Origin of the sequence: Bowmanella pacifica, from assembly GCF_014645355.1 — a bacterium.
GTDB lineage: Bacteria > Pseudomonadota > Gammaproteobacteria > Enterobacterales > Alteromonadaceae > Bowmanella > Bowmanella pacifica.
Genome location: NZ_BMLS01000001.1, coordinates 807402 through 922744 on the forward strand (window position 1 = coordinate 807402; position 115343 = coordinate 922744).

At 48.2% G+C, this 115343-nt stretch carries 84 protein-coding genes, 1 tRNA gene and 1 pseudogene (1 of these 86 only partly in view); 51 read left to right on the forward strand and 35 right to left on the reverse strand.

The features are described 5' to 3' along the window. Positions 1–368 precede the first annotated feature (368 nt). A complete protein-coding gene (locus tag IEX02_RS03190) occupies positions 369–929 on the reverse strand; it encodes a BON domain-containing protein (RefSeq protein WP_188690170.1) in 561 nt (186 codons plus the stop codon). Positions 930–1249: 320 nt separating this feature from the next. On the opposite strand from IEX02_RS03190, the gene IEX02_RS03195 reads away from it, so the two are divergent. The 5 genes from IEX02_RS03195 to IEX02_RS03215 all read left to right on the forward strand — a co-directional run bounded on the left by IEX02_RS03195 (position 1250) and on the right by IEX02_RS03215 (position 9471). Next, positions 1250–3889, forward strand: coding sequence for a TonB-dependent receptor plug domain-containing protein (locus IEX02_RS03195; RefSeq protein ID WP_188690172.1), 2640 nt, complete (start codon positions 1250–1252; stop codon positions 3887–3889). Between the two features lie 165 nt (positions 3890–4054). Further along, positions 4055–6472 (forward strand): TonB-dependent receptor plug domain-containing protein, encoded by a 2418-nt coding sequence (locus IEX02_RS03200; RefSeq protein WP_188690174.1) that lies wholly within the window; start codon positions 4055–4057, stop codon positions 6470–6472. 126 nt (positions 6473–6598) lie between these two features. Continuing rightward, on the forward strand, positions 6599–7906 hold the full coding sequence (locus IEX02_RS03205; protein WP_188690178.1) for an aminotransferase class V-fold PLP-dependent enzyme: 1308 nt from the start codon (positions 6599–6601) through the stop codon (positions 7904–7906). Further along, entirely contained in the window at positions 7881–8450 is a 570-nt protein-coding gene (locus tag IEX02_RS03210) for an RNA polymerase sigma factor (RefSeq protein ID WP_188690180.1), read from the forward strand. The genes IEX02_RS03205 and IEX02_RS03210 overlap by 26 nt, the downstream gene beginning before the upstream one ends. Then, positions 8437–9471: a FecR family protein gene (locus IEX02_RS03215; RefSeq protein ID WP_188690183.1), complete on the forward strand. Its 1035-nt coding sequence runs from the start codon at positions 8437–8439 to the stop codon at positions 9469–9471. The genes IEX02_RS03210 and IEX02_RS03215 overlap by 14 nt, the downstream gene beginning before the upstream one ends. 565 nt (positions 9472–10036) lie before the next feature. Here IEX02_RS03215 and IEX02_RS03220 read toward each other — a convergent pair. The 8 genes from IEX02_RS03220 to IEX02_RS20550 all read right to left on the reverse strand — a co-directional run bounded on the left by IEX02_RS03220 (position 10037) and on the right by IEX02_RS20550 (position 17290). Beyond that, the gene (locus IEX02_RS03220; protein ID WP_188690186.1) at positions 10037–11350 is read right to left on the reverse strand and encodes a type II toxin-antitoxin system HipA family toxin; all 1314 of its coding nucleotides are present in this window, start codon (positions 11348–11350) and stop codon (positions 10037–10039) included. Beyond that, entirely contained in the window at positions 11351–11590 is a 240-nt protein-coding gene (hipB, locus tag IEX02_RS20545; protein WP_188690189.1) for a type II toxin-antitoxin system antitoxin HipB, read from the reverse strand. A gap of 384 nt (positions 11591–11974) precedes the next feature. Further along, positions 11975–12244 carry a HipA N-terminal domain-containing protein gene (locus IEX02_RS03230; RefSeq protein ID WP_229702019.1) on the reverse strand — a complete coding sequence of 90 codons (270 nt, stop codon included), beginning with the start codon at positions 12242–12244 and terminating at the stop codon, positions 11975–11977. Beyond that, positions 12241–12621, reverse strand: a complete 381-nt coding sequence (locus IEX02_RS03235) for a helix-turn-helix domain-containing protein (RefSeq protein ID WP_188690191.1) — start codon at positions 12619–12621, stop codon at positions 12241–12243. Before IEX02_RS03235 ends, IEX02_RS03230 begins: the two co-directional genes overlap by 4 nt. A 90-nt stretch (positions 12622–12711) precedes the next feature. Next, positions 12712–13866 carry a P1 family peptidase gene (locus IEX02_RS03240; protein ID WP_188690195.1) on the reverse strand — a complete coding sequence of 385 codons (1155 nt, stop codon included), beginning with the start codon at positions 13864–13866 and terminating at the stop codon, positions 12712–12714. A 708-nt stretch (positions 13867–14574) separates the two neighbouring features. After that, positions 14575–15627 carry a hypothetical protein gene (locus IEX02_RS03245; protein ID WP_188690199.1) on the reverse strand — a complete coding sequence of 351 codons (1053 nt, stop codon included), beginning with the start codon at positions 15625–15627 and terminating at the stop codon, positions 14575–14577. 436 nt (positions 15628–16063) lie between these two features. Next, entirely contained in the window at positions 16064–17011 is a 948-nt protein-coding gene (locus IEX02_RS03250; RefSeq protein ID WP_188690202.1) for an HNH endonuclease, read from the reverse strand. A gap of 141 nt (positions 17012–17152) precedes the next feature. Continuing rightward, complete coding sequence (locus IEX02_RS20550; protein WP_373284957.1) at positions 17153–17290, reverse strand: integrase core domain-containing protein; 138 nt, start codon at positions 17288–17290, stop codon at positions 17153–17155. A gap of 94 nt (positions 17291–17384) precedes the next feature. Here IEX02_RS20550 and IEX02_RS03255 point away from each other — a divergent pair, with 94 nt between their 5' ends. Both IEX02_RS03255 and IEX02_RS03260 read left to right on the forward strand, forming a co-directional pair. After that, entirely contained in the window at positions 17385–17798 is a 414-nt protein-coding gene (locus tag IEX02_RS03255; protein ID WP_188690205.1) for a hypothetical protein, read from the forward strand. A gap of 294 nt (positions 17799–18092) precedes the next feature. Beyond that, complete coding sequence (locus tag IEX02_RS03260) at positions 18093–18233, forward strand: arsenate reductase/protein-tyrosine-phosphatase family protein (protein WP_229702021.1); 141 nt, start codon at positions 18093–18095, stop codon at positions 18231–18233. A gap of 644 nt (positions 18234–18877) precedes the next feature. On the opposite strand, the gene IEX02_RS20455 is transcribed toward IEX02_RS03260, so the two are convergent. Then, the gene (locus IEX02_RS20455; RefSeq protein ID WP_268237378.1) at positions 18878–19012 is read right to left on the reverse strand and encodes a hypothetical protein; all 135 of its coding nucleotides are present in this window, start codon (positions 19010–19012) and stop codon (positions 18878–18880) included. A gap of 59 nt (positions 19013–19071) precedes the next feature. Continuing rightward, positions 19072–19419 (reverse strand): hypothetical protein, encoded by a 348-nt coding sequence (locus tag IEX02_RS03265; RefSeq protein ID WP_188690208.1) that lies wholly within the window; start codon positions 19417–19419, stop codon positions 19072–19074. 71 nt (positions 19420–19490) lie between these two features. On the opposite strand from IEX02_RS03265, the gene IEX02_RS03270 reads away from it, so the two are divergent. After that, positions 19491–19787: a hypothetical protein gene (locus IEX02_RS03270; RefSeq protein ID WP_188690212.1), complete on the forward strand. Its 297-nt coding sequence runs from the start codon at positions 19491–19493 to the stop codon at positions 19785–19787. A gap of 44 nt (positions 19788–19831) precedes the next feature. On the opposite strand, the gene gabT is transcribed toward IEX02_RS03270, so the two are convergent. From gabT to pdxR, 7 genes are all read right to left on the reverse strand, one after another. Then, complete coding sequence (gene gabT / locus IEX02_RS03275; protein ID WP_188690218.1) at positions 19832–21115, reverse strand: 4-aminobutyrate--2-oxoglutarate transaminase; 1284 nt, start codon at positions 21113–21115, stop codon at positions 19832–19834. Further along, complete coding sequence (locus IEX02_RS03280) at positions 21105–22556, reverse strand: NAD-dependent succinate-semialdehyde dehydrogenase (RefSeq protein ID WP_188690221.1); 1452 nt, start codon at positions 22554–22556, stop codon at positions 21105–21107. Before IEX02_RS03280 ends, gabT begins: the two co-directional genes overlap by 11 nt. Before the next feature lie 19 nt (positions 22557–22575). Then, positions 22576–23748, reverse strand: coding sequence for an MFS transporter (locus IEX02_RS03285; protein ID WP_188690225.1), 1173 nt, complete (start codon positions 23746–23748; stop codon positions 22576–22578). Between the two features lie 11 nt (positions 23749–23759). Continuing rightward, the gene (locus IEX02_RS03290) at positions 23760–25124 is read right to left on the reverse strand and encodes a tetratricopeptide repeat-containing sulfotransferase family protein (protein ID WP_188690229.1); all 1365 of its coding nucleotides are present in this window, start codon (positions 25122–25124) and stop codon (positions 23760–23762) included. 74 nt (positions 25125–25198) lie between these two features. Then, positions 25199–27688 carry a TonB-dependent receptor gene (locus tag IEX02_RS03295; RefSeq protein WP_188690233.1) on the reverse strand — a complete coding sequence of 830 codons (2490 nt, stop codon included), beginning with the start codon at positions 27686–27688 and terminating at the stop codon, positions 25199–25201. 99 nt (positions 27689–27787) lie between these two features. After that, positions 27788–28669, reverse strand: coding sequence for a carbon-nitrogen hydrolase family protein (locus IEX02_RS03300; protein WP_188690236.1), 882 nt, complete (start codon positions 28667–28669; stop codon positions 27788–27790). A gap of 108 nt (positions 28670–28777) precedes the next feature. Next, the gene (gene pdxR, locus IEX02_RS03305; protein WP_188690239.1) at positions 28778–30589 is read right to left on the reverse strand and encodes a MocR-like pyridoxine biosynthesis transcription factor PdxR; all 1812 of its coding nucleotides are present in this window, start codon (positions 30587–30589) and stop codon (positions 28778–28780) included. Positions 30590–30774: 185 nt separating this feature from the next. Here pdxR and IEX02_RS03310 point away from each other — a divergent pair, with 185 nt between their 5' ends. Beyond that, positions 30775–32559: a serine hydrolase domain-containing protein gene (locus IEX02_RS03310; protein WP_188690243.1), complete on the forward strand. Its 1785-nt coding sequence runs from the start codon at positions 30775–30777 to the stop codon at positions 32557–32559. 41 nt (positions 32560–32600) lie between these two features. Here IEX02_RS03310 and IEX02_RS03315 read toward each other — a convergent pair whose 3' ends face one another. Then, complete coding sequence (locus IEX02_RS03315) at positions 32601–33221, reverse strand: HD domain-containing protein (RefSeq protein ID WP_188690247.1); 621 nt, start codon at positions 33219–33221, stop codon at positions 32601–32603. 160 nt (positions 33222–33381) lie between these two features. On the opposite strand from IEX02_RS03315, the gene IEX02_RS03320 reads away from it, so the two are divergent. Continuing rightward, positions 33382–34692: a DUF5690 family protein gene (locus tag IEX02_RS03320; RefSeq protein ID WP_188690250.1), complete on the forward strand. Its 1311-nt coding sequence runs from the start codon at positions 33382–33384 to the stop codon at positions 34690–34692. Positions 34693–34716: 24 nt separating this feature from the next. Here IEX02_RS03320 and IEX02_RS03325 read toward each other — a convergent pair whose 3' ends face one another. From IEX02_RS03325 to IEX02_RS03345, 5 genes are all read right to left on the reverse strand, one after another. After that, positions 34717–35571: a phytanoyl-CoA dioxygenase family protein gene (locus tag IEX02_RS03325; protein ID WP_188690252.1), complete on the reverse strand. Its 855-nt coding sequence runs from the start codon at positions 35569–35571 to the stop codon at positions 34717–34719. Continuing rightward, a complete protein-coding gene (locus IEX02_RS03330) occupies positions 35571–36245 on the reverse strand; it encodes an HAD family hydrolase (RefSeq protein WP_188690254.1) in 675 nt (224 codons plus the stop codon). Before IEX02_RS03330 ends, IEX02_RS03325 begins: the two co-directional genes overlap by 1 nt. Then, entirely contained in the window at positions 36245–36931 is a 687-nt protein-coding gene (locus IEX02_RS03335) for an ureidoglycolate lyase (protein WP_188690257.1), read from the reverse strand. The genes IEX02_RS03330 and IEX02_RS03335 overlap by 1 nt, the downstream gene beginning before the upstream one ends. Positions 36932–36941: 10 nt before the next feature. Continuing rightward, complete coding sequence (locus IEX02_RS03340) at positions 36942–38603, reverse strand: alkaline phosphatase family protein (protein WP_188690260.1); 1662 nt, start codon at positions 38601–38603, stop codon at positions 36942–36944. A gap of 68 nt (positions 38604–38671) precedes the next feature. Further along, complete coding sequence (locus IEX02_RS03345) at positions 38672–41410, reverse strand: TonB-dependent receptor (protein ID WP_188690263.1); 2739 nt, start codon at positions 41408–41410, stop codon at positions 38672–38674. 171 nt (positions 41411–41581) lie between these two features. Here IEX02_RS03345 and IEX02_RS03350 point away from each other — a divergent pair, with 171 nt between their 5' ends. From IEX02_RS03350 to IEX02_RS03380, 7 genes are all read left to right on the forward strand, one after another. After that, on the forward strand, positions 41582–42307 hold the full coding sequence (locus tag IEX02_RS03350) for a UTRA domain-containing protein (protein ID WP_188690266.1): 726 nt from the start codon (positions 41582–41584) through the stop codon (positions 42305–42307). A gap of 305 nt (positions 42308–42612) precedes the next feature. After that, positions 42613–43758 (forward strand): iron-containing alcohol dehydrogenase, encoded by a 1146-nt coding sequence (locus tag IEX02_RS03355; protein WP_188690269.1) that lies wholly within the window; start codon positions 42613–42615, stop codon positions 43756–43758. A 17-nt stretch (positions 43759–43775) separates the two neighbouring features. Beyond that, a complete protein-coding gene (locus IEX02_RS03360) occupies positions 43776–45170 on the forward strand; it encodes a hypothetical protein (protein WP_188690272.1) in 1395 nt (464 codons plus the stop codon). Further along, positions 45157–46533, forward strand: coding sequence for a sigma-54 interaction domain-containing protein (locus tag IEX02_RS03365; RefSeq protein WP_188690274.1), 1377 nt, complete (start codon positions 45157–45159; stop codon positions 46531–46533). Before IEX02_RS03360 ends, IEX02_RS03365 begins: the two co-directional genes overlap by 14 nt. After that, positions 46530–47981, forward strand: a complete 1452-nt coding sequence (locus IEX02_RS03370; protein ID WP_188690275.1) for an NAD-dependent succinate-semialdehyde dehydrogenase — start codon at positions 46530–46532, stop codon at positions 47979–47981. The genes IEX02_RS03365 and IEX02_RS03370 overlap by 4 nt, the downstream gene beginning before the upstream one ends. 70 nt (positions 47982–48051) lie before the next feature. Beyond that, positions 48052–49101, forward strand: a complete 1050-nt coding sequence (locus IEX02_RS03375) for a cyclase family protein (RefSeq protein WP_188690276.1) — start codon at positions 48052–48054, stop codon at positions 49099–49101. A 138-nt stretch (positions 49102–49239) separates the two neighbouring features. After that, on the forward strand, positions 49240–50409 hold the full coding sequence (locus IEX02_RS03380; RefSeq protein ID WP_188690277.1) for a porin family protein: 1170 nt from the start codon (positions 49240–49242) through the stop codon (positions 50407–50409). A gap of 68 nt (positions 50410–50477) precedes the next feature. Here the strand turns inward: IEX02_RS03380 and IEX02_RS03385 are convergent, their stop codons facing one another. Continuing rightward, positions 50478–51161 (reverse strand): response regulator, encoded by a 684-nt coding sequence (locus IEX02_RS03385; protein ID WP_188690278.1) that lies wholly within the window; start codon positions 51159–51161, stop codon positions 50478–50480. 33 nt (positions 51162–51194) lie between these two features. Further along, positions 51195–52592, reverse strand: a complete 1398-nt coding sequence (locus IEX02_RS03390) for a Na+/H+ antiporter NhaC family protein (RefSeq protein ID WP_188690279.1) — start codon at positions 52590–52592, stop codon at positions 51195–51197. 205 nt (positions 52593–52797) lie between these two features. Between IEX02_RS03390 and IEX02_RS03395 the strand changes: the two genes are divergently transcribed. Genes IEX02_RS03395 through IEX02_RS03415 form a run of 5 tightly spaced genes read left to right on the forward strand, consistent with a single transcriptional unit; the run spans position 52798 to position 60462 of the window. Beyond that, a complete protein-coding gene (locus IEX02_RS03395) occupies positions 52798–55458 on the forward strand; it encodes a TonB-dependent receptor plug domain-containing protein (RefSeq protein WP_188690280.1) in 2661 nt (886 codons plus the stop codon). Between the two features lie 56 nt (positions 55459–55514). Further along, entirely contained in the window at positions 55515–56918 is a 1404-nt protein-coding gene (locus IEX02_RS03400; protein ID WP_188690281.1) for a Na+/H+ antiporter NhaC family protein, read from the forward strand. After that, a complete protein-coding gene (locus IEX02_RS03405) occupies positions 56915–58108 on the forward strand; it encodes a MalY/PatB family protein (RefSeq protein ID WP_188690283.1) in 1194 nt (397 codons plus the stop codon). Before IEX02_RS03400 ends, IEX02_RS03405 begins: the two co-directional genes overlap by 4 nt. Continuing rightward, complete coding sequence (locus tag IEX02_RS03410) at positions 58105–59199, forward strand: serine hydrolase domain-containing protein (protein WP_188690285.1); 1095 nt, start codon at positions 58105–58107, stop codon at positions 59197–59199. Before IEX02_RS03405 ends, IEX02_RS03410 begins: the two co-directional genes overlap by 4 nt. A gap of 9 nt (positions 59200–59208) precedes the next feature. After that, positions 59209–60462, forward strand: a complete 1254-nt coding sequence (locus IEX02_RS03415) for a dipeptidase (protein WP_188690287.1) — start codon at positions 59209–59211, stop codon at positions 60460–60462. 182 nt (positions 60463–60644) lie between these two features. On the opposite strand, the gene IEX02_RS03420 is transcribed toward IEX02_RS03415, so the two are convergent. From IEX02_RS03420 to IEX02_RS03430, 3 genes are all read right to left on the reverse strand, one after another. Beyond that, entirely contained in the window at positions 60645–61340 is a 696-nt protein-coding gene (locus tag IEX02_RS03420) for a PEP-CTERM sorting domain-containing protein (RefSeq protein ID WP_188690289.1), read from the reverse strand. Between the two features lie 677 nt (positions 61341–62017). Further along, on the reverse strand, positions 62018–63403 hold the full coding sequence (locus IEX02_RS03425) for an MFS transporter (protein ID WP_188690291.1): 1386 nt from the start codon (positions 63401–63403) through the stop codon (positions 62018–62020). Positions 63404–63488: 85 nt separating this feature from the next. Beyond that, a complete protein-coding gene (locus IEX02_RS03430; RefSeq protein ID WP_188690293.1) occupies positions 63489–64610 on the reverse strand; it encodes an ROK family protein in 1122 nt (373 codons plus the stop codon). 502 nt (positions 64611–65112) lie between these two features. On the opposite strand from IEX02_RS03430, the gene IEX02_RS03435 reads away from it, so the two are divergent. From IEX02_RS03435 to IEX02_RS03445, 3 genes and pseudogenes are all read left to right on the forward strand, one after another. After that, positions 65113–67809, forward strand: a complete 2697-nt coding sequence (locus IEX02_RS03435; RefSeq protein WP_188690294.1) for a TonB-dependent receptor — start codon at positions 65113–65115, stop codon at positions 67807–67809. A 74-nt stretch (positions 67810–67883) separates the two neighbouring features. Then, entirely contained in the window at positions 67884–68903 is a 1020-nt protein-coding gene (locus IEX02_RS03440) for a glycerophosphodiester phosphodiesterase family protein (protein WP_188690297.1), read from the forward strand. A gap of 188 nt (positions 68904–69091) precedes the next feature. After that, positions 69092–69182, forward strand: a pseudogene (locus IEX02_RS03445) (integrase core domain-containing protein); the annotation flags it as partial. A gap of 357 nt (positions 69183–69539) precedes the next feature. Here IEX02_RS03445 and IEX02_RS03450 read toward each other — a convergent pair. Both IEX02_RS03450 and IEX02_RS03455 read right to left on the reverse strand, forming a co-directional pair. Then, positions 69540–71711: a TonB-dependent receptor gene (locus IEX02_RS03450; RefSeq protein ID WP_188690299.1), complete on the reverse strand. Its 2172-nt coding sequence runs from the start codon at positions 71709–71711 to the stop codon at positions 69540–69542. 543 nt (positions 71712–72254) lie between these two features. Continuing rightward, positions 72255–72683, reverse strand: coding sequence for a hypothetical protein (locus tag IEX02_RS03455; protein WP_229702023.1), 429 nt, complete (start codon positions 72681–72683; stop codon positions 72255–72257). Positions 72684–72856: 173 nt separating this feature from the next. On the opposite strand from IEX02_RS03455, the gene IEX02_RS03460 reads away from it, so the two are divergent. The 12 genes from IEX02_RS03460 (at position 72857) to IEX02_RS03510 (ending at position 82498) form a co-directional block, all read left to right on the forward strand. Beyond that, entirely contained in the window at positions 72857–74134 is a 1278-nt protein-coding gene (locus IEX02_RS03460) for a tyrosine-type recombinase/integrase (RefSeq protein ID WP_188690303.1), read from the forward strand. 58 nt (positions 74135–74192) lie between these two features. Further along, on the forward strand, positions 74193–74582 hold the full coding sequence (locus IEX02_RS03465) for an H-NS histone family protein (RefSeq protein ID WP_188690306.1): 390 nt from the start codon (positions 74193–74195) through the stop codon (positions 74580–74582). Positions 74583–74788: 206 nt separating this feature from the next. Continuing rightward, entirely contained in the window at positions 74789–75166 is a 378-nt protein-coding gene (locus tag IEX02_RS03470; RefSeq protein ID WP_055648499.1) for a MerR family transcriptional regulator, read from the forward strand. Positions 75167–75222: 56 nt separating this feature from the next. Next, complete coding sequence (merC, locus tag IEX02_RS03475) at positions 75223–75612, forward strand: organomercurial transporter MerC (RefSeq protein WP_055648498.1); 390 nt, start codon at positions 75223–75225, stop codon at positions 75610–75612. Next, positions 75600–75818, forward strand: coding sequence for a GDCCVxC domain-containing (seleno)protein (locus tag IEX02_RS20325; RefSeq protein ID WP_229702025.1), 219 nt, complete (start codon positions 75600–75602; stop codon positions 75816–75818). Before merC ends, IEX02_RS20325 begins: the two co-directional genes overlap by 13 nt. Positions 75819–76285: 467 nt before the next feature. Further along, positions 76286–76969, forward strand: coding sequence for a hypothetical protein (locus tag IEX02_RS03480; protein WP_188690309.1), 684 nt, complete (start codon positions 76286–76288; stop codon positions 76967–76969). Then, the gene (locus IEX02_RS03485; RefSeq protein ID WP_188690313.1) at positions 76966–77985 is read left to right on the forward strand and encodes a hypothetical protein; all 1020 of its coding nucleotides are present in this window, start codon (positions 76966–76968) and stop codon (positions 77983–77985) included. Before IEX02_RS03480 ends, IEX02_RS03485 begins: the two co-directional genes overlap by 4 nt. A gap of 159 nt (positions 77986–78144) precedes the next feature. Then, positions 78145–79056, forward strand: coding sequence for a tyrosine-type recombinase/integrase (locus IEX02_RS03490; protein WP_188690315.1), 912 nt, complete (start codon positions 78145–78147; stop codon positions 79054–79056). A gap of 272 nt (positions 79057–79328) precedes the next feature. Continuing rightward, entirely contained in the window at positions 79329–81080 is a 1752-nt protein-coding gene (locus tag IEX02_RS03495; protein ID WP_188690318.1) for an ATP-binding protein, read from the forward strand. Between the two features lie 24 nt (positions 81081–81104). Continuing rightward, entirely contained in the window at positions 81105–81563 is a 459-nt protein-coding gene (locus IEX02_RS03500; RefSeq protein ID WP_188690321.1) for a hypothetical protein, read from the forward strand. Positions 81564–81614: 51 nt separating this feature from the next. After that, positions 81615–82058, forward strand: coding sequence for a JAB domain-containing protein (locus tag IEX02_RS03505; RefSeq protein ID WP_188690324.1), 444 nt, complete (start codon positions 81615–81617; stop codon positions 82056–82058). Between the two features lie 35 nt (positions 82059–82093). Then, positions 82094–82498: a DUF2787 family protein gene (locus IEX02_RS03510; protein WP_188690327.1), complete on the forward strand. Its 405-nt coding sequence runs from the start codon at positions 82094–82096 to the stop codon at positions 82496–82498. Positions 82499–82507: 9 nt separating this feature from the next. Here the strand turns inward: IEX02_RS03510 and IEX02_RS03515 are convergent, their stop codons facing one another. Then, complete coding sequence (locus IEX02_RS03515; protein WP_188690330.1) at positions 82508–83254, reverse strand: NYN domain-containing protein; 747 nt, start codon at positions 83252–83254, stop codon at positions 82508–82510. Positions 83255–83398: 144 nt separating this feature from the next. Here IEX02_RS03515 and IEX02_RS20555 point away from each other — a divergent pair, with 144 nt between their 5' ends. From IEX02_RS20555 to IEX02_RS03555, 8 genes are all read left to right on the forward strand, one after another. Beyond that, a complete protein-coding gene (locus IEX02_RS20555) occupies positions 83399–83644 on the forward strand; it encodes a ribonuclease H1 domain-containing protein (RefSeq protein WP_188690333.1) in 246 nt (81 codons plus the stop codon). Between the two features lie 52 nt (positions 83645–83696). Beyond that, positions 83697–84689, forward strand: a complete 993-nt coding sequence (locus tag IEX02_RS03525; protein WP_188690336.1) for a DUF429 domain-containing protein — start codon at positions 83697–83699, stop codon at positions 84687–84689. Between the two features lie 67 nt (positions 84690–84756). After that, positions 84757–85626, forward strand: coding sequence for a WYL domain-containing protein (locus IEX02_RS03530; RefSeq protein ID WP_188690339.1), 870 nt, complete (start codon positions 84757–84759; stop codon positions 85624–85626). A 7-nt stretch (positions 85627–85633) separates the two neighbouring features. Then, positions 85634–88531 (forward strand): DEAD/DEAH box helicase, encoded by a 2898-nt coding sequence (locus IEX02_RS03535; protein WP_188690342.1) that lies wholly within the window; start codon positions 85634–85636, stop codon positions 88529–88531. Between the two features lie 2 nt (positions 88532–88533). Beyond that, positions 88534–93561, forward strand: a complete 5028-nt coding sequence (locus IEX02_RS03540; protein WP_188690345.1) for an Eco57I restriction-modification methylase domain-containing protein — start codon at positions 88534–88536, stop codon at positions 93559–93561. 8 nt (positions 93562–93569) lie between these two features. Continuing rightward, on the forward strand, positions 93570–98486 hold the full coding sequence (locus IEX02_RS03545; protein ID WP_188690348.1) for a protein NO VEIN domain-containing protein: 4917 nt from the start codon (positions 93570–93572) through the stop codon (positions 98484–98486). 5 nt (positions 98487–98491) lie between these two features. Continuing rightward, positions 98492–104935, forward strand: coding sequence for a DEAD/DEAH box helicase (locus IEX02_RS03550; protein ID WP_188690351.1), 6444 nt, complete (start codon positions 98492–98494; stop codon positions 104933–104935). Position 104936: 1 nt separating this feature from the next. Then, positions 104937–107066, forward strand: a complete 2130-nt coding sequence (locus IEX02_RS03555) for a UvrD-helicase domain-containing protein (protein WP_188690354.1) — start codon at positions 104937–104939, stop codon at positions 107064–107066. A gap of 322 nt (positions 107067–107388) precedes the next feature. Here the strand turns inward: IEX02_RS03555 and IEX02_RS03560 are convergent. Further along, a tRNA-Leu gene (locus tag IEX02_RS03560) sits at positions 107389–107475 on the reverse strand. A 736-nt stretch (positions 107476–108211) separates the two neighbouring features. Between IEX02_RS03560 and IEX02_RS03565 the strand changes: the two genes are divergently transcribed. The 3 genes from IEX02_RS03565 to IEX02_RS03575 all read left to right on the forward strand — a co-directional run bounded on the left by IEX02_RS03565 (position 108212) and on the right by IEX02_RS03575 (position 110272). Then, a complete protein-coding gene (locus tag IEX02_RS03565; protein ID WP_229702027.1) occupies positions 108212–109132 on the forward strand; it encodes an SMP-30/gluconolactonase/LRE family protein in 921 nt (306 codons plus the stop codon). A 90-nt stretch (positions 109133–109222) separates the two neighbouring features. Next, a complete protein-coding gene (locus IEX02_RS03570) occupies positions 109223–109729 on the forward strand; it encodes an RDD family protein (protein ID WP_188690357.1) in 507 nt (168 codons plus the stop codon). Between the two features lie 93 nt (positions 109730–109822). Next, entirely contained in the window at positions 109823–110272 is a 450-nt protein-coding gene (locus tag IEX02_RS03575; RefSeq protein ID WP_188690360.1) for a c-type cytochrome, read from the forward strand. Positions 110273–110308: 36 nt separating this feature from the next. Here IEX02_RS03575 and lptG read toward each other — a convergent pair whose 3' ends face one another. After that, positions 110309–111370 carry an LPS export ABC transporter permease LptG gene (lptG, locus tag IEX02_RS03580; RefSeq protein WP_188690362.1) on the reverse strand — a complete coding sequence of 354 codons (1062 nt, stop codon included), beginning with the start codon at positions 111368–111370 and terminating at the stop codon, positions 110309–110311. Then, a complete protein-coding gene (gene lptF / locus IEX02_RS03585) occupies positions 111367–112479 on the reverse strand; it encodes an LPS export ABC transporter permease LptF (RefSeq protein ID WP_188690364.1) in 1113 nt (370 codons plus the stop codon). Before lptF ends, lptG begins: the two co-directional genes overlap by 4 nt. A gap of 242 nt (positions 112480–112721) precedes the next feature. Here lptF and pepA point away from each other — a divergent pair, with 242 nt between their 5' ends. The 3 genes in view from pepA to IEX02_RS03600 are tightly spaced (at most 4 nt apart) and all read left to right on the forward strand, a layout consistent with a single transcriptional unit that may run on beyond the window. Continuing rightward, positions 112722–114230: a leucyl aminopeptidase gene (gene pepA / locus IEX02_RS03590; protein ID WP_188690366.1), complete on the forward strand. Its 1509-nt coding sequence runs from the start codon at positions 112722–112724 to the stop codon at positions 114228–114230. A gap of 4 nt (positions 114231–114234) precedes the next feature. Beyond that, positions 114235–114687, forward strand: a complete 453-nt coding sequence (locus IEX02_RS03595) for a DNA polymerase III subunit chi (RefSeq protein ID WP_188690368.1) — start codon at positions 114235–114237, stop codon at positions 114685–114687. Position 114688: 1 nt separating this feature from the next. Further along, positions 114689–115343 carry the start of a valine--tRNA ligase gene (locus IEX02_RS03600; RefSeq protein WP_188690377.1) on the forward strand. It continues 2120 nt past the right edge of the window, so 655 of the gene's 2775 nt are visible here — the first part of the coding sequence; it begins with the start codon at positions 114689–114691; its stop codon lies beyond the right edge, outside the window.

Sequence of the window (115343 nt, forward strand, 5' to 3'; positions counted from 1 at the left end):
TGTGTGGCTGTCCTAGTCACTAGTGCAAACCGCACACCACTTTCGCCGCAGGTAAATTTATCTATGTTTTTCATAAAGTTAACAACGTTTAAATGCAGCACCCCGGCGTTTTCCGCCATACACTGTGAGATATTTTCAGGCCCGATTGAAAAACCTACAGAGTGTCGTCAAACCTGGACAGCAGCAAAATATGGGCAATAGGTAAATACAACAGGGTAGAGGCAAAAATCAGGGGGCGGCACGACAACTGGGTATAACCAGTTACCGCACTGTCTGTGTCAGGCTGGAATATGAGCGAAAAGAGAAAAAAGGCAGCCCCGGTCAAACGGGTTGACCGGGGCCGGCAGCGAGAACAAAAGACCTGAGGCTTAAGATTGGCCGGTCACTGTCAGTTGATCATTCACTTCACGTACATCATCGGTATTCTTAGCGATACTGACCGCCAATTGCTTAGCAGATTCAGTCTCCACATCGCCGGTCAGTGTGACTACACCATTGTCTACATCCACATCGATACTGGTGCCAGAAATGTCGGTATCGAACAGGAAGCGTGACTTCACCACTGTGGCAATTTTGGCATCGACAAAGCCAGAGGCTTCAGCGTCACTATGCTCTTTGGCACCGGCTTCGTTGTGTACCGTCAGGTTATTACTTACGTCCTTTACACCATCAATACCGCGTACCAGCTCTTCCGCTAACTTCTTGTCGACATCGCTTTCTACTTTACCGGTCAGGGTAACAGTACCATTCTCAACATCGGTGTTAATGTCGAAAGAGTTCAGATTGCCATTGAACAGTAAAGTGGCTTCGGCTTTACCATCAATCCAAGCATCATGAGATTCACGCTCCCAGCTATTATCGGCAGCATATGCACCAGCGCTCATTACCAAGGCTGAACCAACTACTAAAGATAAAATATTACGTTTCATTTTGGGTTTCCTTTTCCTGATTAACCTCGATATCACTAATGCCAATCCCATGCCAAATATAACGCATTGATTTTATTGGTATATTTTAATTTCTAGTTTTGAGGTGATGAATTTTTTACAAACTACTGTGTCGTTTCTTCCGAGTAAGACGGTTTCTGCCCGCCAAACATTCCCTCACTGCAAAGGTAAGCCTTCTTTTTCACTGTAAACAATCTGTCATGCTGTTGTCGCACCATAGCACCTTGCCTCTTTAAGGTCAGAGTTAACTGGCCGCAACCGCTGGGCCTTTGATTATCGTGTTGAGTCGGCGATGGCAGCTTATGCTGTGCATTCTGTGTTTGGTTACCCGCAGCCTGTTTGCGGCCCCTGCTAATGCGGGCGAGCCATCAACCATTGGGGTTAACATCGCCGCCGGTTCGCTTGAGCAAGCTCTCACACAAGTATCCGAACTCTTCCATGCCAATATCCTTTACCCGGCGGGGCTGCTCTCGCAGCAGCAAAGCCCCGCTATTAGCGGGCAATACAACTTCCAACAGCTACTGACGCTGCTGCTGGCCGAACAGCCGGTGCAGGTAGAATGGCTGAATGCACAAAGCGTGATCCTCAGCGCCGCAAAGCCTGACAACCAAACCCACACAGATATCAGCCCAGAGCAAAGTAGTCAGGCTATGGATGAGGTGATAGTTACCGGCACCCGGGTGGCTGCCCGCACCCGATATGATTCGATGTCAGCTATCGATATTCTGACCACCCCGGATGGCACTGGCGCGGAGGACTTGCTTAATACCCTGGCATTTTATCTGCCCAGCTTTACCGCCTTTCGTCTGCCACTCAATGACGGTCGGATCTTTAACCGCTCCTTTGGCTTACGTGGCCTCAATTCAGATCACACCCTGATCCTGGTCAACGGCAAACGCCGCCACCGCTCGGCTTTTGTGGAAACCGAAGACGGCCACCCTATTGACCTTTCGAAGATCCCCAGCCATGCCATTAAACGTATCGAAGTGGTGCGTGATGGCGCCTCTGCCCAGTATGGCTCTGACGCCCTGGCCGGGGTAATCAATGTGATCCTGGAAGACGGTGAGCAAAACGCCGGCTTTATGCAGTACGGCCAGTATTTTCAGGGCGACGGCGTCACCTGGCGTGGTGGTATGCGTTTAGGCTGGCAGGACGACGAAGATTTTTCCATGCTGAGTCTGTCCGGCTACCGCAATACGCCCACATCCAGAGGCACGCAGCCGCAGGATGCCGTGCTATTTGCCCAGCAACATCCCGAGCTGAAGATACCCAACCCGGTGCAGCGCTGGGGGCTGCCAGAGCAAGAAGGGCTGCAACTGGCGTTCAATACCCAGCAGCAGGTCAGTGAACAAATCAGTAGCTTTGCCTTTGGCACCCTGGCGCAAACTTATGGCGTGTCGGATTTTAATTGGCGCAACCCGGATACCAATCTGGTGTATCAGCCCAGCGGCCTGTATCCAGACTTCAGCCTGCTGGATATCTACCCTGTGGGCTTTACCCCCAGATTTGGCCAGCGTGAGTCGGATATTGCCTTGCATGCCGGCATCCGTTCTTTACCCGGCGCACACCCACAGGCAGAGCTAAGCCTGGCTTTTGGCCAAAACCGTATCCGCTACTTTTTAAATAACAGCATCAATGCCTCATTAGGCCCGCACAGCCCCACTGCCTTTCATCCCGGTAACTTAACCCAGCAGGAGGTGACTTTGGACGCCAGTCTTAACCAGCAAACCCGCTGGTCGGCAAAGCGGCTACCCGTTAACCTGGCCACTGGCCTGCAATTTCGCAGCGAGCGTTACCGGGTACAGGTCGGCGATCCAGCCTCTTATGCGGTAGGCCCCGCGGCTATTGAAGGTTTACCCTCGGGTGCCAATGGCTTTCCCGGTTATTCACCGCTACAGGCCGGTAGTTTCACCCAGCACGGGTTGTCGGCCTATGCCGATATGGATATCACCTTAAGCGAGCCGTTGCGTCTTAACCTTGCCGCCCGCTATGAGAGCTATTCGCTGTTTTCTTCCATGCTGCGCGGCAAACTGGCCCTGTGGTACCAACTCAGCCCCGGTATTATGCTGCGCACTACCTTGTCTAACGGCTTTCGCGCCCCTACCGCCGGGCAGGTATTTAGTGAACGTACCTCGCAATCCCTAAACAGCAGCTTTGATGCCATCACCACCAGTGGTCGCTTTTCGCCAAATGGCGAGGTGGCAGCGGTGCTCTCCGAGCGCCCCGAGGTGAATATTCGCCCCTTGCGGGCCGAGAAGTCGGTCAATATCAGCGCCGGTGTGGGCTTCAGTTTACCCGGCCAGTTTGATCTGACCCTGGATTTGTACCGCATTGATCTGAGCGACAGATTTGGTCTGTCTCCCACATTCAGCTTGACCAGCAACGAGCAACAACGCCTGGCGGCATACAGCCAGTATCAGGTGGCCAATGTGCGCTCCTTTCAAAACATCTTTGATACCCGTACCAGCGGTCTGGATCTGGTGCTAACCCGCAGCAGCCTACTAGGCAGCGGCCAACTGTTGGTCTCGGCAGCCTATAACTACAACCGCACCCAAGTGACAGGCGGCGAGCTGATGGATAACCAGATTCGCCGTACCCAGCAGGAACAAGGCGTACCCCAGCACCGGGCCAGCTTGTCGGCCAGCTATTTGAGCGGCCCCTGGGAATGGCGGGCGGGCTGGCGCTATATCGGCAGTTGGCAAGACCAGGCCATCAGCGATTCTGAACAGTTCCAGCAGTTTTCGCCCTTGCAACTGTTTGACCTGTCACTGACCTATGCAGTCGACGCAGCGCTAAGCCTGAAATTCGGCATTGAAAACCTGTTTGACACTTACCCCGACGAAGCCAGCCTGCAATCCAACCGTGGGCTGCGTTATTCACGTAATTCCCCCTACGACACCGATGGGGGCCAGTGGTATCTGCGCACCAACTTTGCTTTTTAATCAATGTGTTAGCGAAATACTAAGGCAATTTTTATATGAAACTTTTATGAACATTGCCTATTCGCCAACAGATACCTGACGCCGCTGCGTCTTTACCCAGGAAGCCCTTGCACAAGGCAATGGGCGGCAACGCAATAAACTGTGCCACACACACTGGGAAACACCATGAAACACCTGAATAAAACCGCCACCTATGGCTGCCTTATCCTGGCGTCCAGCTCAACACTGGCCCTGTCTGCCCACGCACAAGAGGTAGCAGGCGCAGCCCCCGGTAATCTGGAAAGCATTATCGTGACCGGCACCCGTCAGGCCAACCGTACCGTATTCGACTCCATGGCCCCGATTGATTTGATTGACGCCTCCGCCATCGACAGCACCACCTCAGAAGACTTGCTCGACAGCGTGGCGCAAATCGTGCCGTCTTTTAAGGTGCAGCGTTTACCTATGGCCGACGGTCAGGTGTTTGTGCGCCCGGCGTCTTTACGTGGCTTATCCGCCGACCATACGCTGGTACTGGTTAATGGCAAACGCCTGCACCGCGCCGCCCTGCTGGGCAGCAACGGCGCCCAGTCGGCAGACCTGGCGTCCATTCCCTCTTACGCCATTAAGCGCATTGAAGTGCTGCGCGACGGCGCTTCCGCGCAATATGGCTCAGACGCCATTGCCGGAGTGATTAACATTATTCTGGATGACAAGGCCGGGTATCAGGCCTTCAGCCAGTTTTCCCAATATTTTGAAGGAGACGGTACGGCCTACCGCGCCGGGGTACAGGGCGGATGGGATCTGAATAACCGCGGCTACCTGGCCACCACCTTTGAATACTATGATGCCGAACGCACCGCCCGCTCCCGTCAGCGCCCGGATGCCGAAGCCTATCAGGCCGCTCACCCGGAAGTGACCTTACGTAACCCGGTACAGGATTGGGGCCAGCCAGACCGCGACGCCGTGCGTTTTGCCCTGAACTCCCAGTACAGCCTGACCGACAACACCGATGCCTACCTGTTTGGTACTTACAACGAAGGCAGCGGTATGAGTGATTTTAACTGGCGTAATCCAGACTCAGCGGTATTCAATAAAAGCGAAACCTACCCGAATTTTGACCTAAAAGATCTGTATCCAGCCGGTTTCGCCCCGCATTTTGGTCAGGATGACCGTGATTTATCCCTGTATGTGGGTGTAAAGGGTATTGTTGGCCAACTTAGCTGGGACGCCTCCGTCAGCCAGGGCAACAATAAAATCGACTATCAGTTAAACAACACTATCAACGCCTCGCTCGGTTCTGACAGCCCCACGGATTTTTATGCCGGTAGCCTGGAGCAGGACGAATTTACCGCCAACCTGGATGCCAGCTATCTGTTGCAAAATGACTGGTTTGCCGACGATCTGAATATTGCCTTTGGTGCCGAATACCGCGAAGAAACCTACAAAGTATCCTCAGGTGACGAAGCCTCTTATCTGGTTGGCCCCGCCGCCAAGGAAGGCTTACCGTCAGGCTCTAACGGCTTTTTCGGTTTCAGCCCGGCCCAGTCTGGTGAGTTTGATCAAGACAGCGTGGCCTTGTATGTGGATATGGAAACCATGCTGAGCAGCGCCTGGACTATTGGTCTGGCGGCCCGTTACGAAGACTTTTCCGAATTCGGCGATACCCAAAACGGTAAGATATCCACCCGCTATGCCTTGTCAGACAATGCCGCCTTGCGTGCCACTTACTCCACCGGCTTTCGTGCCCCAACCCCAGGCCAGCTTTACAGCGAGCGGGTGTCGCAAGGCTTAGATACCAATACCCTAGAGGTGTTTACCCGTGGACGTTACAGTCCGCAGGGCGACATCGCGCAGATTATTAATGCGCGCAGCGACGCCAACATTGCCTCACTAACACCGGAAGAGTCCAACAACCTGTCACTGGGCTTTACCTATCAGGATGCCAGCGGCCTGAACGCCAGTATCGACTTCTACCGTATTAGCATCTCGGATCGTTTCGGCACGTCCACTACTTTCAGCCTGACCGCTGAAGAGCGCGCCAAGCTAATTGCTTTGGGAGTGACAGGGGCCGAGAGCATCACCAGTGTGAACTTCTTCCAGAATGACTACGACACCAAAACCACAGGTGTGGACTTGGTACTGAGCCGCAAGTTCGAGCTGGGCGAAGGCAACCTGAATCTGGTGGCCGCCTACAACTACAACAAAACCGAAGTAACCGGCGGCGATATCAGTCGCAATGAGAGACAACGGGTACTGCTTGAAGAAAGACTGCCCAAACAGGCCGGTAACCTCAGCGCCAGTTATAGCTGGGGAGATATGACTTTTAATGCCAAGCTTCGTTACTACGGTAGCTGGAAAGACAGCTCCGGCAACGCCGACGGCGATATTTTCCAGCAATTTGGTGCCGAGACTTTCTTTGATATCGGTTTTAACTACGACATCACCCCTGCCATTGCCCTGAGCCTGAACGTGGAAAACCTGTTCGACAACTACCCACAAGAGGCCACCTTCCAGGCCAACCGTGGCTTGATTTACTCGCGTAATGCGCCGTACGACTCAGACGGCGGCAACTATTCACTGCGCGTGGATGTGAAGTTCTAAACCCAGGCATGGTCACAAAACTGTGACCTTATCTGGCTAGAGTACCCGCCTGTCCGGCCAAAGCGCTGGACAGGCTGATTAGCCCGGCCTTGACCGGGCATTATGTTGTAAGTACGAGGTAACATCATGAGCAGCTTTACCCGGCGTCAGTTTCTTACCACCAGCCTGGCATCGGCCGCCGCCGGTTCACTTTTGGCCTCCCCGGCCGGTTGGTCAGCGCCACTGCCAAGCTCAGCACAATCGCCCCTGGCACAAGCCCAGGACGAAGCCTATTGGGCACAAGTTGCCAGCCAGTATGAGGTGCGCCCCGGCATTATCAATGTGGAAAACGGCAACTGGGGTATTATGGCGAAACCGGTAATGCAGGCTTATTTCAAACATACCGAGCGGGTTAATCGCGACAACTCCTATTTCTCCCGCCGCCAATACTGGCCGCTGTTAAAAGACATAGTCGCCAGCGTGGCCGACCGCCTGGGTGCCAACCCCGAGGAAATCGGCTTAACCCGCGGTGCCACCGAAGCCCTGCAAAATCTAATTGGCGGCTTCAACGGCTTAACAAAAGGCGATGCGTTGATGTACGCCGACCTGGATTATGGCGCCATGCAGGATGCCATGCGCACTAAGGCCGCCCAGTGCGGCGCCGAGGTAATCGAGCTGGCCATACCCGAACCGGTTGACCATCAAGGGCTGATAGCTTTTTATCAGGCAGCTTTTGCCCGCCACCCAAACTGCAAACTGCTGCTGCTTACCCATATCAGCCACCGCACCGGGCTGGTGATGCCGGTAAAAGAAATCACCGCCGCCGCACGGGAGCGTGGTATCGCCGTGATTGTGGATGCCGCCCATTCCTGGGGGCAGATGGACTTTGGCGTAGCAGACCTTGGCGCCGATTTTATCGGCTTTAACCTGCACAAATGGATGGGCGCGCCGTTAGGGGTTGGCGTGATGTATATCCGCCAGGGCAAGCTCGAACAGATTGCCGCCAATATGTCGGCCTCGCCGGGTCAGGAGCAGAGTATCTGGGGTAAATTTCACTCCGGCACCAGTAACTTTGCTGCCTTTCTTAGCGTCCCTGATGCCTTTGCCTTTCATGACCAGATAGGCGCTAAGGCCAAAGCCGCACGGCTGCAATACTTACGCAATCTGTGGGTTAATGAGGTACGCCAGCTAGACGGCATTGATATTCTCACCCCGCAAGACCCGCGTCTGCATGCCGGTATAACCTCCTTTCGCATTAAGGGCCACAGCAGCAGCGCACAAAACCGTGCCATTGCCGAATATCTGCTGGCCGAACATCAGGTGTTTTGCGTACACCGTGACGGTATTCATCACGGCAGCTGTGTGCGCATTACCCCGAGCCTGTATAACAGCGCCGAGGATCTGAAACTTACCGCCAAGGCCATTGCTCATGCCGTCAGCCGATTTGCTGCTTAACCCCAGGGCCTTACCCCGGCCCAGTGAGGTGAGCGGCACCCAGCACTGTCTTGCCCGACTCTATCAGAGCCATGCCCCGGCGCTGCTGCGCTACGCCTGTAGCAAAGGCGCTTCCCAGCACGACGCCGAAGAGCTGGTGCAGGAGCTGTTTATCCGCTTGTCCCACTACGACAACCTGCCGCAACTGCATAATGAAATGGCCTTTTTACGCACTGTGGTAGTCAATCTGCTGCGCGACCGCCACCGGCGCAACCAGCACGCGCCCCAGTGGGTGGAATATGACGAATCAAACCAGGAGCACCACAGCCTGCTGCCAGAGCCGGAGGCCCAGCTTAGCCAGCAGCAGGCCGTGGCCCAGGCCGAAGCTGACTTGGCCCAATTACCGGCCCTGACCCGGCGGATATTTTTACTTAACCGAATCCAGAGCCTGTCCTATGAGGACATTGCCACCCAACTGAACATCGGCGTGATGGTGGTCAGACGGCATTTGCGTGACGCTCTGATGCATTTGACCCAGAGGCGTATGCAACGTGAACAGCAGTAACCAAGACAATAGCCATCAAAACAGGGTTATCGACCCACAGATCCTGGCCGAGGCCTGCGACTGGCTGCTGGATATTGAAGCCAGCCCCGCCATACTGACCAGCGCCAAATTTGAAGCTTGGTTACGCGCCCATCCCGAGCATGTGCGCGCCTTTAACCATGCGGCCAATACCTGGCAGCTGGGCAGTGTGTTAAGCCTTGATGCAAACAGCCTGGACCAGCCAATCGTGCCACCGTCGCCCCAGGTAATTTCAATAGCGCAGCGTCGCCCGGCCAAAAGCCTGAGCAAAGTACTGACCGCCCTGGCCGCTACGGTGTGCCTGTTGGTGTTCAGCCTGTCGCTACTGCCAACCACGCCAGCATCAAACAACATACTGGCCTACCAAACCCAACAAGGGGAGATTCAACAGCTGCAGCTTAGCGATAGCAGCGCGCTCTATCTGGACAGCAGCAGCCGGGTTCGGGTACAGATGCAGGACAAGCGTCGTGATGTGGAGCTGATCCAGGGCCGGGTATTCAGCCAGGTGGCCCATCAGCCCAGGGAGTTTGTAGTCAGAGTCAACCACAGTACCGAGTTTGTGGCCCTGGGCACCGCCTATTCGGTGGAAAAGCTGGCCAGTGCCTGGACACTGGAAGTCTATCAGGGGGTAGTTGGGGTGCGCGGCGGGGCGCTCAGCGGCACTGCGCCGGTGCATGCCGGTTGGGGCCTGAAATACCAGGACAATAAACTTAGCCGCTATCGCCTGCCCCCCAGCTTACAAGCCGGTCAGCCGGACTGGAGCAGCCATCGCATTCAGTTTGACGCGACCCGGCTGGAACAGGCCATCCGCCAGATCAACCGCTATAGCCCGCAGCCGCTGGTGTTAGAGGATAAAGACCTGGCCGGGTTTGCCATCTCCGGGGTGTTTAACCTGCAGGATGTCGAGGATTTTGTGCAAAGCGTGGAAGGTCTGACCCAAACACGCAGTGTGAAAACCCCTGAGGGGATTTTATTGGGTTTGCCACGTGGGGCTGGTGACTGAGTAAGCCTCTCGGGCCAGCTAAAGCCGGTCTCGGCGTAGATTTATTCGCTACTACAGGCAAAAAAATAGCTTCACCACGAAGAACACGAAGCGCACGAAGGCTCAAAAGAGACCAGCCACTCTTCGTGTTCTTCTGGTCTTCGTGGTAGTAAAATAGGCACCTGCAAAAGGCTTTCAAACAGGCCCGAAGTCTTCAAACGGTCGGGAGTTTTAAGCGGGGGCAAAGCGGTTGTGGCGGTTAAGAGATGAATTCGCGTTTAGCAATCGTGACATTTTCAAAATCTATTTAATTCGAAAATCATCATGCAAATTACCCCAATGTTCTTTCAGCTTTTCCTTGTGCGCCTTATAATGGGTTCTCGCCAGAGCGTTCTGGCCTTATCCATAACGTCATCTAAGTGAGGTTTAATTACTCGCCATGGAATCTCGGCACGCTCTGCCCATAACTGAAAATTTGCCATTGAGACGTCATACCAATCTTTAGTCTTTCCCAAATTGAGCGCGTAATTCCTCTCACCATCGATATGACCTATCCCCCAAACTGATCCACTGGACTTCTAACGTTCTACATTGGTGCCGATTTTAGCCGCTCCAGTTTCATCAAGCTTTGCTCAAAAATGGCTGTTTGAATGCTGTCGGGAATTTCGGCACGCATGCGACGTTTAAGGTTTTCAATTGCCACAGGAAGTTCATCAACAAACTTCAGCATAATACTTTGCATTCTTGCAGGATCAAAACCAACGGACTTGGCTGTGGCAACGAAATGCCGCGGGAATATCTGATCAATCTTGCGCTTTTTACCTTTTGTCGCCGTAAGTCCCATCGCCAGACTTAAATCCCGCAGGTGTAATCCTTGGCCACCCGTTATCGGGTACGCTGACAGAATGTCATAGAAAGGCGTCAGCCGGTATGCTCCACCAGCTTCTAAATAGATGGAGAAATTTTTTGCATGACCGTCCGTTGCGCCTATCAACCACTGAAAAACCTGGAATCGCATAAATGCATCGCGATCTGCGAGTGCATTACTTGAACCCATCAGCAACTTCATTATTTGCTCAATGCCAGGCCCGCCTTCTGCCTCGTATTTAATTGCCGGTGGCAAGCCATGTGCCTGGCACATGTCCTCCTGCGGTAAGCGTAGAATATTGTTCTTATCTGCTGTCCAACGTCGATCAAAGCGCTCGACCGCAAGTGCCTTAACCTCATCCACCCGAACAATGTCTACCGCAGGTACAGCAAATCCCAACTCTCTGGCTAGTTCGATACACAGCCATTCGTTTTCTACGCTGCTCGTCAAATCCAGCGTGAAGTCCGGCCCTTTAATCTGGCCAATGGGTAACTTGATAATGTGCGTTGTTGGCGTCAACCCTTTTGGTACACACCATTGACCATTGATGTTTAACAACGCCGTCTTTTCCTGTGCACCGGCGACCGAAATTCTGAATTCTTCTTCCTCAGCCATTCCTAAAGGCATGTCCGATTGATAAGCGAGTAGCAGCGCCTTTAGTCGTTTGTCCGTCAGTTGCTCATAATCCAGTGACGGGGACTGCTGAGGATAAGAGTCCGGCAATATAGTAAGCGCACCGACACTGTCTCGTCCTATCTGTGCCAATAAGTCAAACGGACGACTGGAGGCGGCGTTGAAGCGCTTTACGATGCGCTCACGAATGCGTTGAGAGTCTGGCAGTAAATTGTCGAAATAATTGTAAACCTGTTCTGAGGTAATACGCCCTTTCCGCAGAGGCAAAGACAGTGATAAAGGTCGGGCCTTTGGGTGAGTTAACCAGGAAGATGCGTAATGCAATTGGTGTGCGCCATCATTGCGCATGATGAGTTCACCAATGTGCGCTTGATTCAGATACAGTTGCAGTGTCGCCACTTACCAGTCCTCATCCTGTGTCGCCTGCTGATTTTTGTTCGGTGCGACACTTATCGTAAGATTTAAGGCCTGAAGAATTTTGAAAAATGTCTGCATCTGGCAGCGATCAGGATCATTTTCAAAATTGGAAATGGTACTTTGCTTTACGCCGACACGCTGGGCAACCTCGGCCTGTGACCAATTGTTTTGAGTCCGGATCAGCTTAAGATAATCCGCAAGTTGCTTTGGGCTGAATATCATTGATGCGCCTAATTGAATATACCCAGAAGGGGATAAAGAACAAACTATCCCCACAAAGGGATAATGTCAACATTATCCCCTATTAAGGATAATAGCTACAAGCCAGTTAGCAATAATGCTAATGGCCATGCCGAGCTTCAATACATAGGCTAGCTAGTCTGCTTTTTCATCAAACAGTACGCAATGCAATTGAGCTTAGTCTAAAATTTATCCGGGCTTTTCAGCCCAGATTTTTGGTTATTTTTAACCACGGCTAAATACACCTTCTGTGACCTGACTGTGACCAAAGTGGTTAAATTGTCTCAAATGGCCTGATCCAGAAAAATTCATAACCTGTTGATTTTATTAACAATACAAATCAAAACCTGTTAATCACGAACGTGCCTATTTAGCCGAGGGGCTCTCCGGAAGTAAATTAGACAACGTAGGATGCAATCTTTGGTTTCTTGCCCAGGGTTCCGACATTATTTTTTCAGAGCGAGGAAATGCTGGGTGGGTAATCAAACTAAATGTAGGACGACCGGCATCACGTCTGAATTCATCGGCAAAGCTCAGCACATTTCTACCGCCTTGAAAGCCAGCCAAATAGCCAACCAGTCTTCCGTGCAAGCTCAACTTGAGTACGTTAATTTCATCGACTTGAACTTCGCTCATGATTCATCCCCCAGTAAACCCTGCCATGGGTCACCTGAAAGACTATTCTTCGCATCTTCGTTTGAAGTTTTCGCCTGAGACACATGCATCCTGTCTGACTCAGAACTCTCCTGTTCAAGTAATGCCATAACCACGCCAAGCTTTTCCTTTGGTATAAGCATAAGTTCACTATTCAAGCCCTTCGCAAGCAACTGCAAAGTGTCGAATCGAGGGTTTCCTTTGGACTCCAGGCGCTGATATTGCTGACGAGATACACCTACCCGCAACATCATATCGCTCTGTTTGAGGCCAAGGGTCAGTCGCCGCTGTTTTATTTGGTCGAGTATCGAATTTTCCACTGTAAACACATATATTGCTTTACCCAACAATAGCAACATATAGGTTGCTCGAAAAACTAAAGGCAACTTATACGTTGCTTTCGCATGATTGGCTATATCAACAGCAGGAAAAGCAATACAAATGTTGCTTTAATTGGATGTCGTTAGCAGGGCTTTTAGTTGCTCTAGCGGCAGGGCTTTTACGCAGTTGGCCTTACCTGTGTCACTGCGGGTTCCGCAGGTATCGGTGGCTTTTAGCATAGAGTTATAAATCGCTTCTTCGCTGGCCTCGATAACCGCCTGGAACAGGGGCGACATACTGCCGTTAGGCACAGACTGACTGCTGGATACCTCATCGCGGCGCTCGGCGGTGCGACGTACCGAGGCGGCGGTGGAGAAACTCAGCACATAATCCCCCGAGCCATTGGTAAAAGACGCCCCGGTGCGGGCTAGGCCTGCCACCGCTCTTTTAGCTAAACGGGTTAGATTGCGATCCGACAAAGGCGCATCGGTCGCCACAATCAGCATAATGGAACCGTCAGCCACTTCAGAGTCCAGGGCATCTTTCAGATAATACTGGCCAAGCGCCTCACCCACCGGCTGACCGGCAATCTGCAATACCCCGCCGTAGTTAGACTGCACCAACACTCCTACCGTATAGCCGCCCAGTTTGGCTGGCAGCACACGGGAACTGGTGCCAACACCGCCTTTCCAGCCAAAGGCCACCGTGCCGGTGCCGGCACCCACCGCCCCTTCGGCCACCGGCCCACTGCTGGCACTTGTTATGGCTTTCAGACCATGTTCGGCCTTAAGGGCACGCTTGCGAATATCATTTAAGCGGCTGTCATTGGTTTCCCCCACCACCGCATTAACCGACACCACCTGTTCATTGCCAGGTTGTTTTAAAGTCCAGCCAATAATGGCCTCGGCGGCTTGCGGCACCGACAGGGTATTGGTGAGCAGAATCGGGGTTTCAATCTCCCCCAGTTCTTGTATTTGTGAAATGCCGGTGAGCTTGCCATAGCCATTGGCCACATACAGCCCGGCGGGCACTTTGTCCTGATACAGGTTACCGCCATGGGGCAAAATCGCCGTGACGCCGGTACGCACATCCTGCGCGTCCACCAAAGTCACCTGCCCGACCAGCACCCCTTGCACATCGGTAATGGCATTATGCTGGCCGGTTTTAAGAATGCCGGGCGCGATACCTAAGTCCCGGCTACGGGGTTTTGCATCAGCGGCCAGCGCCTGCGCCGCCACCAACAAACCGCCCACCAATAAAGCCAAACCCGCTTTGTTACGCATAAATGCTCCTTTAGTTGTGGATTTACGCTAATGGAGGGAGAGGGTGGATGCAAGAGGGAATCGGTAAGGGAATTCTGAGAAGCGTTTTGCCGCCTCGCTGCAATCCAATCTACTGCTGACGGTTTTGCTATCCCTGCTGGATATGACACGCCGTCCGGGCGCGCCAGTCCCATTTCCTTGATACGCCTCAAAGAAACGAGACGCAAAGAAAGCGCGCCGCTGGATTCCCAACTACGTCAGTCCAGGAAACAGTGAAAAGACGGTCGCAGAAACGACGTTCCCGACGCGTCTTCTGCTTAAGTCGTTCCAGACGACTTATCCCCCTTTTCACTGCTCCCTGAACCGACCGGGAATTTTTAAGCGGGGGTCAAAGCGGCTCGGGCCGCTTAAGGGGGATGTTTCAGCAGTTCTGGCTTTTTGATTCTTTGATTTTCTAACACCATACAATGTCCAAACTGGACTGGGTAAACGCCGGTCGCCTCCACTCACTCCCTGTTCGTATCGGCTCGATTCTCATCCATGACCAAATTTCCGGGAGACATTTGGGACATCCATAGGATGGCCCGTAGGACAAAGTACAGGACATACTTTGCATAATCGTCAGGCGATTACCTGGCGACCAGCTTGGACATGGCGTTTAAAGGGGAATTCAAGGCGGCTCTGCCGCCTACAGGGAATAGGTGTACAACAACTCCGACTCTTTGATTCCTAAATGATTTTGTCGAAGTACATTACCTTTGTTGGTACATCGAGGTATTCATAAATGGCTTCGGCTTTTTTGTATAATCGCTCGTCCGCAGTAATAAGACAGTTGCAAAAACTGGCGAGAGAGACATGCATTTGATCACTAGTTGCTCTTTTGAAGCCTCTATTCTTATGCAGAGGCTTGTCGGGATAGTACCCGATAGTGTTTAGTATATTGTAAGCTCCCAACACTTTTTGATGTCTGAGAAAAGGCTGACCTGGTATCAATTCCTGTTTATTAAACATAAAAAAGTCATCGATGCTATCTAAGTCCTTTGGCATCTTTTTCGATGATATCATTACATCCCATATTTTATTCAATATGTTAGGCGGTTTGATGTTGTTGAAGCGATAAGGCTCTAAGCTAAAGTGCTGCCTAAACTCTTTGATTCCAGACCAATTTTTTTCATCCACAATATGTTCTGCCATTTTTCTTGAATTTTTCTCTGACAGTGATTTGTACTCATCAAAGCATCGAACATTCTCTGCTCTTAATTTTTGTGCGATCTCCGGGAGAGAACTATCAATCTCACAAATTAATTCATCAATGTAATTCGACAGGTTTTCAAATGCATCTACACTACCTTTCGCAATATCTTCTAATGATTCTCCTTGCCTCCCCCCACAGACTTTAAAACCAATTTGGCGCATACTTTCTGCCAAATCATTAAAGATAGGGTTGGATTCGCAATATTTAAGGAAAATCTCACGAGGGTCACCTTCGACTACCTTCACACAGTCAGTCTCATGAAAATCACTGTCTAAAACGACTGAAATATGAACTGCATTCATTCTTTCAAGAAGGCTAAGAAATGCATCAGAATATTTAGAAGATGCTTCCCCTGCACGTTTGATCTCCTCTAGTGTTTCATTGGAGTAAACGACTTGGAATTGACGTGTAAGAACCTCCTTAAGATTGATTAATTTATCATTCAGAAATGCATCTAAAATATTTTGATCTAGATATATAAATTGTGACCCAGAACAAAGAGGTTCCTTTCTTTTGGTTGCAAACATATCCTCTCCATACCACATTTAAAATCCATTCTAAAACAAGTTTAATTTCGGCGATTCCACACCAAGTTAATCTTATATGTTATTTTAAAGAAAATTAGATTATTATAAATTTATTTGTATCCCATTTCCTCCTCCAACTGAAGTGCCCAACAAACACGATGAATGTGATGATTAAACTTATCAGTAGATAGAAGGGAGAGCGTTACATAGTTCTTTCGACGTTTTTGAGATCCTTTTTCGTCTGTGACCTAAGTGCACATAACGAATGATATAAACTTCCACTTTCCTAGGATTAAGCCTCCTTGGTTGGCACAAAGTAGTATTCGTTTCCAGTATCCTTTCATAGAGGCCTTTCGGCAAGGTGTGTGACCACCTTGTCTCTTATGACACCCAATCCATGAAGTACCGGCTCAACCCTTTGATTTGAATCGCACTATTAGAGCCTTGCACTAACTTTATTCATACTCGGAAGCAGTCCTGTTTTGGAGGTTAGCGCCTTTCCTTCGAGCAATTCATACTCTGTCCCCTTAAGCTGATAATCAACTTTGACTTTATAACCGCTGGTAATTCTTATCAGATTACTATCAAATAATTTGTGAATATCCGCCCTCAAGACGAGACCATTATCAAGGCTATTATCAGGGCTTTCACTGAAAGGTATTATGTGAGCTGCTTCTAAAACCACAATAACTGTACACCCAGTCACCATACACTGTCCCCCATAGGCTCGCAGTATACTCTCTCTGAATTTATTTTGTTTCTTTCTGATCTTTACTTCCGCTGTATCAAAAAAATCGTGAGACATTTCATCTTCATCAATCTTGGCATGCTCTTCATAATTGAGCAAAGTTGTATTTTCAGCTAGTGGAAAATCAAAACGCTTTGCATACTCTTGTTCAATTAGGGTAATAAGCTCCTCATCATCAAGTTCTTCATGACGCTCAAACAACTCTTTTATTTTCAAATTTGAGACTTGAGTTATATCGTCAGGCACTGCCATAAAAACAGTGCTAACTTCTTTCGTATTTGGCGGGGTAGAATCTGAATATTTAGATTGCTCAAGATAAGATAAACTGGTCGTCAGGTTATCTTCCTTTTGGTTTAAAATATTCTCAACATCTATCGTATGTCCCTTACCAATCTTAGATTCTAGAAGTTCCATCGCATTTGAATGATTTCTAGCTTCAGCTTTATAAAGCACTTCACCTGCATCATTACTGGCAGTGGCAATGTATTTCCCACCCTCCACCTTTACAGATTTCTCTAACTTAGACTTTGCTTTACGGCCTTCCTTAAATGGTTTTGATGTTCCACTTAAATATTGCGGTTTAAAATCCTTATCATGTATTTTTCTAACTTTCATTTTTTTTCTTACTTTAGCCATATTCCCTGTTACTTATAAAAGAATATATAAATTTACCATTCCCCTGATAGGCCCATTTTTTTGAACCACCTAGAGAATGAACCGAGCTGTTCAATTTTCAATGGATGCCACATGCAGAGAGGCTTGAAGGTTACTTAAAGCTCAGAGAGGTCGACTCTTTTTATAGTCATCCCGCCAAGCTTTGATTTTCAATTTAGCATCGGGTAATGATTCGAGCCAGGGCCAGTTGAAGTACTTATTGTAGAAACTCCTATTTCGTGACTTGATAAACGGAATCAAAGGGTCAGTGTTGTTGAAACATCCCCCCCCCTAAACGGCACAAGCCGCTTTCGTCCCGCTTAAAAATTCCCGGTCGGTTCAGAGGACAGTGAAAATGGGGACAAGTCGTCTGGAACGACTTGAGCAGAAGACGCGTCGGGAACGTCGTTTCTGCGACCGCTTTTTCACTGTTTTCTGGACTGACGTTGTTGGGAATCCTGCGGGCGCGCTTTCTTTGCGTCTCGTTTCTTTACCGCGCAGTAAAGAAATGGGACTGGCGCTCCATGGATGGAGTGTCATAAAAGACAAGGAAGTCATGAACCTTGCCACAACACTTCAAGAAAAGGATACTGAAAACCATTTTGACAAGGACAGTTCCCATCAATGGTTACCCGCTAGGCGTGGCATACTTCTGGAAAAGGAAAGTACCAGCCGTTCATTTTATTTCAAGGTGAAAGTGGGTAATGTAAGTTTAAAAACGCTCTTAAGTAGCTTGGACATTTTCCCGTGCACAGCTTCGTCACTATAGTGCACGAGTCTCAACTACATATTTTAGTGCCGTTCCTTTGGAGGAATCATTGATCTATATATGCATTGGTGTCGTCACTTTATTTCTAACTTACCGCTCCCAGATCAAAGCGGTCGATAAGTGGAACAATTTTTTAGTGTATGTATTTTCTGGTGCAACTTATTTGTGTGCCTACATATTAATAGAACTAGAGACAGCGAATGATGTGAAAAACATAACGTTTAAAATCGCAGCAATAATTTTCCTATTTTCAACTCTATTCGTTACTTTTGCGATAAAACCTGACAATCCGAGATGAAAAAAATACTCTTCCTCTGCAGCAGAAACCGGCTTAGAAGCCCTACAGCAGAAGCGATATTTAAAGGCGTTGAGGGCTGGGAGGTTTCTTCCGCGGGCATTAACAATGACGCAGAATCAAAGGGTCAGAGTTGTTGAACCAGAATCAAAGGGTCAGAGTTGTTGAAACATCCATCCCCTAAGCGGCACAAGCCGCTTTCGTCCCGCTTAAAAACTCACGGTTTGTTCAGGTACTGCTAGAAGGTGAGCAATTTGCCGGGAGAAAATTGAGTAAAAAATGCATCTGGGATGATGTTTATTTATACGCCGAACATTTGAAAAATCAATGAGGAATAAGATCGAAAATCTTCAGTTATCTAACCTTCTGCCTAAATTCTTTTACCCTAAACAATGTACGTTTAAGCATAATACCCAAGTAAAGGATTAGAATAGTAAAAAATAGCAGGTGACTATCATAATTATTACTCGTAATTATGTAGTAAAGTGGCAGCAGCATGGCAATTACCCCAACAAACCAGCCAAATAAATCCAGCTTCAAATTAAGCACTCCAATATATTCTTCACCCTTAATATAATAGCTAAATTCATTTAGCACTCTTAGAAAAGAGTGCTAACCTATTTTATTTCGTATGTATCAGAGTCAATCACTAGAATAAACATAACCAGAACAAACGTGATGCAAAGTACAACTTTGGGGTATGCCTCCGCAAATAGAAGCCAACAGCCAGTCAGTGCAAAGCAAATCAATATAGAGAGAAAAAATCTGGCTAAAATTCTCTTCATCAAGTTAGCTCTAACACTTCCGTAGTTTCCAGCAGAGAATAAGGATTATCCACAACGGCAGACAAATACTGTAATTGCTGTTTAGGCGTGGCGGGTAGCTTGTAGGGTAATTGAGCGGTGGTAACACTAGGCATAACAGTTCCTTCTGAATATATCCTTGAGCTAAAAAGACTAGATAGCAGACAGCACTTTGTCAAAGCACAACCTCGCCCCCTAAGCGGCCCAAGCCGCTTTCGTCCCGCTTAAAAATTCCCGGTCGGTTCAGAGGACAGTGAAAATGGGGACAAGTCGTCTGGAACGACTTGAGCAGAAGACGCGTCGGGAACGTCGTTTCTGCGACCGCTTTTTCACTGTTTTCTGGACTGACGTTGTTGGGAATCCTGCGGGCGTGTTTCTTTTGGTCACTTTTCTTTGCACGAGCAAAGAAAAGTGACTGGCGCTCCATGGATGGAGTGTCATAAAAGACACGGAGGTCACAAGCCTTGCCACAACACTTATAGGCAAGGATACTTAAATCCGATACAACCAATAATTCTGACATGGATAGTTCTTTTCAGTAGTTGTCGCCAAATAGATGAAAGAACCACTCCACATCATTTGTTAAGTGACTATATGAGCGCCGATGTCTTATTAAGAGCACTACTCCTGATTCCAAGCGTAGTCATCTTTCTTTACTGCGTAACTAAAATGGCAAAAAGCGTTGAGACGGCATTGAAGTTATGTCACAACCCAATGCTAGTAAAAACACTGCCATTTCTATTTGTCATCAACCGTCTCTTCACGCAGGAAGGGGTAGCGCAAAGAAATAGCGCTTTGGGATGGCTTTTGGGGTGTATTTTTATCTGGCTAGTCTGTGTAGCAGGCTTGCTTGCCGTCGAAGGAAAACTAACCATGTCTGGGGTGATCTAATCAAAATGCAGGCAGCGCCCAGGCGCTGCCCACCAACCATCTAGTTACCCAGCCAACTCAGCAAACAATCCCTCAAACTTGCTTAGCCCTTCCTCCAACACCGCATCCTCTATAGTCAGAGGCGGCAGGAAGCGGATCACATTGCCATAAAAGCCGCAGGCCAGCAAAATCAGGCCGCGCTTACTGGCATTGGCAATAATGGCCTGGGTTAGCGCGGTATTGGGCTGACTGGCCAGGCCGTTTTGCACCAGCTCGATGGCGATCATGGCCCCGGCGTTACGTACCTCACCTATCAGGTGTGGATAGCGTTGTTGCAGGGCCACTAAGCGGCGCTGGAACTGCTCGCCAATCGCGGCGGCGCGTTCCACCAGTTTTTCCTCGGCAATAATATCCAGTACCGCCAGGGCGGCGGCGCAGCCAAGGGGTGAGCCACCGTAGGTGCCACCCAAACCGCCCGGCGGTGCGGCGTCCATCACTTCAGCTTTACCCACGACCGCAGCAATAGGTACGCCACCGGCAATGCCCTTGGCCATAGTAATCAGATCCGGTTCCACCCCGGCGTATTCGCTGTAGAACATGCGGCCGGTGCGGGCAAAGCCGGTTTGAATTTCATCACAGATCAGCACTATGCCATGGCGGTCGCACAAGGCACGAAGCGCCTGCAAAAAGGCCGGCGGGGCCAGATAAAAACCGCCTTCGCCCTGCACCGGCTCAATAATAATGGCCGCGACATCCCCTGGGGCTATATCCACCTTAAACAGGGTTTCAATGGCACTTAGGGACTGCTCTATGCTGATGCCATGATAGGCATTCGGAAAAGGCACATGGTAGAGGTCGGCCGGGAACGGGCCGAAGTGCTGTTTGTACGGGGCAACCTTGCCGGTCAGGCCCATGGACAGGTTAGTCCGGCCATGAAAACCACCGTTAAAGGCAATCACGCCGCGACGGCCGGTATGGGCCCTGGCGATCTTAATGCAGTTTTCCACCGCTTCGGCACCTGTGGTAACAAACAGGGCCTTTTTGGTACTGTCCCCTGGTGCAGCAGCATTTAAGCGCTCGGCCAGTTCCACCGCCACCTCGTAAGGGTTGACCATCACACAGGTATGGCTGAAACGCGCCATTTGTTCGCTGACCGCCGCCACGACTTTAGGATGCGCATGGCCGGTATTGCACACTGCAATGCCGGTGCCCAGGTCAATATAGCGGTTACCTTCCACATCCCAGACCTCAGCGTTGCGGGCGCGCTCTACATAAACCGGATACACATTGCCCTGACCGCGGGCAAACGCACTGAGCTTACGCTCCTGCAACTTAGCATTAGTCGACACGATTCAAACCTCCCAGACAGCGATATTGTATGTTCATATAATCATCCAGCCCGTACATGGAGCCTTCACGGCCATAGCCGGATTGCTTCACACCGCCGAAGGGCGCGGCCGGGTTGGAAATAATTCCCTCGTTAATCCCCACCATGCCAAATTGCAAGGCGTCGGCAACACGTTGTACCCGGCCAATATCCCGGGCATAAAAGTAGCTGGCCAGGCCGTATTCGGTTTGATTGGCCAGGGCCATGGCCTGCTGTTCGTCACTGAATTCGCAGATAGCTACCACCGGGCCGAATATTTCCTGGTTAAACAGTGGCATATCCGGGGTGACGGCACTGACCACAGTGGGAGGATAGAAAGCCCCGCCGTCATAGTCACCGCCCAGCAACACCTTGGCCCCCATGGCCACCGATTGAATCACCTTCTGGTGCACATCTTCCGCCGCCTTGGCACTGATCAGCGGGCCAATTTGCACGTTGTCGGTGCCGTGGCCAACCTTGAGGGCTTTTACCTCATTGAGCAGCTTGTCGGTAAAGGCCTGGGCAATACTGGCTTGCAATAAGAAGCGGTTGGCGCACACGCAGGTCTGCCCGGCGTTACGGAATTTGGAGGCCATGGCGCCTTTGACTGCGGCATCCAGGTCGGCGTCATCAAAGACCAGAAACGGCGCGTTGCCGCCCAGCTCCATCGACACCCGCTTAATGGTGGTGGCACAGGCCGCGGTAAGGATTTTGCCGATACGGGTTGAGCCGGTAAAACTGAACTTGGCGACCTTAGTACTGCCGGTTAACACCTTGCCGATTTCAGCGGCATCTTCACCGGCGATCACATTAAACACCCCGGCAGGAATACCGGCCTGCTCGGCCAGCTCTGCCATAGCCAGGGCAGAAAGCGGGGTTTGCGCGGCCGGGCGTACCACAAAAGTACAGCCCGCCGACAGCGCCGCGGCCGCTTTTCGGGCAATCATGGCATTGGGGAAATTCCAGGGAGTAATGGCAGCCACCACACCCACAGGTGACTTAACCACCTGAATTTGCTGGCCACTGGCAGCCGCAGGAATAATGTCGCCATAGGCTCGCTTGGCTTCTTCGGCAAACCACTGCATAAAACCCGCCCCATAGGCAATTTCGCCTTTGGCTTCGGCCAGGGGTTTACCTTGTTCCAGGGTCAGCAGCAGGCCTAGGGTATCCTGATGTGCCATCATCAGTTGATACCAGCGCTGCAAATACTGGCTGCGCTGATTGGCGGTCAAATTCCGCCAGCCATCAAAGGCCTGATAGGCCGCGTCAATAGCCGCTTCGGTTTCACCAACGCCCGCGTCGGCCACCCTGGCCAGCACCTCGCCATTGGCCTTGTCGGTCACGACAAACTGCCGCGCACTTTGATGCCACTGGCCGTTAATGTACGAGCCTTGTTTTAACAGGCCCTGAAAATCATGCGTCATGCTTCTCTCCCACACCACATCATTGTTTATGATCTAAGACCCTGGCCGGCAAAAATGCCACCGCGGCGCAGACAACCAATGCAACTGTGGCAAGATTTACCAGCAGTGCATAGTTATTTTCGTTAATCACCAGGGCCGCCACCGCAGGCCCGGACGCCAGCCCCATTTTGGAAGCAAAGCCGCCCAGGGCGGCAGTTTGCCCGGTGCGATCAAACGCGGCGTTCAGGCCCAACAGATACGAAATGGCAAAGGCCCAGGACGCCCCCACCAAACAGTTGGTCACGGCGAAGATCCAGGGGCTTTGTGCATAATGCAGCACATAAGTCGCCACCGCCGTCAGTAAAATCGACACCACCAAAGGCACAACCCGGCCAATACGGGTGGACAATAAGATCACCCCTACCGAACCGAGAATACCAATCCAGGCGGCAATCCCGAGCGTGGGTGAAATAAAGGCCATATCCAGCCCGGCCTGCTTACCCAGGCCGATAATGTAGGCATACAGCCCCATGTTGGCGGCCTGAAACAAAAACGTGGCCAGTAGCGCCAGGCTCAGCATAGGCCAGCGAATAGATGCAGAAGTAGTATGGGTGCTGGGCTTGGCCAGGGGGTATTCGGCCAGAAAGGGCAGCATCAGCAAGGTCACTAAACTGAACGCCACCAAAGACAGATACAAAGCGGCAATACCAAACTGCGGTACTAAGCCCGGCAGGTACATTACGCCCAGGCCGCCCAGGCCAAACTGCACCAACAGCAAATACCCGAATGCCCGATCCGGCTGCGCAGTACGGGCCATCACCGCAAAACCTATGCCCACCAGCATGCCGCCCACCACGCCATGGATAAAACGCACCGCCATCAGGCTTTGCGGGCTGGCTAAAAACATACTGACCAGATCAATGCAAATGAGCACACCCAGCAAGGCATAAGCGCTGCGTCGCCAGTTCAGTTTTTTAACCGCCAGCACTATCACAAAGGCCCCAATGGCAGCCCCATACACATTGGCGGAGTTGACCAGCCCGGCATCGCGGTTGGAAAAGCCCAGGCCCTGAATAAGGCCGTCCACCAGGGCCGGCATAATGTTCACATAAAACAAACCGGCGGTAGCCAGAAACGCCAGAAACACCCTGGCCAGTTCACTGTTCTCGCCCACCCGATAATCGCGGGCAGGCAGGGATTCACTGCTATGCATGTATAGATTCCTTACAAAATAGGTTCGATACCCGCCGCTTGCAGGCGGCTGAGCATAGGTTGTAAATGGCGCTGATAATGCCGCCATTTGCCCAGTGACGAGGTATACAAAGGTTGACGCACCTGATTGGCACTGGCGGTGGTGGAGGCCTGACGGTTGTGCTCAAAGGCCAGGCATTCGTCCTGCCAGTCCAGTTCGCAGTAAGCCAGCAGCTTTTTCAGCTCAGCACGGGGCGCTTGCACCAGCGCTTCATAATCCAGGGTGTAAATCACGCCCGGCATCACCTGATGCCAATGGGTCATTAACTGCCGGTAGCCAATAAAGTACGCCGCCAGTTCATCCTGCTGGTAGGAAAATGGATAGGCATTCTGAAACAGCTGCTTATACACCGCAAAGCAGGTATCCATAGGGTTACGCCGCACCTCAATGATCTTGGCATTGGGCAGGGCCAGATGAATTAATCCGGCATACAGGTAATTAAAGGGTAGCTTGTCAATTACCCGGGGCTCGGTGCCCCGCAACGGCTTAAGGGAGTCCAGATAGGTCTGACCGACCCTGGCAAAATCCAGCTCGGCGGATTGGGCAATTAAGCTGAGCCGGTCCTGACAGGACAAGCCCTGGGCGCTGACTTCGGCCAGCATCGACAAGGCAAAATTATTAATCTCCCCGCAGGAATGCACCTGACAATGGGCCGATAACATCCGCTCCACTAGCGTGGTACCCGTGCGCGGCATGCCGATAACAAAAATAGGATCGGGCTGCATGCAGCCCTTTGGCTCGGCAAAGCGCTCGGCCGGGTAGGCCTTAGCTATGGCCTGCATCACCTGCAAATCCCCTTCAACCTGATAGTCCATATGCTGGCGGCGAAGCTGTGCACCCTCTTGCAGGGCCTGAAAGGATGCCTCGTAATCGCCCAAATCATCCAGTTCCTTGGCCAGTGCAAACTGCAAACTTACCTTAGCGGTGGGATGCTGCGCCTGCTGCAGGGCATGGCGCAATTGCGGAATATGATTATCCGCCAGGGTCTGGGTATTCAGCTGTGCCAGCAAATGCCAGGCTTCGTGATCCTGGGGATTCAGTGCCAGGGCCTTTTGCAGACTGTGCTGGGCCTGGTCTATACGCCCGACAAAACGCTGCACTGTGGCCAGATTGTAGTGATGATCGGCCGCATCCGGAGCAAGTTGGACAGCCCGTTCAAACAGCCCCATGGCCTGGTCATAGTGTTTAAGCTGGTTGAATACCAAGCCCAGTTCGGAATGCCAGCGCGCCTGGTCAGGCAAAATGCTGGCCAGCCTCAGAGCTTCGGCGGTGGCCAGAGTAAGCTGGTTATTACCGAGTAGCTTTTTAATGCGGTTAAGTTGTTGATGTAAATCCATAGCCTACGACTGCTCTATACAATGGCCAGCGACACGGGCTTGTCGCCCGCATCGCCAATTAACCGCTTGTTCGCTCAGAACCGGTAACTGACATTCACACCCACAGTACGAGGGCGGGAAATGTAGTTTTTCTGGTTGTTACCATAATAGTTCTCGAACACGCCGGTGTCGGTTCCCCAGTAACTGGCAGGATAGCTGCCGGTTACCCCTTCCTCATTGGTCAGGTTTTTAATGTACAGCATGGCTGACCAATCGCCTTTGAGGAACTGCACTGAGGCATTCCACAGGGAGAAACCGTCAAACTCATCCTGTACGGGGCTGTTAGCCAGCACGGTATTCAACGAGTCTGACTGATAGTAACCACTTAAACGGCTGACCATTTCCACATCCGCGCTCACCGCCATGCGATGCACAAAGTTGATGGAAGCCACATGTTCAGACACACCAGGCAAACGGGTACCGGCCAGGGCGCTGACGCCGCCGGTTTGCGGCTGGATTAAGTCTTCACTCAGCTCTGCGTCGGTATAGGAATAGCCAAAGCGCATATTCAGTGCATCGGTGAGAACAAAGTTGGCCTCCAGCTCAATCCCCTGAGTTTCGGCTCTATCACCGTTTTGGGCCATAAAGAAGCCCCACCAGGCGGTGGCCGTGTTCAGCTGCGGGTCGTCCCACACCACTTTGTAGATATCCGCCGAATAGCTGAAGGTTTTGTGGTAACCCTTAATTCCCAGCTCATAGTTTTTCACCGTATCCTTGCCATACAAGGCGGCGCTCTCAGGGTTCAGCTCCTGGAAGGGGCCACTGGTAGGGATGGCGTTGGAGCCGCCGCGACGGAAACCTTCTGAGTAGGTGGCGTACAGCATGGTGTCGTCACGCAGGTCATAAGACAGATTCAACTTGGTCTGAATATCGTCCTCATCCTGGCTGGGAAAAGCCTCAAAGGGAATATCCTCAGGTTGCAGATAGGCAAAGTAGGTGGCGGTCTCGTTACTCAGGGTATTTTTAAACCAGCGCAAACCACCGGTAATGCGCAGATCATCCGAGAAGTGATAGGTCAGTTCGCCGTACAGCGCTTTGTCTTTGAACTGCTCATTACGGATATAACTGAAGTCCATATCGTTGACCGGCGTCACTCCCGTCCACCAGGCGCCGTTAGACGGGCAGCTGTCCCCTACTTCATTACAGGCAAAACCGTATTCGGTCAGACCGCGCAGATGGCTGAAGTTGGTGGTGGTGCGCTCCTGATCCATATAGAAAGCACCGATGACCCAATCCACCACCGCATCGTTGTCGTTAGATACCAGACGCAGTTCCTGGATCAGGGCCTTGTCTTCAAACCCGGCTTCCACATGGGCGGCCGGACGCGGGTTGCCCGTGTACAGGGCATTAAACCAGTTAGTAAAACCGACCCCATTGCTACGGTCTGTCACCCACATACTGGTATTGTCACGCCAGCCACTGCCTTTATGGCGATAGTGGGACGTGCTGGAGGTGAGGGTGGCAAAGCCCAAATCGGCAGACACTTCCAAACTGGTCAGCGACACATCCCGCTCGGCCGGTTCAAGCAGGGTGGAGCCATTCTCATAGTCATCGTAGGCGTTGCCCAGGTAGTCGGCACCAATAGTGACGGCGCGGCGTCCGCCCACTTCGTCATCCTGATAATTGTGGGTCAGCAGCAGTTCGATATCGTCGCTCAGATGCCAGATAAGTCCGGCGCGCAGATAGAAAATCTCGACCGTATCCACATCCTCTTTCGACTCATAGCAGGCACCGTTAAAGGCCAGTTCGCTGGCACTTAAGTTACTGCCAACCGACTGGCAACTGCCATCATCGGCTTTCACCAGTGGAATGCCCTTATCGTCTAACTGATAAAGGTTAACCTGGTCGATAACCCCGTCGTTATCCATCTGTCCTAAAGAAATACGAAAGGCCGCGTCGTCTCCCAAAGGCTGATTAAATACCGCATCAAAAGACAGGTTATCGCCCTCGGAGCCGTCGGTCTTGCTCCAGTCAACTGCGACACTGCCTTCCTGTATAGCGGCATCAGGTTTGTTCATGATATAGCGCACCGTTCCACCCAAGGCACCGGAGCCATACAGGGTGCCCTGCGGGCCACGCAGCACTTCTACCCGCTGAATGTCTTTGAGCAGGAAGTTGGCGTAAATTGGCGTGCTGTCCACGTAAGTGGATACGGTGGGCACGGTAGACTGGCCCACATCGGCACCTGACACACTGCCTTCAACGTTGACGCCACGGATCACCATGCTGTTAGCGGTGCCGGAGTTGCGATGACCACGATCAATCAGGGAAATACCGGCCACGGTACGCAGCAATTCGGTGGATTCGACAATGTTCTGTCCTTCAATTTCCGCACCTTGTACCGCAGAAATATTGAAAGGCAGCTCTTCCTGCATCATTTGTCGTTGGGTTGCCGTCACCGCTATCCGTTCGATCACGCCTTTTTCTTGTTCCGCGTCTTGCGCCTGGGCATAACCAACCGACAGGCTGGCAATGGCACTCAGGGCCAGGGCGATTTTACTTTTGTTGAAGTTCAGTTGTGTCATTTGTCACCCAATTTATAGTTTTTGGCTTGTTGCTTTTTTAAGCTAGGTGAAAAAAAAGAGCCTCGTTAGTACCAGTTATCACCTTATGTTGGTACCAATTCAGTCATCTTGTAGCGTGGTCGCGTCACCATTCTCCGGGCCAGGTACCTTAAGGGCACCAAGCTGATTAAGGGCCTCGGATGGGGCCAGCGCTGCCTGATAAGCTGGGAAAACCACAGGATTATCACGCAGGCTTTTAAGGGGTTGCCCCAGCCCCATTAAGCCGCGTTCACGGGCGCGCCTGAGGGCGCTTAGATCCACTTCAAAGGTAATCACTTCGGCCTGGCCGGACGCCTGATGCACAATGTTGCCGTCAAAGTCGCAGACAATAGAACAGCCATTGCCAAGCGGTGGCCCCACGTTGATGTCCACGAAGTAGCACTGATTCATCACCGCATTGGCGCGCGCCATCACGGTTTCTTGTTCTCGGTCATTGGTGTTGGTCAAGGTGGGATGAATAATCACTTCTGCGCCCATCGCCATCAGGCTGCGGGTGGTTTCCGGGAACCAGCCGTCGTAGCAGATAGATACCCCGAAACGGCCGACCTGCGGCACATCAAACACCACAAAGCGATCGCCGGGACTGACACCTTTTTCGTAGGGCAGAAAGGGGTAAATCTTGCGGTAACGGCTGACCACCTCCCCCTGCGGATTGATCACCGGCGCGGTGTTGTAGATATGCTCGCCATCGCGCTCGTAGTAAGAACCTGGTACCAGCCACACCCCCAACTTACGGGCCAGTGCAGCGAACCTCTGCTCGGTATCCCCACCAGCGGGCTCGGCCTTAGTTAAATCAAAACCATGACTGGCCAACTCCCCGACCACCAGCATTTCCACCCAGGGGAAACGCTTTTTAACCCGGGTGATTTCAGCGCAAATCAGGGCCACATTATTTTGTGCCGCGAGTTCCAGTTGTAACCCGGCAATGCCCATATAACTCATTGGCAATCCTTGTTTGGTGTTTGTTGTTCTCTGCTAGCCTAGGGGTAAGTGAGCAAGACACCTAGATCCAGTTTATGCCCCTTGATGGATCCAAATCTGGTAATTGGCCTATCTGGCATGCAGTACACCGTTGACGATCAGCTCGCCATCCAGGTTGTACCATTGAATGCGATTGCCCAGCAGTACTACCCTGAATTGCTGACGCTGGCCATACACCCACTCCTGCCACTGGCGGCATAAAAGGTCACCTTCTACCCACCAGCGACCAGTGTCACAGTCTTCATCCTGATAGCCGCAGCGCCCGACGATTTCTCCATTAGGGTTAAAGTCGATGGTGTAGGGGTCACCATACACGGTGGAGCTAATCAGCGCGGCATTGGCCAGGGCGCTGCGAAGCTTGTCACCGGATACGTAATCCAGTTGGATATCTGGCGCCGGGCTGGTAACCGGCAAGGCCAGGCTGCGCAGTAACTTGGCAAGAATGCGGATACCTTCTTTGATCTTCTCTTTAGGCAGGCTGGTAATCCCCAAGCGGAAGGTATTTTTTGGGGCGTGCCCGGTACCGTAATAATGATCAATAGGTTCAATCAGAATGCCTTCGCGGGCCGCGTGCACCGCCAACTCCTGCACATCAATATCATCATGCACCTTGACCCAATAAGCGGTGCCGCCAGGGGCGGGAATCGTTTCGGCCAGGGCATGCAGGTTGTAATTAAGCGCATCGCGCAGGGCCATCCAGCGAGATTTAAGGGTGTTGTCCAGCTTGCGGATAAAAGCGTCGTAATGCCCAAGGGAGAGAAAGTACGCCATGGCCCGCTGATTATTGCGCGGTGGATAGCCGGACAAAATTCGCCGCAAGGCCCGCGCTTCATTGATGATCTCTGCGGGCCCCACCAGATAACTAAGACGTAACCCCGGCGACAATACCTTGGACAAGCTGGACAGATAAATCACCCTGTCATCACGATCAATGGCCCGTAATGCCGGCAAGGGCGGGCCAAGAAAATTGTGCTCCAGCGACGCATCGTCCTCAATAATCAGCGCATTGTGCCGAGCCGCCTCCCGCAACAAGGCCTGACGCCTTACCAGCGGCATAGTGGCATTGGTGGGCAACTGATGGCTGGGCGTCACATATACCAGGTTGCAATTGGCCAGACTTTTATCCACTTGCATGCCGGCATCGTCTACCGGCTGATAATGTATCTTGCCGCGCTGATTCTGCACCAACTGCCTAAACACCGGATTACCGGGTTCTTCAATGGCCACGGTTTTCTCGCTGTCCACCAGCAAATGACAAAGCAGATACAACGCCTGCTGCTCACTGGATACAATCAGGATCTGACTTTGATTGGCATTAATACCGCGACTGGGTAGCAACTTAGTGCGAATCTCTTCCAGCAACTGTGGATCGTCGGCATCGGTGGCAAAAGACGCCCATTCGTTTACCTCCCGCACGCCGAGGGCCAAACGACTTGCCTCACGCCATTCATGTACCGGAAACAAACTGGTATCAAACAGGTTGTCCAAAAACGGATAGGGATAACGGTGCCAGTCCAGCGGCACCCTGAATTCACTGTCGTTGCGGCCGGTACGCACAAAAGCATGCTGCCAGCGATTGCGCTTGTTACTGTTGAGCTCTTCGGCCGAAGCCAACTCAACTTTGCCGTCAAAAATACGTTCGTTAACAAAAATACCGCTGCGTTCTCGACTGACCAGATAACCTTCGTCCATCAACTGCTGATACGCCAGCAACACGGTATTACGGGAAATTTTTAGTTGCTCCGCCAGTTTACGTGACGATGGCAGACGTTTACGAGCCGGCAGTGCGCCAGACAAGATGGCTTCCACCAACTTCTGCCGCAACTGGCATTGCAGGCTGAGCGCACTGTTTTTTTCTAAATAAATTATCGCCGCCGCCATACATTCACCTTTTGTTAACATCTGTTTTTACGCTAAAGCAAATTCTCCGGTGATGCAATCTGGCCCCATCAACAGGATAAATGTGGCACTAACCCTGCGATTAAAAAACCACCTAACGTTGGCACAACGCATAAAAATACAAAGCGCTTAGCCGAACCATAGCGGCCAACTAAAAGGTGATAACCATGAAAACCACGCACGTTCTGAGTGCCTTGCTGATGACATCCTGTATGTCATCCACGCAGGCCAGTGGCACAGGGTCGCAAAATCCAGGCGGTGTGGATGATTTTGATCCCCTCAGCGGCAACGGCAATGTCAGTCGCAGCGACCTGAGTTTTACCACCTTAAGCAGTGCGGCAGATCCGGGCAGTATGGTGAACTTCTCAGCCTATGCGCTACCCGCCAATGCAGCGCCACCGACCAACACCTTTGAAGGTAGGTTGGTGCTGACTAATGAAGCCACCCGCGGCGGATTCAACGAGGTAAAAGACAGCTTCCGCTACACCGGCAGCGGCGACACCACACGTAAACATCTGCCCGAATTTGATTACCATTTTGTGCAAACCGGCAGTCATCTGGTGCCCGTGGAACGTGGCATGCTGGCCAATAGCCATCCTGAATGGGAATACATTCTGGAACCGGGCCGGGTCTGGAATGAAAACGCTGATAACGGCTATACCCGCGCCGCACTGCCCTTCTCTTTGCAGCAAAAAAATGCCAACTGCATGCACAATGGCGTAATGACCTTTGCCTTTAAAGATGACGGCAGTATCACCCAGGTGGCCTATCAGATTGCCTCAGAAACCTGCTTGTACTTTCAGGTCGATATGTGGGGTTTACTGGGGGCGACCTACACACCAACACCGGTGGCTAACGCACAAAATATCAAACTGGCCCATCAGGCCGAAGTGACCGCGCGTATTCCGGTTAAACCCATCAGCGATCTGGCGGTTGATTACCCCGGCACGCAGGTAGCGAATTTCAGCAGCAGTATCAGCAGCCAGCACATGACCTTATATGGCTTGTATATCGACGGCACCCATTATCTGGGTGGCTGCCAGACCCGTCAGGGCGCCTATCCATATTGCGAGGCGCTGCGTGTGCCGTCCTACTCCACCGCCAAAAGCAATTTTGCCGGCGTGGCGATGATGCGCCTGGAACAAAAGTACAGCAACGTGATGAACCAGAGCATCGCCGGTTTCATCGGCGCCTGTAACAGCAACGGCAACTGGCAGGATGTCAGCCTGGAAAATGCCGTGGATATGGCCACCGGCAACTACAACCTGAGTGGTTATATGAGTGACGAGGGCGCCACCCATACCAATGATTTGTTCCTGACCGAAGACCATGCCAGCAAAATTAATTACGCCTGTGGTGAGTACAGCCGTAAGGCCCCCCCAGGCAGCACTTGGGTGTATCACACCTCAGACACTTACATTGCCGGTACTGTCATGCAGGCGATGGTGAAGCAGCAACAAGGCAGCAGTACGGATATTTTTGCAGACATACTGCGTGACGAATTATGGAAGCCACTGAATGTCGGTCAGTCAAGCCTGGCGACCCGCCGCACCTACGACAGTGTGGCGCAGCCCTTTGCTGGCTGGGGACTGAGTTACAATGCCGACGACACGGTGAAACTGGCGCGTTTTCTGTCCATTGACAACGGCATGCTGAACGGTCAGCAAATGCTGGACAGCAACGAACTGAATGCCGCCTTGCAACGCAACAGCAATGACCATGGGCTGACCCCAACAAGCGGATTTAAATACAAAAACGGCTTCTGGGCCAAAGACATGTCTGCCGACACGGGCTGCAGCGATCTCTATGTGCCCTTTATGTCAGGCTATGGCGGGATCAGCATAGTGCTGCTGCCCAACGACAGCATTTATTATTACTTCAGTGATAACGATGAATTCGGTTGGGCCGACGCCGCTCTGGAATCCCATAATATCCGCAGCTTCTGTCCCTAGCTGACAATAAAAAAGCCCGGCCATAGGCCGGGCTGCAAAGCTCAAGCTCCAGTATTCTGGGGCTCGACAAGGGGTACATTTTCCTCGCACGGCTCGGTGATATAGGCTGGCATACAAGCCAGCCAATAAGACAATGGCTTGCATTGCATTTCTGGTAACTTGCCGGAGTCGTCAATATTGCGCAGTTGAATAATATCGGCCAGGAATGGCTGCTCGCCGTATTGTTCACACTCCGCGGCTGACATAGGCCCGCCCTGCTGACTTAAAGTAGTCAGACTGGCATGCGACAAACGCGTCAAGTAACCCGGCTGAATAGCTGACAGATAGCGCTTCACCTGCACATGCTCCCTGATCATCATCACGATACGCTCAGAAAAGCCCCATCGTGCCAGGTAATCAGCACCAAGCTCGTCATGATTGGGTAACCCATAGTCGTTAAATTCGGGCAGTTGCAGATTGTCGGCAATTAAATGGCCAATATCATGCAAGAAGGCAGCAACCGCGCACTCTTGTCCTAACCCCTGCTCCAATGCCAGGGTTGCACATTGCTCCGCGTGTTGGAGTTGCGTGCACTTTTCTTCATAAGTTTGCTGGCCGTAGTGCAAATAAAGCTGCTCAATCAAAGCCACCGCCTGCTCGGCATTTGTAACAGTCAGGTTCATACTTCACCCCAAATCTGGTATAGACCAGACTATACAGAAGTTTTTATGGCAAAGAAATGCCTATCTCGGATTCATCCAACATTATTGGTATATACCAATAGAAAAACTGTCATATTCCCCCGTTATCTTATGCCTATGTTCCCTTTACCTGCCTTCAACTATGCCGTCAAAGATCCATCTTGCTCTGCAACGCTGCTCCACACTCTGGTTTGTTATCTATGCAGCCAGTGCGGCCTTTATGACTTACTTCTGCATGTACGCCTTCAGAAAAACCTTTGCGGTGGGAAGTTTTACGGAACTGGAGGGATGGCACTATGCGGTAGACTTTAAAACCGCCCTGATCCTATCTCAGGTGCTGGGCTATGCCCTGTCTAAGTTTATTGGCATCAAGGTGGTGTCGGAGATGACACCGGGCAAGCGGGCCTTTGCGATCCTCACTCTGGTCATGGCCTCTGAATTCGCCCTGGTTCTGTTTGCCGTGTTACCCGGGCAATGGAAACTGCTGAGCTTATTCTTAAACGGCTTGCCCCTTGGCATGATCTGGGGACTGGTCTTCAGTTTTCTGGAAGGACGGCGAGTGTCTGAGGTACTAGGAGCTGGCCTGAGTATCAGCTTTATTATCTCTTCCGGCGTGGTCAAAACCGTCGGCCAGTGGCTGATGCTGCAATTTGCCGTCAGTGAATACTGGATGCCGGCATTAACCGGCCTGATCTTTACTCTGCCGCTGTTTATCTCTGTTTATTTGCTGGCCCAGGTCCCGCCGCCCAACCAGCAAGATATTCAGGAACGTAATATCCGCCCTCCCATGACAGCCGCCGACCGCCGACAGTTTTTCTACAAATATATGCCGGGTCTGCTACTACTTATTCTCACTTATATGCTGCTAACCGGCATACGGGATTTCAGCGACAACTTTGCCGCCGAGATTTGGACCAGTCTGGGATTTGGCGATACACCGAGCATCTTCTCGAAGGCGGCGCTGGTCACCTCTTTTATTATTTTGGGCGTCATCAGCCTGGTGATGTTGGTTAAAGACAATATTGCCGCGCTGATGACAAACCATGCTCTGATTGTGCTGGGGACTATCATTATTGGCCTGTCGACTCTGCTGTATCAGTCGCACTGGCTGGCGGGGGATGTGTGGATGATAATGCTGACCACCGGCATCTATCTGGCTTATGTGCCCTTTAACTGTTTGCTCTTTGACCGTCTGCTATCCGCAGTGAAAGACAAGGCAAATGCCGGATTTCTTATTTACCTGGCCGACGCCATGGGCTACGCCGGTAGCGTTGGCATATTGCTGTACAAAAACTTCTTTGATCCCAATCTGAGCTGGCTGCATTTTATGCAACAAAGTGCTTACCTTATCAGCATACTGGGTAGCTTAATGATGTTTGGCTCAGCGTATTTCTTCTACCGCAAGCTAAGCAGTCAGCAAAGCCGTTTAGCGACAGTAGGCAGTGCCGGATAGCACTGCCTTGTTTATCGGTGGGAGTTATTGGCCGTGTTTGGTCGGTGTAGCAACATGAAAGCGAGGGTGGCCGAAATCGGCCCTTTTACTTTGATAATAAAGTGGATAGCGATCACCCGCACTGGCCAGGCTGAAGGTAAAGAAGAACGCCCGGCGGGTTTGGGTGGAATGATTCAGCGCCGAGCGATGAGGCAGATAGGAATTAAACAGCAGCAGATCCCCCGGGCTGGTATATACCGGCGTCCAATCCATTTGTTGTTCAAGTTCGGCAACAATACGGCCATTGTTATCACCGCCCTGATAAGTAGGCAAGATAGGCAAAGGGCGTTTGCCGACTTGCTGCCACTGATTATCCGGGTGAGTAAGCGACAAACCGTTTTCTGCCACCTCTAATGCGCCGTTTTGTGCCGTCGCCGGATCGAGGAAAACCGCCACAGTGACATGAAAATTCGGCCCGAAATCCAAATAAGCCGGAATATCCTGATGCGCCTCAAAAGCGCCGCCACCAGGTAGCTTTAAATTGCATTTATCTTTAAACAGCCGCATAGGTTGGCCCGCCAACTCAAGCAGCAAGGCCTGACAAAAGGGCACAAACTGCTCGGCAATAAAAGCCGAGCTGGCAGCAATATATTCAAAGCGGCAAGTTTGTCTGGCATTAGTGGCTTCTGGCACGGCAATCAGCTTAGCCAGCCCCTGCTGATAGTAGGCCGCGTAGCTAAGCTGGCTGGCATCAATATCAGCCAGGATCTGGCTGGCCTGTGTGGTCAGACGCTGACATTCCACATCCAGTTGAAACAACATCTCGGCAGGCAAATGCTGTTTGAGCAGCACATACCCTTTGTCGGCCAGTTGGCCAACGGCTCGTTGCATAATACTCATCAGTTGCTCCCCAGGTTGTTTACCTGCCAGTGGCACGTTTGCCATTGCGCCTGACCGGCCAGTGCCGCCAGCGCATTATCTGGGTTAATACAGACGCCATGCCGGGCAAACTCCAGCATCGGCACATCATTAATGGAATCGGAATAGGCCATATCCAGCTGCCCACGGTCCATCTGCCCTAACCAACGTTTGATTAGCGTCACCTTGCCTTCCCGGAAGCTAAATGGCGCCAGGCTGCGGTCGGTAAGCACGCCGTCCTGTATGGCCACATCAATGCCTACCGAACGCTCGATACCAAGGTAAGCGGCAATAGGTTCTACAATCAGGGTCGGGCTGGCGGAAATCAGCAGCAGTCGGTCGCCGGCCTGTTGATGTTCAGCTATCTGCTGTTGCCCCTGCACAAATACCCTGGGGGCAATAACCTGGTGCACAAAATCTTTTAGCAACGGCGCAAGCGGCGCAGCAGGCATACCAGCCAAAGGCTGCATCCAGGCCTGCATGTAGGCCTGCATATCCATTACGCCACTATCATAAGCCTGCATAATCTGCCCACAGGTACGGTAAGTGTCCGCCGCGCCAGGAAATTGCCGACTAACCAGAAAATCCAGCCAGGCCTGGGCGCTGTCTATATCAATCAGCGTACCATCAAGGTCAAATGCTACGGTTTTGGCCATCAGAGCTCCGTGTTAACAGTCAGAGGTACAGATAAATAACAGCTAAATTCTGTCACGAAATCGCAAGCAATACAGGCATGTACCCGCCCCTGTTTACCTAAAAATGTGGCGCTCGGCACCAGCGGGAAAATAGGTTGATGCCAGATATTAGGGAAGATTTGAATCCCAAAACTGCCGTCACAATAAAAAGCCACGAAGTCCTCGGGACGAATGTCATCGCCGGGTAGGGCCAGCAACGCCATAAAAGGCTCACCGTTAACGGGAAAAAACACCTGCCCGCCATCGGGGTGATAGTTGGCTTCCCTCACCAGTACGCGGCTGTAATCGCCACGCACCTCTTCGCTGGCACTGGCCGGATCGTCAAACCAACCGGAAATATAGTGGCCGTTTACCGCATGGTTACGCGCCACCATCAGTTGGCCTTTGCGTTCAAACACAAATTCCCCCTGGGTGACCCCTCCTTCATTACCCGTGCCCGACTCAACCGGACGCCAGCCAGGGGCCGGCCAGGTTTCGATTATGACCCGCTCGGTATCAAAATCATCAATCAGCCGGCCATATTTGGCAAAACTCTGTGCTGTGGCCCGCACCACGTTGACCGGGTGAACAGCAATATCTGGCGCATGCACAGACGGCATACTGTCGGTGGCAATACAGGTTTGTGCCACACTGGGATCTTTCTTCATGGCCAACTCCTTATTGCGGTAACTCAACAAACAACTGCTCAGGCATAATAGGTTGCTTGCGTTTACCCGGCGCTTTATGGAACACATCCAGCCAAGCCCCACCCGCTTCGTTAAAGTAAGTCACTCGAATGGGATGGTAGCCTGGGGTCAACTCGATTTCTCCGGCCCGCAGAATCGTGCCGTGGGCTCCGTCATTGTTCACCACTTCTTTGTCGCCTATGTACAACTTGGAGCCGTCATCTGAATAGGTATAAAACTTGTGTACTCCGGGCTGTTCTATCTTCAGCCAGGCGCGGTATTCGATGGCGTAGGACTGTTTACGCTTTGGAATGTCGGCCAAACGAAATTGGTAGCTGACCCCTTCGGCTTTTGCTGTCAGCGTGGCAAAGGTAGGCAGCACATGCCAATCGTCCCCTTCAAAATAGCCATAGCGGATCCCCTGACCTGAATTGCTTTTCACCACATGGTAATAAGCCTCGGTCACCGGACTTTGCTCCTGGCCGGAAAACTGTCTGGCTCGCAGGACCGCGGAGCGCTCAAGTTTAAACGGCTTTTGATAACGGGCTGAATTACGCGTGGGCTCGCTGCCATCCAGGGTGTAGCGAACTTCTGCACCGGCGACCGTCGCTTTTATCTTCACCTCGGCGGCCTTATCTATATACAAGCCTCCCGCTGACTCGTACAAATGCGCCTCTGGATACAAGATAGGTGCTGCCAGCACAGTTTGTGCACCGGCGGAGGCTAACGGTGCCGGATCGGGATAGCCGCTGAATCCGCTGACAATGGCCTTTCCAATCCAGCTTGGATGTTCCTGCATATCCAACAACCAGGCAACAGTCGCCCCACTGTCATAGGTATAAACAAAATCCTGAATACGATAATCCGGTTTGACTCCCTGGCCATACAACACAAAGGGGATCAGGATTTCGTCAAGGGTTTCGCCGCCGTGGCCGTAACCAAAACCGCCATGGTCGGAGGTAATAATAAAGACAGTATCCTTCAGCATGTTGGCACCGGCCGCCGCCGCAACCAGTTCACCTATCAACCGATCGGCCTCACTGATGGCCTGGTAATAGTCAGGGGTTTTATGGCCGTGGTGATGGCCCGCCCCATCCACCTCATCCAGATGGATAAACAGAAACTCCGGCTGCTTTTCCACCAGATAGGTTCTGGCCAGCGCCATAGTGTGCTGGTCGGACTCGCCCTTTTGGTCATAACTTAAGGCTGAGCGCTCAATCAGGCGAGCAAAGCCGCCCCAGGTATAAACTGCGCCAATCTGAGCATCGGGTCGTTGCAGCCGGTATTGGCCAAACAAAGTGGGGAAAATATCCTCCATACCAGTGGTGGCAGGTGGTAGGGAAAAGTCATCCTGCTCCCAGCCGTTGGACGTGACGCCATGCTGTTCAGGGCCGGATGCCGACACCATGGATTTCCAGTTCGTGCTGCTGGATGTGGGCAACACCGCCCGCGCCGTCATGGTCGAGGCCCCCTTTGCCATCAGCCTGTCCAGATTAGGGGTAGAAGCCTTGCTGATACCGTCCGGGCTCATTCCATCCACACCAATCAGCACTACATGTTTGGGCTTTTGCGCCAGACTTTGGGCGACAACCGGGGTACAGACCAACCAGGAGAAAATCCAGCCCATCAACAACAAAACAGAAGATTTATACATTTACGTTTTCCCGAAAAAACTAAAGCAGCGGACGCATCTGCGCCCACTGCCCAAAGGATGAATAAAAATTAAAAAGAAGCGCGTAAACCGAGGCTGAGCCGACGACCAGACACTTGCAGCATCTTCGGATACAACGGGGACACCATGTATTCAGAGATATGCTCATCGGTAAGGTTGATCACCTTGGCTGTCAGTTTGATATGCTCGTTAATCTCATAGCCGGCAGAGAAGTCAAACTGGCCGTAGGCATCGCGATAAACCGGGTACAGGTTGTCTTCCAAGGATGTTACCGATTCGCCTTTGTAGTTGTATGACAAGCGCGCATCAAAACCATGCTTCTCGTAATACAACGTGGCGTTGTAAGAGTCTTCGGACAGACCAAACATTGGCACTTGCAGACCGATGTCAGAGATATGGCCATCAGAACTACTAACCCGCGTATAGTTAGCATTGATACCGAAGCCATCTAAGCTGTCGCTCAACATGGACAAGGGGAACTGCGCAATTACCTCAGCCCCTTTTATGCTGGAGCCTTCACCATTAACGAAGGAATACACTTCATATTCCTCGCCCTGATATTGGGTCGTGCCCGTTTTGGCCTCGGTAATAAAGGATTCCAGATCCTTATAAAAGGCGGTCACAGCAAACAAAGCGTCTTCATCCACATACCATTCAAAGGCCAGGTCAAACTGATTGGCACGCAAAGGATCAAGGTCGGCATTGCCCATCTTGATAGTCTTGTCGTTGGTACTGATATTACGCTTGCCAGACAATTGGCTCAGGGAAGCACGAGACATTACTTTGGCCGCCGCGAAACGCACCAGCATATCGTCATTTAATGACAGGCTGAGGTTCATGCTGGGTAGCGTATCGGCGTAGTCCGCGTCAAACTGCACGGGGGCATCGCTCCATTGGCCATCAATGTTCTGGTAACCGAACGAGGTTTGCTGGGTGTCGATACGGCGTCCCCCCAGGTTCAACTCGACCGGCATATCAGCCACATCAAAGCTGAAATCCGCCATGGCATAGAAGGCCAGTACATCTTCATCAACCTGATAATGATCATTGAAGAAGTAATTGGGCTCCAGACCATCCACATAGTATTGCTCACGAGCCCAGGCATTGGGGATAACCACCCAAGAGTCAAACTTGCCGGAGATCTCGGACATATAATCCTTGCCCGGAATCACATCATTGACCGATACCACATGATCCACAGGTAATGGCAGGCCTACCCATTCGTCTGAGGTAGACTGACGCCCCCCTTCACCTTTGTAGATGGTTTCACCTTGTACTTCGGTCCAGCCATGATCGTGAGTCATGGATTTTTGTGAATAGCGACTACCAAAATGAACTGAGACCAGGGCCGGCAGGGCATCAAACTGCAGATTCTTCTGGAAGTCAGCCTGATAGACCAGCTTGTCGTCTTCTACCTTGGTATTGTCAAAGTCCCAGAACTTAAAAGTGTAATCAGACACATCGTTGGCCAGATCAAAACCTTCACTGCTGCGAACCATGCCATTGTCGGTATATTGCTGCGTTAAGGGCGCAAAATTAATCCATTTGGCCTGAGTGCGCTGATAGTCACGCTCGGCACCGCTGTAGCCAATCAAGGCATCCACTGTCCAGCCATCCACCAGCCAGTTCAGGGTAAAGCTGGCTTGCTGATAATCCTCATCACGGTAGCGGTCATAGGATTTAAACTCGTGCTGGGTGTTGTCAAAGGTACCTTTGGTTACTACACCGTTCTGATCTATGGTCAAATCCCTGGCACGGGTGGCATCACCAGACCAGGAGCCAAACAGATAGTCATCTTCCTTGCCGGAGAAGTTTCCGGCCATTAAATCCAATCCCAGCTCCAGACTGTCGGTAGGACGATACTGAAATGCTGCGGTCGCGCCCCACTTTTCCTGGTCATTGAGGATAATGTCATCACGCACGTTTTCTGCGTACAGGGCATCGGGTGATACATCATCAGGCAGAGCAATGGATCTGGCATGCTCTGCGGCTTGTACCGCTGCCGCTTCACTTTGACCGGCAGCTATCGCCTGCTTATAGGTAATGGCGTAGGCATCATCGCGAATACTACCCAGGGTTTTAAATTCTGCGGTATCGGCCTGGTCGGTACGAACCGTGCGATCTTCTGCCGCATAAGAAAACAACATGCCCCACTTATCATCCTGATTTTTGCTTATCAGGAAGGAATAGCGCGGGTCGGTTTTCTCCGACAAATCGTTGTAAGCCCCTTCTACCGACGCAATAGCGCGGGTGCCGCTGTAATCAAAAGGACGGGCCGTTTGAATTGCCACTACACCAGCCACGCCACCTTCTTCATCAGCCGCAGTGGGCGACTTCTTCACGGTTATTGACTGAATAAGCTCAGAGGCAAAAATATCAAAGTTAACATCACGGCCGCCATTACCCGATGAGGTAGATACGTTGTTAATGGTGGTGTGGGTGTATTCCACACCCAGGCTACGCACATTCACCTTAGTGCCCATGCCTTTGTTACGCTCAATGGCGACACCCGGAATACGTTGCATGGCTTCCGCCAGGTTCTGATCAGGGAAATCGGCGATGTCTGTGGCAACAATAGAATCTGAGATCGCAATATTGACCCGTTTCATATCCACTGCTTGTGCCAAACTTTCGCGATAGCTTCCGGTTACCACGATATTCTCAATGTCGGCAGCGGTTGCGGCCGGCTCGGCTGTTTGCGCCCATATTCCTTGGCTACCCAGCGCTGCGGCTACGGCAACAAAGGCCGGTTTTAATCCGCATGCAGTCCAACGTTTCGGCTGTTTCATGGTGATGTTCCTACTGAGTGTGTTAACCAAATACCCCGCTATTGAAGCAAGTGAATATGACAAATCGATGAAATGGTATATACCAGATTTAATTTATTTAATATTGGATAAGCCAGTTTCAAACATTGTGGTAACCTATGGTTGCTAATTTCGTTACACAGCCAAGGAACTATGCAGAGTCAGTCAAAACCTCATCGCACTTATCAGGCACTCAGGGATCAACTTGCCGAACGCATTCAAAACGGTGTCTACAGTGAATACCAGAAACTGCCGTCCGAACGTTTGCTGGCCGAAGAACTGGACACTACCCGTCTGACCTTGCGAGACGCCCTGTTTCAGTTGGAAATAGAAGGCAAAGTCTTTCGTATGGACAGGCGCGGTTGGTTTATTTCCGGGCGCCGGCTGGTGTTTGATCCTTATCTGGATAAAGGCTTTATGACCAACGTGCATGAGCAAGGCATGACACCCGATACGAAACTGCTCAAACTGGAAGAAATCAAAGCCAGCAGCACACTGGCCAAGGCCCTTAAGCTGGCGCCGGGTGCCGGGGTTTATCATCTGCAACGACAGCGCTTTATTAACAAACGCCCGGTGCTGGTGGAGGACATTTACTTAGATCAATCCCGCTTTCCCGGCCTCAGACACACAGATATCAACGGCTCGTTAAGCTTGGTATTAAAAGAGGTCTATTCGGTAAGCGTGGCCTACTCGCATATCGAGATCACCCCCGTGGTATTCAACGCGTTGCACGCTAAGCAATTACAGGTATCACCCGGCACCCCCGCCACCTTGATCACCCGCACCAGTTTTGACAGCCAGGGCCTCGTGGTGGAATACGATAAGGAATATTGGGTGGCTGATATCCTCAAGATCGAGCTGGCCACCCAAAGTAAATAGTCTCAGTCGCCGTCGGTATATTGGCCATACCGACGGCACATAATGCCACACCATCAGTATCCAAAAGAGCGACACGAGTACGCGCATTTTCTTATCTATCCCCCCTTGCGCACTGTTTAATAATGCAACACATCCGATTCCATATAGCATCAAGCCGATTCACATATGAATCATCCCAACAAATGCTAACCTATTGTTAATGCGTAACTAGCTGAAAAATTTAGAGTTACAAGCGATTAACAAGACTGGCCCGATTGTTGCCTTAGTTAAACAACGGTAAAAATATCATCGACTGATTGAGAGTAATGCAAGTATCCCATTTTAAATCTGCAGGCAGGCTGATCACTGGCCAGGGTGCAACGGCGTCGCTCAAGGACGAGCTGTTGCGACTTAACATTCGCAAACCTTTTGTTGTCACCGACCCCGGTGTTTATCAATCCGGGGCCCTTGAGCATATTCTCTGCCAGCTCGACAAAGACGTGGCGGTTTACAAAGACATTCCCCCGGAGCCGGAAATCGAAGTAATCGAAAACTGCCTGGCCGAATTCAACGCCAATGCCTTTGACGGCATTATTGCCGTGGGTGGTGGCAGCGCTATCGACAGCGCTAAAGTGCTGGCAGTAGCGGCCAGTCAACAAGGGGAGATTGCTTCCCTGTTCGGCACCGACCAGGTGAAAGGTCGGCATATTCCGCTTATCGCCATTCCCACCACCGCAGGTACCGGCTCAGAGGTTACCAACATTGCCATTTTGTCGGACCCGGCAGAGCAGTTAAAAAAGGGCATCGTCAGTGATTATTTGCTACCGGATGTGGCCATTGTCTCCCCGGAGATGACCCTAAGCTGCCCTAAATCGGTAACCGCGGCCAGCGGCATCGATGCGCTGGTGCATGCCATTGAGTCTTATCTGTCGGTGCATGCCAATGCGGTAACTGATGCACTGGCGATTAAAGCCATGCAACTGATCTACCCCGCTCTGCCCAAAGCCTATGCCAGGGGCGATAACATCCAGGCCCGGGAACATATGGCCACCGGCAGTTTGCTGGCGGGTTTAGCATTTGGTAATGCCGGTGTAGGGGCGGTGCATGCCCTGGCCTATCCGCTTGGCGGGCGCTACCACTTGTCACACGGGCTGAGCAACGCGGTGATGTTACCCCATGTGCTGCAATGGAATCTGATGGCCAGCCGGGAGCGTTTTACCGATATCGCTGCCGCCATTGGCTTACCCAGTCACGGTCGCAGCCAGCAGGACATCGGCCAAAGCCTGGTGGACGCCATTACCACCTTGTGCCGCGAAGTCGAAATACCGGCGCGCTTGCGTGAATTCTCGATTCAGGAAAATGACATTCCCTTGTTAGCCAAGGAGGCCAGCAAAGTGACCCGCTTGCTAAACAATAACCCGCGCGCCCTGAGCGAGTCAGATATTGAGCGCATTTACCGCGCCGCCTACTAATAACAATGAGTAAAAGCATGAGCAGCAACCAGCCACCAGTCAGCCAGGAAGCCCCGTATTTTGGCTTCGGCCCGTTTAAGATCCGCCTGCCTTTTGTCCACTACCGATTGGAGTTGCCGGATTATTTGCAGGGCCTGCTGATGTGTGCGGTGGACTTGGCCGCCATTCCGCTGATGACGGAAATTCTGGGTATGCCATTCGAGGCCGCACTGGCCATAGTGATGTTAAACGGCTTGCTGTACCTACTGCACCACCTGCTCGGTGACCCGGTCATTCCAGGTTGGATCACCCCGGCCATCCCGCTCCTGATGGCTTATGTGGAAGCCTTTGATCCCGGCACCGACAGAGTGCATGCGCTGATTGCCTTTCAGATGATGCTGGGACTGTTGGTGATACTGCTGGGTAAAACCGGTATGGCCGCCAGGGTTGTGCATCTCATCCCCCATGCCATCAAATCCGGCATCATTATTGGTGCAGGGCTGGCTGCGGTGGCGGTGGTGTTTAAAGAAGGCGGTCGCTTTGATAGCTACCCTATCACCATCAGTATCGCGGTGGGGGTGGCCTTTTATCTGATTTTCTCCGGTCACTTCGCCCGTTTGCGCCAGCGCGGTCATATCTGGGCCACCGTAGGTAAACTCGGCGTCTTCCCTATCATTATCCTGGCGGTCATTGTGGCACCGCTGGTCAATGAAGCGCCCTGGCCGAATGTCGAATGGGGCTTTACTCAGCCGGACTTTGCCCTGATGTGGAGTGAGTACACGGTATTCGGGGTAGGTTTACCACCGCTTAGCATGTTCCTGACCGCACTGCCTACCGTGCTGGCCACCTATATCGTGGTGTTCGGCGATGTGTTGCAGACCAAAGCTATTTTGAAAGAAGCGGATGAAGTTCGCCAGGACGAGAAAATTGACTACAACCCTAATCGTTCACATCTGATCTTCGGTGGCCGCAACCTGTTTATGAGCATATTCGGACCGGACGTAGTGATGTGTGGTCCGCTATGGGCCGCCATGCATGTGGTGACAGTTGAGCGCTATAAGCAGGGCAAGCAAGCCATGCAGAGTATCTTTGGCGGCTCCGGCTCCTTCCGCTGGGGCACCAACACCGGCCTGTTGCTGCTACCTATTGTCAGTCTGGTACAACCCATACTGGGGGTGGCCCTGGCCCTGACACTGCTGATTCAAGGCTTTGTTAGTGTGCGAATCGGCATTATGGAATCCCGCAGCCAGCGAGACCTGGGCATAGCCGGGGTCATTGCCGCCGTACTGACCGTCAAAGGCGCGGCCTGGGCATTCGCCGTGGGACTGGCGCTGGTCGTCCTTATCTACGGCCGGGACGCGTTGCGCGGTGAAGTGGACCGCACTTTTGTAAAAGATCAACAGCGTAAGGATAACCCGCATGACGCGCTTTGATGTCGATGCACTGCAGCCGGTACTCGACGCCCTGCAGGACGGTGTCTATATCACCAATGGTGAAGGTCTGACCCTGACCATCAATCAGGCCTATGAACGTATTACCGGATTGCAGCGCCACAAGATAGTCGGCAAGCACATGAGTGAACTGGTGCAACAGGGCTATATTTCCAAGTCGGCCAGCCTGGAAGTGATCCGCGAGCGCCAGCCTGTCACCTTGGTGCAGACCATTATGGGCGATCGCAAGATCCTGGTCAGCGGTAACCCCATGTTTGACGATCAGGGGCGTATTGAGCTGGTCGTCACCAACGTGCGCGATGTAACCGAACTGCTCAGAGCCAAACATGCCGAGGAACAACTGGAACAACTGCTCAGTCGCTTTGAGCAATATGCCAATGAGTTACCCGAAACCGGCCAGCAAAACGGCTTGCTGGTCGGCAAGAAAACCCAGGAATGCTACGCCCTGGCCAAGCGCATTGCCCCGACTCAGGTCAAGATATTGATTCAGGGCGAAACCGGCACAGGTAAAACCCAGCTGGCCCGCTATATCCACCAGCAAAGTGACAGGGCTGATAACCCCTTTATCGCCCTGAACTGTGCGGCGATGCCGGAAGGCCTGATTGAAGCCGAGCTGTTTGGCTATGTGCCAGGTGCCTTTACCGGTGCCTCCACTAAAGGCAAAGCCGGTTTATTGGAAGTGGCCAACGGCGGCACCTTATTTTTGGACGAAATCGGCGATTTGCCCTTGGCCTTGCAAGCTAAGTTGCTCAAGGTCATCGAGGACAATAAATACCTGCCCATCGGCGGCACTAAGCTGAAATCCACCAACATCAGAATGATCACGGCCACCCACCATGACCTGGCGGCGGCCACACAGCAAGGTCGTTTTAGGGAAGATTTGTTCTACCGCATCAGTGTGATGCCGCTAACCCTGCCACCACTCAGACACAGACAGGAGGAAATCCTGCCCCTGTTTAACCATTACTTGGCGCAGTTCTGCGAGCAGTATCAGTGTTCGCGCCAGCTTAGCCCGGAAGCCACCGAACTGCTGATGCAGTATGAATGGCCGGGCAATATCCGCGAGCTGATCAACCTGGCTGAGCGTCTGGCGATCAGCACCAGAGCGGAAGAAATTCAGGTGCAGGATCTGCCAGCGGAACTGCGTTTCTTAAATGTATCCCCCAACGAACATGTGGGCGGTGGCCTCAAAGATCAGGTGGCCGCACTGGAACACCGTCTGATTGAGTCGGCCCTGGCCCAATACGGAACTACCCGGGCGGCGGCAGCGGCACTGGGGATCAATCAATCCACCCTGGTGAAAAAGCGCCAGGCTTTCCAAATGACGAACAAGGCATCATCGTGACGTTAACCAAGCTAGAGATTTTTAAACAGCATTGTCTTATCAATGGTCAGTGGACAAGCACTGACAACAGCTTGCCGGTGACCAATCCGGCCAACGGCGACGTTATCGCCCAGGTGCCAGATTTATCCGCAGAGCAGGTGAATGAAGCCATAGTCCATGCCCAGCAGGCCATGCTCAGTTGGCGGGCATTGTCACCGGCCCAGCGCGGCGCTCTGCTCAAAGCCTGGTATGCCCTGATCATGGCCCATCAGGATGAACTGGCGCTGATTATGACCTCAGAGCAGGGTAAACCCCTGAGTGAGGCAAAGGGCGAGATTGCTTATGCCGCCAGCTATGTGGAATGGTTTGCCGAAGAAGCCATGCGCATTCAAGGCGAAGTGCTGCCTGCCGCCAATGCGCAGCAACGTATTATTGTCAGTAGGGAGCCGGTAGGCGTCTGCGCTGCCATTACTCCCTGGAATTTCCCGGCCGCCATGATCACCCGAAAAGTTGCACCGGCCCTGGCCGCCGGTTGCAGCATGCTGGTTAAACCGGCCCAGCAGACCCCGCTGACCGCCCTGGCTCTGGGCGAACTGGCCTGCCGGGCCGGTATCCCTGCCGGGGTACTACAGATTGTTACCGGTGATGCCCGCACTATAGGTGAAGCATTGACCGCCAATCCTATCGTCAGAAAACTGAGTTTTACCGGCTCCACCCGCATCGGTTCGTTGTTAATGGCGCAGTGTGCCAAAGACGTAAAACGCCTGTCGCTGGAGCTAGGCGGCAATGCGCCCTTTATCGTCTTCGACGATGCCGATGTGGAACTAGCGGTGGCCGAACTGATCAAAGCCAAATTCAGAAACGCTGGGCAAACCTGCATATCCCCCAACCGGGTGTATGTGCAGGAAGACCTGATGCCGGCCTTCACCGCTCAGTTAGTCGAGCAAGTTTCACAACTGCGCCTGGGTGATGGCCTTGCACCTGACACTCAGATTGGCCCCCTTATCGATGCGGCCGCCGTTGCCAAAGTGGAAGCCCATGTGGCTGATGCGCTCAGCGCTGGCGCTACCTTGCTGTGCGGCGGTGAACGCTTGTCGGCACAACATAACTGGTACAAGCCAACCGTGTTAGCGGAGGTTCCGCCCACAGCGCAATGTGCCTGTGAAGAAACATTTGGCCCGCTGCTGCCGCTTATCTCTTTTAGCACCGAACAACAGGTTATTGGCTACGCCAATGACACCCCATTTGGTCTCGCTGCCTACTTGTTTTCAGACAATCTGCACCGCGTACAACGTGTGGTAGAGCAAATTGAAAGCGGCATGGTGGGGATCAATACCGGCGTAATTTCTGCTGCCAACGCTCCTTTTGGTGGGGTGAAAGCCAGCGGACTTGGACGCGAAGGTGCCCATGTCGGCATCGAAGAATATCTGGAAATGAAGTACCAGTGTTACGGCATAAAACGCCACTAACACCCTACCGGATGCTCCCTGCCTAAGCTCACAGAAGCGGGCAGAGAATTAATAACAACAGGAGAAAAACATGTTCAACATCCACACCCGTGCTCTTGGCACTATCGCCTCGATTGTCGGTTTCACGCTGCTGGGCGCCACCGCCACGCAGACCATTGCGCAGGAAAGCCCAATGGCCAGCATTCAAAAGGACATGCCTAAAAACTGGGGTAAATGGGGTAAAGAAGACCAGATTGGTGCCCTTAACTACCTTGATGCAGCCCAGGTAAAACGCGGATTGGCGGCGGCTAAGCAAGGTACCAAGTTTACTCTGCAATTGCCCATGATCCACGGTGTCGGCCCGGTCTTCCCTGGCCGTGTGCCGGTAATGCACTTTATGTCTCAGGATGAAGGTCTGTATTCATCAGATAAATCTGCCCCGCTGGCCGGTGGTATGAAGTACTCAGACGATGCGGTCTTTATGTATCTGCAAGGCACCACGCACGTCGATGCCCTGGGACATGCCTGGTATGACGATAAGGTATATAACGGGAAGTCTTCCGATACCACAGTGCATGGGCACAGCTTTGTCGGTATCTCCGAGCTGGGTGATGAAGGCATAGTCGGTCGCGGTATTCTGCTGGACATTGGCCGCCTTAAAGGTGACAAAAATCACCGTCTGGCCCCTAATGAATGCGTAACCCTGGCGGATCTGAAAGCTGCTGAAAAGCGCCAGAAAACCAAGGTAGAGAAGCGCGATATTCTGGTGATCCGCACCGGTTCCATGGGCCGTTTCTACGACAAAGAAGATGCCAAAAACTGGTCAGCCTTAACCGAGCCAGGCCTGTGCTACGGCAAGGACCTGATCAAGTGGATAGATGACATGGAAATTCCGGTTATCGCGTCTGACAACCTGGCGGTTGAGAAGTCATTCCAGAAAATTGACGGCGAAGACTATGTTATCCCGCTGCACGGTGCGTTGATTCGCGACTTGGGTGTGGTGCTGACCGAATTGTACTGGTTGGACGATATTGCCGAAGCCAGTGCCAAAGACGGCCAATACAGCTTCTTCTTCTCTGCCACGCCACTGAAAATGGAAGGCGGCACAGGTTCCCCGGTTAACCCACTGGCGATCCGCTAACCACACACCGCTCCCGTTTTCTGCAAACTACGCAGCGCCTTCACTTTCAGAAGGCGTGACGGGATCGCTGTGTCTGAAATAACCCTTTTATCGGCCCGGCAACCCATGTCGGGCACAGGACACAAGTGGATAAAGACAATGAAAAAAACACAATTACGCTTAACGGCATTGGCTGCAGCAACGGCCGCTTCTCTTGCCACTCCCGCCCAAGCAGTTGAAATTACTCAGGATGACTGGACATTTAACTTCAACGGTTTTGTCAACACTCACGCCTTGTATGTGAGCTGTGATGACAGTGGTAATACGGTGGCCGGTAATGCCCTGCTTTGCCAGGGCGACGACGCCAGCTCGGTATCAAATGGCTACAGCCCGGCCAGTTTCAGTTTCAGCGCAGGCACCTCAAAAAACGGCTGGGATCTTAAGGCCACCCTAGCCATCGAACCCGGCAATACCGACAACACCGCGTTTAACGGCAGTGGCGATAACAAAGCCTACCGCGCATTTTTTACCGTTGGTAATGCCGAATACGGCACTTTAAAAGCCGGGCGCGACTACGGGGTATTCGGTATTGATATCGTACTGGAAGATATGTCGCTGGGTGGCGTAGGCGCGCCGGCCAGTGTTACCTCGCCACTGAACACCAGTCTGGGTGGCGCTGGTTATGGCTATATTTTTACCGACAGGTTGTCACAAATCACCTATAGCTACCAAAGTGAAAGTGGCATTGATGCGGTAGTGGGTATTTACCAGCCGTTGGATTTAGTTTCATTCGGCGGTAACGGTTACGTGGGCGACACCGGCTCCAGCCGCCCGGGTATTCACGGCAAATTGCGCTACAACGCAGAAAAAGGCTATATCTCCACTACTTTTATCAGCCAGGATGTCGATCTTCCGCAAAACGGCTATACGGCGTCTGCTATCGACGTTACGGCGGCGTTTGATTTGGGCAACACTCACTTGGTGCTGTCCGGTTTCACCGCCAAGGGTATGGGCTACTATGGCCTGTTAATTGACGCTGCAGATGCCACTGGGGAAGCCAGGGATAGTGACGGCTGGTTTGCCCAGGCTACCCACCTGTTCGGCAAAACCAAAGTAGGGATTAACTATGGTCGTTCCAGCGTCGACTTAACCGCCAACGACAGTATGGTGCAGGTTAAAGACCAAACCAAAGCGACATTCGGCGTATACCATCCGGTTTTGGATTTATTTACCCTGGCGGTGGAAGTCTCGGATGTGCAGGCACGTAGCCACTTAGGTGATGAACTGGACAATACCGCCTTCAGCGTTGGCGTGATGACCAGCTTCTAAAACTGTAGCATGACGGCGTAAGACCACGCCGTCTGCTCTTTGGGGCGCCCGTAACCGACCTTTGCCCATCAAACCTTAAAACAGTATTTTCGCTCAGGGCGACCAATTGAGCCGTGAATATTCTTCACGTCCATTTCTTTAAGCTCCACCAAATAGTCCAGATAACGGCGCATGGTGGTGCGACTTAAACCGGTAAAGGAGCCGAACTCATCGACGTTGTAAAAGGTATCGGAATGCTGGGTCAATGCCTGGCGAACCGATTGCAAGGTCATCTCGTCAATACCTTTAGGCAGAGGTAGCACATTCCCTTCAGCACAGACAGCAATGCTGTGGAACACCAGATCAAAGTACTCCTGTTGATCCAATTGGGCTCTTTGCAGGCCAGTATCACGCTGTTTATAAGCTTGCAGGCTCTTTTGCAGACGAGAAAAGGGCATTGGCTTTAGAATAAAGTCCATCACCCCCAGTCGAATCAGCGCTTTTACACAGTCGGCGGACTGGGCTGCGGATACCACGATAAAATCGATATCCAGCGCCTGCGCTCTAACCCAATTGATAAATTGAATGCCATCTTCCTGCTGCAGTTTAACGTCCATGATGACAAGATCGGGTTCAAGTATTTCGACACTGGTTTTCGCCTCATGCATAGTCTCTGCTATGGCAACCGTCTCAAACCCCTGAATGTCATCAACAAAGCGCTTTTGCAGCTGAGCCACACGGCTGTCTGGTTCCAGAAGTAATACTCTTTTCAATTGGCCTCCTCTCTTCCCTTCGCCTCTTGCCCGTTAGTAAAAGGCATAAAAGACAGCGGAAATAGTCGCAACTAACAATGCATAAGGTAGCTGAGTAACAATATGGTCTATATGTTCACAGCCAGCTCCCACCGACGCAAGTATTGACGTATCTGATACGGGCGAAGCGTGGTCTCCAAACACCCCACCTCCCACAATCGCCGCCACCACCACATAGGTCACATCAGTGATCTGCTGGTCATTCAACTGATGTACCAAGGGCAAAAATAACGGAAACAAAACGGCATAAGTTCCCCAACTGGAGCCGGTGGAAAATGCAATAACACCAGCCAGTAAAAAGGCAAACACCGGCAGCGTTTCAAAACTCACCACATCAATCAGGATGGCCTTGAGATAATCCGCCGCCCCCAATTCCAGGCTGATAAAGTTCAAACAATGCGCCAGCGCGATCATGATTACCGTTGGCGTAATCAGGGTAATGGCCTTATTGGTGATGGTTCCGGCCTCAACAAAGCTTTTCAGCTGCCCTCTGACTGCCATGCTGATGTAGAGGTAAATGACTGCCACCAGCAACGCATCCAACACCCAGTTTTGGTTAAATACACTGGCCCCCACAAAGGCCACGCTCACCACCAGTAGCAAGGGAACCGCCAGGTTAGCCAGTAGAGAGGTGCTGGTTGTCCAGCCCGATTCAATCTCATCTACCGGCATGGATTTGGCATTCAGGGTATGCGGATTAACTACCTGCTTTTTGATTGATGCGCGTAACTCCGCTGCTTTCATAGGGCCAAAATCCGGAATCAGATTAAGACAAATCAGCAAGGTAAAACTTATAATCAACAGCGCGTAATAGTTATAGAAGATGCTATGGGTAAAGACCGACAACCCCTGCTCAATGGAGGTTATTGGACTGCCGTCGATCATAAGCAAGGAGGCGATATAACCGCCCCACGCGGTAAATGGTACCAAAATACACACAGATGACGCTGTCGCATCCACAATATAGGCAAGCTTTTCCCTGGATATCATCAGCTTGTCTGTGACTGGCCGCATAATAGTGCCGGTCAACAGCGGACTGAAATAATCATCGATGATAGCCATGCCCATCACCCAGGCAGCGCTGGTTGCCTGAGTTTTATTAGACAGCCGCCGGCTGAGCTTGTAGGCAATTTCCGCCACCACACCGGTTTTTTTGAGTAGCTCGAAGAGCAGACTGATCAGCACCACCACTATACAAAGCCAGATAAACTCTTTGTTCGCCAGAGATTCCTGAAAAACGTAGCTAAAACCTTTAACCGGAGTTAAGCCCAACTGCAGCGCACCAACCACGATACCGGCCACCAGCGACATAATCACCGCGCGGGTGATAAATGCACAACTGATAGCCACGACAAAGGGCAGAATTGACCAAATTCCAGGTTCGATGCTCATCAACACAACTGACTTAAACACTCTGCCGCTACGCTAGCCAACTTCCTCTGCCGAGTAAACGCCTTTGTTCCACTTATAGAAGTTATACAACATTTAATCCATTTAAACCATTTTGTTCACATAGGTAATTTTATCTGTTATTACTACTTACGTCGAAAAAACAAACAGACGAAAACAAGACAAACAGCAACGTCGTGGGGGAAAAATGAAAAGCTCATTCAAACCAAAAAAACTGGCGCTGGTGATCGCCATCTCGTTCAGCACATTACCCGGCACCGCCTTATTGGCGCAGGAGTCGGATAGCAATGCGGCGCAAAACAGCGAAGACGCTGAACAAATCGTGATTATCGGTTCTCGGGTAAAAGGTCGCACACAGATAGAAAGTAACGTGCCTGTGGATGTTATCGGCGGCGAAAAGCTCAGATTATCCGGATACACAGACACCAACAGCATGCTGGAGCGTGTAGTACCCAGTATTAACTTCAGAAAGTCCGCGGGTACCGACACTCTGGATCACCAGCGGCCTATTACCATGCGTGGCCTGCCTCCCGGCATGTCTTTAGTATTACTGAATAAACAGCGCCACCACCCGAGCGCCATGATGTCAATTTGGGGTCAGGCTGGCGGTACCAACGGCGTTAACCTAGACACCATCCCGGCCTTGGCCATCAAACGGGTTGAGGTACTAAGAGACGGTGCAGCCGCTCAATATGGTGCTGACGCCATTGGTGGTGTGATTAACTTTGAATTGCAGGACGCGGACGAGGGCGGTCAGGTCCGTGTCAGCCATGGCATGTATCATACCAGTGTGGAAGGGCTTGAAGACCTGCAAAGTGTTAATGCCAATAATGAAACCGGCCAGTTGAAGTTCATTGGCACTGGCAGCGAGGTGGAAAAACGCGACGGTCGCACTACCACCATAGATGCCAACTATGGCATGAGTTTGTTCGACGAGGGTTTCCTGAACCTCAGCCTGTCGCTGAAGCAGCAGGATCCCAGCAACCGCGGTGGCTTTGACGCCCGTCAGATGTTTGACAAAATCGAGGATCCCAACACCGGCGAGCTTATCTTTGACCCCAGAGAAGAAACCGTTGAGCGCTACCGTATGCGCTATGGCCAGTCTGAACTGGACAACTACAGCTTTCTTTACAACGCCGAAGCGCCGATTAATGAGAATTTTAATTTTTTCAGTACAGGCAAATATTACAACCAGGACAGCCTGAGCTGGGGTTACACCCGCCGCCCCAATGACAGCCGCAACGTGCAGGAAATCTACCCGTTAGGCTATACCCCGCATATCGCGGTGGAAATCATCGACTACTCCGTGAATAACGGGGTGCGTGGTGACATCAATGGCTGGGAAACCGACTTGAGCGTCTACTACGGTGTCAGTGATGTAACCACCTTCATCAAAAACACCCTTAACCGTTCTTACGGCGCCGACAGCAAAACCACTCTGTTTAACGGCGTGCAAAAACAGCGCGATTGGTACGTTACTGCCAACTCCACGAAGTTGATCGAGAATGCTTTGTGGCAGAAAGACCTGAACGTTGCCTTTGGTGCCACCTACCGTAACGAGCGTTTTGAAATTGAAGCCGGTGAAATGCAATCCTGGCACACCCGCTACGACATTGACGATGACGGCAACCCGATATTTCAGACCGATGCCAACGGAGCGTTGATCCTGGATGGTAACGGTAATCCGCTGCACCAGTATTCCTATCCGGGGGGTTCACAGGTCTTGCCTGGCTTTAGCCCCGCAAATGCCGTGGTTGGTAAACGCAACAGCTTTGGTACCTACGTCGACCTGGACATGGATATGACCGACGACTGGAACCTGGCGACGGCGGTTCGTTATGAAAATTACAGTGATTTTGGCTCAACCCTGACAGGTAAACTGGCCACCCGTTACACCATTACTGACTGGTTTAACGTTCGGGCAGCGCTAAGCACCGGTTTTATGGCCCCTTCACTAGTGCAAAACTACACCCAGTCCACCAACACAGAGATTGCCGACGGCAACCTGTTTGATGTCAGCCTGTTCTCCACCACCCATCCGGTTGCACAGGCACTGGGAGCCGATACCCTGGAGCCGACTAAGTCCACCAACCTGTCAGTGGGCTTTGCCTCTATGCCCATATCCGGTATGGAGTTGTCGTTGGATTTCTACCGTATCGACATCGAAGACATGATTCGCCGTACCCGCTTCCTCAGCGGTCATGATGTTGAGCAAATCATTGCCGATGCCGGTCTGACAACTCGCGCCAGTCACTTCCAGTATCAGGCCAACCTGTACGATCAGGAGGTCACAGGTTTTGATATGGTGCTGACCTATGATGTGCCTACCGAAAACTTCGGTACCTTCCAGTTTGGCGCGGTATACAACTACAACAAACTGGACATCAAAAACATCAAGGACGTACCTGATGCGCTGAAAGGCAAAGTGGACGATGACGGTAATCCGCTGATGCTGTTCGATGCCGACCCGGAGCGGGTGAACAGTGTCGAAAAAGCCAATCCGCCGCACAAATTCAATGGCAGCGTCATCTGGCAATATGACAACCTGAGCGTCAGCTTTATTGGCACACGCTACGGTGCCGAGCTTCAGCCCTTGCAGATTCAGGAAAACGAGCGTCAGTATCAGGCTGCCATGGTTTATGACCTGGACCTGACCTACCGCTTTGACAACGGCCTGAGCCTGTCATTCGGCGCCATGAACCTGTTCGACCAATACCCCAAAAAGGATAATCCTGAGTGCCCGGCAAACGGTTGCTCGGTATGGGATCGGATTGAATCCTTCCGTTACAGCACGGGGTTCGGCTTTGAAGGACGTTACATCTATTCAAAGCTCAGCTACAGCTTCTAACCCTGCGCATTTGAGCTGCCCACCCGGGCAGCTTGTGCTATTCAATGGAGTATTCAATGGAACAAACGATGGACTGGGGAATATGGTCACTTATCCCTTTGGCCGTGGCGCTGATTATCGCCTTTACGACCAAGTCGGCGGCATTTGCCTTGCTGGCAGGGGTAGTGGTTGGTGTTGTGATGTTGGGCACCAATCCGGCTCAGGGAACGAGTCAGCTATTTCAAACCACCTTAGGTAACGGCGACTTCATCAAGATTACCTTGATCATCTGCCTGATAGGTATGCTGTTTTCATTGCTGAAGCGTTCTGGCGCTATCGCGCTGTTTGCTAACCGACTGGCACGCAAAGGCCAGTCGCAAAGACGCACAGCTGTAACCACCTGGGGAATGGGTTTTTTCATTCTCGATGACTATTTCAGCCCACTCATGACAGGGGCGGTCATGCGACCGCTTACCGACAAGGCTAATATTCCCAGAGAAAAACTGGCCTTTATTCTCGATTCAACCACCGCCTCGGTATGCATTCTGGTGCCTTTCACCGCATGGGCGGCGTACATAGTGGCGTTGATTATCGCCCAGGGGGGGCCGGTAGAGAGCACAGCCGAGGCGATGGACATCTACATTAACGCCATCCCCTATAACTTCTATCCGATACTGCTGGTGCTCTTTACCCTGCTGATTTGCCTTAAGCTGCTGCCCGATTTTGGGCCGATGAAAAAGGCCGAACACCGGGCTAAAACTACCGGAGCACTGCTGCGCGAGGGAGCTACCCCACTGATTGACACTGAAGGGGAGCAGATTGTCAGCGCCCCGCAAGGTAATGCGTCACTACTGTGGCATTTACTGGTGCCGGTGCTGCTGCTATTTGGCACCGCTATCATCAGCTATGTATGGGTGCAGAAAATTTACATTGTTGAAGCCTTTATGCTGGCGGTCAGCTACCTGGCAATCAGTCTGTTTGTCACTAAGCACATTCAAAGCATCGATCAATTGGTACACATTTGCACCGAAGGAATAAAAGCGGTGATTCCCGCCATTTTGATTATCGCTCTGGCGTATAGCATCAACGCCGTGACTAAGAGCTTAGGGGCCGCGGACTATGTGATTGCTGTTACCAGCGACTTTATGACCCCAGGCTTTTTAGTCGCACTGACGTTCCTGATTACCGCCTTTATCTCGTTCTGCACGGGCACCAGTTGGGGCTCTTATGCCCTGATGATCCCTATCGCGCTGCCACTGGCGTACAGCTTTTCAGGCAATGACGTTACGCCGTTGGTTTATCAAACCGTGGCGGCCGTTGCCGGAGGCGGCATATTCGGCGACCATGCCTCGCCTGTGTCGGATACCTCGGTACTCTCATCAGCAGGAGCCGGCAGTGACCATATGGATCATGTGATCACTCAGCTTCCCTATGCCCTGCTCATCGCCCTACTTACCAGCTTACTGTACTTAGCCATATGAACATTGACCGACTGAACAATCCGCCCAACCGGCGCGGTACTGACAATTACAAATGGGACGGCTGCAAGGAAACCTTCGGCCATGACGATCTGATCCCCTTGTGGGTGGCCGATATGGACTTCCCCTGCCCGGATGAAGTCATCGGCGCACTAACTCAGCGCCTCGAACACAGAGTACTTGGCTATGCCAAACGCAGTAGCAGTTACGTCCGTGCCATTCGGGACTGGCTGCAACAGCGCCATGGCTGGTCGGTGAATGAAGCCGATATGCTGTTTTGTCCGCCCGGCCCGATTCAGGCTATCAATACTCTGGTAACCCTGTTGAGCCAGCCGGGCGACGAAATTGTGGTACAAATGCCGGCTTATACACCGCTGGTTAATGTCATTAGCGGCAACGGACGCAAGGTGTTGGAAAACCCGCTGATTCAGGACGGCAACGACTATCGCTTTGACTTTGGGCAGCTCAAAGAAGCCCTGAGCGATAAGACCAAGCTACTTATTTTGTGCAGCCCACATAATCCAACCGGCCGGGTTTGGAGCGAAGAAGAGCTAAGCACGCTGGCGGAGATTTGCCTGCAGCATCAGATCACTGTAATCAGTGACGAAGTGCATGCTGATCTGCTGCTGCCCGGTCAGCAGCACACCCACTTTGGGAAGGTGGCGCGCAGGTATCAACTCCCCGCAGTAACAGTAATTTCACCCTGCAAAACCTTTAATCTGGCCGGCCTGCCGCAGTGCACCCTGATCACCGACAGCGCCGGGATAAAAACCAAATTTAAAGCCCATATGGATATTTCCCAGCTTAATCTGGATCCGCCGCTGAACGCCCTCGCCGCCGAGACAGCCTACCGCTGTGGTGCCCCCTGGCTAAATGCAGTGATGGCCTATATCAACGACAACCATCGTCTGCTCAGAAAAGAGCTGCAGCGCGCCTTGCCACAGATCGGCATCAGCCGTGCGCAGGCAACCTACCTTGCCTGGCTGGATCTACGCCCCCTGGGCATTGCCCATGCAAAGTTAAAACGCATTCTTTTGGAAGAGGCCAAGGTTGCCCTATACGAAGGAACCGAATTTGGGCAGGCCTACGAGGGCTTTTTCAGAGTCAATCTGGCCTGTTCCACTCACTTGTTACAACAAGCGCTAAGCCAAATTGTGGCGGCCTTAACCTTAGCTCAGGAATCATCAAAATGAGAAAAATAACCACCCTACTCGCCTGTCTGTTATGTATCTCGTCGCTGCAGGCAGCAAATAAGCAAAGTGACCTAAAAAAGAAGCTGGATAACTACATAGAAACGGCGGTTATGAGCAAAGACGTGGTGGGTTTCAACCTTGCCGTGGTCAGTGCCGACGACGTATTGTATCGTGGCGCTTTTGGGGTAAAAAACATCTACACTCAGGAGCCGGTCACCTCAACGTCATTGTTCCATATTGCCTCGGTAACCAAAACCTTTGTCGGTGCCGCACTGATGCAACTGCATGAGCAGGGCAAGCTTGACTTGGATGCGCCTGTCACCACAGTTGTGCCTTACTTCAAACTGGTGGACGGACGTTATAAAGACCTGACCATCCGCCAGTTTGCCAGCCATATTTCCGGCATGCCTGATTTCGACAGCGATCCCTGGCATCACAAGGAATATGACGATGGTGCCCTTGAACGTTTTGTTCGGGATTTTATCTCGCATAAATTTCTTACCGAAGCGCCCAGCACTAAGTATCAATACTGCAACACCGGCTATGAGCTACTGGGCGACGTTATCGCCAAAGCGTCCGGCACGACCTTCGAAGACTATGTGCACCAACACATCCTCAAACCCTTGGAAATGAACAGCAGCACCCTGCTTATCCGTGATGCCGACTTCAGTGAACTGAACTCGCTGCATCACAAAAAAGACGGCAAAAACGCAGTGCACGATATCTACCCTTACAACCGTGCACATGGGCCAAGTTCCACCATGATCTCCAATCAGGACGACATGATTAAGTACCTGCAGATGTATCTGAACAAAGGGCAGTTAAACGGCCAACAACTACTTAGCCCTACAGCCGTGAACGCCATGTTTGCCCCAGCATTAGGCAAATTCGACAATGTTGGCCTGAGCTGGCATCGCAAGGAACAAGATGGCCAACTGGTCATCTACCACGGTGGCAATGACGGTTTCAAAGCCTATGCCGCAATGCTTCCAGAGCTGAATATTGGCATCGTATTTCTCACCAACACGGCGCACAGCCCCTACCATGAGTTGGCAGACAATCTTGTTGCCATTGTTAAAGCATCACTGTGAGGTTTGAATATGAAACGCCATAACAAACTTATGATTGCCGCATCCCTCAGTGCGGCAGCAGCTCACAGCTTGGCCGCCAAAGCACCGCTGGCCGATATGGAAAGCTTTCATCAAAGTCTGCTGACCATTGATACTCATGTGGATATTCCCTCTAACTATGCCACCTTGCTGGTTGATCCGGCCAAGAAGCAACTGCATCAGGTTGACCTGGTGAAGATGCAACAAGGTGGGCTGGATGCGGCATTTTTTATTGTGTTTGTCGCCCAGCAGCCCCGTAACAACTGGAACTATGAGCAAACCAAGGCCAAAGCCCGGCACTTGTTTAAAGCCATCCATCGTATGGTAGATAACAACAGTGACAAAATTGCCCTGGCCCGCACCGCAAAGGATGTCAGGGATATTCACAAAGCCGGTAAAAAGGTGGCCTTAATCGGCATTGAAAACGGCTATGCGATAGGTAAAGACCTGTCGTTACTGGAGGACTACTTTAAGCTGGGCGCCAGGTATATGACCTTAACCCACTACGGCCACAATGATTTGGGGGATAGTTCCAATCCATCCAGACAATTGCAGGATCAAGCTAACGAGCATGGCGGCCTCAGCAATCTGGGTAAAGCGGCCATCAGTGAAATGAATCGTCTGGGTATGATGGTCGATGTTTCACATACAGCCAAGTCCACCATGATGCAGGCCGTGGCATTGTCCAGAGCACCGGTTATTGCCTCACACTCCGGAGTTAAGTCTGTTAACCCGCATGCCCGCAATCTTGATGACGAACAGCTACGGGCCATTCGGCGCAATGGCGGCGTGGCCCAGATAGTGGCCGTAGACGAGTTTCTGCTCAATCAACCCGATGAAATGTGGACAACCATCGGTAAGATCCGCCGGGAAGTAGGCATGGAGGGTTACAAGGACATTCCCTTCCTGCCCGCCGAGCTTTACCTGCAATACCACCAACGTATTGAACAGGAAGTCAGAAGCAAATGGCCAGCGGTAAATATTCAGGACTATGTTGACCATATTGATCATGCGGTAAAAATTGCCGGCATCGAGCATATTGGCATTGCCTCCGACTTTGGCGGCGGAGGTGGTGTGAAGGGCTGGAATGCGGCAGATGAAAGCCAGAATGTCACAACAGAGTTGCTGCGCCGGGGCTATTCCAAAAGAGACATTGCCAAGCTCTGGGGAGAAAACACCTTAAGAGTGATGGAGGAAGCTGAAAAAGTCGCAGCTCAAACTCAACATTTATTATTGACTCGTTAACTTGTCCAAATACAGTGAATATTCCGCTGCATGTGCTTTAAATCCGGCTGGCACTAAACAGCCGTATAGCTCTTTTGCGTGTATGGGAAAACTGGCCTCTTATGTTGAAGAGGCCATACCGATACGTTCAGTTAGAAAATATCGACAACCAAACCAGCCTTTGTATTGGGCTGATAACTAGATTACGCCTTATTGGTCTTACGACGTGCCAAACCTAAGCCGGCAAAAGCCAAACCAAACAACGCCAGAGAAGTAGGCTCTGGAATGCTAGTGGCAAGGTTTTCGTATTCATATTTGATATAGGCGATACCTTGTGCCTGCGTGCGGATGCTGGACATAATATTACCGCTGCTACCGTTAACCACAGTGCCTGCATCTGCGCTCAGCAGGGTTGTTACCTGGCCAGTACCAGTAAAGTAATCAAGGATAGCCTGCGCCGTGCTAACAGAGTCTTCACGCTTAGAAGCGGACAGGTCGAAGTAAGTCCCGCCAGATGTACCACCGAAATCTAACTGACCATCAAAGATAGACGCATCAAAAGAGTAAACCTCTGATGGAATTACAGCAGCCAGCAATGAGCCATCCAACGCTGTCAATGAGAGTGACGCACTTACTGATGCCTGAATCTGGGAAGCAGACGACTGGCTACGGTTTTCATATTCAATATCACTTAGAATATCGCCATACAAACCAAAGTACACTTTAGTTAACTGGCGAGTGCCACCAAGATCATCAAACTTATCAAATGACAGTGAGACATTGTCGTAATCGGTGTCCATATAACCGATACCCTGCTGTTGTTCAGCAGTCATCAGTGCAGCACTGGCGATAGAAGAGGAAGCCAGCAGAGCAGCTGAAATTGCAATTCTCTTAAACATGTTATGTCCTTGTTAATATGAAGAAAATTATCAAAAGAAGACGAGCTTAACTACCCGTCAGCCCCCCGTAAGCAAACTCCAGGCCAATAAGCTAACCAACTGAATTGGTTTGTTATTTCGAGTAAATCCCTACTTTGAATCATTCAAATGTAAAGCACCCCGACAACGGGAGCTCAAAAAATGTTCAAAAAAATCAATAAGTTGCTCTTATTTCATACAGGTATTAAGGCCCATTTTCGGGCTAAAAAGCCATGTGGCGATCAGTAAATTTAACAATTAAGCTTCACCACGTTGAATTACTGTGCCTGGCAGTCTGGTAATGAAATGACAGATTTCAGCAAACTGTCCTCCCCTTAGCGCAGCCAATGGGTAACTTACAGCGAACGACAGGAGATGAAGGGTCGAAACATCATAAAGCAAGCTGCTCGCATAATTTGAGTCTCTCTTATCTCGCGTCACAAAAAGCGATGTCCATCTTACAAATCTACGTCTGTCAACAAATGCACATTGGAAAAAAGATTAAGTCTAATAATGTCAGGTGTTTTGTTGCTCAGTCGGCGGTATTAACCGATGCAAGATACGCTCTGTGCTCGAGAGGGACAGAGCGATAGTCCCATGTTAGGGCTAGGTAGAGTATTTGTTGAATAAATCTGAAGCGATTGAATATGGGGGCAAAATTACTGTAATTTTCTGGCCAGCAATCCTTGCGCAATATGCTGGTGCTTTGTGTGGCTGATGTTGTAGAAAAGGAGCACAGAGATACTTAAAAGTGAACCTGCAACAGGAATGAAACACATGCTCCACCTTATTTGGTCGAGTGTATCTGTATGTTGCATAGCGTTAGCACTATAACCTGCATGGGCTAACAGCAAACCAAATCCGCCCGCTCCAATAGCATGAGCTATCTTCATGAAAACCACCACCATACTGACAAAAACCGCTTCAGAGCGATATCCTGTTTTAAGGTGTAAGTTATCTACCACATCGGGAACCAATGCCCAGATAACCGACCACAATCCGCCAGCAGCCCAGCCTATCAAGACGCACCAGAATACAAACAGAGGGCTACTTGAATAAACAGTTAAACCAAAGCCACTGATGCTAGTAGCACTGAGCACGTGGGCCCAAACCAAAGTAGTACTTTTGTTGTACTGCTGAGACACAAAACCCCAAAAAAAGGTGGATATAGCCTGGCTGCACACCATAGTCGTTAACCCAACAGCAATTAAGCTTTGGTCTTCTAGGTTGTATTTACAAAAGTACGTTAAGCCTTTGGCAAATATGGGTATACACATACCGGCGAAGAAACCGGCCAATATAACTATGTGCGATTGACCATCAGAAAAAATAGCACGCCACCCTTTCAACTGAGCTTGGATGCAAGGCAATGGACGCACAGCGTTGCGATCGCGCCCGCTCACTGAAAACCAAGACAAGTGCAGAGACAATAGCGATAACACGGCCGCTACAACTGAAAACTGCTGAAACATCAGCGCCTGATCAGCATTCTTTCCAGGGTCGAAAATATAAAAAGCCGCCAATGAAACCCCTAGTGAGCCTATAGAACTGCAAAAGAAGCGCATACTGGCAATCTTCGCCCTCTCCTGACTGTTGGTTGAAATCCTCGCCAGTAACGCATTGTGGGGCAGATCGATGAGCGTATAGGACGCGCGAAACAGAAGAAGGCAGGAAAGCAAAGTGATTAAAGGCTGATCGCTGGCTAGCGGAAAAACAAAGATCCCAACAAAGCTTAGAGCACACAGCGGAGCACCGAAGAGGATAAAAGCCCCATATTTTCCGAACCTGTTGTAAGTGCGGTCGGAAACAACCCCCATAATGGGATCCAATATGGCGTCAAAAGCTAATGCTACCAGTACGACAATCCCCGCCGTTTTAGGAGAGATACCAAGGACGTCAGTAATATAAAAAAGTAAAAAATATCCCAAGGTATTAGCAACAATGTTTTTGCCAAAGTTGCCTGTGGCGTAGCCAAAAGCTCGGAGATTGTGAAGAGGTTGAGTGGCCGAATTGCATTTACCTGAATGTATTTGTTTTTGGTACATAGGAGCGCTATTCAATCGGCCAATGATTGAACAAAATACAGTGAGAGAGTAACAGATTTATGAAGGGGCAATGGCCCCTCGCTATTTAAATAGCTCTATCAGCAAAAACACTATTTTCTAAACATAAAGACGCTGCACCGACAACCCCCCCCAAGTCGCCTAACTCCGTCACTAATATGTCTGGCACCGGCAGTCTGTGCCTATCAGCTTGACAAAAAGCGTCGGTATTAACGCCTTTAACCAAGGATGCTAATACGTGCATAGGCAAGCGTCCGCCAATGACCACAGCGTCAGGATCAAAAGCTCGCGCCAGCACAGTAAGGGGGCCAATCAATTGCTGGCTTGCGTTATGAATCCATGTTTTCAAAGGGGAACATCCCTCTATGCTTAGGGAACGTAAATCTGCAAAGTCATTTACTTTTTCCCCCGAAGCTTGCAGGTGCTTTAGTAGATCCGTGCCAGAGGGACGAGCTTTTGATAGATCAGGGAATGGCGCACCAAATGCGCCAGCATTACCATTTGCGCCCCGATAGACACGCCGGTCAATAATCAATCCCCCACCGATACCGTGACCAATATGAATAAACAAAAAGTGGTTTAGCTTCCTACCTGCACCTGCGACAAACTCTCCCCAACTTGCACTAGTAGCGTCATTTTCAATGAAAATAGGGTAAGGCAGGCGGCTTGAGAAGGTCTCAAGCAGATCGATATCTTCCATTTCGGGAAAGTAGACTGCATTAATTTTCCGCCGGCCTTTCAAAAAATCGCCAGGTAGAGAGATACCAATTCCACACAGCTTTCTTTTCGCTAAGCGATACTCTTTAATCGCGCTTTCCACAAAGGCTTCAATGGAATGGCAAAGCGTGTCTAATGAATGCGCATTTTCTAGCTTGACGGTTTCATGTTTTTTAATGGCGCCCAGCCAATTCACCAAACCAATTTCCATGTATTCCGCGCTAAAACTGACCCCTACGGCGTACAAACCATCGGGGTTTAACGAGATATTCTTAGTCGGTTGTCCTCGGACACCAGAGGGGGTGGCGTTTTCTACCACAAGCTTTTTTTCTATTAATCCTTTAGTCAGCTTGGTTGCTTGTACTGTTGAGAAGCCCAGTTTTTTCGCTAATTCAATTCGGGTACTTATCTGAGTCCGTCTAATAATTTCCAGCACTAAACGTTCACTTGTACTTAACTCGACTTTCGTCATCAACATATCCCATGAAAATCAATCTTTTACATCTTGAATCAGTGTGGTTCGCGAATTCAGCTTTGAATTGTGCCTTTCCCAGAACTACACCAGCCACCTTTTCACTGGTAGCTTGCCCTGAGGATACAAGCTCCCCCAGCGCTCAACCAGGCTAACAGTAATAACTATTTGCCTGCCAGACGCAGCATTCACTTTCCAATCGTCAGAGCTTTTTCTTATCAACAACAGCTTAACGACACTAAACGCCAATGCTACCGGAAATCATAACTTATTTTGTCCGGTTGCTTTGCTGCATGCCCAAAGAACGGCCTCCACCAACAGCAAACGCGCAACTCAGTTTCGGCCTGATGTTGCAGGCTCTGCACTATAGCAAAACAATTTAATTAAGTTAAGTTAGGTTAATATAATTAAATTGTAATATTCAGATGTCATAAATAGCTGCGTCATTTACGGGACTCAACTTTTCTAACCATGCAAGAGAGCACAAAAATACGGAGCACAGATGAAGTTCAATCACCTCAAACGCAGCTTACTGACGACGAGTATTAGCCTGATACTGACGTCACATTCATCACTATCGTTCAGCCAAACCAACACAACAGGCGCAGATGAGATAGAAATTCTGAATGTCACGGGTACGCGCCTTCAGAACCAGCGGGCAGCCAGTTTAAAAAGTGAAGCAGAACAGATACTTGATGGTATTACTGCTGACGAAATAGGTTCGCTTCCAGACTTCTCTGTCTCTGAAGCCCTCTCTCGTATTGCCGGCATATCAACCGAAGATAGAAACGGCGACGCTGAATTTGTGGTTATTCGCGGAATGCGATCCGACTTCAATTACCTGTCAATTGATGGCGCCATCGTTCCTTCCACTAGAAACAACGGTCGAGCCACACAGCTAAGCATTATCCCTTCCAGCGTGATTGACACGACCACAGTATCAAAGAGTTTCAGTGCTGACATGGATGCGAATGCCATAGGGGGAAACATTAACGTCAGAACCCGTAGCGCATTTGATTACGATGATACCTACTTTTTTATGCGGGGAGCGCTTGGCAAATACGATAATGACAAAAGCCCTGCAGGGAATGACTTAGCGTCTCGGGCAAATTTTACTTATGCCGATAGTTTTGGTGCAGACGGACAATTTGGTTTGGTGGTGTCGGGAAGTTATTTGACGTCTGACCGGGGAACTTGGCTGCCGGGGGTTGCGTACAACGAATACCGCGTCATCGGTGAGCGCATAAATGCGGCTGGCGAAACTGAGCAATATACGACACGCACTTATGAAGATGGCTTACCAAATAGCGTTGAAATTCCCCACGGCACGCAAAATTATCAATATAACAATGAGATGGAGCGCAGCGGTGGATTAGTGAAGCTAGAGTACCGAAACCTAGATGACAGTTTATACCTTAGTTTGTCATCGTACATGTTTAAGGAGGAAGACACGGAGCAACGTTGGGACACTTCTATCTTCAGAGCAAAGGAAGGTGATATTCCAGCCAATATAACCGCCACATCAGGGGAAGTAGACAGCGCTATTTCTCAACGTATGTACTTCTTACAAGGCGATGAAAACAAGCTAAAAAGCATAACGGCAACCGCTCGTTACCAGCCATCTGAAGAACATCTTGTCCAATTCCTGGCGTCACAAGCCAGCGGTGACCGTGAGAATCCTTTCTATCAAATCCGCTTTCAAAACAATGATAGATCGGCGCTCGCTTACTCGTACGACACCAGTGGAAAATATCCGGTCATTACGCTTAATACGCCAGAGAATTGGACTAATACGGAATTATTCACACCCGTTTTCTATCGACCAAGATTTGACATAAACAACCAAGACGCATCGCAAATAAAACTGGATTACAAGTTTAACTGGCAACGTTTTGAAGGGCTGGCTTTCAAAGCCGGCGTCAGCACGCGAACGGATCTACGTAAACAAGACCAAATTTATGACCATGATTACCGCCCCAATAGCCCGGAAACTAAAGCCTTCACTTTAACCAATGTGCTGTCTGATTTTACCAACAGATTTGAACCTGACTTAATGCCTGGCCAGCTTCAACAGTTCATTGACCCGACAAAGTTTCTGGAACATTTCACACAAAACGAATCGCAGTGGGTAGACAAAAAAAATCAGCTAGACGAAGCGCTTAGCAGTCAGTTTGAAGTCGAAGAAACCATCAATGCTGCCTATATCATGGCGCGCTACAAATCAGAAGACCTGACATTGCTTGGCGGGCTACGTTACGAACAAACCGAAGTAGACTCAACGGGAGGACAGAAGCTGAACGATGATGACCCAAGTACTCCAAACTACGTCCTCGTGTCACAATCCGGTTCCTATAACAATTTACTGCCGTCATTGCAGGTAAACTATAACCTCAACGACAACACAAAAATTAGATTGGCATACAGTGAAACCTTAGGTCGAGCCGAATATAGTGATTTAGCGGTTAGGGGCTCAAAACAAATTGATGATACCAACCAGAGCATCTCAATCAGCTCCGGTAACACAAATTTAAAGCCTCGAGAATCGAAGAACACTGACATTTCACTTGAATATTACCTTCCCAAGCAGGGAATTTTTCTTTCTGCCGGTGCATTTAATAAGTCCATCGACAACGAAATATACACCCGAAAAACAAATGAAATGGTAATTATTAACGGCAGCGAATATAGCCTGTCAACTAAGCAGCCTGACAACGCAAGCGAGACCAAGCTGTACGGAATGGAAGTGGGAATATTGGTAAACAGCTTCAGTTCCATATCTGAAAATCTGAAAGACTTTGGTATTTCTGCAAACTATTCGCATATAGAAAGTGAATTCAATATAGAGATTAGTGAAGAGGAGGAAAGAGAATTATTTGGCCTACTCTATCAGCCCAAAGATATAGGCAACTTGAGTATTTTTTGGACGCCAGACAGGTTCGATATTCGTCTCGCCATGCGCTACAAAGGAAAACGTCAGGTTTCTTCAAGTGCATCATCACCTAGCTATGATGAATTTGTAGATAAACAGACTTTTTGGGACCTACGAGGCCAATACAAATTCCGTAATGGTATAGCCATATATGTTGAAGGTCGAAATCTGACCGACGAAGAAGAAGACCAACTACTCAATTCAGGAAGAGCGCATTGGACTAGAGACTTTGGCAAGTCTTTTTGGTTAGGCGCGGCTTACAAATTTTAATTATCAGGCGGCTCGAAAGAGCCGCCCACCCAGCTATCTATTAGCAAAATGTCTTAAAACATATGGAAAGTTAAATGTTAAAAGCCGTTATTACTTCAATAGCCATGTTGCTTTGGCATATGAGTGCGCATGCAAGTCATATCGATAACATTCTGCAACACTGGAAGACGCCGAGTGATGGCTATGTTTTTGTAGTGGCCCATAGAGCTGCCTTTATGGAAAACGGGCAAATCATTCATCCTGAAAACTCACTAGCCGCCATTGAGTATGCAATAAACCTAGGTGTTGATATGGTCGAACTCGATCTGCGCATCACCAAAGATGGGCGTTTCGTTATCTTGCATGATGCCACAGTTGATCGCACTACCAACGGCTATGGAAAGATCAGTGAAATGACTTTCTCTGAAACGCAGGAAATTAATCTTATCAATGAAGTAACCGGTGAAAAAACCGACTATAAAATCCCAACACTTGAGCAAGTTTATAAATTAGTAAAAGGTAAGATAATGGTTAATCTAGATCCAAAGCTGGATATAGATGAGCTCAAAGAATCACTTGAAATAGCAGATGATTTTGGCGTGGCTGAGCATATCATTCTAAAAGGCAGGTCGGATACACAAGAAGAACGAAAAAAAATAAAACGCCTAGTAGACTCACTCCCTTTCAAAGTCGATTTCATGCCAATTCTTCGAGACAAAAGAATCACCTCTTTTGCCGATATTCAAGCCACTTATGCGTTATTAAAGCCAGAAGCAGTAGAAATGGTTGTAGGTATGCCGAACCATGACGACGGTAACTATTTAACTAAAGACGGCGGAATTCTCTTTTCCGAAAAAACAGGTTTACTAAGTAAGCGCTATGACAGCCACCTTTGGATTAACACACTCTACATAGATGCACTGCGCGGGAAAATTGATTCATTGCAATGGAATGGCGGGCGACATGACGTTTTAGGACTAAAGTACCCGCATGAAGTTTTTGATTTTTGGATAGAAAAAGGCGCAACAATAATCCAAACCGATGAGCCAAAGTTCCTCATCTCATGGCTAAAAAAGAAAAATCTAAGACAAACAAAAAACAATGAACCCCAGTAAATTTTCCGCTGCATTTAGCCGGGTAATTGGCTGTTCACCTTCTCAATGGAGAGTACACAAGGTAGATTAGTTTTGTAGACTTCTCTTCACAGCTAAAATGGAGAGACAGATCTGAGCGGCCTTGCTGTTCAAATAATCAACAACACCTGAGCCCCCTTCCCCGACCTGGGCGTTAAAATCATAATTAACTGGCGTTTATTCAGCCTGGTAACCCACAGCAGAAAGCCTATCTAGAGCGCTACAACCCGTACTGTTCGCTACGAGTGGCTGAACCAATATCACCGGGTTTGAACAACCGCACACTGAACAAAGAGTCACTGTGAAGCACCTTACCTACAAACAAATAGGTGGCGGTGTAAGTGGAAGAAGGCCACGCCATCGCTTTAGATATCCTCGCTCTTTGCGTACTGGTGGGCTGCGCCCCGAGCCAGCAAGTCGCCAAGGCTTTCCACGGTAGGTTGTGCGAAAGCGTGCCATCCTCGACACTGGCCGTTCGTTGCCTGCACGTTACGAAAGCGACCTGATCTGGTCGCCCAGCAAGCCCTGAACGTGTAACTGCCATAGCGCCCCGTATAACTGTGGGGCGCTATGACGCTTACAACAAAATAGGCTGTTGTTTTATCGCTCGTGATTTGATCAAAAACTGAATTTGGCTGACAAAAATACTTCTCGGCCGCGGCCGACTTCCAATCCGCCGCTATAGTAGACACCGGCATAGTAGTATTTGTCTGTCAGGTTCTTGGCTTGCAAGCGGAAAGTGGCCGGCGTGTTTCCGATCGTTGTATCGTAGCTTATACCAGCATCCCATAAGGTGTAGCTAGGTATAAAACCGCTGTTCTGGGCGTCAACAGGTCGGCTGCCTGCATAACTCAGCATACTATCCATGGATAAACCCGGTACCGTCAAAAATGCGTAGCGCGCACCGAGCGCACCTTTCCAACGTGGTACGCCCTCGCTACGTTTACCTGACGTAGTATGGTCGGAGACATTCTCTAGTTCGGTGTCCAGATAGGTTATATTGCCTAGCACCGTCAGTCCTTGAGTCAGGTTAGCAGTCGCATTGACCTCAATGCCACGGTGACGGAACTGGCCGTTGCTCACATAGTCATTGTTAAGATTGAGATAGCTGGCATCTCGCTTGATATCAAATAAAGCTGCAGCGAGATTAAAATTCTGGTTGATATCGGTTTTCAAGCCTATTTCATATTGTACTGACTCAATTGCCTCGGTTGGCTGGTTGGCATTATTGGCGTTGTAAGGAGCGTAATCGCCTTTTTCAAATCCACGAGAATAGCTGACATATGTCATGGTATTCTCGGTTGGACGGTAAATCAGTGCTCCGGTCGGAACAAAGACATTTTTGTCCTGGGGTAGCGCATCTGCCGAAAGGTTACGTGCCTTGTACCATATATAACGGCCCCCCAGCAGCACTTGCAATTGATCATTGAGAGTCATCAAGTCGCTAGCGAAGATGGAGCTTTCTTTGATACTGGATTTGAAATCAATAGCCTGTTCTGGGCCAAAGTCCCAGCGGGCTGGTTGCACAGGATTGCGAATATTTCCTACCGAAATATCGCCGACACTGATGCTGCCAACGCTTTCCACAAAGTCCCAATAAGGGCTCTTGTCACGGAATTGCCGGTACGAGGCTCCAACGAAGAGGTCGTGGAAAAGCTCACCTGTATTGAATTTCCCCGCAAGATAAGACTGTAGTGACCACGTCGTGAAGACTTCACCGCGCGACTGGTACAGGTCAGCATAACCAATGTCGCCATTGGGTTGTATATCAAACAGATCGACATAGCCGCCATGGCGTTCAACCTGGGAGAAATTGGCTTGGGTGACTGAAGTCCAGTCATCATTCAAAGTGTAGTCTAACTTGGCTTCTATATTGTAGGCGTCAGTTTTGTGCCGATACCATGAAGGAGAAAGTGCATCGCGACGATCGAACCTGGGTGGTTTGACATAGCTTGAAGGATCTAGTGGATCGGCTCGACCACTTTGGTCTGCACGCAGTAATGGGTCGGACATTGCACTTTTCCAGCTCCAATCTGCATTGAGTTGTAACAATGTGCGGTCATTGAAGCGGAAGTCGGTCGCCAATCCCGCAAACTTACGTTCTAGATCGCCGAGGTGATCAAAGTCGCCGACCTTTTCATAACCGACGTTCAAGCGGTAGCCGAGTGCACCATCAGCCCGTGAATTACTCGTATCCACAGCCACATAACGCCCTTGAAGAGAGGTACCCTGCAAACTTAGTGTGGTAAAAGGCGTCAGTGTCGGGCGCTTGGGAATGTAATTGATGGTACCGCCTGGTGAGTTGAATCCGTATAAAAAGCCGGACGGCCCTTTAAGCACGTCTACACGTTCAACTAACTCCAGCGGCACATCATAGTGCGGTGCCAAGGCCATGCCATCACGGCGGATGGTGTTGAAATTATCCATTGCGAAGCCACGCAGTCGGAAGTTGTCAAAGCCACCGCCATAAGAAGATTTCAGGACTGAAGGGTCCAGTGCCAGCATATCGCTGACCGTGCGCGGGGATGTTTCACTGATGAGCTCGGCGCTATAACTTTGGATCGCCAATGGTACTTCCATCGCGTCTTTGGCACCAAACGCTCCCACATTAACTTCGAACGCATTATTCAAGGGAGGAGCGGTGATGGTGATGCTCTCAAACACAGTCTCGTTTTCTTGAGAGGTCTCCTCCCCATGGGCCGCAGCCATTCCCCCCGAGACCGAGGCCATGACCAGGCTGGTCAGCAGTGTTTTGTTAAAACGAGCAGGGACAGATACATCGACATCCATGCAATTCTCCTTTAGAAAAAATAAAATTCGTTGCGTGACTGAAAAAATGAGTCAGCGCCTGAAAATTTTCGCGCCGTTACTGTGTTGACAAATCACGAGATTCGTTGGGCTTTTCGTTGATTACTAAAACCCACCGCTAGGTTACGATATAATATAACATCAATATAAAGTAAGCTATAGGGGGCATTGTGAGACGTGCAATGTCGGGTGAAGGAGGAAAGCCCAGTGAACAGTCTACATCTGACCGCAGTGGTCAAGTCATATTGATCACTACAAAGTAAGCAACGATGAAATTGAATTTATGGAAATTAAAACCGCTTAGTTTTGAAAAAAAGGAACATGACAGAGAGCAAAACGCTAAAATTTCTTGCAAAGAATGGTGCCTGGGGTCGGACTCGAACCGACACAATGTTGCCATCGGCGGATTTTGAAATATTTGCGCCTATTTTAGTCATTTAAAATCAATATATTGCAATATAAAATGGACACTTTGCAAATTCTTTGCAAGAAAACCATCTCCCAAAATCACGACTCTGGAAGAGTCTATAATTCTTCTTCGCTGCTAATACACTGCCAAATAGGCTCTTCATCTTCCCACCAAACCAAACTTACAAACTGATCGTCATGGTAATGGAAGGCATGCTCATAAACAGTTGCGTCATCTGCCCAACCTTCCCGACACCACACGCTGCCATCTACTTCACCAGCGCTAGATTTGACCCCATTGAATATCAAATCATGAATCTTCGATCCATCTGGGGCTGTATTGGTTGGGTAGAAACATCCAGGTAAATTGCTATTCTTGTCGAACAGATATCGGCTTCCATCTCTACGATAGATGACAAAGTGGCCCATATGGTGATCACTGGTAATAACACGACGCATGGTCATCATGAAGCTTGTGTCGAAAGCTGTCTTAACAGAACTCATTAAGTCTAGGTCGAGGCGACTACCTGCCAAATGATCTTTCAACAAGTAACTCGGCACAGAGTATATGAATCTTTACTAGCTTTCTAGACGAGTGCCAGCCTGTCATATTAGTAGTGAACAACCTGTCACGAGAAACCACAACCGAATAGGTAGCGTTTGCAGATCAATCAGTTACAATCGCAACTAGACACGTTACTTTTTCTTTGCAAGCACTAATGACCACCCAGACAGCTCGGCACGACATCGAAGACAATCTTTACATATACACCCAGGACAACAGCAAGTACTGGTATGCTCGATTCCAGCTCTTCGGAAAGTGGTACTGCAAATCCACCAAAGAAAAGGAAAGAGATAAGGCGATCGCTAAGGCGCACTACATCATATTGGAAAGCCGTATAAAGGCAGAGCAAGGCACCTTGTCCAAAAGTCGACGTTTCCGCGATGTGGCTGAATTAGCCATCTCAAAAATGGAAAATGAGCTTGAACATGGCGGAGGTAAGGTCATCTACAAAGACTACATCAACGCCTTGAATAAATACCATGTCCCATTCTTCGACAGAACGTTTATCACCTCCATTGACCAACAAAAGATACGTGAGTTTGACCGGTGGAGAACAGAAAAGGTTGGGCGCTCACTTGCCAAGTCCACCATCCTGAATCACAACGCAGCAATGCAGATGGTGTTTAAAGAAGCCATTGAGCAGAAATGGATGATTCCAGTCCAAGTTCCCGTTTTATCTAATACTGGTGCATCAGGTGAAAGACGGGCTTCTTTCACACCAGATGAATACGACAGAATTTACGATACCGTTGTTAGCATGCAGAAGAACAGCCGCAAGGAGAAGACAAACCATATCCGCGAATCTCTTCTCGACTATATGGAGTTTGTCATCAATACCGGCATGAGACCGGGCTCAGAGTTGGATAATCTTACGTGGGGCGATATCCGAGTTGAAGCACATGAACACAAGATCCGTTTCTTTGTGACAGTACGAAAAGGAAAAACGACTAAACACACCGGCACCCGGGAAGTTGTTTGCAAACAGAATATTTTTGACACTATCCGCTTAATGACCATGCGCTTTAAGGATAGGAAGGCTACTGACAAACTATTCAGGCTAAGGGATGGTTCAACAACCAAAGAACTTGGCCGCACTTTTGATAGTGCATTGGAAGAGGCTGGACTTAAAGAATCTGCGCATGGACCCAGGACACTCTATTCATTGCGCCACTCCTACATTACCTGGGAGCTACTTTCTCAGAATGTCACTATAGATGTGATTGCAAAACAATGTGGAACAAGCATTCAGATGATAGAGCAGCACTACAACCATGTGATACCTCGAATGTTCAGCAACCAGCTATCAGGTGTTGAATTTCCAGAAATTAAACAAATTCAAGACCGCTTCAATGTCCCTGAAAAAACAAAGACATCCTTCACCAATTTGGCAAAGGAATGGGAAGCCAACTTTCGTAGGCGGGGCTGTATTTAAGATTCCCCCTTGGTGCTGTATATTTAATCGTCCCATCATCTAAAAATTAAGGAACTAAATGTCTGATTTTCTGAACATCCTGACGCATGCTCGTCGTCTGCAAGCTGCAGTGAAAGAGCTCTCTACAGAGGAATTAGTATCCGTATCTGACAAGCTCCAATCCATAATTGAGACAAGAAAAGCACTGGAAGCGGAAGAAGCTAAAGAACTAGAGAAGAAAGCAGCTCTCAGAGCTGCCTTACTGAAGCAAATGCAAGATGCTGGCATCAGCCTGGACGAACTTTCTGGTGAGGCTCCGTCAGCTAAAGCAAAAGTAAAACGCCCCGTAAAGTACAAGCTTGTAGATAGCGAAGGCACAGAACACACTTGGACAGGTATTGGCCGCATGCCCAAAGCTTTCGCAGCAGCTCAAGCTTCGGGTAAGAAGTTGGAAGACCTTGCAATCTAAGCTAATTCTCCACTAGCTTATCGGCGTCGATATTCACTGGTCTATGATATCGACGCCAACAATCTCATTGTCATATGACTCTCGAATTAGACAGATTAAGCACCGTTAATCTGTATTACCATTACTTCTGGATTGAGCGATTATCGGAAGTTCAGCTTTTGTCTAATAATGTTAAAATGATGCTAGTTGTTTAAGAGAATCTACTTATGAAAACCATTGGAAAGCTGGCTAAAGAACTAGACATTAACGTAGAAACAGTCCGATTCTATGAACGTAAAGGGATTATCGTGCAGCCACCAAGACCTGATAATGGTTATCGTATATATGACAAAACTCACATCAATCAACTTAAATTCATATTAAAAGCTAAAGCTTTGGGCTTTACACTTGATGAAATCGCTTCACTCATGTCTATGAGTGGAAACTGCGCTGATGTCGAATCGATGGGGTTACACAAGCTTGAGCTGATCCGAGAAAAAATTGCCGATTTGCAACGGCTAGAACAAGTGATTCAAGATATGACAAATTCTTGCAAAGCCAATCAAGACCCCAATTCCTGTCCAATAATAAATTCGCTCAATTAGCTGTTGACTCCGTACCCATATACGGAGTTTAAACTACCTCAAAAGTAGAGGTAATTATGATTAATAAAATTCTAGATAAAGTAGGCTCCGGTGGAGTATGGTTAGCGGCACTTAGTTGTACAGGTTGCTTTCCCGCTTTAGGCTCTCTAGCATCAGCTCTAGGGCTAGGTTTCCTGTCACATTTTGAAGGAATAGCGGTTAACACTTTATTACCGTTATTTGCTGCGCTCGCTTTATTGGTCAACTCGTACAATTGGTATCAACATAAGCATGTGGCAAGAGGCATATTAAGTGTTATTGGCCCAATTGCTGTATTACTGACCCTTTATCCGTTGTGGCAATACGATTGGAGCACTTACTTATTTTACTTTGGGATCACATGGATGGTATTTATGTCAGTGTTGGATATCGTCAAGCCTGTTAAGGAACCCGTATGCAAGGTATAGAATTAGAGTCTAAGATTACTTGTCCCGAATGCGGGTTTAGTAAGGTCGAGACCATGCCGACAAACGCTTGCCAGTGGTATTACGAATGTGAAGGATGCAAAGCGCTGCTCAAGCCGTTAAAAGGTGACTGTTGCGTATATTGTTCTTACGGGACCGTTAAATGCCCTCCTATTCAAGAAGGAAGCCGTTGCTGCAACAAATCTTAATGTCTGCTTTTGGCACGAAGCGAACCGAAATAAGTAACGTTAATAACTGTTAACATGACCTTGATGTAGAACCAACACACATCACGTCTATTTAGCAGTTGATCTACTGACTTCTCTGATAAATACAGCTTATTGTTAGCTGTCTGCTAGAGAGTATGCTTAATAGTAGAACCCCCCTTCAGCCTTCAACTTTCTGGGTGATTTATCTCCCTATTCGATGAAAAAAAAGGTGCATAAATGCACTTATCCAGATATTCCAGGCCATCTTCACTAAGAAACCCATTAAAAAACATAAACATTCAGCAATCCTGAACTCAGGATTACGTTTTTATATATCATATACGATAATGGCATAAGAAAATTTCTGTACTGGGCCCTGCTCTTAATAATTTCGATACCAAGCAAGAGGAAATCTTGCCATACGCCTTGCTTTGAAAGGCATCCATTTTTATTAAGAGAACATATGTATGAAGATCATCAAGACACAAACTGAAGCTAGCAAAGTGTTCATTGGCATTACGTGTCACAACCACGACCTCATCTACAAAGCAACAAGACTATATGTGAGCAAAGTTTGGACTCTGTACGAAGGATACGATTCCTTTAAAAGTATATGTGAAGCAAAACTTCCCAGGCTCTCTTACAAGACAATTTTTGACTACGCCAAAGCAGGAGAGATAACCCTGAACACCGCAGGACCGAAAATGCTGGGAAAATACTCAAACTCGAGCATGTTACAAATGAGAAAGTTGGACAAGGAGGCTCAAAAGCGAGTTTGGAAGCGATTGCAAGACAAGCTAGGCAATAAACTAACACAAAATACGGCCTCTTTGACTGCAAGCATTGTAAGTGATGCAATGCTTAATGAAGGCTTTTATAAGGAAAAGTTGTCTAGGGACAGTAATAAGTTCAAGTATATCAAAACGTTGATTATGCACATTACCGATAAGGATATGAGAAAAGCTGCAAACTGTTTTAAGGAATTACTAGCAGACGAAAGGATGTTGCAAGACTTTGTTCTAGAATTGACGTCAACGAAAGCCGCCTCCCTACAGGGTCAAAAAGCAAAACCCACATCTCATAAGAAAGCACGTTCTGGGAAGCAACCTCTCAATAGGAAACAAACGTTTGATAAAGGAGAGAAGGCATGAAAACACAGCCCCTCTTCCCTGTATCAATTGCACTTGACGCTCTCAACGTGGGTTATCCAACTTTGACTAAAGTTGATGAACATAATATCAAACTACGTATAAAGCGTCTGGCCAGCGAACAGGCAATGAGACACCAAGTTGACGAAGATGACGTACTTAAATGCGGTGGAGGATATGAGTACTGCTTGCTGTTACCACTATCAGCAAGCTTTAGTTATGGCCAAAACAATTCGGAGACCCCGGCTATGGCAGTTTATATTGGCTGTCGAAAAAACCAAAGGTCTAAGATGGTTGTCTCCTTCAGAGGTCACCCTCTCTCACGAGAACATTTGTTGTATGCACGCTTCTGGCTTAAAGAGTTATGCAAAAATATCAGAGTATCTGATAGACAATTTACACATCCAACGAACATTGTCGTGACGTCATATCACATAGTCAAAGACGTGCGCGAACGCATACAAAATATAGGGGTAGAAAGACGTAATTGTTCCTGTGCTATGTTTTGCACTGAAAGCGGCTTACTTACTGGTGTTTATATGGGAGGAATGAAATCTCGCACACAGTTCGTCTATTACGATCGAAACAAAAAGCGCCAGAATTATAGACGTCCAGTAACGCCTTACGACATCACTAGACTAGAACAACGTATAAAACTTCATATTCCATGGAACAAATTGGAGGATGATCTCATTTCAAGACTAACAAAAGAGACTATGCACTTCTATGATATAGACCGATACATCAACGAAAATAAAATAAACGGAATGTGGAGTGATGTTATTAAGAATATTGGAGCTCACTCAGTTATCGCTGCGCAAACAGTTCCATCTTCTCGACGGCGACTTCGGCAAGAATTGCAAAAGTATGAAATTAACTTAGGCGAAAATTCCGGCATAAGAAAGGCGGTAAAAAAAATCATCCTACGCTTACGTCACTTTGTTGATAAAGACAATCGATATGTAATGAGATGTGTAAAAACATATCAAAGTAAGTTCGAAAAGACATTCTTGTATTGAGTTTTAGTGCAAACAAGGGAGGCTCAGTTGCCTCCTTGTTTTCACTATCCCCGTAAGAAATAGCGGTGTAACAGCCGCTTTCTCTACGCTAGCCTAATTCATAGCATCCCAAGTACATCCCGCTTATTCAAAGCAAGTCACTACCTTTGGAACATATATATGAATGCAGCTAGCCCCTACGCGCTGTATTTAGGCCGCTTATCGCCTAATAGTCAGCGTTCTATTACTTCACAGCTTAAGTCCATTGCACAGCTATTGAATTGGTCACCGGAAGACGCCCAAGAACGCTTCCATCAAATAGATTACCGACAAGCTTCTCATATCAAGGCTTTGCTGGTTAAACAGGATTGGTCAGCCCGTTCCATTAATCGGGCAATGATAGCCATTCGGGGCATTGTTAAAACCGCGGTATTATCTGGCCTAGTTCCTGAGATGCAATCTATCCAGTTACAGGCCATAGGCAAAGTCAAACACGGTGAACATCAAGGTAATGCATTAAGTCCCAAACAGGTTGATGCGTTATTTAAACAGCTAGAGCATGAACGCTCAGAAATTGGTCTTCGTAACCTTTGTATCTTTGCCCTACTACTTGGTACAGGTCTGCGGCGCAGTGAGTTGATAGCGCTGCGTATATCAGACTACGCGCCAGAAAAGCACACTCTGCATATCGCTAAAGGCAAAGGGAACAAAAGCCGTACTGTGTTCTTACCTGTTTGGACAGAGGCTTATCTTAAAACCTGGCTACAATGTCGAGGTGATGAAAGTGGCCCATTGATCAATCGCGTTTATCGCTCAGGCCGTATTGCAAAAGATAAGGCCGTCACTGACTCCGGTATTTACGCCCTAACCCGAAAGATGCTCAGGCTAATTGGTGTAGAGGGTGTATCACCCCATGACCTACGACGAACTTTCATAACCCGCTTGCTTCAACAAAATGTGGATCTCAATACCGTCAGACAAATGGCCGGACATGCGGACATTTCAACCACCATCATGTATGACAAGCGAGACCATGAGGTTATGCAGCAAGCCGCCGCAAAGCTCAGCTATTCACGCCGGGGGCGTAAGTAATCATGGGTGTTGTAAATCGGCACGAACCATCAGGTTTGTATTATCTAGCCTGCCAGTACGCGAGCAAGCTACTACCTAGTTTTAGCGCCCACCAAGCAAAGGATGAGGGGATCGAGTCGAGCATCGTCGCCAATTTAACCGGCAAAGTAATACGTCGACGCAAGACATTGTCTCTTTCAGAAGTAAGAACCCTAATAACCATCTCAGACAAAGCCGAACGTAGCACTCAGATTGTCAGGCACAACGCCAAGTTCTTGTGCCGGTTGCTCAAATTGGATAAGACAATTGTGCCGCTAATGGAGTATCTGATTGCCTTTAACGCCAATACCGGATTGATGGAGTTAGTCAACGAGCTGGAGTTTACTCAATGCCTTCCTGATTTGGATACGCATATCTGCTATGCCTTGGATGTAGATAAGCAGGCCTACTTTCAGGCTATTGATGCGTTGGCAAAGCATGGTTTTGCCTCCCACAAAGTATTCAGCGACAGTAGCCATGTGCGCATCCATCCGCCGGTACTCGATAAATTGTTAAGGAATAGATTGCGCAGTAAAGAGCAGTTTGTAGAAAAGCTGCTGCAACGCAGTAGACCAGGCACTCTAACCTTGGCTCAATTTCCACATATCAATACAGAACTGATATCCAGCTACTTGTTAAGCGCGTTGCTAGCAAAGCATCTGGGTGTAAACATTTTACTGTACGGAGCGCCAGGCACTGGCAAGACCGAGCTGGCCAGAACGCTGGCAAACTTCACAGAACGCTGTCTGTTTGAAGTTCACGCCCACAATGTCGTGAAGGGTGAACTGCAAGACGAGTTCAATGCCAAGCATTCCAGCAAGCAGCGCTTGCAATACCTGACCTTAATTCAATCGCTGCTGTCCGATTCACAGCAGTCCATGTTGTTAGTTGATGAGTGTGAAAGTCTGTTTAGTCAGGCCGACAATCAGTACTCGAAAGATCGAGTTCACCGCATCCTGGAACTCAATACAGTGCCTTGTATTTGGATCACTAACCACATTGATGAACTAGAGCCTAGTTACATCCGTCGTTTCAAACTAGTGATGGAAGTGACGGCCCCAGACAGCCAATGCTTGGTTGAGATGGCCAACAAAGCCTTTAAGGGACTGAGCGTATCGAATGACTTCAAACAACAGCTTTGTCGTATCGAACACCTATCCCCCGCCATCATCAGTAATGCCGGATATGTGGCCCGTACTATTGGCCTAAAACGGCTGGCTGCCGAATCAGTCATCAAGGAAGTTTCAGAGAATACTTTAGATGCGTCGGGACTGTTAGTACAAACACTGGGATACCAAAGCGAGCTTGCCTTTAATCCTGCATTGCTGAATATCAAACAGGATAAAGCCTTACTAGATGATATTGGCTTTGCCCTCAAGCATAACAAACCCGCCAGAGTGCTCTTAATGGGGCCACCTGGCACGGGCAAAACAGCTTACGCTCATTACCTAACAGAGACATATCAGCGTCAACTCATTCGGGTTAAATGTTCTGATGTACTAAGCAAATGGGTAGGCGAAAGTGAGCAAAATGTCGCCTCACTATTTCGACGTGCTCAGGCAGAAGAAAAGGTCATTTTACTTGATGAAGTGGACAGCTTATTGGTCAGTCGTGAAGGCCTTTCTGCGCATTATGAAGTGCAGTTGGTTAATGAGTTTCTGACCCAGATTGAGAGCTTCACCCAGCCCCTGTTCGCGGCGACCAACTTTGATAGCAAATTGGATAAGGCGGTGCTGCGCCGCTTTGACTTCAAATTGGAATGTGATTACCTGACCGCAGAGCAAGCTATAGCGCTGTATCGGCAGGTGTTAGATATCAAACGACTCTCTCCTGAGGAGGAGCAACAGCTCAGGCAATTGCGTCATCTGACCCCAGGCGATTTCGCCATCCTAGCCAGACGCAAGCTGTTCCGACCTAAACAGGACCACCGACTTTCAGCCATCACTTTATTGGCGGAAGAAAACCAACGTAAGCAACCTTCAACCACCATTGGCTTTATTCGTTAGCCAAACACCCTAGAGGTAAACAACATGACTACATCGATATTGAATTCGCTCAAGGTTATCGCTCGCCCCACAATCGAGCCCAAGAACCCCATCATCGGCAAACGCTTAAAACTCATTGACCGATTAGATGAGCAGGCAGAGCTGGTGCAATGCCTTCTCGAAGGAAAGCCTTACGAGGCTTATCGGGAGAGAACCATCAAAGATCCACAAACCGGCGAGCGCAAAAAAGTCCGCAAACCCAAAGTGGTGCGTCCCTGGTATTACGACAGTGATGACCACTATTACTTTGAGGTACGCATAGGCACCCAACCCATCGAACTACAAAAAGGGAAGCCAGCCATCGACGTGGGCGAGAAAGCCAAATTGCCAGCGGTAATTGAAACCCTCACCAAAGCGGTGGAAAACGGTGAACTGGACACGTTCCTGCTGGCCGCTCAAGGCCCAAAGAAAAAGGCAAAGCCAGCTACCCCACCCTCCAAATAGCATCAACTGGGGCCGCTGCAGGTGCATGCCCCATTTATTGGACAAGTCACCATGGCAACATTACGCGAAATTGATGTGAAGTATCGTTTCAAAGAAGTGGACTGCGGCATTGTCGGTCAGGCCATGACCACGCCTATCAATGTGGCGAAAGCGTTTGATTACCTAAAGCATGAAACCAAAGAGTTGTTTGTGGTGGTTAACCTGACCAGCCAGCATGAGATCAACTGCTTTGAGGTGGTCGGATTGGGGACGGTAGACACCTGTTCCTTGCGCGTGGCTGAGGTGTTGCGCTCAGCCATTTTACTCAACATGCCGGCAGTGGTGCTTATACATAACCACCCTTCCGGCAATCCTATACCGAGCGAAGCAGACAAGCGCATCACTAAACGCATCGTTGAGGCGGCTGAGGTCTTCGATATCAAAGTGCTGGATCATGTCGTTATCGGTCTGGATAACCACATCAGCATCCGTGAGCGCCATCCCGAGCTGTTCTAGCTCGCCATCCTAACTCACTTTTTAAGAGGTACATTATGCGTATTCAGTACGAGGGCCTAGCATTGCCCGTGACTCAGAAACTGGCCGACGAACTGGCTAAACTGATTGACCTTTACGACGTTAAAGGTGATGAAGTGACATTCAATTTTCGAGACCCAACCTACAGCGCTGAGCGTGGCGGTTTTCATCCAGTGGAAATTAGGCTGGAGAAGCGACAAGACATTTGGCACCTATGCTATATCACCGACTTTTGCTTTGTGGGAAAAGGGTATGAGGCCGAGTTAGCCAAAGAACTCGATTTCGACTTTCAGGCAGGCATATTCCAGGATTTACTGGGCGTCTACCCTATCGAGCGAGTGCGAGACTTATATCAAGTGTGGGAAGACAACTTCCTGCATTATTGGCTAGCCATCAAAGTTTTTGGTATCTCTGTATCCTGATGTCATTGATTATTTAGACGGTGTTTTAACCCGATACATGACAATTGGGTTAGCACCGTTTCTCTTCTCTTTATTCACATCAAAAAAGCGACTGAGCTTATTGACCAGTTCAACAAACTTCGTCACCCCGTATGTACGCGGATCAAAGTCAGGTTTGGCCCTTTTTACAAAACTGCCTGCGGCTGACAAGTTGGCCCAACCATCATCTTCCTGATATTGCTCCCAGGCCTTGGTCAGAATCTGCACCAGTTCGGTGATAGCGGGGTCTTCGGTTTTTGCAGGCTTCTTCTGCGCTTTCTCTGAAGGCACAGAGGTTTCTAAATTTTCGGTGTAGATAAAGTCATCGCAGGCATTACGAAATGCCACTGGGGTTTTCTTCTCGCCAACACCAAATACGAACTTTTCAGATTCCCTCAGGCGGGAGGCCAGTTTAGTAAAATCACTATCACTGGATACCAGGGCAAAGGCATCAAACTTGCCGGAGTAGAGCATGTCCATTGCATCAATAATCATCGACGCATCGGTGGAGTTTTTGCCAGTGGTGTAAGCAAATTGCTGAATAGGCTGAATGGCTAACTCGTTTAGCGACTGCTTCCAGTTCTTTAGGTTGTCACTCGACCAATCACCATAAGCACGTTTAATCACGATATGACCGTGAGCCGACAGCTCATCCAGAATCGCTTTAACTTTGGCGTACTGAGCATTATCCGCATCAATCAGTACCGCCAACTTCTTATGAACATCCAAATCCTTCATATCCCTTCCTACCTTCCATCAAACATTCTCAGCATACACCGGCATACAGAGAAGTCACTTCTACAACACGTTGCAAAGGTATGAATGAAAAAACTGTAAAGCGATAAAGCAGGCGAATTGCCCTGTGCTATTCAGGAAATTGAAATGAACAAGAGACCCTCAACAAAACGTAATTGGTATGTTGTGTTTGCCGGTGCCAGACCGGGTATCTATGGATGTTGGGAAGAGGTGGAAAGATTGGCGATTAACTTTCCTAAAGCGCGTTACCAGAAGTTTTCGAGTCGAAAAGAAGCAGAAGCTGCATTCGCTGAATGCTCTCGAGTCGGATACGACTCTAAAGCCACTTATCAGTGGAACTACACACCACCAGTAAGGAGAGGGATGCGATAACACAAGACTACGCATAGACTAGTTACATTCGATTCAACATGGACCATCAAGCATGGATGTTTACATTGGTATCGATGTAGCGTGTGCAAAAGATAAGTACCTGCCGATTGTTATCTGCACTAAAGACAACAATCGGCTTGTTCCACTCCCTTTAACCAAACACCCAGCATCTCCACCTAAAGGGTTCGGTAATGCAGGCACGCTGCAGCCAGAGTTAAATATTGCGTATGCAAAAGCCGCGCGAGAATACATCGAACTGATCTGTCACGGTTATCATCTCAATCCCATCCGAATTGGCATTGACGCACCACTGAAGCCAAGAGCCAATCACTTACAGAGAAGGTTTGCCGAACAGGCGCTAGATAAAACAGGCATCAGTTGCTTTACTACCCCATCTGAACAAGATTTCTTAAAGATTACGGCCAAGGGAAGAGCACACTTAAAAGCAGGAAAGCCAGTGCCAAACCTTCCTCACGCCATGCAGCTTTGGATGCTGGCGGGTTTTGCCATTGCGGACGAATTATCTAAGCTCACTTCTTGTATTGAAGTTTATCCGCAAGCCACTGCCAGGTATCTGGGAATAGCGGATAAGCATAAGACAACCAAAGGGCAAGCCGAACAGCAACTTCACAGCATTAGCCAATACAGCGGATGGCCTGCTTCCGCTGATGAGTGGCAACAACTCAGCGCTATCTGTTACGGTGCAACGCATGACAAAGTTGACGCCTACAGTGCAGCTTGGGTAGCGAGCCTACCCGAAAGACAACGAGTAGCCTTGGGAAAACCTGAGCATGATGATGCTATTTGGGTGCCAGCGCTAAAAGCTCCTCAACCAACAAAAGAACACCAAACATTCACCGAGTCCGATGCACATACAGAGAATGCTGCATATCAGAGAATGTGTCCTGCTTGCGGAGAGCATAACTTCAAACGCTGGCCTTTCGGTTGGGACGCCCACGCGGCTCACAGATGTACCGGTCTAACAGGACATGGCACCGAAAGTAGAAAAGCTGAATTTAAAAAGAAGTTCCTGAGTCCGCCATAAAGCACTCGCTTTACAACCGTTTCAAAATAAACCACACTGGCAAAAATACTTATAATAATAATGGACAATGCTCGACACCATCAGCTTTGCTCAGAAACAGCGCCTGGCCTACATCGACTTTTGCCTTTTGTTTAAAGGGGCCATCTATCGTCAAGATCTGATTAATCGTTTTGAGGTCGGTTTGTCAGCAGGCACGCGAGACTTCAATCTTTACAAAGAGCTGGCACCCAGGAACCTTTCATATAACTCCTGTGACAAGCGTTATTTTCAAACACCGGAGTTTAAGCCGCTTTTTGAGCACGATGCCAAACGCACACTAACCAAACTGGCCAATGACATATCCGATGGCTTTGATGCCATTGGTGATATTCATTTCCCTGTCGAAGCACCATCCAGCCTAAATGTACCTGATATCTTTATTGTTGCCCGGTTAGTGCAAGCCATCATAAATAACAAAGCGGTCAGTGTGATTTATACCTCCCTGTCCAGTGGCTCGGGTGCCCGAGTGTTAGTTCCCCACTCTATCGTCGACAACGGTCTTCGCTGGCATGTAAGAGCGTATGATCGCAAAAGCCAAAGCTTTCGCGACTTTGTGCTAACCCGAATTAGTAAAGTCACTATAAAGGGCACACCAGAAGAATACGAACAGGCAAGAGCTGATACTGAGTGGCAGCGACTTATTCCGCTTCAATTAGTACCGCATCCTAAGAATGTCGAGCACCCCACTGCCATTGAAATGGACTACGGCATGGAAAATAAGCAACTGCTTATCGAAGTGCGATCGGCAATGGCGGGGTACCTATTGAGGCGGTGGAATGTAGATTGTACCGAGCGCGCCACTCTTTTAGGTGCAGAATATCAACTCTGGTTGCAGAATCGTTTCACGCTGAATAATGTGCAGAATATATCGATTGCGCCGGGATATCGGAAGGATTAAGTAGTTTATGGGAATTCAAAACGTTTATTCGCCCGGAATGCGTATAGTGGTGAGGGATGCTGAGTGGGTTGTTAGAAAGTCAGATCCTACAGCTGATGGAGGTTATCTAATTGAATGTGAAGGTCTCTCTGAGCTTGTCCGAGGGAAGGAAGGGCGGTTCTTAACGGCCATAGAAAACGACAAAGAATATTCGAATTCCGCAATTGAAATTCTTGATCCAGCATTAACTAAGCTAACCGAAGACAAATCACCTAACTACAAAGACAGCTTACTCTATATAGAAGCAATGTTACGGCAAAAGGTGCCCACCGACGAGCACATCTATTTTGGTCACAAAGCGGCAATGGATACTTTGCCATTCCAACTTGATCCCACGATTACAGCGCTCAAGCAACCTAGACAACGAATATTGATTGCTGATGCAGTTGGTTTAGGTAAAACACTGGAAGCTGGTATTTTGATGTCGGAGTTAATTCGACGTGGCAAAGGCAAACGTATTTTAGTGTTGGCTGTAAAGTCTATGTTGACTCAGTTTCAAAAGGAAATGTGGAGCAGATTTTCAATACCACTTACACGCCTTGATTCATCAGGTCTTCAACAGGTTCGGAATCGTATTCCTACAAACCATAATCCGTTTCATTTCTATGATAAGTCGATTATTTCAATTGATACTTTGAAACAAGATGTTGAGTACAGGCATTATTTAGAGCAAGCCTATTGGGACATTATCGTAATAGATGAAGCACATAATGTAGCTAAGCGGGGCTCTAATTCACAACGTAGTAGATTAGCATCATTACTCTCGCAGCGTTCCGATACATTGATAATGCTGTCAGCTACACCACATGATGGTAAGCCAGAAAGTTTCGCCAGCTTAATGAACATGCTTGATGCCACGGCTATTGCTAATGAAAAAGAATACCAACATGAAGATTTCAGCCAAAAGGGCTTGGTAGTTCGTCGTTTTAAAAAGGATGTCAAAGATCAAATTGCTAAGGACTTTCCTGAGCGAGACATTCAAACGGTAAAAACCCAAGCTAGTCCAGTAGAGGAAGATGTATACAGAGAGCTTACGCAGCTTAATTTGAGTGCATTAGATAAAGGTAAAAAAGCCAGTCAACTTCTTCGGGTCACCATTGAGAAAACACTCTTTTCTAGCCCGATTGCATGCTTATCTACAGTGCAAAATCGCATTGTCCGACTAGAAACAAAAAATGATCCTGAATTTCAAGATGACTTAAAATCGTTAAAATCCTTTGCTTACGCCTTACAAAGAGTTACTCCAGAGCATTTTAGCAAATACCAGCGTTTGCTGACGTTAATCAGTGATCCAAAAACAGGATTTGGATGGAAACCGAATAAAAAAGATGACCGCTTGGTGATCTTTACGGAAAGCATTCCCACATTGAATTTTTTGTATGAAAACTTGCAAAGGGACCTCGGACTCGAGCCTGAACAAATTAGTTTCTTAAAAGGCCAAGAAATGTCAGATACCGAGTTGATGCAAACCGTTGAAGAATATGGAAAAGAACAATCAAAGCTGAGAATCTTGGTATGTTCTGATGTCGCGTCAGAAGGGATCAATCTGCATTATCTCAGCCACAAGATGATTCACTTTGATATACCTTGGTCACTGATGGTCTTTCAGCAACGAAATGGCCGTATAGACCGTTATGGTCAAACTAAACAACCATTAATTCGCTATTTAGTCACCACCAGTAAGAATGAAAACGTTCGTGGCGACAGCAGAACTAGCGAAGTGTTGATTGAAAAAGATGAGCAGGCGCAAAAGAACATCGGCGATCCTTCGGAGTTTACTGGTCGTTTTGACCAAGAGTCTGAAGAAGAAGCGGTTGCGGAAGTTATAGCAGAGAGTTTTACCTCTGGAGAAGATATTCTGGCCGATATATTTGGAGACTTCGACGATCTGGAACAAAAAGAAAGCAGCCCTCTTGATGCATTTTTGCCAGACGAAGTGCAAGTATCAAAATCAACTTCACAAACCAGAGAGCTGTTTTCTTTATTCAGCTCAGACATTCATTTTGCAGAGCAAAGCCTTGAATTCATCAAACGTAAAGGGCAAAGAATTGAGTTTCGCAAGTCGGATGCTTCAACATTATCACTTACGGTGAACAATGAGTTGGAAGAACGCCTCAAAAGGCTTCCAGACGAAATTTATCCTCAGGGAGATCAATTTATATTGACCAATGACATTGTCCAAATGTCGGAAGAAATTGCTGCTTCGCGGGGCCAGCAACATGCTTGGCCACGTAAGAATTTTCTATGGCAGCTTCACCCTGTTATGGAATGGTTGAATGATAAAGTGCTCTCTGCTTTTGGACGCCACCATGCTCCACTTGTGCGCGTTCCACATAAAATGCCTTCGGGGAGAACCGCATTTGTTTTAAATGCTATTTATCCAAATAGAAAAAGCCATCCGTTGATTAACGACTGGGTCGTCGTACATTTTAATGGAAATCAGTTTGATAATTTTGAGTTATTTGAACAGTTTGCAGACTTATTTGGCCTAAAAGACAACAAATTATCTAATCCTGCAACCTCGGATAATACCGCTGATGCTCAAGCCTTGTTGAGATCGGCAATAGATAAAGCCTCCGAATATTTCCAAGCAATCCGGAACGAAAGCGAAGGCCAGATAAACCTTAAGTTACAAAAGCAGGTTGATGCATTAGAAGCCTTGAAATTTAAGCGGGTGAAACAACTAGCGCTCAATCTTGACCAAGCCGGTGGAATTCAGCAAATCATTGAAGACAAGAAACAACGAGAACAAAGTCGAATCGAGAAGCTATTTGATGACTATATCCAATGGATTGAAGACACAGTAACTACAGAGAAAACACCTTTTATTCAGCTTGTGGCAGTATTTACAGGGAGTGAGAATTAAGCATGGCGAGTCTTGTAGGCATTTATAACGAAAACGACTTTTACTCCCATCACTACCTCACTTCGGTATTTGAGTCTGATATTCGTGGCGTAATGGAAGATTGGACCAATCAAGAAGCTGTGGCGCGTGAATACGAGAAAAAAGAACGAGCACTGGGAAGAGAGCCTGAACGTGGATTTCGCTCTCCTTATTCTGAACTCGCTTCTTATGCGGGACGTTACTTCAAGCAACTGAATGAACATGCTCGCGAAAAAGATATTGCCGCACGGTTGCAACAACAGAGACGACGCTGGGTAGATATCCTAACGCCTCTTGGTTATGCGCTGAAAAGTGATTTTGTTGAGTTGACATCGGGTTTGCATTTGCCGATTTTAGCAAACTATAAACAAAACGAGCAGCCTTTTTTATGGATCGTTGAGGCTCATGATAAATTTGATGAAGATAGCCAAGACCCATTGGCTCTATCCATCCTTCAGCAACAATTGGATAAATCGGTCATTCAGGAGCCAGAGTTTCTGAAAAAACATAGCCAGTTGCTAAAAATGAGCTGGCAGGAAGTTATTTCAAAACACATTCTGACTGATGAAAATCCGCCTCGCTGGATTTTGCTGTTAGGTAATCGCCAAGCACTGCTGATTGATAGAACCAAGTGGGCGCAAAATCGACTGCTCCGTTTTGATTTTGAAGAAATCTTAGGCCGAAAAGAAACAGACACATTAAAAGCTTGCGCAGCGTTATTACATAAATCGTCAGTAATGCCTGAGACCGGACAGCCATTACTCGATAATCTGGATGAGAACAGCCATAAACATGCATTTGCAGTGTCAGAAGACCTGAAATATGCCTTACGTGAATCTATTGAATTACTTGGCAACGAAGCAACTAAATACCTAATAGCACAAGGAAAAGCGAGCTTTACCGGTAATAGCGCAATTAAACCTGAAGAGCTAAGCCGAGAATGTTTGCGTTATATGTATCGATTACTTTTCTTGTTCTACATTGAAGCGCGCCCAGAGCTCGAATACGCCCCATTGAATTCGATGACATACTTAAAAGGCTACAGCCTTGAAACGCTGAGAGATCTAGAGCTCGTGCCACTTTACAGTGAGGCGGATAAGCAAGGCCGTTACATTCACGACAGCTTAAACTTGTTGTTTAAACTTATTCATAAAGGCTACAAATCAAAGGCTGATTTAACTACAGAAAAGCTGGATGTATTTAGCGTGACTCAGTTAGATAGCCACCTGTTCGACCCTAAACGTACACCGACACTCAACAAAGTGGTGTTCACAAACCAAACCATGCAGCAGGTATTAAACCTGATGTCCTTAAGTAAGGAAAAATCGGGTAAAAAACGTCGTGGTCGTATTTCATATTCTCAGCTTGGCATTAACCAATTAGGCGCCGTTTATGAGGCATTGCTTTCCTACAGAGGTTTTTTCGCGCATGAAACCTTATACGAGGTTAAGAAAAAGGGAGATGCCTACAGCGAACTTGAAACGGGGTATTTCGTAACAGAACAACAGTTCAATGAATATGATGAAGACGAAAAAGTCACTCATATCGTGAACGAAGGAGGAGAAAAGAAAACCCGTTATAAAAAGTTTGAAAAAGGTAGCTTTATTTACCGAATGGCGGGGCGGGACCGTGAAAAATCGGCTTCATATTACACTCCGGAGGTTTTGACAAAATCACTGGTCAAATACGCCCTCAAAGAACTGTTTAAAGAAAAAATTGAGCCACTCAAAACCGCCAAAGAAAAAGCTGACGTCATCATCAGATTAACCGTATGTGAGCCTGCCATGGGCAGTGCAGCGTTCTTAAACGAGGCAATTAATCAGCTCTCGGAGCACTATCTTTACTTTAAACAGCAAGCTGAAAATAAACGCATTCCTCAAGATGAGTACACCCGCGAATTACAACGGGTGAAAATGTATATTGCTGACAATAACGTATTTGGTGTGGATTTAAACCCGGTCGCCGTGGAGCTGGCAGAAGTTTCTTTATGGTTGAATGCGATTAGTTCAGAAGCTTTTGTGCCTTGGTTTGGTTACCAGTTATTTAATGGTAACTCGTTAATTGGTGCTCGTAGACAAGTTTTTCCCTCGCACCAACTCACCTATAAAACGCAAAAGCAGCCTAGTTGGTTAAACCAAGCGCCAATCCGTATTGAGCCCGGTAAACAACGAGAAGACCACCAAGTGTATCACTTTCTTTTGGGTGACAATGGCATGGCCAATTACACCGATAAAGTGGTTAAAGATTTAAAGCCGAATGAAATTAAGGCTATTAACGAGTGGCGAAAAGAATTCAACAAACCATGGAGTGATGAGGACAAATCAACACTTCAACGCATTAGTAAAAAAATTGATGATCTTTCGGCAGAACATACTAAAAGCCGAGCATTTCAGCGTAAATTAACCACAGACGATTTACCGCTGTGGCCAAATAAAGCTGACGCTATGTCCATCACCAATATGGCAACCAAAGATAAAATGCTAGAAAAAGCCATGACTGATGGCGCAAGCAGCTATCAGCGCTTAAAAATGGTGATGGATTATTGGTGTGCGTTATGGTTTTGGCCAATTGACCAAGCGGAAGAATTGCCAGAGCGTTGGGAATATTTGTCTGATATCGAAACATTATTAGATGGTTATATTCAGACAACTCCCTCAGACCAAGTTGACATTGTTGAGGATGAGGCTGTTGAAGTAGGCTTTATGCAAGATTTATTTGCCGAGCCCAAAGTGGCAGAGCGTCCCGCTGATTACCAGTCTTTAATCACAGCTAAAGGCACGCTTAATAAAAAAGTAATTTTTGATGTGATGCCGAGAGTGAAAATCGCTGATACCTTGGCCGAAAGATACAAATATTTCCACTGGGAATTAGAGTTTACCGATATTTTTGAAACGAACTCAGGCTTCGATTTAATTTTGGGTAATCCGCCATGGCTTAAGATTGAATGGCAGGAAAGCGGTGTAATGGGAGACTTTGAACCAAAGTTTATATTGAACAAGCTTTCTGCATCAAGCCTCAATACAATTCGAAAACAAACATTCGAGCAGTTTCCTAAGCTTGAAAGCGCTTATCTTACCGAATTCTCCGAATCAGAAGGTACACAAAACTTCCTTAACGCTGAAGCGAATTATCCTGAATTAAAAGGGCAACAAACGAATCTATATAAGTGTTTTTTACCTCAAGCTTGGAAAGTTAACTCTACCAATGGTGTAGCGGGGTTTCTTCATCCCGAGGGTATTTACGACGATCCTAAGGGGGGAGACTTCCGAAAGTTGGTCTATCCGAGATTGAAAAGCCACTTTCAATTTTCTAATGCCTTAATGCTATTCTCAGAAGTACACGATCAGCTTCGATATAGTATAAACATATATGGTAGTCCAACTAATAAAGTTCACTTTCAAAATATCAATAACTTAGTTTCCGCATCTACAATATCAGCTTCTTTTGAACACAATGGTGGCGGGACAATTCCCGGAGTTAAACGAGAAGACGGCAAGTGGGACTTAGCTGGACATTCAGAGCGGATTATAGAAGTGACAGACGAAAAGCTGGCTCTTTTTGCAAAGTTGTATGACACTGCGGGAACTTCAGTACTGGCCGCACGATTACCTTCATTGCACTCTCAACAACTTATCCCAGTGCTTCAAAAATTTGCTGTACAGTCAAGACGGTTAAGTGATTTGTGTGGAGAATATATTTCGCTAGAAATGTGGCATGAGACTAATGCTCAGAAAGATGAGACGATTAAAAGAAAAACGCAATTCCCAAAAAAAACAAATCATTGGATATTATCTGGGCCTCATTTTTTTGTTGGGAACCCATTCTATAGTACCCCCAGAAGAGTTTGTTCTCATAATCAAGCTTATGACAAAATTGATCTGTCCAATATTCCGGATGACTACTTACCTCGCACTAATTACATCCCGGCTTGTAATGATGTTGAGTACCTGAAACGAATGCCTCGTGTACCTTGGTTGGATGAGGCTGATATAAAAAAATGGCAAGATAATGGAGCTGACCCGCTAGAGTATCCTACACAGCGGCCTGTGACGGATTATTACAGATTCGTAAATCGGGAAATGATTGGGCCATCTTCAGAACGAACCATGATTTCGACTATTGTTCCTAAGAATGTAGCGCATATAAACACATGTTTGAGCACTACCTTCAAAAAAACGGAAGATTTGCTTGATTATTTTGGGATGTGCCTTTCAATTCCAGTCGATTACCGAGTCAAAAGTACCGGTATGGGACATGCCAACACGACATTAATTAATCAACTACCAGTGCTTGATGATGAAAAGTTTCGTGGACATATTCACATTCGAGCGCTTTTACTTGTTTGTTTATCTTCATCATTCGCAGAATTATGGGAGACATGCTTCTTAGAGAAATTTCAAAGAATGGTGTGGGCGAAAAAGGATAGTCGGTTACCAGATAAAATTTTTCATAAACTTAATCGTGAATGGACTCGAGAGTGTTCCTTACGCACCTATTTCGCGCGGCGCCAAGCACTAGTTGAAATCGATGTTTTAGCCGCAATGGCGATTGGGCTTACATTAAAAGAGCTCACCATTATTTATCGTGTTCAATTTCCGGTAATGCGGCAATACGAAGCTGATACTTGGTATGACCAATACGGACGGATTGTCTTTACCTCAAGTAAAGGATTGAGCGGAGTCGGACTTGACCGTAAATATAACAAGAAAAACGATTTCAATATCAGTGTGATATACGGGATTTTTGTTGAAGGTAGTGAGCAAATCTCAAAGTTAAAAGCGGGCACTGAAGACAATCCATGGAATGAAGAAAACGGTCAAATAGGTTGGGAAGACATCAAAGATCTCAAATCCGGCATAGTCACTAAAACCTATATGGATGACACCGTCCCTGATGGCCCAGTCGAGCGTACCATAGAATATCACGCACCATTTGACCGCTGCGACCGTGAAGAAGATTACAAAACCGTATGGGCAGAATTCGAGCGCCGGTTTAGCGAGAATAAGGAGTAGTTGTACTGATGGATCAGAGAGTTTTCTCGGCAAAAAGCCAAATTGAACAGTTTAAAAAAGATAAATATCACTTTGACCCGGAAACTGGGCGATGCCTGTTGCCGGAGGATGCAAAGTCTGATTACGACAATGCATTAAAGATACTGTCTGAACAGCTATATACCAAAGATATCCATTTCATTTTTGAGCTGATTCAAAATGCGGAAGATAACCACTATCCACAAAATTCAACACCTACATTGAGTTTTGAGTTACTAGCCCACGACCCGACAAACACTGCTGATTGCAAAGGGTGTTTAGTAGTGCGTAATAATGAATTGGGTTTTGAGTTGAGCAACATCAGGGCCATTTCGTCTATTGGTAAATCGACAAAAGCTAATCAGAAAGACGCAGGCTATATTGGTGAAAAAGGGATAGGCTTCAAATCGGTTTTTGTTGTATCGCCAGCGCCACATATCATTTCAAACGGATTTCAAATTAAGTTTCTAAAAGACGACCCAAAAACTGGGTTGGGGTATATTGTACCGTATTGGTTAGATAGCAATTTTAGTGAGTATTCAAAAGAGACAGGCACTACCTTATTGCTCCCCTTACAAGATCGTCAGGGGAATCAAGACAGCATGTTTGAAAAAGTGCAGAACGAGTTGGGTAAGCTGTCAGCTGAATTAGTCTTGTTTCTTCGCAAGCTTAAAAAAGTGTCTATCAAAACACCAAACTACTTCGCAGATTACCAATTAAATAAAGATGGTGATTATGTTGAACTAAAGGTTAAATCTTCATCGGGGGAAAGCCACTCCAAGTATCTACTGAAATCACAAAGAGTTGCAGTTCCAGAAGCTTCAAAAAGTAACCTTAGGGAAAATGTTACCAAGCGAGACATTTCGCTGGCATTCCCGGTCGATTTTGAGTTGGAGGAAAGTCCGCTTTATTGTTATCTACCCACGGAATCTGACACTGGTTTACCATTTTTAGTCAACGCTGACTTTATTCTTAATGCTAGTCGCGAAGCGATTCGGCAGGATTTAGCATGGAATAGCTGGATGCGAGAAGAAGTCGCGACTTTCGCTGCATCAACCTTAGGAGACATTTTATCTACTAAAGGTGAGCTTTCGCGTTGGATTTGGGTGCCTGAACAGAGCAGTAGTGCCCAACATCAATATTACTGGCGAATAGTGGCTGAAAAGGTAATAAATGAGCTTACTCGAACTGCTTGTATTCCAACATTGTCGGGTAGATACCTTCTTCCGTCGGAAGTCTTATTACTAGGGCAATCCTTTAAGTTTTTAAAAGACTGGCCAATGACAATTCTCGAGCGGTTATCAAAGCATCTTGCTTATGATGAATACGGGAATATATCAAAAATAAGCCAAAAGATTGGCTTGCAAAGGTTTGAGAAGCAACATTTTCTTGAGCTTATTCAAGCTCTGCAAACAGACGACGTACTTACAGATGAACAACTTATTGGTGCTTTGGTCGAGATTACTAGTGTTACTACAGGTGGCTATTCCCGTGGATATACACAATATAAATACCGCGATAATACCGAGGCTTTGAGAACTTGCCTGATATTTAAGTGCGATTCAGGTTTGCAATGCGCTAAATACAAAAATCTTTACCTTCCAAGCTCTGAAAGCCATGAAGTACCTATTTTATTTAATGCTAAAGGAGAATCGACCAAACCCAATTATATTGATCGAGGTTTTTATTCACTGATCCCTGAGCCCGTGAAAACGGGGATTCGTAACTTATTCGATGTGGATGAAGTGCATGCAATTAGTTATCTTGAACAATCTGTTTATGCCTTTTTAGCGGAAAATAAAACAGCCTGTTTGCCTGAGTCGTTGGAGGCAGTAAGTAAGTATCTGATTAGCAATATTGAGGATTTACCCGAAGAAACGGTTGAGCAGCTAAGTGAGGTATTGCCCTTTAAAAGTACATCAGGAAAATGGATTTTTCCAAAAAATCATACTCGGTATGTGGCACCTAGTTCATTATTTGATGCTCCCAATTGGAAACTAATTTATCAATCCAAAGACGAGTTCCAGCATATCGTTGAATTACATGAAGATTACTTGAACTGGGAAGATGAAGACCTTGCTCAGATATTTTTAGAGTCATTCCAAATTGATGAATTTGTCCGTCCTTTTGAAATACCAGTCCAAGGTGGCTCAGAAGTGTCTGCGAGACCTAAAATTTTCATAAATGGAGATTACTGGAAAACCGAGAGCAATCGACTAGCCGCTTATAAATGGCTATACAGGGTTTATGAAAACGATGAGAAAGTCGTATCAGAATACAGTAATGAAGCAGAACTTGGATATTTTTTACTAAACCATCGTTGGCTTTTAAGTACCAATGACGGTTTCGTCAAACCATCACCATTACTGCATTGCTTTTCTGAGTCAGAGCGAAGCATTTTTGGTAATTCATTAAACTACTTAAAAGACAGTTTCACTAAGGTATTTGCTAAAAAACTCGGCCTTGTCACTGAACCCACACCAAAAGGCTTTATGGATCAAATTAAAGCCAGCAAAGAGACGGGTCACTTTGATAAAACGTTTTTAATCTCAGCATATGAATCATTATCAAACTGGAAAGACCCGGGTGAAGCAGAGCGTATTAAACGCAGGTTGACTCAAGAGCAACTTATTTATTTACCCGAGCCTAAAAATGAATGGATTTCGCCACAACAAGCTACTTGGGAGGATAAATCTGATTTAGGGATCAGTTTTGTTGGGTTGTCCGGTTATATTCCTGAAAGGTTAAGGTACTACTTTGTTGATGTTCTAGGCGTTAAGGGATATCACGGCCTAGCATCCTATTTGGCGGCATACGAAGAAGTTAGTGCGTTAAACGAAAAGCTATCAAATAAAAATTTACTGCGACTTAATACTATCATCAGACAACTAATGCATATGATGCGAAGTATTGATTTTAGTGCGGATGCCGTTTGGAATAGTTTTAAAGCGCAATGCAAAATTAGCTCAGATCAAGGTGTGTGGTTGGAGCCGGATAAGGGCATATTTGTTGCTGATGATGGTAAGACAAAAGAACTATTTGCTGATGATCCATCAGTGTATTTCACGTGGTCGAATGCAACAGAGTTTTACAATTTTTTCGAGCAAATCGGGGTTAGAAAGGCCTCTGAGTTCATTGATGTGCAGATTGGTCATATCTTAAACGGAAAAGTGATCGGTGATCCTCAAATCGCAATACCCGCAAAAAAGGCTATTTGTTACTACATTGCAGACCATTTCAGCCATGATGATGAACTTGCGGATAAATTATGCACGTTTTTTCATTCAACAGAACAGTTCTGTGAGCAACTAACTGTTAAATACACATTGGCCGCTAAACACTACGTTGAAGTGACAACCGAATTGGGATTTTATGATGCTGTTGGTGGTTCTTTAATACTGGTGGAAAAGCACGAGATTGCTGACATTAAAGACGAATTAGCTTTAAGTATTGCTCGAACGTTTTTTGGCAAAAAGGCAGCTCAACACGAGAAATATCTTCGTGTATTTATTGATATTGAATCCGAAAATCGCTTAGCAAGTGTCTTGAAAAAAGAGGGGTTAGAGCTTGATGCTGAAAAGAGGGAACGTTTGGAGGCTATTTTTGACTCATCGAAACTAGCCGATGGGGTAATTGTAACGGAAGATAATGATGAAGTAGTTCAGTCGAGTGATAACGGCGAAAAAGTACATTCATCTGAAGAATTCTATGATCAGCAAGTGGAATCGGACCCAGTAGCGACTGGAAGTGAATATCTTGATGAAGAATGCCATGATTCAATAGAGAATGATGACACATGTGTTGTTGAGATAATTGAATACTCTTCAGATGAATTTGATGATGAAGACGCAGTCCCCATTTCAACGATTCCTGCTACAGACAATTCTGATAACCCAACCAAAATTGATGATGCTGAGTTGTTTGATGAGTTCGAGTACGAGGATTCATCCTTCAATTCGGGACGAATAGATTCGGCACAGCCACACGTACCCTCAGTATCTACAGGTCAAACGTTACTATCCAACAATGGTAGTGGCGAGACTCCGAAACGTGAGGTTTTATCGCTTAAGCCGAAAAGAGAATCTAGCAGACAGTCAAAAACACACGACGAAAATGGCAAATACGGTCCTTCTAGTAGGAGTGCTTCGAATTCACCTCGAACAAGCGCATCACCAGTCGGCTATCGGCTGTTTAGCTATGTTGAAAGCGAAGAAACCCATGATCGTTCAGACAAAGTAGAACGAGATGATATTAACTTTGGTAATAAAGCCGAGTTATATGTAAAGCAATGGTTGGATGAACAAGGCTTCAAAAATATTGAATTACTTGGCGGGGTAAACAAAGGATTTGATATCCAAGCAGCCGATCCCTCTACCGGTGAATTAGTGTTTGTTGAGGTAAAAGGTCAGCGCGGGGCTTGGAATAGAACAGGCGTTGCTTTGTCCAAATCTCAAATGGAAAAGTGTTTAGAAGAAGGCGACAGTTATTGGTTAGTGGTTGTAGAAAACTTACTTTCACATCCGAAACTTCATAAGTTTGTTAACCCTGCACGTTTGATTGATCGATATTACTTCGATGCTAATTGGGCGAAAGTTGCAAGTCTTTTGACAACAGTAGCGTCCAAAGAAATTGATTTGGATGATCTGTTTTTCGATGAGGTAACAAAAAGCCTCTACCAAAAATTCCAGCGGCATCAACTAGCAATGCCGGAAGTGGGCTTTGAAATTTCAAATAGCCAGTTTGAGGTTATAGCTGAACTTGAGTTTGCATGGCCTGAATTACAGATCGGCGTCATTCTGGAAGAGCCAGAAGAACAAATTGATGGTTGGACCTTATATAGTGTGGAAGAAGTCGAAGCTGATATCAGCATCCTCATTCAAAAGATATCAGTAGCTAAGGAAGGTTAAATTAGATGTTACCTAGTATTGTTAGCCGCCAAACCGAGCAAGCGATTCGTGCATTTTTACTGCACTCGTTTGAAATGAGTTCACCTCTGTTTTCCAGAACAAATCCATTTGGGGTTAACACTAATGTGATGGAAGATTTTTTGGAGGGAAAAGATAACCTCTCCAAAGGTCCATACATTTCAATGAGCTTACCCTTTAGACAGAGTCATTTACCTAGGGATTACTTTAAAAACCTATACCTGCCATTTATACCCTATCAGCATCAAGCTAATGCATATGAGCGCCTGACTGCTGCAAAGCCTTTATCGACACTTGTTGCAACAGGCACGGGCTCTGGTAAAACCGAATGCTTTATGAATCCGGTATTAGATTATTGCGCTTCGATCAAAGACAAAGGCATCAAAGCGATAATTATTTACCCCATGAATGCCTTGGCTACAGACCAAGCAAAACGATTCGCTAAAGCCATTTCGTCAAACGACGGTCTTAAGAACAAGGTCACGGTAGGTTTGTTTGTTGGTCAGGAAGACAGTGAAAAAAGCAAAGTCATGGGGCCTGATAAGGTCATTACTTGTAAGGATACATTACGGGAAAGCCCGCCTGACATTTTGATGACAAATTACAAAATGCTGGATTTTTTGCTGCTCAGACCTAAAGACCAAGTTATCTGGAAGCACAATAAACCAGATAGTTTGCAATTTTTGATCGTTGATGAATTACATACCTTTGATGGTGCGCAAGGGACGGATTTGTCTTGCCTTATTCGACGTTTGAAACATCGTTTAAGCGTTCCAAAAGATTACCTGACCTGTATTGGCACCTCTGCAACCATTGGTGACAATTACGACGAGTTAATCGATTATGCCAAGGATATATTCGACTCTGATTTTGAATTGTCATCAGTTATTGCCGAAGACCGATACAGTGCAAAAGAATACTTATCCAAATATTCACTAGAATATTTTTCCTCACCAGACGAACAGGATGTTCCGAAATTTGAGGATTACGAGAGTCCTACGGACTACTTGAATGCGGCGATATTGGCGTGGTTTAAAAATGACCAGTTGTTGGTGACTCAACCACTTGATACAGATCTTGGCATTGAGCAACGGATTCAACTGGGTAATGCAATTAAAACGCATCGTTTTTTCCATCGATTGTTGGATAAACTTAATGGAGCGATCTCGTCTATTGAATCTTTGAGTCAGGATTTATTCGGATCTTCTGGAAGCGAAATAGAGCATCGCATTAATAGTATTGAGAGTTTTTGTGCTCTGGTTTCTTTAGCAAAAGAGCCGGTTCTTGAAGACGAGCAAGCAATTGCGATTAGAACAGCCCAAGGCAAACTGAAGCCAATCTTACCGTTACTGCAAGTAAGATATCAACTTTGGCTTCGAGAACTACGCAGGATGGTTGCCAGTGTTAAAGCTGTTCCAAAGCTGACATATAGTGATGACCTGACACAAATTGACTCTGATCTTAAATACTTACCGGTAATGCATTGTCGGGATTGTCACAATACCGGTTGGGGCGGAGTACTAGGAAACTCAGAGTCTCATATTAATGATGATTTAGCGCTGTTTTATCAGCTCTATTTTGATAAAAGACCAGAAGCGAACCTGATATTTCCGGTCAAAAAGTTTGATGATAAGTTAGCCAAGACAGGACGCTATCATAAATTATGTTCTCACTGTTTAAAGCTCAATAGCTTTGATTCTAGTGCATCTCAATGCTCAAGTTGTGGGAACGACGAGCTGTTGCTGGTCTACATGCCAGATGACACCAAACGCCGAAATTTAGCTGATGGCGGCTCAGTATTGGTGGCAAATCATGACTGTCCGTTTTGCAATAGTGAGACTGGTCTTAGTGTTTTGGGTAGTCGAGCTGCTAGCTTGATCAGTGTGATGGCGCATCAACTATTTGGTTCACACTTCAACGAAGATAAACAGCTCATCACCTTTAGTGACTCGGTTCAGGACGCTGCGCACCGAGCCGGGTTCTTTACCGCAAGAACATACCCCTTACTCATTCGTAGTCTAGTCGCTAAAGTGATTGAAAGTGAGAAACCAAAAAGTATTTCGGAATTAGCCAATTCAGTACCTAACTATGCGCGAGCTTTATTTGAAGATGATGGTGCATTTGTTGGCACTTTCATTGCGCCAGACATGGAATGGCAGTCTCATTTTAAGGAATTAAAAGAAGCTAATGCGTTACCCAAGAATACAAATTTACCGAAAAATGTGAAATCCAGACTAGCATGGGAAGTTATTAGTGAATTTGGTATCAAAGGTCATTTAGGGCGCTCACTATCCAAATCTAAATTTGCTTCACTCACCTTTAATCGAGACGTGCTAGACCAAGTCGCTACACGAGTTCATGCGACTTTATTGGAGGAAGTGACGGTACTCAGCAATTTGAACATAAATCAGGTAGAACGATTTATTGTTACTTTCTTGCATTTATTGGCAACCAACGGTGGGATCGCGCATTACAGTTTAAAAAGTTATATCACAAATGCAGGGGACACGTACGTTCATAATAAAATTGGTGAAACCCGCCATTACATGCCTAGTTGGGGGAAACGATCCAGAAAACCACGATTTATAAGCGTAAAAAAAGTCTCTAATCACTTTGATTATTTAGCGAAAAAAAGCACTACAAGTTCGATTTATCTAATTTCATTGCTGAAAAATATCTTAGCTGACGATGAAGCTTTTGCGACGAGTTTTTCTGAGCTTATTTTCATCAGAATACTACATCAATTGAAGAAATCAGGGATCTTAGTTGCCAGTGATGTAAATGGCGAAGCTGTATTTGGTTTAAATCCTGATGCCACTCTTGTTACGAGAGAACTGACGAAAGTGCAATGTTCAGACTGTGGTACACCATTAAACGTTGATACTCAGTTAGTTAATTACTGGACAGAAGCACCTTGTTTGGTGCCAAGTTGTAGAGGACGATTTAAGCCTTCAAATTACCAAGAAAAACAATTGAAATGGAGTAACTTTGAATTAGTTCGTATCAATGGTTTTGAACATACGGGCCTTTTGGAACGGGATATAAGAGAGCGTGTCGAAAACTCTTTCATTAAAGGGCGGGACAAATGGGATATCAATTTGTTGTCCGCGACACCTACTTTGGAAATGGGGATAGATATTGGAGATTTATCCAGTGTCGCATTGTGCTCCGTTCCCCCTGCGCAGTCTAATTACCTTCAAAGAATAGGTCGTGCAGGTAGGCGTGACGGAAATGCATTCAATGTTACTTTTAGTGAAGGCAATTCTCACGACCTTTATTATTACCAAGAACCCTTAGATATGATGGCAGGCTCTGTTCAGCCTCCCGGCGTTTTCCTTAAAGCAAATGCTGTATTGGAGCGTCAGCTCACAGCATTTTGTTTTGATTCGTGGGTGAAAACGGGCGTGTCAGAAACCGAAATTCCGTTTAGCGTACGCGATCTGCTTAATTCTGTTGAGGGTAATCACACCCATTTGTTTCCCTACAATTTCTTTGATTTTGTGACAAAGCATCAAGGTCAACTACTAGAAGAGTTCACAATGCTTTTCGACTCAATGGATGAAGATATTCAATCGTCATTGTCTGTCTTTTTACGGGGCAATAATGACGATCATATGTCCCTAAGTGGTCGTATTATTAACCGGATTACACAATTAGTTAATGATAGGAAAGGCCTTAAAAAACGCGTATCGACGATTGATTCTGAATTAAGGAAATTGGAGAAAATTGTTGTTCAAGAAGCTGACCACAATGAAAAAGTTGAATTGTTGAACAACGAAAGAGCGGCCATACGATCACTCATCCGACAAATGAACGGCAAGCAAACCCTTAACTTTTTCACTGATGAAGGTTTGTTACCTAATTACGCATTTCCTGAAGAAGGTGTCACTATTCGGTCTATCTTGTGGCGCAGAAAGGAGCAAGTTGAGTCGCACAAAGATGGTACTAAATTTCAACGAAACACATATGACTACGAACGGCCTGCGGCTTCGGCGCTTTCAGAGTTGGCTCCGGATAATCATTTTTATGCAGGAGGAAATAAGGTTGAGATTGAGCAAGTCGACCTCAGTGTCTCAACGGTTGAAACTTGGCGTGTCTGCAACAATTGTAATTACAGCGAAGATATTTATGTATCTGGCGACACATATAAAACCTGCCCAAAGTGTGACAGCGTAAATTGGAACGATAATGGCCAGCTCACTCAAATGCTTAAGCTTCGTCAGGTTTATGCGCGAACCAACGAACGAGACGCAAAGATAAGTGATGATGCTGACAACAGGGAACCTAAGTTCTACAAACGGCAAATGCTTGTCAGTTATGATGATACGGATGTTCACTCTGCCTATAAAATTGATAACGAAGAAGTGGTATTCGGGTTTGATTTTGTTAAAAAAATCAATATTAAAGATATCAATTTTGGTGTTCCCGATAATCAAGCCGAGCAAAGTTCGATTGCAGGTGATGAAGACTATCGAACGGGGTTTAAGGTTTGCAACAAATGTGGGATGGTCAAGACAAAGAAGAGCAGAAGCTTTAAGCATGATTTGACCTGTGCCTACAATAAAAATCCTGAAACTGCGTTAGATGAGCAAAACTTCATCGATTGCTTATACCTTTATCGTGAGTTGACTTCTGAAGCAGTGCGAATTTTATTGCCGGTTTCAAGCTATTCCATTAATTCCGCCAATGAAGCGACCTTTGCAGCAGCAATACACCTTGGAATTAAGCTTTATTTCAAGGGAAGTATCGACCATATCAAAAGTACTATTTACAGCGAACCAGTGAACGCTGGAGAGGGGCGACGCTATTACTTGGTCATTTATGACACCGTACCGGGTGGAACAGGGTACTTAAAATCACTAATGGATGCTCCGGAAAATCTTTTGAACCTAATAGAAAAGTCGTTCCTAAAACTGGATTCGTGTTCATGCAATCAAGATCCAAGTAAAGATGGTTGTTATAAATGCATTTATGCCTATCGTGATCGTCAGCGTATGCCGAAAATTTCAAGAGATTTGGCAAAGTCGCTTTTTCAAAAGATATTGGAAAGGCGAAATGAACTTGTTGAGATCGATACATTAAAGCAAGTAAATCCAAACTCGTTACTGGATAGCGAACTTGAGCATAAGTTTATTGACACTCTAAAAGCCTCGGGAAGACCGTGGAAAGTGAACAACGCCATCGTAAATGGAAAGAATGGTTATGTGTTGACTGTTGGACGAAATGAACAGATCACTCAGGCGTGGAAAATCGAACCACAAGTTGATTTAAACTGTGCAATGGGTGTCGAAATGGCTTGTCGGCCCGATTTTGTTTTCTGGCCAGTTAAAAACCAAGAGCATATTTTACCTATAGCGGTATTTCTCGATGGATATGAGTTTCACTGTGACAAGGTAGGAGAGGATACTGCAAAACGAAATGCTATTAGAGAATCAGGTAAATTTCTTGTCTGGACGTTGTATTGGGATGATTTGGAAAAATTAGATACAGCCCATTTAAAAGAATATTTTGAGCTGTTCCAAAATAACAAGCTACGCAATATGTTTGGTAATGCTGAACGGCAATTGACAGGTAAAAATTATAATCAATGGAATGCAGTGATAAACAAGCGAAACAGTTTTCACTTGCTTTCAGACTTGTTGGCAGATCCCGTCACTTCCTCAGCACAACTGATGCATGCGGCATCAGTCCATGCATTTTGTTGGCTAAATCCGATCAAAGGTATCAGCAGTAAAAATCCAGAGATAGTGCAGAAGTTGGAATTTGAACTAAAAGAGAATGCACCGTTTTATCGTATCGAAGAGTTTTTACAAGAAGAAAATTTTTGGTTCGGCGGATTAATGGATTGTCTTGATAGCTCTGAACAACTTGTTGAATTAACTATTGCTCTACCTCTAATTAAGTTCACGCAAGCAAAGTTTAATCAGAGTCAGGCCGATTGCAGCTTTCTAATGAAAGCAATGAAGATCCACGTTTGTATTAATGATAATCAGCATGACGACGTGCACTTCAAATCATCACTAATCGGGTATTGGAAGCTTTATAACACTTTGCAACTTTTGGATGATATTTCCTTCTGCTCAAAGAGTATGGTTGACGTTGATAACACCAAAAATGATGTGCCTGAAAACAACGTTACAAATGGTGTTTCTCATGAATGGGAAAGTATCATCGCGGAAACTGTTATTTCCGGTAATGTTGAGCTGTTAAGCTCACTGGGAGACGTGATACCGGAAGTAGGCTACGAACTTGTAATAGATAACGAAGTTGTTGGTATGGCTGAATTGGCATGGGCCACTCAAAAAGTTGCGTTGTTTACAGAAGATGAAAGTGACGATGCAAATCTGTTTGAAGAGCAGGGCTGGTATTGCCTAAGTACCCCAATTAATACCGCTTTGATAGAAGAACTTAAAGAAAAACTGGGAGTTTGATATGGATGTTCAAGTAGCGATTTCGCAAGATTTTCTAACGGCAATTTTGCGATTACCAAGAGCTCAGCAAAAAAAGGTCAATCAGTTTGTCAGTAAATTTCGAAGTGACCCCCTAAGTCCGGGAATCAACTACGAGAAAATCAATGATGCGGCCAACAGTGATATGCGCTCAGTAAGAATTGATCAAGCGTATCGGGGCATCGTTTTAAAACCTAACCAAGGCAATGTTTATATTCTTTTGTGGGTTGATCATCACGACGAAGCGTACGCTTGGGCTCGACGTCATCAGTGCAAAATTCATCCTAAAACAGGTGCTATTCAGTTATATGCATCTGAAATCAACGAAGTGGAACCTTCCGTAGAGCAAACTAATACTCCGAACAAAGACGTTTCTTCAGTTGGATTGTTTGAAAAATACACAAAACAGCAATTGATCGAACTAGGCCTCCCAGAAGAATTTGCCGATCAAATAGTTGCGATGCCGGATATGGCTACTTTCGAAACATACCAAGATAAACTTCCTAATGATGCATTTGAAGCCATGTATTTTCTGGCCGAGGGTATTCCTTACGAAGAAGTACTGGAAGATTATCGTAACAATTCTGTCGATGATGTTGATACGGAAGACTTTGCTGCTGCTTTGATAAGGGAAGGCTCAAAAAGACGTTTTGTGGTTGTCGATGATGAAGCGCTAGAGCAAATGCTGGATGCGCCGTTAGAAAAGTGGCGTGTATTCCTCCATCCTTCACAGCGCAAAATTGTTGAGCGTGATTGGAATGGTCCTGTACGTGTATTGGGAGGGGCAGGAACAGGAAAAACTGTAGCTGCAATCCATAGAGCTAAATGGTTAGCTGCGTCATTAGATGGTGTGCCCAACAAGAAGGTGTTGTTTACCACTTTCACTAAAAACTTGGCCAGTGATATTCGAGAACATTTAGAACAAATCTGTAGCCACACGGAGTTGTCATCAATTGAAACGGTCAATATTGATTCATGGGTGCATCAATTTTTAAAACGTAATAACTATAACTACGACATAGTTTACCCGGGTGATAGTAACCCTAAACGTGTGAATAGCTGGAAACGGGCATTGGACAATAAGTCACCTGAACTCGACCTTTCTGATCATTTTTATGAGGAAGAATGGAAACTAGTTATTCAGGAACAAAGTATCACCGACAAGGCTGAATACATCAGAGCAAGAAGAAACGGACGAGGAACGCGATTAAATCGCAAGGAGAGATTGCTCGCTTGGACTGTATTTGAAGAATACTTACTTCAGCTAAATCACAACAAAATAAAGGAAATGCCTGATGCAATGAGGGACTGTATTGCTCTGATTGACGCTAAAAATATCAAGCCTATGTATGAGTCAGTTATTGTCGATGAGGGGCAGGACATGGGTACGCAGGCTTATGAGCTGATTAGGCGTATCGTACAGGAGGGCAAAAATGACATATTTATCGTGGGTGATGGTCACCAACGAATTTATCGAAATAAAGTTGTTCTTGGTCGTTGTGGAATAAGCATTTTAGGGCGCAGTAGAAAGTTACGGGTTAACTATAGAACCACGGAAGAGACCAAAAAATTAGCGGTGTCAGTGCTCAACAACGTTCATGTTGACGATTTGGATGATGGTGAGGATACGAGCAAAGGTTACATTTCCCTTATGCACGGGGAAATGCCAGAGATCATCACAACAAATAGTTTCAGTGATGAAGCAGACGCAGTAATCGAGCGAATTGAACAATTGGAAGCGGCAGGTGCGAAACTTCAAGATATTTGTTTAGTTGCCAGAACGAAGTCGATTCGTGATGCATTTGGTCAGGAACTATCCAAAGCAGGTATTACGACATATGAAGTGATGGCAAATGGAGTAGATAATAGACACCGTGAAGGCGTAAGAATTGCCACCATGCACAGGGTAAAAGGCTTGGAATTCCAGAACGTGTTTATTGTTGGCTGTAATCAACAGACAATACCACTGCAAAACTTTAGGTCAGATGACCCCGTTGAATTGCGCGAACACGAGTTATCTGAAAGGGCATTATTGCATGTAGCCATGACCCGTGCGATGAGAAGTTTGACGATATCCTGTCAAGGACAGTTAACCAGATTTATCAGGCGATAAGGCACAGAAGAATATCTGTAGACACGCCTCGCCTCACGATTTAGGTACTGCTTATCGTCCAGTAAGACATGCTCAGCGCTTTAAAAAGCATCAAAAACTAGCTGATCTTAGGCACAAAAAAACCGACTCTAAAGTCGGTTTTAATAAGCAAAAATATTTTGCAAAGATTGGTGCCTGGGGTCGGACTCGAACCGACACAATGTTGCCATCGGCGGATTTTGAATTAAAGACAAACAGTCCAATTAGTCATCAGTGCAATATGCGAGACACAAAAAAACCGACACAAAGGTCGGTTTTGAAAGCTAAAATTCCTTGCAAAGAATGGTGCCTGGGGTCGGACTCGAACCGACACAATGTTGCCATCGGCGGATTTTGAATCCGCTGCGTCTACCAATTTCGCCACCCAGGCTTTGGGTTTGGCTGAAGTGCAAGGTCTGAAAACTTTGCAAATCTTTGCAAGCAATTTTTAGCTTGTTTTAGTCAAAAGGTGCTTACCTTTCAATGACTTGCCTTAATTTTATTGTTAGGCGCTTTGCATTTTGAATCCGCTGCGTCTACCAATTTCGCCACCCAGGCAAGGGAGGTCTTTTAAACAGTTTGGCTTTTCAACATTTAAGAGCGCTTAGCACTCTCGCTGCGGTCGCTTTCGACTTCCTGTCTCTCGCGACACTCGTGCATCCTGCACGTCGTCTACCAATCTGGCCTCTCAGTTAAGGGAGGTCTTAGTTCTGATATTGATGCCAAGGGCTTGGCTATCAGAGTGGCAGGCATTATAGCGACTGGCTTTGGTCATGCAAGTACTTTGTGTGCAACAGCGTCACAAATGCTTAATAAACAATCACCTCAGTGTATTATGCTAAGAAAGCGATAGCCATAGGGGGCCTTTGCAGTTTGATAGACGGCAAAAAATTAAGAGCACCGCTCAAGCAAACCGCTATTTACTGAAAAGGTAGCGAGCCACGCCCCCTTAATAGGGCTCAAGACCAGAGCTTAAGAGAGTTGAATTTTATACAAGCCTTCCGCATCATGTGAATAATTAACAACCTAACTAGGCAATTTGGTTAATTACCCACTTGCTCAGCATTGTGACTGCTGGCCGCAGAAGTGCCAGGGTAATTTGTCACTGCCGCCGATGGATACAGAGAATGACTTACCGCGCTTCTTTTTGCACTATGGCGTTATTGCTACCACTAATGGCTTGCGCACAGGACAGCACCCAACCAGACAGTACCGATTACATCACTGAAGGCGTTTTCACCAAAGGCGTTGAAGGCCCAGTAGTGGATGCCAAAGGTGTACTTTATGCAGTAAATTTTGCTGAGCAGGGCACCATCGGCCGGATAACAGACAAAGACCAGGCCGACTTATTGATCAAACTACCAGGCGACTCTATTGGTAACGGTTTACGTTTCAACAGCCGTGGACAACTGCTGGTTGCCGACTACGTAAACCACAATGTGCTAGCCGTTGATATGCAAAGCGGTGATGTTAGCGTTTTTGCCCACGAACCAGCCATGAACCAGCCCAATGATATCGCAATTAGTGCGAGTGATACGGTCTACGCCAGTGACCCTAACTGGTCAAAAAGCACAGGCCAGCTGTGGATGATTACCGCGGATGGTAAGGTGCAGCTAGTAGAAGCGGATATGGGCACCACCAACGGTGTGGAAGTCAGCCCCGACGAGCAGTTCTTATATGTAAATGAATCTGTGCAGCGCAAAGTATGGCGTTATGAACTGGACGCCACTGGAAAGCCGGTCAATAAAAGCCTGTTTTATCAATTCAGTGACCATGGCATGGACGGCATGCGCACCGATACCCAGGGAAATCTATATATAGCACGTTACGGCGCGGGTACAGTAGCGGTGTTATCTCCCAAAGGGGAATTAGTTCGGGAGTATCGCCTAAAGGGGCAGCATCCAACTAACGTGGCATTTGGTGGCAGCGATGGCAAAACCTTATATGTCACGATGCAGCAACGGGGCGCAATTGAAACTTTGCAAGTAGAGCACCCAGGCCGTGCCTACATGCTGCGCGAGCAGGCGAAAGATCAGCCCTATCCTTAACTAGCCATGGGGCCGAATGGCCCTCCCCGGCTACCCCATCAGCTTCAGTGCTGGTAGACTCCGCACTGATTTGACTAGCCGGGTTTCCTTATGACCGAACAAGCCGCTTTTCCCCGCGCCGGATTCTTACGCCGTCTGGCCGCCATGATCTACGATGCCTTAGTCGCCCTGGCGGTTTTTATGGTAGCGGGCATTCTAATCACCGTACTGCTGATTATTCTGTTAGAAAATGGGGTACTGGATAAGCAAGGCTATCAACACAGTATGGAAGTCATCGGCCATTCCAATGTGTTTTCGGGGATTATTTTCGGCTGGTCTGCATTATGGACCTTGGGATTCTTTCTGTGGTTTTGGCGTAATGGGGGGCAAACCATAGGTATGCGCGCCTGGCGGCTACGATTGTTCAGTACCAACGAACAACCCATGGGTTACGGCAGAGCACTGTTAAGACTCATTTGCTCGCTAGGCGGGCTGGGCACCCTGCTGGTACTGGTGGATATCAAACACAAACTGTCACTGCAGGACAGGCTGGCCCACACGGAAATGCTGGTTCTGAGCAAGGATGCCAATCACCACAAGGCCTGGAAAAACATCTGAGCCTGTTATTTACAGGCATTTTGTTTCTGGTCAAAACTTCATCAATCTCAGTCGCTTATGCTAACCTTGCTGATAAACACAAGGGAGCTCAAAATGAAAGCACTGATACCATTTGCTGTCGTCCTGACACTGGCTGGCTGCGACAAGGGCGCCGACTCACCTCGAGGTTTTAGCCTGCCCGAGGGGAACCCTAGCAAAGGTGAACAGGTATTTATGAAGTACCAATGCCTGGCTTGCCACAGCCTCAAAGGCTACAACACCGATAACATAGAACCTGAACTGGCCAACAGGGTATTATTGGGCGGCAATGTCAGTCAGATTAAGACCTATGCCGAGTTGGTTACCTCAGTGATCAACCCTTCGCATAAAATTGCGCAGAACTACATACCTTCAGAGGTATCTGATGATCAGGGCCATTCCAAAATGCGGAATTACAACGACGCCATGACGGTGAGTGAATTGGTGGACTTGGTTGCATTTTTACAACCCCAGTATCAGTTGGTGCCCTTCAAACGCACGGACTACCCTATCTATCTTCCCTGAGAACGGCTAAGGCATGCCTACACATGCCTTAACGATTTAGCGCCGCAGTAAATGCGCGGCAAGAAAGGCAAACAGCAGGCTGGGCAGTAGCGCCCCGACGGCGGCCGGCAGTTGATATACCAGGCTAAGGGGGCCGAAGACCTCGTTGGCAATAAAGAAGCCAAAACCGGTTAATACCCCCATAATCACCCGCGCGCCCATGGTCACGCTACGCAGCGGCCCGAAGATAAAGGACAGGGCCACCAGCAACATCACACCAACAGTTACCGGCTGGATGATTTTACGCCACAGAGCCAATTCATAACGGCTGGCATCCTGGCTGTTATTTTCCAAATACGTCACATAATCAATCAAACCGCTTACTGACAACGCTTCGGGCTTAATCTTGACCACTTCCAGCTTATCCGGCGTCAGGCTAGACTCCCATTTGCCTTGCTTGTCCTGCCGTTTGGTCACTCTGCTGTCAGAAAAGTCCGTGGTAGTGACCTTGTTCAAGCGCCAGCTTTGGCCAACAAAGTTGGCCTGTGCCGCGTGAACAATACGGGACAAGTGCAACTGTTCATCAAATTCGTAAATGCTCACATCCAGGAGCTGGTCTTTATTCACCACCTCACCAATACTGACAAAGTTTCGTCCGTCCTTGGCCCATTCCAGGCGCTCGGACGAAAACAGGCTGCCACCGGAAATCGCTTGTGTTCGAATAGCCTTGGCATGCGCCTCGGTAGCCGGTGCCACCCACTCGCCAAGCGCCATCACAAACACCACCATTAACAGGGCTGATTTCATCGCCGAGGCAATAATGTTCCAGCGGCTCATGCCCGCCGCCTGCATCACCACTAACTCACTGTTGCTGGCCAACATCCCCATGCCTATCAGACCCCCAATCAGGGTTGCCATGGGAAAGAACTGTTCAATCTCGCGCGGCACGCTCAACAGCACATAGATACCGGCTACCATCATGTCGTAATTGCCGCGATCCAGATATTTAAGCTGCTCAACAAATTTTATCAGGCTGGAAAGCCCCACTAACACCAGCAAGGTAATAAAGATGGTACTGATAAGTGTTCGGGCCAGATAAAGATCCAGGGTTTTAATCATGCTGGCCTCCCCTGACCTTTAAACCTGGCGCGTAATTTCACCCCGAAAGAACGACCACGGACAATCAGTAGTGCGCCGATAAATAAAATCACGGCATGCACCCACCATAGTCCCAGCCCAGGAGGCACCTTGCCATTTTCCAGCACCTTGCGGCCGGCCATCAACAACAGGTAATAGCCCAGATACAACAGCAAGGCCGGAAAGATTCGGCCAAAGCGCCCCTGCCGTGGATTCACTGCACTTAAGGGCACTGCAATTAACACCAAAAAAGGTAATGACAACGGAATCGCCAGGCGCCACTGCATTTCAGCAATGGCGTCTAATTCCTTGTCACCCCATAACTGACTGGTGGGGTAAGCTGCCAGCTTGCGAGCCTTGTGTTCTGGCGTGCGCTCGGCAATTTGTACCTGGTATTCATCAAATTTCACCACGTGATAATCCAACTTTTCCCGCTCGCCTTCATACTGAACGCCGCCACGTAAAACTAACTTCTCGGAACCATCAGGCGCCTGCTGCACAGAACCGTTATTGGCATAAATCACCCTGAAGGCATTTTCCCCCTTGGTGGCATCCTGCTGAGCAAGAAAGATGCGCTCAAGCTGGTTATCACCCGAGCCAATATCGTGCACAAAAATCACCGCCTTCTGATTGGCGGTTTGCTGGAATCGTCCTGGGATCAAACTGGTTAGCCCCGATTCAGCACTGATTTTTTCCTCGAGCTGATACTCCACTTCCATTGACAGCGGGGCCAGCCACAACGTCAGCGCGCCCGATACTGCGGCCACCAAGACAGCTAATACCAACATCACTCGGGTGACATACCATTCGCTGATGCCACAGGCACGCATCACAGCCATTTCGTTATCTACATAGAAACGACCATGCGCCAGCATAATGCCAAGGAATAAGCTAAGGGGTAGAATTAATGACGCCAGCACCGGCATATTCAGAGCCAAAAAGCCCAATACCAGTCCAGCAGGAATATCACCATCGGTGGCTTCAGCCAGCACACGGACAAATTTCTGGATTACGAAAATAGCCATCAACACCAGAAAAACCGCGACCTGGGACTTGAATGTTTCTTTGAGTAAGTAGCGAAAAATCAACACGTCCGGTCCAATAGAAAAGCGGGATTTTTAGTGGAATGCTGTAAATTTTTAAGTAAACTTAATGTTTTCACAAGTTTAATTTGCGATTCCGGCCTTTTTTAGCGGTTTTGGCAACGGGATAACTAAAAAATTCCCTGTCATATCAAGTTGCCCGGCAGCATCCTTATTTTCATGCTGGCACAGACATCGACGAAAAGGCTAACGCACCAGATGGTTGAACACCAGAGTTAATGGGGTGAAGGATGGAATTTAGTGTAAAAAGTGGCAGTCCGGAAAAACAGCGCAGCGCCTGTATTGTGGTGGGTGTATTTGAACCCCGCAGACTAAGCTCGGTTGCCGAACAACTGGATGAAATCAGTGGCGGTTATATCAGTAATCTGCTGCGCCGGGGCGATCTGGAAGGCAAAGCCGGGCAAATGTTGCTACTGCACCATGTACCAAACATTCTTAGTGAAAGAGTGTTGTTGGTTGGCTGCGGTAAAGAACGTGAGCTGGATGAGCGCCAATATAAGCAAATTATTGCCCGCACCATCAGCACCCTGAATGAAACCGGCTCTATGGAAGCCGTGTGTTTCCTCACCGAGTTACACGTAAAAGGCCGCGATACCTACTGGAAGGTACGGCAGGCAGTGGAAACCACGCAGGATTCGCTGTACAGCTTTACTCAGCTGAAGACCAAAAAAGAAGAGCCGCGCCGTCCACTGCGTAAAATTGTCTTTAACGTACCAACCCGCCGCGAACTGCCGGTAGGTGAGCGTGCCATCAATCATGGCCTGGCTGTCGCTACCGGGGTAAAAATCTGTAAAGACGTGGCCAATATGCCGCCGAATATTTGTAACCCTGTTTATCTGCTGGAGCAGGCCAAGTTGCTTGCCGAGCAGAATACTAAGCTAACGGTGGAAGGTATTGGCGAAGCACAGATGACTGAGCTTGGCATGCATACCTACCTGGCCGTTGGTCGTGGCTCACACAATGAGTCTATGATGACAGTCATGCACTACCAGGGTGGCATTAGTGGCCAAGCCCCTATCGTGCTGGTAGGAAAAGGACTGACCTTCGACTCTGGCGGTATCTCTATTAAGCCAGGCGAAGCCATGGATGAAATGAAGTACGATATGGGTGGCGCAGCCTCCGTATTGGGTGCGATGGCCTCGCTGGCCCAGTTAGACTTACCCATCAACGTTATCGGCGTGCTGGCCGGTTGTGAAAATATGCCCGATGCCAATGCCTATCGTCCTGGTGATATTCTTACCACCATGTCGGGCCAGACCGTTGAAGTGCTGAATACCGATGCCGAAGGTCGTTTAGTGTTGTGTGATGCGCTAACCTATGTGGAACGCTTTAACCCGGACACTGTGGTGGATGTGGCAACCCTGACCGGAGCTTGCGTCATCGCACTGGGCAAACACGCCTCAGGCATTATGAGTAGCCACAACCCACTTGCGCATGAGCTGATCAATGCCTCAGAGCAAAGCAGTGACAGGGCCTGGCGCCTACCGCTGTGGGATGAATACCAAGAACAAATTGAAAGCCCCTTTGCCGACATGTCTAACTTAGGTGGACGCCCGGCCGGAACTATTACAGCCGCTTGCTTCCTGTCCCGTTTTACCAAGAAGTATAATTGGGCGCACATGGATATTGCCGGCACAGCCTGGGTAGGTGGTGGCAAAACCAAAGGCGCCACAGGGCGTCCTGTACCCATGCTGACTCAGTTCCTGATGAACCGCGCCGGCGTGGAAATGGAAGACTGATGCTTTGGCAGAAGTAATCTTCTACCTGCTGGAGCAGGATAAACTCGACAATCAGCCAGCGCCCCTTGCGCTGGCTTGTCAATTAGCGGCCCAGGCTTTTCGCAACAAGCAATCCTGCTTATTGTGGTGCCAGGATCAATCTATGGCCGAAGCGCTGGATGAATTGCTATGGCAGCGCCCAAGCAATGCCTTTATACCGCATAACTTAAGCGGAGAAGGACCGCCTAAAGGCACGCCGGTGGAAATCAGCTGGGTTGGACAACAACCCAACCCTCGTCCCGTGCTGATCAACCTTGCCGAGCTGCTGCCACCGCAGCATCCGCGCGCCCGGCAGATTTATGACTTTGTGCCCGCATCAGAACAACAAAAACCGCAGGCCAGAGAACGATACAAACAATACCGAGGTCAGGGCCACCAGTTGGATACCCGGGCCGCATCAAGTCTAAATGAGAGCTGAGATGGATAAGACTTTTAATCCACAGAACATCGAACAAAGCCGTTACCAACAATGGGAACAGCGCAACTATTTTAAAGCCAGCGGCCAAGGTGAGCCTTACTGTATTTTGTTGCCACCGCCAAATGTGACCGGCAGCCTGCATATGGGTCATGGCTTCCAGCAAACCATTATGGATGCCCTGACTCGTTACCATCGTATGAAAGGTGACAACACCTTATGGCAAACCGGTACCGATCACGCCGGAATCGCCACCCAGATGGTGGTTGAACGCCAGCTGGCTGCCCAGGGTAAAAGCCGTCACGATTTAGGCCGCGACGCCTTTATCGAGAAAATCTGGGAATGGAAAGAACACTCCGGCGGCACTATCACCTCGCAAATGCGTCGCATAGGTGCTTCTTGTGATTGGACTCGTGAAGCATTCACCATGGATGACGACTTGTCCCATGCCGTACAGGAAGTCTTTGTACAACTGCACGAAGAAGGCCTGATTTATCGCGGTAAACGCCTGGTTAACTGGGACCCTGTGCTGCATACCGCGGTATCCGACTTAGAAGTGGTCAGCGAAGAAGAAGCCGGCCATATGTGGCATATGCGCTACGCACTGGCCGATGGCAGCGGCGAGTTGGTGGTTGCCACCACGCGTCCTGAGACCATGC

Bases quoted from the DNA above. Each gene is read 5' to 3' on its own strand.
- IEX02_RS03190 (WP_188690170.1), bottom strand. From the start codon at position 929: ATGAAACGTAATATTTTATCTTTAGTAGTTGGTTCAGCCTTGGTAATG.
- IEX02_RS03195 (WP_188690172.1), top strand. From the start codon at position 1,250: ATGCTGTGCATTCTGTGTTTGGTTACCCGCAGCCTGTTTGCGGCCCCT.
- IEX02_RS03200 (WP_188690174.1), top strand. From the start codon at position 4,055: ATGAAACACCTGAATAAAACCGCCACCTATGGCTGCCTTATCCTGGCG.
- IEX02_RS03205 (WP_188690178.1), top strand. From the start codon at position 6,599: ATGAGCAGCTTTACCCGGCGTCAGTTTCTTACCACCAGCCTGGCATCG.
- IEX02_RS03210 (WP_188690180.1), top strand. From the start codon at position 7,881: ATGCCGTCAGCCGATTTGCTGCTTAACCCCAGGGCCTTACCCCGGCCC.
- hipB (WP_188690189.1), bottom strand. From the start codon at position 11,590: ATGATATTCAGCCCAAAGCAACTTGCGGATTATCTTAAGCTGATCCGG.
- IEX02_RS03230 (WP_229702019.1), bottom strand. From the start codon at position 12,244: ATGAGCGAAGTTCAAGTCGATGAAATTAACGTACTCAAGTTGAGCTTG.
- IEX02_RS03235 (WP_188690191.1), bottom strand. From the start codon at position 12,621: ATGTTGCTATTGTTGGGTAAAGCAATATATGTGTTTACAGTGGAAAAT.
- IEX02_RS03240 (WP_188690195.1), bottom strand. From the start codon at position 13,866: ATGCGTAACAAAGCGGGTTTGGCTTTATTGGTGGGCGGTTTGTTGGTG.
- IEX02_RS03245 (WP_188690199.1), bottom strand. From the start codon at position 15,627: ATGTTTGCAACCAAAAGAAAGGAACCTCTTTGTTCTGGGTCACAATTT.
- IEX02_RS03250 (WP_188690202.1), bottom strand. From the start codon at position 17,011: ATGGCTAAAGTAAGAAAAAAAATGAAAGTTAGAAAAATACATGATAAG.
- IEX02_RS03255 (WP_188690205.1), top strand. From the start codon at position 17,385: ATGGGGACAAGTCGTCTGGAACGACTTGAGCAGAAGACGCGTCGGGAA.
- IEX02_RS03260 (WP_229702021.1), top strand. From the start codon at position 18,093: ATGAAAAAAATACTCTTCCTCTGCAGCAGAAACCGGCTTAGAAGCCCT.
- IEX02_RS20455 (WP_268237378.1), bottom strand. From the start codon at position 19,012: ATGCCTAGTGTTACCACCGCTCAATTACCCTACAAGCTACCCGCCACG.
- IEX02_RS03265 (WP_188690208.1), bottom strand. From the start codon at position 19,419: ATGTCAGAATTATTGGTTGTATCGGATTTAAGTATCCTTGCCTATAAG.
- IEX02_RS03270 (WP_188690212.1), top strand. From the start codon at position 19,491: ATGAGCGCCGATGTCTTATTAAGAGCACTACTCCTGATTCCAAGCGTA.
- IEX02_RS03280 (WP_188690221.1), bottom strand. From the start codon at position 22,556: ATGACGCATGATTTTCAGGGCCTGTTAAAACAAGGCTCGTACATTAAC.
- IEX02_RS03285 (WP_188690225.1), bottom strand. From the start codon at position 23,748: ATGCATAGCAGTGAATCCCTGCCTGCCCGCGATTATCGGGTGGGCGAG.
- IEX02_RS03290 (WP_188690229.1), bottom strand. From the start codon at position 25,124: ATGGATTTACATCAACAACTTAACCGCATTAAAAAGCTACTCGGTAAT.
- IEX02_RS03295 (WP_188690233.1), bottom strand. From the start codon at position 27,688: ATGACACAACTGAACTTCAACAAAAGTAAAATCGCCCTGGCCCTGAGT.
- IEX02_RS03300 (WP_188690236.1), bottom strand. From the start codon at position 28,669: ATGAGTTATATGGGCATTGCCGGGTTACAACTGGAACTCGCGGCACAA.
- pdxR (WP_188690239.1), bottom strand. From the start codon at position 30,589: ATGGCGGCGGCGATAATTTATTTAGAAAAAAACAGTGCGCTCAGCCTG.
- IEX02_RS03310 (WP_188690243.1), top strand. From the start codon at position 30,775: ATGAAAACCACGCACGTTCTGAGTGCCTTGCTGATGACATCCTGTATG.
- IEX02_RS03315 (WP_188690247.1), bottom strand. From the start codon at position 33,221: ATGAACCTGACTGTTACAAATGCCGAGCAGGCGGTGGCTTTGATTGAG.
- IEX02_RS03320 (WP_188690250.1), top strand. From the start codon at position 33,382: ATGCCGTCAAAGATCCATCTTGCTCTGCAACGCTGCTCCACACTCTGG.
- IEX02_RS03325 (WP_188690252.1), bottom strand. From the start codon at position 35,571: ATGAGTATTATGCAACGAGCCGTTGGCCAACTGGCCGACAAAGGGTAT.
- IEX02_RS03330 (WP_188690254.1), bottom strand. From the start codon at position 36,245: ATGGCCAAAACCGTAGCATTTGACCTTGATGGTACGCTGATTGATATA.
- IEX02_RS03335 (WP_188690257.1), bottom strand. From the start codon at position 36,931: ATGAAGAAAGATCCCAGTGTGGCACAAACCTGTATTGCCACCGACAGT.
- IEX02_RS03340 (WP_188690260.1), bottom strand. From the start codon at position 38,603: ATGTATAAATCTTCTGTTTTGTTGTTGATGGGCTGGATTTTCTCCTGG.
- IEX02_RS03345 (WP_188690263.1), bottom strand. From the start codon at position 41,410: ATGAAACAGCCGAAACGTTGGACTGCATGCGGATTAAAACCGGCCTTT.
- IEX02_RS03350 (WP_188690266.1), top strand. From the start codon at position 41,582: ATGCAGAGTCAGTCAAAACCTCATCGCACTTATCAGGCACTCAGGGAT.
- IEX02_RS03355 (WP_188690269.1), top strand. From the start codon at position 42,613: ATGCAAGTATCCCATTTTAAATCTGCAGGCAGGCTGATCACTGGCCAG.
- IEX02_RS03360 (WP_188690272.1), top strand. From the start codon at position 43,776: ATGAGCAGCAACCAGCCACCAGTCAGCCAGGAAGCCCCGTATTTTGGC.
- IEX02_RS03365 (WP_188690274.1), top strand. From the start codon at position 45,157: ATGACGCGCTTTGATGTCGATGCACTGCAGCCGGTACTCGACGCCCTG.
- IEX02_RS03375 (WP_188690276.1), top strand. From the start codon at position 48,052: ATGTTCAACATCCACACCCGTGCTCTTGGCACTATCGCCTCGATTGTC.
- IEX02_RS03380 (WP_188690277.1), top strand. From the start codon at position 49,240: ATGAAAAAAACACAATTACGCTTAACGGCATTGGCTGCAGCAACGGCC.
- IEX02_RS03390 (WP_188690279.1), bottom strand. From the start codon at position 52,592: ATGAGCATCGAACCTGGAATTTGGTCAATTCTGCCCTTTGTCGTGGCT.
- IEX02_RS03395 (WP_188690280.1), top strand. From the start codon at position 52,798: ATGAAAAGCTCATTCAAACCAAAAAAACTGGCGCTGGTGATCGCCATC.
- IEX02_RS03400 (WP_188690281.1), top strand. From the start codon at position 55,515: ATGGAACAAACGATGGACTGGGGAATATGGTCACTTATCCCTTTGGCC.
- IEX02_RS03405 (WP_188690283.1), top strand. From the start codon at position 56,915: ATGAACATTGACCGACTGAACAATCCGCCCAACCGGCGCGGTACTGAC.
- IEX02_RS03410 (WP_188690285.1), top strand. From the start codon at position 58,105: ATGAGAAAAATAACCACCCTACTCGCCTGTCTGTTATGTATCTCGTCG.
- IEX02_RS03415 (WP_188690287.1), top strand. From the start codon at position 59,209: ATGAAACGCCATAACAAACTTATGATTGCCGCATCCCTCAGTGCGGCA.
- IEX02_RS03420 (WP_188690289.1), bottom strand. From the start codon at position 61,340: ATGTTTAAGAGAATTGCAATTTCAGCTGCTCTGCTGGCTTCCTCTTCT.
- IEX02_RS03425 (WP_188690291.1), bottom strand. From the start codon at position 63,403: ATGTACCAAAAACAAATACATTCAGGTAAATGCAATTCGGCCACTCAA.
- IEX02_RS03430 (WP_188690293.1), bottom strand. From the start codon at position 64,610: ATGACGAAAGTCGAGTTAAGTACAAGTGAACGTTTAGTGCTGGAAATT.
- IEX02_RS03435 (WP_188690294.1), top strand. From the start codon at position 65,113: ATGAAGTTCAATCACCTCAAACGCAGCTTACTGACGACGAGTATTAGC.
- IEX02_RS03440 (WP_188690297.1), top strand. From the start codon at position 67,884: ATGTTAAAAGCCGTTATTACTTCAATAGCCATGTTGCTTTGGCATATG.
- IEX02_RS03450 (WP_188690299.1), bottom strand. From the start codon at position 71,711: ATGGATGTCGATGTATCTGTCCCTGCTCGTTTTAACAAAACACTGCTG.
- IEX02_RS03460 (WP_188690303.1), top strand. From the start codon at position 72,857: ATGACCACCCAGACAGCTCGGCACGACATCGAAGACAATCTTTACATA.
- IEX02_RS03465 (WP_188690306.1), top strand. From the start codon at position 74,193: ATGTCTGATTTTCTGAACATCCTGACGCATGCTCGTCGTCTGCAAGCT.
- IEX02_RS03470 (WP_055648499.1), top strand. From the start codon at position 74,789: ATGAAAACCATTGGAAAGCTGGCTAAAGAACTAGACATTAACGTAGAA.
- merC (WP_055648498.1), top strand. From the start codon at position 75,223: ATGATTAATAAAATTCTAGATAAAGTAGGCTCCGGTGGAGTATGGTTA.
- IEX02_RS20325 (WP_229702025.1), top strand. From the start codon at position 75,600: ATGCAAGGTATAGAATTAGAGTCTAAGATTACTTGTCCCGAATGCGGG.
- IEX02_RS03480 (WP_188690309.1), top strand. From the start codon at position 76,286: ATGAAGATCATCAAGACACAAACTGAAGCTAGCAAAGTGTTCATTGGC.
- IEX02_RS03485 (WP_188690313.1), top strand. From the start codon at position 76,966: ATGAAAACACAGCCCCTCTTCCCTGTATCAATTGCACTTGACGCTCTC.
- IEX02_RS03490 (WP_188690315.1), top strand. From the start codon at position 78,145: ATGAATGCAGCTAGCCCCTACGCGCTGTATTTAGGCCGCTTATCGCCT.
- IEX02_RS03500 (WP_188690321.1), top strand. From the start codon at position 81,105: ATGACTACATCGATATTGAATTCGCTCAAGGTTATCGCTCGCCCCACA.
- IEX02_RS03505 (WP_188690324.1), top strand. From the start codon at position 81,615: ATGGCAACATTACGCGAAATTGATGTGAAGTATCGTTTCAAAGAAGTG.
- IEX02_RS03510 (WP_188690327.1), top strand. From the start codon at position 82,094: ATGCGTATTCAGTACGAGGGCCTAGCATTGCCCGTGACTCAGAAACTG.
- IEX02_RS03515 (WP_188690330.1), bottom strand. From the start codon at position 83,254: ATGAAGGATTTGGATGTTCATAAGAAGTTGGCGGTACTGATTGATGCG.
- IEX02_RS20555 (WP_188690333.1), top strand. From the start codon at position 83,399: ATGAACAAGAGACCCTCAACAAAACGTAATTGGTATGTTGTGTTTGCC.
- IEX02_RS03525 (WP_188690336.1), top strand. From the start codon at position 83,697: ATGGATGTTTACATTGGTATCGATGTAGCGTGTGCAAAAGATAAGTAC.
- IEX02_RS03530 (WP_188690339.1), top strand. From the start codon at position 84,757: ATGCTCGACACCATCAGCTTTGCTCAGAAACAGCGCCTGGCCTACATC.
- IEX02_RS03535 (WP_188690342.1), top strand. From the start codon at position 85,634: ATGGGAATTCAAAACGTTTATTCGCCCGGAATGCGTATAGTGGTGAGG.
- IEX02_RS03540 (WP_188690345.1), top strand. From the start codon at position 88,534: ATGGCGAGTCTTGTAGGCATTTATAACGAAAACGACTTTTACTCCCAT.
- IEX02_RS03545 (WP_188690348.1), top strand. From the start codon at position 93,570: ATGGATCAGAGAGTTTTCTCGGCAAAAAGCCAAATTGAACAGTTTAAA.
- IEX02_RS03550 (WP_188690351.1), top strand. From the start codon at position 98,492: ATGTTACCTAGTATTGTTAGCCGCCAAACCGAGCAAGCGATTCGTGCA.
- IEX02_RS03555 (WP_188690354.1), top strand. From the start codon at position 104,937: ATGGATGTTCAAGTAGCGATTTCGCAAGATTTTCTAACGGCAATTTTG.
- IEX02_RS03565 (WP_229702027.1), top strand. From the start codon at position 108,212: ATGACTTACCGCGCTTCTTTTTGCACTATGGCGTTATTGCTACCACTA.
- IEX02_RS03570 (WP_188690357.1), top strand. From the start codon at position 109,223: ATGACCGAACAAGCCGCTTTTCCCCGCGCCGGATTCTTACGCCGTCTG.
- IEX02_RS03575 (WP_188690360.1), top strand. From the start codon at position 109,823: ATGAAAGCACTGATACCATTTGCTGTCGTCCTGACACTGGCTGGCTGC.
- lptG (WP_188690362.1), bottom strand. From the start codon at position 111,370: ATGATTAAAACCCTGGATCTTTATCTGGCCCGAACACTTATCAGTACC.
- pepA (WP_188690366.1), top strand. From the start codon at position 112,722: ATGGAATTTAGTGTAAAAAGTGGCAGTCCGGAAAAACAGCGCAGCGCC.